This is a genomic window from Paraburkholderia xenovorans LB400 (assembly GCF_000013645.1).
Taxonomy (GTDB): domain Bacteria; phylum Pseudomonadota; class Gammaproteobacteria; order Burkholderiales; family Burkholderiaceae; genus Paraburkholderia; species Paraburkholderia xenovorans.
This window is the reverse complement of the sequence record NC_007952.1, coordinates 2,355,431-2,469,671: the sequence shown is the minus strand read 5'-3', so window position 1 is coordinate 2,469,671 and position 114,241 is coordinate 2,355,431. Positions and strand designations below refer to the sequence as shown.

Genomic DNA, 114,241 nt, shown 5'->3' with positions numbered 1-114,241 from the left:
ATCAGATCGCGCCACGAAAACGCATGGCCGAACAGCGTGACGGCGGGCGCGGTCAATTGCGCGATCCACGCAACCGTACCGAGCAGGCCCAGCCGCAGCACGAGCGCGAGCATGATGCCAAGGCGCTGCGTGCGGGCGCGTTGTGCTTCCGGCAGCTTGTTGCTGAGGATCGAGATGAAGATCAGGTTGTCGATGCCGAGCACGATTTCCATCACGACCAGCGTGAGGAGCGCTGCCCATGCAGCAGGGTCGGTAACGAGTGCGAGCAGGAAGTCCATAGTGTCGGTTGTCGAATGAATGTGGGTAACGTCGGAATAGCGTCATCATCGCAGTCTCGGCCGTTCGAATAAATCAGTGTTACCCTGAGTGGCATATCGGTTTTTTCGAACTATTACGCCATGCTCAACTATCGTCACCTGTACTATTTCTGGATCGTCGTGAAGGAAGGCGGCTTTGCGCGCGCGGCCGAGCGGCTCGATATGGCGGTTCAGACCATCAGCGCGCAGGTGCGGGAGCTCGAAAAATCGATAGGGCGCCAATTGCTGAAACCCGCCGGGCGCGGCGTCACCATGACGGAGGCCGGCGAAACGGCATTCAATCGCGCGGAGCAGATCTTTCAGCTCGGCGAGGCGTTCCTCGACGAAATGCGCGAGGTGGGCGGGGAAGGCGTGGCGCGGCTCGCCGTCGGTCTTTCCGACGGCATTTCAAAGCTCGCGGCACACGCGCTGCTGGCGCCGGTGCTCGGTACGCCGTCGCTCAGGCTGTTGTGTCACGAGGGCGAGCATGCCGAACTGATGTCGGAGCTCGCGCTGCACCGGCTCGATCTCGTGCTCGCTTGCCAGCCGGCGCCGCACAATGCCGATCTGCGCGTCTTGAGCCAGCGCCTGGCCGGCTCGCCGGTGGACTGGTACGGCCCCGCGGAAATCGTCCGCAAGTCTGCCCGTGCGGGCTTTCCGCAATGCCTCGCGGACGTGCCCCTGCTTCTGCCCACCCGGCACGCTGCGTTGCGCGCGCGGCTCGACCGGTGGTTCGAGGCGCAGGGCATCCGCCCGCGTATCGTGGGCGAGTTCGAGGACAGCGCGCTGATGGCGGTGTTCGCCGCGCGCGGCCTCGGCGTGTTTCCGCTCGCGGAACTGGGCGCGGAGGACCTCACGCTGCTGCGGGGCTTGCGCTGGCTCGGCCGCGCGGACGGCGTGATCGAGGAGATCCACGCCATCCGCTCGCGTCGCGGGCAGCATCATGGGCTCGCGTCTCAAGTGGTGGCCGCCGCGCGGTTATAACTGCGCAGCACATGCGACGGGAGGCCCAGACGGGCCGCGACCGGCGTGAGATTGGGTCCCCACGCGTTCAATACCGCCGCAAGCAGCGCGATTTCGCCGTCCGCCAGATAGTCGTCGGCGACCGCAACGGCCACACACAGGCGAATGACCTTGCGGCGCAGTGCGGGGTCGTCGATCTCGTCGATCAAGGTCGTGAGCATGGCCGGGTCGAGATGACCCACCGGCGGCGCGAGCGAAGGCTGTGCGACCGAGTGGTCTTCACACAGCGTCTGCACGATCCGCTCGAATTGTGCCGGCGCGAGACCGAGTTCGCCGGCAATGTTCAGTCTGTCCAGCACACGTTCTTCCGAACTGCTGACGTGACCGTCCGAGGTGAGCGCCAGCGCGACAATGCGTGCTGCGGCTTGAGGGCTGTTACGCGGATAGGTGCGCATGATAGGGTCCTTTCGCGGACAATGTCCGTAGTGAAGATGAGCCCCAGTCTGCGGTATGTTCCGGATCGGATAAATCTGTTAATTGCGAAACGAAGGTTCGGAAAAGACGAAGCTTTCCGGTAGGCCGTCAAGACCGGACATGGTTGACCGTCGCCGATAAAAAAGAGCGTCAATCGCAAAGACGATCGGCGCTCAAAGGGAAGTCTGCTATCCACGGGTTCACACACAGGATCGCCATCAATGCATTGGCATGGACTGCATGGCAGGTTGCTCGCCCGCTAGCGCATTCATTTGGGCGGCATGCATGGCGGCCACTTTTCTTTCGGCTTCCTGAATGTCGGCGGGGTAGTCGCTTTCGTCACCGCGAGAAGGGTCGTATCCCGCCGCTTCCAACTCCTCGAGTTCATGCCGCACGTCGGCACGCGTGATCTGGTGCGTGCCGGACTTCGGCGACGCCTGCGACATCTGCGCATGGACACCGGTCGATGTAATCAGAAAAGCCGTGCTCACGATGAGCGCTTTGGGCACGGCGCGGATCGCGAACAGGTTCAGCGAGGGTAGTTTCATGTCGATGCTCCTGAATGGACGAGCGCAGTGCCCGAACTCGACATAGGTCGGCAGCAGCGCGCTCTGCACCGGTAAACCATCGAAGTGAATGTCTTATTCCCGGCGCCGGTGCGTCCAAGGTGGGATACGTGAGCAGAAACGCGGGAATAAACACTATTTACGGGCGCCGCTACTGGGCGTTGCCGCTCACCGAATGGGTTCGGCTGTGGGCAGGTCTGAGCCTTCCGCTGTTGCTGATCCAGCATGCGGTGTCCACCCGCCTCGCCGCGTCGCTCTACGGCTTCGAACCGAACTACGAGCGCATTGTGATATCGCTGATCACGAGCGGCACACAAGGCTTGCAGCTTGCCCTGCTTGCACCCGGCTGGCTGCATGGTTGTCTTGGACTGTGGTTGCGTATGCGCCATCACGCCATGGTGCGCAGGGCGAAACCCGTGTTGACGGGAATGCTTGTTCTGATGCCACTGTTGTCGGCCGCGGGTTTCATTCGCATGAAGCACGCGGTCATGGCAGCCAGTGTCGGGCCATTGCGGCCCGACCCGAAACTGGTTGCGAATCAACCGGCGCTCGATGCATGGCGACACGACATCTCGATGCTGTACCTGTCGCTGCTGCTAAGCGCATTCGTGGCCGGTCAGCTACGCAACTCGCTGGAGCGCCGGCGACTCCGGAAGGCGGCGATCGGCGTCTGATTCACAAGACGCGCGAAAAGCCGGGCAATCAGAAGCGATGGCGGATGCCCACGCGGAACGCCAACTGGCTGTCCGCACCCGAACCCGACGGACCGAAGAAGCTCGTGCTGGAGCCGATCTGCGCCTGCACGTCACCCGTTGCCGTGTTGTGGCCCGAAGCGATCTGATAGATACCCAGCGCGTACACGTCGGTACGTTTGCTCAGCGCGTAATCCACGCTCAGGTCGCCCTGATTCCAGTGGCCCGTATTCGCGTTGCTCAAATGCATGTACGTATAGCCCGCGCCGACCGTCAGTGCTGCCGTGAACGCGTATTTCGCGCCCGCATCGTAAGCTGTGAACGTGGTCGCCGCGCCGGTCAGCGTTTCGAAACGCGTGTTGGTGTAGAGCGCCCACAGCGTGGCCGCGCCGATCGTATAGCGCCCGCCCACACCGTACGTACGCAGATCGCGCACGTTGCCCGTCGTGACGTTCGCAATCGTGGTGGAGAAAGTCGGCGCCGCCTGGCTCGGGAAGCGGATGTCCGTGTATGCCGCGCCGACGCTGATCGGACCGTTCGCATAGTTCGCGCCGAAGCTATATGCGCGCGACGAACCCGCGACCGGTGCCGCGGCCGTGCCGCTTGCCGGCGCGCCCGCAAAAGCGCCCGCCTGGTTCGAGAAGCCGTACAACGCGCCGAACGTAAAGCCGGAGAAATTCGCGCTGCTGAACTTGACTGCGTTGTTGATGCGGCTCGACGTCAACTGGTCGACGTCGTTGATGTGATAGGCGTAGTTGCCCGCAACGGTCTGGCTGCCGTTCGAATACGTGCCACCCAGATAGTCTGTCGAAAACGAGTACTGGCGGCCGAACGTCAATGCGCCGACGCCGTCCCGCGACAGTCCGACGAACGCCTGGCGGCCGAACATGGCGCCGCCCTGGCCCAGCGTGCCGTTGCCGCTGTTGAAGCCGTTCTCCAGCACGAACAGCGCCTTCAGGCCGCCGCCCAGATCTTCCGTGCCGCGAATGCCCCAACGGCTGCCCGACGCCACGCCGTCGTCATATTTGACGAGGCGGTCGTGGCTCGTGCCGGCGCGAGCATTGTTCACATAGCTGATGCCGGCGTCGATCAGGCCGTACAGCGTGACGCTGCTTTGCGCATGCGCGTTGAGCGTCACGCTTCCAAGGACGGCGGTTGCGAAGAGAGTCTTTTTCATTTTTCCTTCTTTTTATAGGGTGGCGGCGCAGCGCGTGTTGCTGGCGCAGCGCGACCGGGGTTGGCAAACGGCACCAGACATATCGGACACCCGCGACGAGGCCGCGCCAGGTCGAGCGAGGTCGCTCAGGCGGTGATCGATGTCTGAAGAACGCGAATGAACGGGGGCGGGACAACCAGCACGCTGCGCGTGATCGCCGCTGGCTGACGACGGACGCGTCCAGGCAGCGGCAAATCGTTTCGCAGCGTGAGCGTCTTTGAGAAAAGCGGACCGCCTTGACCGTTATGTCTTGCGGAATATATCGGTCCGTTATCTTTCCGTAAACGGTTTAGTGGGTAATTGTCGTCTTTATGACACACAGTAAAGTGGCGTGCGTCATGGACAGCGGGCGCTCCGTTCGCTGTATCCAGGCGGATATGACCGCAGAGCACGGCGGGAAGGCGCGGCGAAACGGGTGCTCTCCGGCGATTGTCCGGCGCGAGCCGTCACATAGGGATGCCGGCGGCACTCGCTCTGACGACAGCCGTCGGCAGCTCGAAGCAGAAGGTCGTGCCCGTCTCCGCCTTATCGAGCAGACGTATCTGGCTATGGTGCAATTGCAGCATGCGCTGGACGATCAGCAACCCGAGTCCGCCGCCCCGATGCGAGCCGCCGGAGCCGAATGGGCGTTCGAACAGCCCCTCGCGCTGCTCCCGTGGAATACCGGGCCCCGTGTCGCTGAGCATGACCGACACCTTGCCGTCCTTGTGCGCGAGATCGATCTCAATCGATCCTTCGGCGGGCGTGTGGCGGATCGCATTGTCGAGCAGGTTCGTCAGCACGCGCTCGATCATGGCCAGGTCGGCGCAAACATTCGGCAGGCGCGGCGCAATGACCGCTCGCAACCGGATGTGCCGCGCCTCGGCAGGCAATTCGAATTTCTGAAAGACATCCTGCACCAGATCGACCAGCGAAAACTGTTCGAGCGCCGGTTGCACATTGCCGTGTTCGAGCCTGGCCAGTTCGAACAAGGCCTGTGCGAGGCGGCCCACCTTGACGCTTTGTGCGAGCGCGATGGCCAGATAGCGTTTGCGCTCCGTATCGCCTAACGTGTCGGACTTCAACGAGAGTGTTTCGAGGTAGCCGTGCAGCGAGGTCAACGGCGTGCGCAGATCGTGCGAAATGTTGGCGATCAGTTCGCGGCGCTGCTGATCCTGCCGCGTCAGCGCGCGCCATTGTTCGCCGATGCGGTTCGCCATCTGCGCAAACGTGGCTTCGAGGACCGCGATTTCGTCGCGCGTTCCGGCAGCCGGCGAGCGCGGCACACTCGGCTGGATATCGGGCTCGCCTTCCGCGTCGAAGCGGCGCATGGCGTCGGTGAGGCGGCGCAGCGGCCGCGTGATCAGGCCGAATGCGGTCAAACCGGCGAGCAGTCCCAGCAGCGCGACCAGCGCCATCGACCACAACGTCGTGCGCAGTACCGAACTGGCCGCCACGTGCGCGGCAAGCGCGTCGTGTTCTTCGCCGAGCAGGACCACGTAGATATACCCGGACGGCGCCTGCCCGCCCAGTTGCAGCGGCGCGGCGCTGAACACCTTCTTGCCGTCGGGGCTTCGCGGGTCGTCGCCGAGAATCGGCAGCGGCTCGCCCGCGATGAACCGGCGGAGCGGCGTCAGATCCACCTGCGCGCGCCTGACGTGTCCTGCGGGCGCGTCGTCGCCTTCGATGCGGCCTTGATTGTCGAGCAGGTACACCTCGACGCTCGGATTCACCATCATCAGTTGCCCGAACAGTTGCCGGACCGCGTCGGGCCGCAAGCCGTTGGCATCCATCAGCGTGGTGCGATCAGCGATATGGTCGGCGAGGTTGCGCGACAGACCCTGTATGACTTCTTTTTCGTGCAGATCGCTCGAACGGATTTGCAGGAATGCCGATGCGCCGCAGCACGCGAGCAACAGCACGGAAAAAACGAGCGAAAGCCGCTGGGTGAGCGTCAGATTCACGATGCGTCCTTCGGTGCGCCGGTGGGCGCGGGTGTCTCTCCAGGCACGGCGAGCTTGTAGCCGCGTCCCCAGACGGTCAGGATGCGCTCGGGCTGGGCCGGATCGGCCTCGATCTTCGCGCGCAGCCGGTTGATATGCGTGTTGACGGTGTGCTCGTAGCCCTCGTGCTGATAGCCCCACACGGCATTGAGCAGGTCCATTCGCGAGAACACCTTGCCGGGATGCTGCGCGAAGTAATACAGCAGGTCGAATTCGCGCGGTGTGAGTTCGATCGGCTTGCCGTTGGCGGCCGCCTCGCGCGTGAGCGGATCGATCGAGAGCCCGGCAATCCGCAGATTGCCGGCTTCGATCCGCGAATCTTTCGCGAGGGCGTCGACGCGGCGCAGCAGAGCCTTGACGCGCGCCACCAGTTCCAGCACGGAGAACGGCTTGGCGAGATAGTCGTCCGCGCCCAGTTCGAGGCCGAGAATACGGTGCACCTCGCTCGAACGCGCGCTGGTGATGATGATCGGCGTATAGCGTGTCATCGCGCGGGCGCGCCGGCAGATTTCCAGTCCGTCGACGCCGGGCAGCATCAGATCGAGAATCAGCGCATCCCAGCCGCCCTGTTCCAGCAGACGCAGCCCTTCATTGCCGTCGGCACTATGCACGACTTCATAGCGCTCGTCGCGCAAATGAAGGCTCAGCACGTTGGCAATGTCGACGTCGTCTTCGACGATCAGGATGCGCTTCGGATTGTCCATGTTGGCTTCAGCGGCGGTTCAGGGTGTGGTTCAAAAGCAGGACCGGGAAAGGCGGCCATTGCGTCATTGTGCAAAATTTCCCGGCAGCGAGTTATCACATTTAATTTAACTTTTCGTGAGGACTTCGGGATGGGTGGCGCTCTAGCATGTGGGCACTTTCCGCAATATCAGGCCCTGGATGAACTGTACGCCGGCTGCCGCCCGAGCCCGCGTGCCCACTGTAACCGACTTACACGAACGTTCGGAATCGCCATGCTACTCATCGTTCTCGCCTATCTCGGCGGTGCTCTTACCATTCTCAGCCCGTGCATCCTGCCGGTGCTGCCGTTTGTTTTCGCACGCGCCGATCAGCCTTTCGTGCGCAGCGGCTTGCCCTTGCTCGCGGGCATGGCGCTGACGTTCGCCATTGTCGCGACGCTTGCCGCCGTGGGCGGCGGCTGGGTGACGCAAGCCAACCAGTATGGCCGCTGGCTGGCTATCGCGCTGCTCGCGATTTTCGGGCTGACGTTGCTGTTCCCACGCTTCGCCGATCATCTGATGCGGCCGCTCGTCCGCGCCGGCAATCGCTTGTCCGATTTCGCGCAGGCCGACGGCCAGCAGATCCGCGCGGGTTCGTCGTTTCTGCTTGGCATTGCCACCGGGCTGCTGTGGGCGCCGTGCGCCGGTCCGATTCTCGGTCTCGTGCTGACCGGCGCGGCACTGCGCGGTGCGAGCGTCGGCACCACGCTGCTGCTGGCGGCTTATGCGGCCGGCGCCGCGACGTCGCTGGCGGTGGCGCTGCTGATCGGCGGCAAGGTGTTCACGGCAATGAAGCGTTCATTGGGTGCGGGCGAATGGATTCGCCGCGGAATCGGCGTGGCGATGCTGGGCGGCGTGGCTGCGATCGCACTCGGTTTCGACACCGGCGTGCTCGCCCGTGTCACGACGGTCGCGACCGGCGGACTTGAGCAGAGACTCGTCGACAAGCTTTCGCCGAACACGGCGGCGAGCACATCGCCGGTTGCCGGAAATCCGTCGGACATATCCGGCAGCGGCGCGATGAAAAGCGCCGGCCCGGCGACGGGGTCCGCCACTAACACCGAACCGGCCGCTGCCGCGATGTCCGGCGGCGCGATGATGCGCGCCGTCGCTAATGTGGCGCCGCTGCCGGTCGAAGGTGTGCTGCCCCCGCTGGATGGCGCGGTCCAATGGCTCAATTCGCCGCCGCTCACGTTGCAGGATTTGCGCGGCAAAGTCGTGCTGATCGATTTCTGGACTTACTCGTGCATCAACTGTCTGCGTTCGCTGCCGTATGTCAAAGCGTGGGCGCAGAAATACAAGGATCAGGGGCTCGTCGTGATTGGCGTGCACGCGCCGGAATTCGCCTTCGAGCGTAATATCGACAACGTGAAGAAGGCCGTGCATGACCTGGGCGTCGACTACCCCGTGGCGATCGACAACAACTACGCGATCTGGCGCGCTCTGAATAACCAGTACTGGCCCGCACACTATTTCGTCGATGCCAGAGGGCAGATCCGCTATCACCATTTCGGCGAAGGCGACTATGCGGAGTCCGAAAAGGTGATCCAGCAATTGCTGACCGAAGCAGGCCACGCGGATGCGTCGAAGGTTGCAATCGGGATTGCGAACGCCGGCGCGCAGGGCGTGCAGGCCGCCGCGGACAACGCCGACATGCAATCGCCGGAGACCTATGTCGGTTATCAGCGGGCGGAGAACTTCGCGTCGCCGGGCGGGGAAGTCGAGGACAGGACGCACACCTATGCGGCTCCGTCGCAGCCCGGCGTCGACGAATGGGGGCTCGCCGGATCATGGAATGTGGGCGCGGAGCACGCCACGCTCGCTGCCGCGTCGGGACGGATTGTGTATCGCTTTCATGCGCGCGATCTGCATCTGGTGCTCGGTCCAGGTAAGGACGGCAAGCCGGTGCGGTTTCGCGTGAGCGTCGACGGTGCCGCGCCGGGCGCTTCGCACGGCACGGACATCGCGCCCGATGGCAGCGGCACCGTAACCGGGCAGCGTCTGTATCAACTGGTGCGGCAAAGCGGCGAGGTCGCGGACCGCACCTTCTCGATCGAATTTCTCGACCCGGGTGTGCAGGCATTTGCCTTCACGTTCGGATAAGCCGGCATGAGCGGCCTCGTTCAACTCTAACCCGATCTCAAGGATTGACCATCATGCGCACGATAAACACTGGCATAGCGTCGCTGCGGAAGCGTTTTTCCGTCACTCGGCTCACAGGTCTCGTCGTGGTTGCTTTGGGCGTCGCGGCCGCGCAGCACCTCGCGCATTCGGCCGAGGCCGCCACAAAGATTCCAGCTCCCATGCAGGACGAAAAAGCCGCCGCGACGCATAGTGAAACGGCAGTGTTCGCGGGAGGCTGCTTCTGGGGCGTGCAGGGCGTGTTCGAACACGTGCGCGGTGTGAAGGAGGTCGCCTCGGGTTACAGCGGCGGCGCCGCTTCCACGGCGCAATACGAAACCGTCAGCGAGGGGGATACGGGACACGCGGAGTCGGTGCGGATTACTTACGATCCGACGCAGATCACGTATGGACGTCTGCTGCAGATATTCTTCTCGGTCGCGCACAATCCTACCGAGCTCAACTATCAGGGTCCTGACCACGGCACGCAATATCGCTCGGCGATTTTTCCCGTGAATGCAATGCAGCGCGGCATCGCCCAGTCGTATATCGCACAACTCGATAACGCACATGTGTTTTCCGCGCCGGTCGTAACGCGTGTGGAGAACTTCAAGGGCTTCTATCCGGCGGAGAACTATCACCAGAACTTCCTCGCGTTGCATCCGGACTACCCGTACATCGCAATCAACGATCTGCCGAAGGTGGCCGATCTCAAGCGGATGTTCCCGGATCTTTATCGCAACGATCCGGTGTTGCTCGCTACGTCTGCGCAATAGGACGGTTGAGGCAGATTCGTATTACCAATATAAAAATTGCATAGCCGGGATTCGGCTCAAAGAAAACGCCCTCAATCGACTGACGAATCAAAGATGTACGTTTTCCGCCTCGCCAAGAGGCGGAGTTTTTCCATTCACGCCTGTTTGGAAAATCTCCGGCCGCATCGTCTGCCACTTATTCGCAGTTATCACTTATCGCCCGTAAACGCGGCACGTTACGCGGATGAAACGTTTATAATTCGTCTGCCAAAAACTTCTGTAACTAATACCGGAGATATGGCTGAGTGCCGTCGCCGCTGTAACAGTTACGGCAAGGGTTGCCGCCCGTCATTGGAACTGCTTTTGTACATAAAGCAGGGTGGCGGAAAAGCGGCGCGCTTCGAATTCGGCGCATCTCGTTGCGCGCGATCGAGCGTGGCTGATCCACGGATCAATGGCGTTTTTGGGTTCCGAACCCGAATCGCAAGGCGAGGATGCACCTCGCTCGCTGTCGAGCCGACGGGTCCACATCAATAACGGACTGTCAACGGTGAACGAAAAGAAGTTGGGTTGATTATTCGTCATCCTTAATTTCTGGACTACACGTGCTGGTGCGAAATCTGTTTGTCAAAAATGAGGTGCGCCTGACTGTCTGCGAGCCTCGGTAGATGTTCCAGCCGCATTGGCGGCATGTATGAATCCCTTGTGATGTGTTCCGGTCGGGCGATCGGCGAGATGTTTTATCCCGGTCAGGAAGCCGACGGAGATTTCACGCAATCGGTGCGTACGGTCTGATTCTGGTGCGCGTTACGCCCGATTGGCTGCATCGAAATTCCATATGCAGATGTTGATAGCGATTTATCGAGAGATCGTCGTTCAACGAAATAGTAAGCATTACGTAATAAATAGATGTTTGCCAGATAGGAAGGGTGGCAATGCTGATCGTGCTGTTGTTGGCGATAGTCAGCACGCAGGCGGACGGCTGGTGCGACCGCCGCCGGATTGCGGCACATCGAGGCTTAAGTTTCATCAGCAATGAACGCGGTCAGCGCGTTCTCAGGCTTCACCTCTCTCAGTACTCGATAACGCCAAAGCGGGACGACTAATCGATCTTGCTGAATCCCCGGGGAAAACCTGCTTTTAGCGAAATTTACGGACAATGACGAGATACTTGAAACTATTGGGTGTTGCATCAGCGACAGTGTTGGCATCGTTTGCCGCGGAAAGCGCGCAGGCTCAGGCAACCATCACGGTCTCGGGACAGCAATACAAGTTGTGCGCACAGGAGAATGGCAACTGCTCTTTCCTCGGAACGGCTTCGGTGGTGTTCGGTGCGGTTCCGCCCAACGCGCCGTCAGTGATGTTGACCGCCCCGCGTACGTTCAGCAACGGCGTCGGCTGCTATGTCGGCGCAGTGTCGCAGTCAGACCCGGCGTACGGCTACGGCAAGTCGTGCTGGATTAAGGCGGTGGCCGCAACACCGACGCCGGCTCCTGCGCCGGCCCCCACTCCCACGCCGGCACCGACCCCGACCCCGACGCCGACGCCAACGCCGACGCCAACGCCAATTCCCACGCCGGCTCCGGCTCCTACACCGGCTCCGACGCCCACTCCGACACCGACTCCCACGCCGACCCCGGCTCCCGCACCCGCACCGGCTCCCGGCACATCGACCATGTCGTGCAGCACGCCGACGCAAACGGCCGGCGGAACCGCGAACGGTGTGATCAGTGCCGATACGCCCACCACCGACGGTCTGCGCGTGTTCCAGAACAACGCCTCTTTCAAGCTGGCGATTACGACGAACGCGCCGAGCGCGGATACCGTCGTCTGGTCAGTGGCGGATTCGACTGGCGCGATCAAGACGCAGGGCAGTTTCGCAGTCAAGGCAGGCGTCCAAACCAGCACGATTCCGTGTACGTCGACGTGGTCCGGCTATGGCGCACTCACCGCCACGCTGCGTTCGAACGGCGGTACGTTGCCGAGAAGCGGCACGCGTCCGGTCGGCATTGCGACGTTCGGTGTACTGCCGAATCTGGCTTCGGCACTGGGCACCGTGACGTATGCGCATCAGGATCAGCACCGCTTCGGCATGCAGGGCTTCAACGGCAATATCGCCGCGCTGCACGCGCTGGGCATCTCGTGGACGATCGATGATCGTGAGGTGTCGGCGATGGAACCCAACGGTCCCAACACGTATACGCCGAGCGTGAATGACCTCGACCCATTCTATAAAGCCAATCCGGACCAGATGCGTATCGTGCGTCTCGACGGACTGCCGGCGTGGGATTCGAAAACCGGTCAGTTCAACGACAGCTACTACGCGCCGTCGAACATGCCTGAATTCCAGAGCTTCATGGCGAAGGTCGGTACCGATACCAGCCTGATTCGCGCCGCGAATTATCCGAACCAGCAGAAGAACTACTATCAGGTGACCTGGGAGCCGAGCCTCGGCTGGGCGGATAGCGACGCGAACTTCGTCGCCATGTACAAGGCTGCCTATCAGGGCATTCACTCGACCGATCCGAATGCAGTCGTGATGGGCACCGGCAATCCGTTTGCCGCGAATTGCGATACCTGCACGACGGGTTATCTGCAGAAGTTCGGCGCGCTCGGTCTGTGGAATTACATCGACGCGGTCGCAACGCACGGCTACTGGAACGCGGGTACGTATCCGTCCCATCCGCCTGAATTGCAGGACTCGGATCCGGATCCGGCGAACCAGGCCAACGCGCTCGACAATCAGATGACGCAGCTGCGCTCGGTCATGCAGGCAGGCAAGCCGAACATGAAGCTCTTCTTCACGGAAGCCGGCGTGAGCTACGATCCGGGCCTTAACTACGGTCCCAATGTGCCTTCGCAGAACCAGTTGTTCGCGCATGCGGCGGTTGGCGTGCGGGCGCACATCATCGTGCTTGGCGGCGGTGCGCAGGTCACGACGCTGTTCTACGGTGCGGACTATCCGGGCGAAGTGGGCTACGGCTCGTTCTTCGATCTGAACGACGCACAAGGCGCGTTCGGTGCGACGAACCTTTCGCCGAAGCCTGAAGCTATGGCGTTCGCGACGATGACGCGGGTTCTCGACGGCACGAATACGCTGGGCCGGATCAAGGGCGCACCGTCGGGAGTCTTCGCGTATGCGTTCCAGCAACTGGGGAACGGCAAGGTCGTGACGGCGGCGTGGACGCACAACAACGCGCAGTGGCCGGCGAGCAACGGCACGTATAGCCAGAGCTATTCGACCAGCTATTCGCTGCGGGTCGACAATGCCGGCACCTCGGGCAACGTGACCAGGATCGATGGTTACGGCAATGTCAGCACGGTTGCCTACACCAACGGCCAGGTCGCACTGACCCTTACCGAGGTGCCGCAGTACATCGTGTCGAACAACGCGACGGTTGCCAAGGCCAACGCTACTGTTCCGCTCGGTTACACGGGCCAGTAAGTAGCCCGGCAAGCAGTCCAGCCAGCGCAGAAAACGATCGACGCGCCGCCAATGTCATTGGCGGCGCGTCGATTTCGCATTGATGGAATGCCGAATCATCACGATGTGTGGCGTTGACGCTTTCGCTGAAGCCGATCACATCCAGCAGTACGCCATCCGGATTCGCGAGCAATCCTTACTGCTCCGCGTTCAAAACCTCGACACCCTTATCCGTAAAGAACGCCAGCCCGGCGCCGAGCATCGCGTACTGGCTCCGGATAACCGGCATATCGTGCGGAGCCGTATCGCGTAGCGCCGCAAGATACCTGGGCGTGAATATGCGGTGCCAGTTGGCGGCAAGCTGATTCGCCGAACCTATCATCTCGTGATGCGTAGCGCCCCAGTTCACCCGCAGCGGAAAGTGAACGAAACGCGCGGCCTGCTTCGCGTCGCCCTTCAGTGCGGCAAAATAAAAGCCCTGAGCCCGAGCCTCGAATGTCTCATCCGTTTCGTCGGTGATCATCGCGTATAGATGCCCGGCATTCGCATTCGCGGGTGACGTCCCTTCGAGTGTGAGCTCGACCGGCAAAGTTTTTCCGCCGCCGTTCCAGGTGCCGGCAAGACCCACGCTGTTCGGAAAATCGAGTGGCTGGTCGCCATTCGATCCGTTGCCCACAAAGTGCAGATTGAAGGTGCCGTTCGCTTCCTGCAACGTCAGATTGCTGCCCGATTGCCGGCCGGTCAGCGCAATGTCCTTGAGGTAGCGGTAATAGAAGTAATGTCCGTTGCCTAAGGCCTTGCCGTGCAAAACGAGCGTCATGCCCACCTTCACTTCGCCGATGGTGCCGGAATACGTGACCCCGGTCGTGTTTTCGGTCTGCGCGAGGGCAGAGTGGTTCACGCTCGTCGAGAACGTCAACAGGGCGGCGAGCATTGCAATCGTGCGTCGCCGGGTCAGGCCGTGAAGGCGCAATCGAGGTGTGTTCATGCAACGTCCCGTTAGCGGAAGTCACGAGGCTAGCATGAACGGCATCGAGCGTGGATTGTCGCCTGTGTCGCGTCTGGAAGTTCGAACCGGTGAAACGGGAAGCCCGATTCGCGCGACCGGCGCAGCCCGGGACATGGCATATTGGCGGACGTGGTCATCAACAGGAGCTCACCATGCGAATCCAGACGTCTTTCCTCTTCGATCTCGACGGAACCCTGGTCGACAGTGTCTACCAGCACGTTCTGGCCTGGAAAGAAGCGCTCGACAGCGAAGGGATTCCCCTGTCGGTATGGCGAATTCACCGCAAGATCGGCATGAGCGGCGGCCTCTTCACCCATCAGCTTCTGCGCGAGACGCACGGTGAAATCAGTGCCGAGCGGGTCGAGCGTCTTCGTCATGCTCACGCCGCGGCCTATCAGCGATTGCGCGCGCAGGTGTGTCCGCTGCCCGGCGCGCGGGCCTTGCTCGATGCGCTGACGCAAGCCGGAACGCCGTGGGCGGTGGCGACCAGCGGCCGCATGGAGACGGCGGCGCTCAATCTGGAGGCGCTGGGCGTCGATCCCGCGAAGGTGGTTGTCGTGACGCGCGACGACGTCAAATATGCCAAGCCGGATCCCGATCTGTTCGTCGCCGCGGCCGGGCGCCTCGGCGTGCCCGTCGAAAACACGGTGGTGGTCGGCGATAGTATCTGGGACATGCTGGCGGCGCGGCGCTGCCGTGCGCTGGGCGTAGGCCTGCTGTCGGGCGGATACGGCACGGAGGAACTCGAACGCGCCGGTGCGCTGCGGGTCTACGACGATCCGGCCGATCTGCTGGAACATCTGGACGAGGTAGCGTCGCGGCCGTAAAAGCGGGCGTTATCTCGCGGATTTTCCCAGCACGCGCAGGCGCTGCCATTGGTACTATATAGTTCAGCGGAATACCGGCTTGTGGGATCAGCATGAGAGAATCCGCCCATAAGCGGGTATGAGGCACGCCGGCGTGTTCCATATGCGAACACACGGCAAACCTGACGCGGCAAAGTGGGTGCGGGCGTCCAGGCAATGGTCGAGGCATCGGCCGCCCCTCATATCAGGGGCCGCTGCGCCGCGACATCGCTTACGGACTCGCCCTCTCACGGCTGCTGGCCATCCGCGGTCATCCTCCAGAAGCGGCGCGACGAACCACGTGAAAATATGAACAACTTTATCCGACCACCTGTTCTGTATCCGTCAACGGTTGTTTTCGTGGATGACAACGACGGCTACCTGGACGCCCTGCGGCGTTTCTTTCCGGATCCCGCCACCAATCTGTTTTTCACGCGGCCTCAAACCGCGCTGGCCTTCATCCGTCAGCATGCTCGCGAGAATTCGCTGGAGTTCGCGCCGGCGTCGGCCTGCGTGAGCGAGACGGGTTTTGAGCGCTATGTGGAAAGCTCGGCAGAGCGAGACGTTCTGGCCCGCAGTTCCCGCTTTGCGGAAGTGGCGGCGGTGGTGGTGGATTTCGACATGCCGGGCATGAACGGCGTCGAATTCCTCTCGTCCATCTCCAATCTGCGCTGCGCAAAGGTGCTGCTGACCGGCGTGGCGGACGAAACCGTCGCGGTGAAAGCCTTCAATGCCGGAATCGTCGATCTATATCTGCGAAAAACGGATATCGATTCCGCCAACCGGCTGTCCAATTTCCTGAGAGATGCCAAAAACAGGCACTGTCTGGAAGCCGGCTGGCTGGCGTTGGGCGAGAGCGGCGTGACGTATTGCGATCCGAGAACGCGCAAGGTCATCGACGAACTGGTGGCCACGCACGGTATCGTCGAGTACTACTGGCGCCCGGAGCAGGACGCCATTCTGATGTTCGACCGCGCTGGCAGCCCGAGCGTTTTCGTCGCATGGGCCGAGAACGACTGGATCTCCCAGGGCGAAATCGTGGCGGACGAGGACGGCCCGGCCGAACTGTTGAAGCAGATGGCCGTGCGCGAGGTGATGCCGGTATTCTGGCCGAATCTGGCCTATCGTTCGGGCGTCAGATTCCGGACGCTGACACCGCAGCCCGTTCCGGACTGGGATGACGTTTTCTACTGCTGGACCCCGATCGATGCGGCCGACCTGGGTCTGGACCTCGTGACATTCGCGCAATGGCGGAACGAGCGGAATCGCTGAGTTTTGCCGGCACGTCGAACTCTATGCATGTGCGCCAATCCGGCTGCCTTTGTGTCGGCAACGTATGTGGTGTTCGGGGTATGCGTACTGATCGAGCAGAGTCTTTCTCTTTCTGCCGACCACGTTCTGTCACTTCGTCACGGAGACGGCGCGGGGCCGCGCACGCCTCGGCGCTAACCGGCGGCGGACGCCGGCACCGCACGGGCCGACAAAAAGCGGCACACCTCTGCGTGCAACCTCTGCACGCCGGGGCTTGATTCCAAAGCGCGCCAGCAGCCATGCACGAGTCCGGCGCCGATCCAGAGCCGCGCTTCTCCGCCAGCCGCGCTGATGCGCTCGGCAAATACGCGCGCGTCGTCTCTCAACGGATCGTGTTCGGCGGCGACCGCCAGCACCGGCGGCAGGCCGTCGAAGCGTGTCGCCTCGAGCGGGATCGTCCATGTGGGGTAGGGCGGGTGGGCGCCCCAATACAGATCGCGGAAAGCATGAACGTCCGCCAGCTTGAGCATGGGTGCGTGCGCTTCGGCTTCGCGTGCGGGCAACTGAGGCTCGGTGCCGAGCATCGGATAAACCAGCGCCAGCCCGCGTAGGCGTTGAACCCCGTCGTCGCGCAAACGCATCGCCACACTCGCCGCAAGCGTGGCGCCGGCGCTGTCGCCTGCCAGTTGCAGCGTGGCGCCGGTACGCAGATCGAACGGCAAGCGCCCGTTCAGCGCGGCGAGCGTGACTTCCAGGCAATCGTCGTGCGCGGCGGGAGCGCGATGTTCGGGAGCCAGCCGGTAGTCGACCGCGATCACGTCAAGACCGGTGTCCGCGGCAATGCGTGCCGTCACGATCTGATGGCTGTCCAGCGAGCCGAGCACGAAGCCGCCGCCGTGAAAGTACAGCACGGTGCCAGGCGCCGCTTCGTGAAGGCTTGCACGGTTGCGGTACAACCGCAGTGCGATCGGATGGCCCGCGCCGGATTGGAATACAGCGTCCTGAGTCGCGACTCCAACGGGTAGCGCGGGCGTGAACGCGGCCGCGTAGCGGTCGTAAATCTCGCGCTGTTCGGGCGGCGTTAGCGAAGCCGAATGCCCCGGATATATCGCGGCAGTTCTTTCGATGAACGCGGCAATTTCTGGCTCGATCATGTCAACTGCCGCCCGGTTTTGTGCTGGCGGGCAGACCGATTACGCGGCCGGCAAACGTGGCTGGCGGCAGTGCGGCATGCGCGTCGGCCAATGCGCGCACGCGCGCCGCGACATCCGGGTCGAACGCGGCGGCCCGCGGCCCGCCGGTATCCACATGCAGCAACATCTGCTCACCCGCGGCCACCGGTTCGCCGCCATCGCCGGCGAACATTTCGAGGTATAGATGCAGCCGCTTCGCGTCGTGCCCGAGCACCCGCATGTCGACGCGCACCTGTGCGCCTTCCTTGATTTCATGCAGATAGTTGATATGGGCTTCGAGTGTGTAGATCGAGCGCCGGCGTTCTTTGCGCACTACGTCCGGCAAGCCGATCCGGTCGATCAGCGCGTCGGTCGCGAAGCTGAAAATCAGCATATAGAACGCGTCGCGCAAATGGCCGTTGTAATCGACCCATTCGGCGCGCACGGTATCGCGATAGCTCGGCAGGGCTGCAGGTTGCGGCATCGATAATTCTCTCCGTCATTCGTATCAAGGCATCGGCCGCGGGCCGGCGTGCCGCGCATGCTCACGCTTCGGCGCAAGCGGCGCAAGCGGCGCAGGCGGCACGCCTCGCGGCTTGCCGCATCAATCGCCCGGCTGTAAGCCGTGCCGTGCTTTCGCCTCCGCGATCGCCGCCAGCACGCTCGTAATGCAATCGTCGCGGTAACGTTCCAGCTGTTTGATCGACCGCGGGCCGACCTGTTCAGCCGTGCCGTCCACTACCCGGTCGATCAGTTCATCGGTCAGCTTCGGCGCTATCAGTTTAGTCCACGGCAACTCCAGCGCCGGTCCGAACTGCTGCATGAAATGGCGCATGCCCGCGTCACCGCCCGCCAGCGTGTAGGTGAGGAACGTGCCCATGAACGACCAGCGGATGCCCGCGCCGAAGCGGATCGCGTCGTCGATCTCGCCGGTGGTCGCCACGCCTTCGTTGACCAGATGCAGCGCCTCGCGCCACAGCGCTTCGAGCAGGCGGTCGGCGATGAAGCCGGGCACTTCCTTGCGCACGCGCAGCGGCCGCATCGAAAGATCACGATACACCTGCAGCGCGGCGTCGATGGTTGCCGGCGCGGTGTTTTCGCCGCCCACCACTTCGACGAGCGGCAGCAGGTACACTGGATTGAACGGATGGCCGACAATGCACCGCTGCGGATTCACCGCCCGTGCGTAGAAGTCGGTCGGCAAAAGACCCGACGTCGACGAAGCGATGATCGCGTCCGGCTTCGCCGCGCGGCTGATCTGCTCATGCAACGCGAGCTTCAGTTCCTCGCGTTCCGGCGCGCTTTCCTGAATGAAATCCGCTTGCCCGACACAGGCTTCGATCGTGTCGACGAAGCGCAAGCGCTCGGGCGACGCGCCCGCGGCGAGGCCCGCGCGCTGCAGCGCCGGCCAGGCGTTCGCGATGTTCTCGCGCAACTGCTTCTCCGCGCCCGGCGCCGGGTCCCACGCGATCACATCGAGCCCGTGTGCGAGCGCGCGCGCCACCCAGCCGCTGCCGATCACGCCCACGCCGATTGCCGCGAATGTTTTGATATCGACGATCACTGCCATTGCTGACGTTTCCTTTGCCTGTGCGTTGTCTGATTGCTGTCTGGTTCCGATGCGCGTTGCGATGCACGCAACGCGCCGGCCGCGCGATCACGCGTACTGTCCCGCCGCGCGCCGCTCCAGTCGACGCTCGCCACGCGCGGGCAGGCCGAGCTTGCGGCGTCCTTCGGCGGGCGTCAGCGCGCGCGCGCCGAGCCGTTCGATGATTTCCACCGCGCGTTGCACCAGCGTGCCGTTCGTTGCGGGCACACCTTTGTCGAGCCAGATGTTGTCTTCGAGGCCGACGCGCACATGGCCGCCGAGCAGCATGGCCTGCGCGACCATCGGCATCTGCATGCGGCCGATGCCGAAGCCGGCCCATTGCGCGCCGGGCGGCAGGTTATCGGCCATTGCTTTCATGGTGGTGGTGTCGGCGGGCGCGCCCCACGGAATGCCGAGGCAAATCTGAAACAGCGGCGGCGCGTCCAGCAGACCTTCCTTGAGCAATTGCTTCGCGAACCACAAATGGCCGGTGTCGAAGATCTCCAGTTCCGGTTTCACGCCGAGTTCCTGGATGCGCCGCGCGCCGGCTCGCAATTGCGCGGGCGTCGATACATAGATGTAGTCGCCGTCGCCGAAATTGAGCGTGCCGCAATCGAGCGTGCAGATTTCCGGCAGCAGTTCCTCGACATGCGTGAGCCGCGTCAGGCCGCCGACCAGATCCGTGCCTGAGCCGAAACGCATCGGGTCTTCGCCGGGACCGATCTCCAGATCGCCGCCCATGCCGGCCGTCAGATTGATGATCACGTCCGTGCCCGACGAGCGAATCCGGTCGACCACCTCGCGATACAGTTGCGGATCGCGGCTGCCGCGGCCGGTTTTCGGATCGCGCACATGGCAATGCGCAACGGTGGCGCCGGCTCTCGCGGCTTCGATGGCGGCCTCGGCGATCTGTTTCGGCGTGACGGGAATGGCCGGGTGCTTGCCGACGGTGTCGCCTGCGCCGGTGACCGCGCAGGTCACGATGACTTCATGATTCATGCGTGCTGATTCCTTTGAATTGAAAATGCGCGACTGGCCGGATCAAAGACCCAGATAAGACTTGACCGCGGGCAGGCCTTCCTTGCCGTCATAAGTCTTTACGCCGGCAAGCCATGCATCGAGTACTTGCGGGTTTTTCTTCAGATACGCTCTGGCGGCGTCGGCGGGTTTTTCCTTGTTCATGACCGATTGCATCACCACGTTTTCGAGCTGCGTCGAAAAGCGCAGATTGCTCACGAGCTTGCCCGCGTTCGGGCAGCGCGTCAGAAAGTCGGGGGACGTCAGCGTATAAACGCGTGCTTCGCCGTCGTTGGGACCGAATACGCCCTCGCTGCCGGTGAGGTATTTCATATCGATCTGGATGTTCATCGGATGAGGTTCCCAGCCGAGAAAGACCACCCATTTCTTCTCGCGGATCGCGCGATCGACCGAGACGAGCATGCCCGCTTCACTCGATTCGATCAGCTTGAAGCCGCGGAGGCCGAACTGATTGCTGGCGATCATTTTCTGAATCGCCGCGTTCGCGCTGCTGCCGGGTTCGATGCCGTAGATCTTGCCGTCGAGCTGGTCACGGTGTTTGGCGATGTCGGCGAAAGTCTTCAATCCTGCGTCGTATTCGTAGCTCGGCACGGCGAACGTGGCCTTGGCGCCGGACAGGTTAGGCGGTTGCAGCACCTGGATCGATTTCGAGTCGACGAACGGCGCGATCGCCTTTTCCTGCACCGGCCACCAGTAGCCGAGCGACACGTCCAGCTGTTTGCTCTTCAGGCCTGCGAACGAAATGGGCACGGAGGCGACGGTCGTCACCGGCTGATAGCCGAGCCCTTCGAACACGGTGGAAGCGAGCGCGGTGGTCGAGGTGATATCGGTCCAGCCGATGTCGGCAAAATGCACCGTGCGGCAGGCGGCCGGATCCTGGGCAAAGGCCAGGGGCGCAGCGATAGCGGCCGCGAGGCACGCAAGATGGGCAAGCACGGCTTTGATGCGTAACTTCATGATGTTCCCTCTTCTGACACGTTCAACAGCGTGTTTCGAACCGGGCCGCGCATGAGCAGATGAAACCGGACGAGAGCGGCCCCCGGACATGCGATACGGCCTGTGTGATGCCTGAACTGCACGATGACGTAACGTTAATGCCCCATATTCCGGCCAAAGCGACCGCCAGCGACCCGTTCTTGCTTCCACGCGACAATGAGGGAAAACCTGCGTTGCCTCGCCCTGCGGTGCAGCAGCGCTCGAGGTGCGAATTTTGGCGTGCCTTGCCGGCTTGCGTGCTGCTTGCTACGCTCGCCGGAACCCGAATCCGCCCGCGTTTCCGTCTCCTGATCGAGTCTTTGCACGATGCCCGAAGATATGTCGTTCCTCCTGCTGCCGGGCTATTCGGCGATCGGCTTCATGTCGGCGGTAGAGCCGTTGCGCGTGGCGAACCGCTTTCAGGGCGATCTGTACCGCTGGCGCATTCTGAGCCTCGACGGCGCGCCGGTAGCCGCCAGCAACGGCATTTCCATCAACGCGGACGCCGCCATCGGCGACGTGGGGGCGGCGCAGACGCTGTTCGTCGTCGCGGGGTTCGAGCCTCTCGCCTGCTATACGCGCGCGCTGGGTGACTGTCTGAAGCGCTTCGACCGCACGGGGGCGACGCTCGGCGGGATCGACACCGGCAGCTTCGTGCTCGCCGAAGCCGGGCTGCTGGGCAGCGCGGACAGTGTGACCGTGCACTGGGAAGCGCTGTCGGCGTTTCGCGAGCGCTATCCGTCGCTGGACGCGAGTCAGGAACTGTTCGAAATCAGCGCGCGGCGCATTACATGTGCGGGCGGCACGGCGTCGATCGACATGATGCTCGACCTGATCGGCCGCGAGCATGGCGCTGCGCTGGCCTCGGCGGTCTCGGAGCAATTCGTGGTGAGCCGGATCCGCCAGCGTTCGGATCATCAGCGCATGGAGATTGCCGCGCGTTATGGCGTGCACAACCGCAAGCTGATTCAGGTGATCGGCGTGATGGAACAGCATATGGAAGAGCCCCTCACGCCGGATCAGCTCGCGCGGGAGATCGGCGTGACGCGGCGGCAACTGGAGCGGCTCTTCTGCGCTTCGCTGAAGGACACGCCGACGCATTTCTACCAGCAGTTGCGTCTCGGGCGCGCGCGCGAGTTGCTGCAACAGACCGACATGTCGATTACGTCCATTTGCGTGGCGTGCGGATTCGAATCGCCCTCGCATTTTTCGCGGACCTATCGCGCGCGCTTCGGCGCGAGCCCGAGAAGCGACCGTCAGACTTGCATGGGGCCGGCGTAAAGGCACTCAAGCGCCATTGTCGCGTTTAACGCAACAGTGAATTGGCCGATTGGGGGTTTACCCTAGATACCCTGACTCCTAGACTGTGTACATCCGCTGCAGACAAACAGGTTTGCAGCGTGGCAAAAAACAATCTCTGGAGGTACTCATCATGAAATCCCTGATCGAAGCTGCTGTCATCGCCGCCCTCATTTCCGCACCGCTCGCCGCTTTTGCCCAATCGAATCAACCGGTTACTCGCGCTCAAGTGCGCGCCGAACTGGTTCAGCTGGAAAAGGCCGGTTATAACCCGGCCACCGCGAGCGACGTTGACTACCCGGCGGACATTCAGGCTGCCGAGGCTCGTGTAGCCGCTCAGAATGGCGCTGCTCAAACCAGCGGTTATGGTTCGGCTACGAATGGCTCGTCGCAGGCAGGCGTGCGTTCGGAAACGACGCGCAGCTCGTATTCGGCTCCTGTCGTCAACTACAGCCACAACTGATTGCGGTGTCAGTGCCTGTCAGTACGCAGTAGCTCGCGTCATCCGCGTGTGCAGCGGCCGACCGGAACGGCGGCCGCCGGCACACGGCGATCACGATGGCTTTCGTACTGACGGGAGTGTGGTTCCGGATCCCCCGGAAAGTATGTGATCGATGACCCGCTGATTCCCCAATGAGTTCTCCAGGGGAAAAGCGGGTTTTCCCGTTTGTCCACGGGCCGTTCTCGCAAAATCCTCGACTATTGCCCGATACTGGTCGACGCCATCGAAACGGGTGGCGGTCACTTCAGCCGTTTTATCGTGGTGGTGATGCACTTGCGCGGGACCGTGCACGCCGGGATTGAACGACGCATCGATGCTTAGCCAGCCCGTCGTGCCGTGAAAAATCATGTGCTGGCGGCGTGCCATTTGCGTGCCGCTACGTGTGCTTCCCGGCCGCTGCCGGCTGCCCGGTTTCCCGGTGACATAACCTGACCAGACCCACAGCGGCGTTGACACTCGCCGTGCGTGCCCGACCACCGCGCAAAACGAGGAACGCCGCTTGCGCGCAGTCTGCGACGGGAATCATCGAAGGCGCCTGCGTCAGGCGCTTCCCGCAAGCTGACACCGCACTTTGCACGGAGGCAACCATGAGCAGCATGCTCGCTTATCGAATTCATCGCTTCGGCGGCTCCGAGGTATTGCAGTCGGAAAAGATCGACGTGCCCGAACCGGGCGCCAGCGAAGTACTCGTGCGTGTACAGACCGCAAGCGTCAACCCGGTCGACATCAAGACGCGCGCAGGCGAGTATCCGCTGATTCGCGAAGACAGGCTGCCGTACACGCTCGGCCGCGATTTTGCCGGTGTGGTCGAGCGTGCGGGCGCCGACGTCGGGGAATGGAAGCGTGGCGATGAGGTGTATGGCTTCGTCGGCCAGGGGCAGGGCGCTTACGCGGAATTTGTCGTCGTCGATGCGCAAGCGCTCGCGCGCCGTCCCGCCACGGTGGACGCGGTGACGGCGGGCGCGGTGCCGCTGGCGGCACTGACCGCATGGCAAGGGTTATTCGATCACGGCGGCCTGGAGGCGGGGCAGCGCGTGCTGATTCATGCCGGCGCGGGCGGCGTCGGCCACTTCGCGGTGCAATTCGCGCAGCGTATGGGCGCAGAGGTTTTCGTCACGGCCTCCGGTGACGGTGTGGAATTTGTGCGCTCGCTCGGCGCCGATCACGTGATCGACTATCACGCGCAGCGATTCGAAGAGGTGGCGCGCGATATGGACCTCGTGTTCGATCTCGTGGGCGGCGACACACAGCGCCGTTCATGGGCCGTGGTCGCGCCGGGCGCCGCGTTGATCTCGACACTCAACGAGCCTTCGCAAACCGAAGCGGCCAGTCATGGCGCCCATGCGGCGCGCTACACCGCGCGGCCCGACGGCACACAGCTGGCCAGGATCGCTTCGCTGATCGACGAGGGCGAGGTGCGCGTGGAAGTGGTGGGAACCTACCCGTTCGATGCGACGGGAGACGCACTCGCCAGGCTCGCGAAAGGTCACGTGCACGGCAAGATCGTGGTCGAGGTGTCGGAGACGCTCGGGCGATCTCAGTCGCAGTCGCAGTCGTAGTCGTAAGAGTGATAAAAACTCGCTGCGCACTCTGCAGGTCAAATAAAACGGCCACGCCGGATATGCCGGCGTGGCCGTTTCTCACTTCAGGCTTTGCGTTCAGATCCCGCCGACGCACAGGTACTTGATGACCACGTAATCATCGATACCGTAATGCGAACCTTCGCGACCCAGGCCCGATTGCTTGACGCCGCCGAATGGCGCGACTTCATTCGAGATGAGGCCCGTATTGATGCCGACCATGCCGTATTCCAGCGCTTCGGCGACCCGCCAGACGCGGCCGATATCGCGGCTATAGAAGTACGACGCGAGACCGAACTCCGTATCGTTGGCGAGGCGGATCACTTCCTCGTCCGATGAGAAGCGGAACAGCGGCGCGAGCGGCCCGAAGGTTTCGTCGCGTGCCACCTTCATGGCCGGCGTGACATCCGCGAGCACGGTCGGCTCGAAGAAGCCGTGGCCGAGCACATGACGCTTGCCGCCGGTGACGATGCGCGCGCCTTTGGCGAGCGCGTCTTCGATATGCGACTCGACCTTGAGCACGGCGGCTTCGTTGATCAGCGGACCTTGCGTCACGCCGTCTTCGGTGCCGCGGCCAACCTTGAGCTGTTCGACGGCGACGCGCAGTTTTTCGGCGAACGCGTCGTAGACCTTGTCGTGCACATAGAAACGGTTCGTGCACACACAGGTCTGGCCGCTATTGCGATACTTCGACGCAATCGCGCCGGCCACTGCGGCATCCAGATCCGCGTCGTCGAATACGATGAACGGCGCGTTGCCGCCGAGTTCGAGCGACACTTTCTTGACTGTCGGCGCGCACTGCGCCATCAGCAAACGGCCGACCGGCGTCGAACCGGTGAACGACAGTTTGCGCACGACCGGATTGCCCGTCATTTCCGCGCCAATGGCTTTCGGCTCGCCGGTGACGACGTTGAACACGCCGCGCGGCACGCCGGCGCGTTCGGCCAGCACGGCGAGGGCGAGCGCGGAGAGCGGTGTGGCTTCAGCCGGTTTGACGATGATCGGGCAGCCCGCCGCCAGCGCCGGACCGACCTTGCGCGTGATCATCGCCGCGGGGAAGTTCCACGGCGTGATCGCGGCACACACGCCGATCGGTTCTTTCGTCACGACGATGCGCTTGTCGTTGGCCGGCGTCGGGATGGTGTCGCCGTTCACGCGCTTGCCTTCTTCCGCGAACCATTCGAGGAACGAAGCGGCGTACTGGATTTCGCCTTTGGCTTCGGCGAGCGGCTTACCTTGTTCCGTGGTGAGGATCTTTGCCAGATCGTCGGCGTTCTCCATCATCAGGTCGTGCCATTTGCGCAGGATCACCGCTCGCTGCTTCGCGGTCGTGGCGCGCCAGGCGGGCCACGCGGCGTTGGCCGTGTCGATCGCGCGGCGGGTTTCCGCCGTGCCCATGCGCGGCACGGTCGCGATGATTTCACCCGTGGCGGGGTTCTTCACTTCGAAGGTCGAGCCGTCGTCCGCGCCTTGCCATTCGCCCGCGATGTACGCGTGCGTTTTCAGAAGCGACGGGTCTTTCAAGGTCAACGTGGTCATGTGTTTTTCCTCAAACCGTGATGGCGACGCTGTCCTTGATCACGTCTTCGAGAATCGCCAGCGCTTCGTCGAAGACCGCCTCCTGAATCGTGAGCGGGAACAGGAAGCGCACCACGTTCGAATAGACGCCGCACACCAGCAGCAGCAAGCCGCGTTCGAGCGCGCGGCTCTGCACGCGTTTGGTGAACTCCGCATCCGGCTCGGTGGTGCCTGCCTTGCAGAACTCGACCGCGACCATGCCGCCGGGGCCGCGCACGTCGGCGATCTGCGGCACGTCGCTTTGCAGTGCGATCAGTTTGGCCTTGATGCGGTCACCCAGCAGCGTGGCGCGTTCGCACAGCTTCTCTTCGTCGATGATATCGAGCACCGCATGCGCGGCGGCCACCGCCAGAGGATTGCCCGCATACGTGCCGCCGAGGCCGCCGGGCGCGGCCGCGTCCATCACATCCGCGCGGCCGATCACGCCCGACAGCGGCATGCCGCCGGCGAGACTCTTGGCGACCGTCATCAGATCGGGCACGACGTCGTAGTGATTCATGGCGAACAGCTTGCCGGTGCGTGCGAAACCCGTCTGGACTTCGTCGGCGATCAGCAGAATGCCGTGCTCATTGCACAGCTTGCGCAAGGCGCGCACGAATTCGGCCGGCGCCGGATAGAAACCGCCTTCGCCCTGCACCGGTTCGAAAATGATCGCGGCCACGCGTTTCGGATCGATGTCGGCCTTGAACAGGAATTCGATGGCCTTCAGCGAATCGGCGGTGGTCACGCCGTGCAGCGGGTTGGGGAACGGCGCGTGGAACACGTCCGACGGGAACGGGCCAAAGCCGATCTTGTACGGCGCGACCTTGCCGGTCAGCGCCATGCCCATCAGCGTGCGGCCGTGGAAAGCGCCGGTGAAGGCGATCACGCCGGGGCGGCCGGTCGCGGCGCGGGCGATCTTGATCGCGTTTTCGACGGCTTCGGCGCCGGTCGTGAAGAACGCAGTTTTCTTCGGATAGTCGCCCGGCGCGCGCTCGTTGAGCTTCTCAGCCAGCTCGACATACGACGCGTACGGCACGATCTGATACGCCGTGTGGGTGAAGTGATCGAGCTGGTCGCGAATCGCGGCGACGATCTTCGGATGACGGTGGCCCGTGTTGCACACTGCAATACCGGCCGCGAAGTCGATGAAACGGCGGCCCTCGATATCCCACAGCTCCGCGTTTTCAGCGCGCTCGGCGTAGAAATCGCACATCACTCCGACGCCGCGCGGCGTGGCAGCGTCTTTGCGGCTCTTCAGTTCGGCATTCTTCATGGTCATCTCCTTCGCTCCTCGGTTTGGCGGACGCCACGCCGACAGCGCAGCACATGCAGCGACTATAATGAGATTTGGCTCTTAACTTCAGAGCCATTTCAATAAAAATATAGGAGCCAATCAATGCGCGCGAGCGTTTTGTCCGACTGGCTGGCCCAGCGCCTCGATCGCGGCAATGGCCAGCCGATCTATCGCCAGTTGCATCGGCTGTTGCAGCAGGCGATCCTGACGCGCGAATTGCCGCCGGGCAGCAAGGTGCCGTCGTCGCGTTTGCTGGCGCAGGAGTTGGGTATCGGGCGCAATACCGTGACGCAGGTGTACGAGCAACTCGTACTCGAAGGCTACGTGAGCTCGGCCACCGGGCGCGGCACGTTCGTTGCCGACAGCGCCCCGGATGAGATCGTCGGCGTGCCCGATGCCGCGGCGCCCGATACCAGCGCCGAGTCGTCGCCGCAGCAGGCAAAGCGTGCGCTTTCCACGCGCGGTGCGCGGCTGATTGCGGGCGCGGGCGTATCCAAGCGTCAGTGGGGCGCGTTCATGCCCGGCGTGCCGGACGTCACGAAGTTTCCGGCGCGCGTATGGAGCCGCTTGCACAACAAGTATTGGCGCCGCTTGCGCCCGGACCTGCTCACGTATGCGCCGGGCGGCGGGCTGGCTTCGCTGCGGCACGCGCTGGCCGACTATCTGCGCACCTCGCGCTCGGTGCGCTGCACGCCCGAGCAGATCATCATCACGACGGGGATTCACCAGTCGGTCGACCTTGCCGTGCGTCTGCTGTCCGATCCGGGCGACGTGATCTGGACCGAGGACCCCTGTTATTGGGGCGTGCGCAGCGTGCTGCACGTGTCCGGCCTGCAATCGCGGCCGATCGCCGTGGACGAGGAAGGCATCAATCCTTCCGCCGACGACCTCGCGCAGCCGCCCAAGCTGATGCTCGTCACGCCTTCACACCAGTATCCGCTCGGCATGGTGATGAGTCTTGCGCGGCGCCGCATGTTGCTCGAATACGCGCGGCAGAACCAGTGCTGGATCATCGAGGACGACTACGACAGCGAATACCGCTACGGCAGCCGGCCGCTCGCCTCGTTGCAGGGCCTGGACACGTCGGGGCAGGTGATTTACGTGGGCAGTTTCGGCAAGACGCTGTTTCCGGGTTTGCGCATCGGCTACCTCGTCGTGCCGGAAGCGCTGGCGGAGAGCTTTGCGACCGCCAGCGCCGAGCTGTATCGCGAGGGGCAGTTGCTGCAGCAGGCGATGCTCGCGGAGTTCATTGCCGAAGGTCATTTCACGTCGCATATCCGCAGGATGCGCACGCTTTACGGACAGCGACGCCAGACGCTGCTCGATGCCGCCGCGCACCGTTACGGCGACGCGTTGCCGGCCGTGGGCGGCGACGCCGGTCTGCATCTCGTGATGCAGTTGCCCGAAGGCAGCGACGACCGGCAGGTGGCGGCGACGGCGCTGGAGCGCAATATCGTCGTGCGGCCTTTGTCGGGGTATTACGCGCAACCGTCGCTGGCGCCGTCGGGTTTGCTGATCGGCTACGCGTGCGTGCCGGACGAGGAGATCGCGCCGGCATTCAACACGCTGGCCGATGCGATCGATGTGACGTTGCCGGAGTTTGCGTGAGGGGGGGCTGATTCAAATCCTGATCAGCACCGCCCCCAACGTCACCAGCGCGCACGCAACGATACGGCGCGTGGTCAGCTTCTCGCGCATGAACAGCCAGCCGATCAGCACCGCGAAAATCGAGCTCATCTCGCGCAGTGCGGAGACCATTGCGATCGGCAGATAGCGGTAAGCCTCGATGATCAGGCAGTACGCAGTCAACGCGAGCACGCCCGACGCAATGCCCTTGAGCACCAGCGCACGGCCGATGAAAAGCCCCCGCGCGCCGCCGCGCCAATGCCAGGCAAGCAGAAACTGCGGGATATTCCAGATCAGATAGACCCACATGATGTAGCTGAGGCCATTGCCCGCTACGCGCGCGCCGATTCCGTCGACCACCGAATACGCCGCGATGAACAGGCCGGTCAGGAGCGCGAAGGGCACGCTCTCGCCGGAAAAGCGCATGCCGCGGCGAAACGCCAGTGAGACGATGCCGATCGACACCAGCGCCACGCCGATAGCGGCCAGCGGCTTGAGCGCTTCATGCGCGAACACCAGTGCGCCGGCGAATACGAGCATCGGCGAGAGGCCGCGCGCAATCGGATAGATCTGCCCGAAGTCGCCGCTTTTATAGGCGCGAATCAGCGCCAGCAGATAGCCGAATTCCAGCACGACCGATGCAAGGATATACGGCCACGCCTGCGGAGCGGGCATGGGCAGCACGACCACGCCGACCGCGCTCACGGCGAGATACGGAATCGCCATCATGCCGAGCAGCCAGACGCGATCTTCCGAAAGATGCAGAAACGCGTTCCATGTAGCGTGAAGCAGCGCGGAGAGCAGCACCAGCAAAACGACAAAGGTTTCCATCGAAGACCGGGGGAAGGGAAGCGAAGGCCCGCAGCCGGGCCGCAAGCCCGTGATTATTCCAGCAGAACACTGGAACGGAGGAGTGGATGACTTGATTTAAGCGGTTTTATTTGGAAAAATGAGGCGATTTGTGGCGTCAAAGAGACGCTGCCAGGACGGACGGGCTGCGACGCATTCAGGTTGAAATGCAAATCGAAACGCGGCGCGACGGCGGCCAGGAAGTCGACGAAGCGCTGCTTCGCCAAACTTCCCATCGGCCCGTCACTTCGGCAAGGTCAGGCAACGACTTCGGGCAACCAATTCGGGCAACTTCATGCAACCTCAGGTCACGCGCTCGCGCAGCCACGCGGATGCGAGGTCGATCACCGTCACGACCACGATCACCATGATCATCACCGCGGCGGTTTGCGCATAGTTGAACGAGCGGATCGCTTCGTACAACACCACGCCGATGCCGCCCGCGCCGACCATGCCGACCACCATCGCCGAGCGCACGTTCGATTCGAAGCGATATAACGCGAACGAGATCCACAACGGCAGCACCTGGGGCAGCACACCGTAGATGATTTCGTCGAGACTGGTGGCGCCGGTGGCGCGCACGCCTTCGGCCGGACGCGGATCGATTGCCTCGACGGCTTCGGCGAAAAGCTTGGCGAGCACGCCGGTGGTGTGCACCCACAGCGCCAGCACGCCCGCGAAAGGCCCGAGTCCGACCGCCACGATGAACAGCATGGCGAAGACCATTTCATTGATCGCACGGCACGCGTCCATCATGCGGCGCATGGGCTGCACGATCCACATTGGCGCGATGTTGTGGGCGGACATCAGTCCGCACGGCACCGCGCAGACGAGCGAGAGAGCGGTGCCCCACACCGCCACCGAGAGCGTCACGTACATCTCGTGCAGATAGCTGCGCCATTCGGTGAAGTCGGGCGGAAAGAAGTCCTTGGCGAACTGGCCCATGTTGCCGGAGTCGCTCAGCAGATCCAGCGGACGCATATCGGCGCCGTGCCATGCGCCGCCCAACACCGCGAGCACGGCGATCCAGCCGAGCAGCGACAGCCAGCTGCGTTTGCCGGCCTCCGGCGCGAGATGACGCGCCGCCTGCGCGGCGAGCGCTTCGCTCGCACGCGCCGGCGACGTGAGCAGATCGACCGTGTTCATTGCTTCGATGTCGCGCTGTTCAGCGCGCTCAGCTTCGCGTCGAGCGCGGCCAGTTGGGTCTTGCGATCGTCATCGGAGAGATGCGCGTCGCTCTCGATCTTCTGCTTCTGCTGGAACAACGCAACCTGGCGGATCGGCAACAACTGCGTATCCGACGATGCCGCAAAGCCGCCGTAACCGGTAATCGCGGCCATCACCGCTTTTTCGTGCGGATCGGTTTTCGCGTAGTTCAGGAAGAAGTTGCGCAGCTTGTCCTTGGTGGCTTGCGGCAGATCCTTGCGCCACACCAGCGGGTCCGACGGAATCAGCGGCGACTTCCACAGCACACGTACTTGCGCGAACTTGTCCGGATGTTCCTTCTTCAGCGTGTCGAGCATCTCTGTGTTGTTGGTCGCGATGTCGATCTTGTTGTTCACCACGGCCAGAAGATTGGCTTCGTGGCTCGACGGGAGCACCGCCTTGAACGAGGTATTGACCGGCGTATTGTGCTTGGCGAACAGGTAATAGCCGGGAATCAGCGTGCCCGAGGTGGAGTTCGGGTCGCCGAAACCGAGCGTGACGTCCTTCGTATTCCTGAAGACGTCGTCGAGCGTCTTGAAGCGGCTGTTCACATTGGTGATCAGAACCGAGTAGTAGCCGGCGTCGCCGTTCGCGTACTGGACCTTCGCAAACACTTCGCCTTGCGAGCGGTCCACTGCCTCGATCGCGGACGCGTTGCCGAAATAGCCGACCTGCACCTTGTTAAAGCGCATGCCTTCGATAATGCCGGCGTAGTCCGTTGCGAAGAAGGCTTTGACGTTCAGGCCGGTTTGCCTGTTCATATCCTGAATCAGCGGCTCCCAGCGTTGTTTCAGCACGGAAGACGAATCGGTCGAAATGATGCCGAGGTTGATGTCTTCGGCTTGCGCGGTGGCGACACAGGCGAAGGCGGCCGCGCCGACGGCCAGCGTGATCAATGAACGCAGGAATGTCATTGTTTGAGACCCGGTTGAGTTAGCAGAACGAATGGGCGCGCTCAGTTCGAATGCGCCGGATTGAGAGCGAACGCGTAGCGGCCCGAGGCGGGTGCGGCGTCCTGAAGCGGTGTGTTGTCCGCTGTGTTTTTTGATTCGGTATCGTCCGGGCCCTGGGCGGCTTCATCGATCAGTTCGCGCGCCTCGTCGCCATAGAGCGTTTTGAGCAGGGCCGGTGTGAGCGCGGCGGAAGGGCCGTCGTAGACCACCTTGCCGCGCCGCAGCGCAATCGTGCGCGGGCAATACTGCATGGCGATCTCGACCTGATGCAGCGACACCAGAACCGTGAGCCGATGCTCGATGTTCAGCGTGCGCAGCATGTCCATCACGCGGCGCGACGATTCCGGGTCGAGTGAGGCGATCGGTTCATCGGCGAGCACGATGCGCGCGCGCTGCACCAGCGCACGCGCGAGCGCGGCACGCTGCTGCTGGCCGCCGGAAAGATTGGCGGCGCGTTCGCGCGCATGTTCGCCAATGCCGACCTCGTTGAGCGCGGCTATCGACAAGGCCCGCTCGGCGCGTGGAAAACGGCCGCTGAGACGGCGCCACCAGGGCAGCCGCGCAAGTGCACCGATCAGCACATTGGTTTCGACCGAGAGGCGGTTCACCAGGTTGAATTGCTGGAACACGAAGCCGATATCGCGGCGAATGCTGCGCACTTCCCGCACGATGCGGCCGTTCTGCTGGATCGGCCGGCCCAGAATCTCGATCTGCGACGGCTGCGCATCCGAAGCCGTGAAGCCCGCGATATGGCGCAGCAGCGTCGACTTGCCCGAACCCGAGGCGCCAATCAACGCAACCATCTCGCCCGGCTCGATACGCAGATCGATTTCGTCCAGCGCCTTGCGGCCGTTGCTGAACGTCTTGCTCAACCGTTCGATACGGATTGCTTCCCGAATTGCGTCCATAAGTACCCCTTGATGCATCCGGCCACTGCCGGCATGTGTGGGGCTCATTCTAGGAAGCGTCTGTGACGGTTGAGTGAAGGCATCGCAACGTCTAGACGACTATATCTTATCGTGTCTTTTTTGCGTCGCCGGAAAGGCAATTCGAAGTTACTCGCCGGCGTGAAAAATGTCATGCGTGTGACACGATCGGGTTCGGTTCACGCCGCTTCAGCATGATCGCTCCTCGCCAGGCTATATTGCGTCAATCGGTGTGCCGTCCCCATTAACCTTGCAATTCCTTTCGACGTTCGTCATGCAGCCTCTGAGCTTCCTTCCCGACAGTTTTGCGGAGTACGAAGATCTCAGGGCGATCCTCGATCAGGGCAGCGCGAGCTTCGCGATCCGCACCGTCTGCGAGACGACGGTGCGCGGCCGGCAATTCGCCGTTCATACCGCGAGCATCGGGTCCACCGACCCGCAGGCGCCGGCAATCGGCTTTTTCGGCGGCATTCACGGGCTCGAGCGGATCGGTTCGCAACTCGTGCTCGACTACATGCGCGCGCTGCTCGCGCGGCTCGAATGGGACGAACTGCTGGTGCGGCAATTGCAGTCCATTCGTCTGATCTTTATGCCGATCGTCAACCCGGGCGGCATGTGGGCGGCCACGCGCGCGAACCCGAACGGCGTCGATCTGATGCGCAACGCGCCGCAGAACGCAGACGAACGCGTGCCGCTGCTGGCGGGCGGTCAGCGTGTGGGCGCCTGGCTGCCGTGGTATCGCGGCCGGGCGGGCGCGCCGATGGAACCCGAGGCCGCCGCGCTGCTGCGGGTGGTCGAAACCGAACTGGCCAGCCGGCCGTTGAGCATCGCGCTCGATTGTCACTCGGGCTATGGCTGGAGTGACAGCATCTGGTTTCCTTACGCGCGCACGCGCAAGCTGATGCCGCATTTGCCGGAAATGTACGTGCTGAAAACCATGTTCGAACGCGCGCATCCTCATCATGGCTATGCGTTCGAACCGCAGAGCCACCAATATCTGCTGCATGGCGATCTGTGGGATTTCGCATATGATCGCGCGCCCGCTTCCAATGTCTTTCTGCCGATGACCCTCGAACTCGGTTCGTGGCTGTGGATCAAGAAGAACCCGCGTCAGTTGTTTTCGCGGCAGGGCATGTTCAATCCGGTCAAGGCGCACCGTACCGCGCGGGTGCTGCGGCGTCACGCGAACCTGCTCGACTTTCTGGCGCGCGCGGCGTTTTCGTCGCAACGCTGGTTGCCGCAAGGCAATCGCCGCGAGCAGTTGCTGCAAAGCGCGATCGACCTTTGGTATAAACCGGAAAGCCTATGAGCACGTGGATTCTGCTGCGCGGACTCACGCGCGAAATCCGCCACTGGGGCCGCTTGCCCGGCTTGCTGCAAGGAGCGGTGAACGAAGCACCGCATCACGTGGGCGCGCCTGCCGGTCTGCTGCTGCTCGATCTACCGGGCAACGGCGAATTCGCGCACCTGCGCGCGCCGTCGACGGTCGCCGACATGGTCGGTTTCGTGCGCAATGCCGCCTTGCAAAGCGGCATGCCGGGTCCGTATTGCGTGCTGTCCATGTCGCTCGGCGGCATGGTGGCGACGGACTGGGCGCAACGGCATCCCTACGAGATCGAACGGCTGGTGCTGATCAATACGAGCATGCGGCCATTCAGCCAGACCCAGGAACGCCTGCGTCCTTCGGCATGGCCAGGCCTGCTGGGCGTGGCCGCGCGCTGGCGCGACGCGCCGCGCGCGGAACACGGCATTCATCGGCTGACATGCAATAACGTCGAGACGCTGGGCGACGATCTCGACACGTGGAGCCGGATCCGGCGCAGCGCGCCCGTGAGCCGCGGCAATGCATTGCGGCAACTCTGGGCAGCGGCACGTTTTACCGCAGGCGCGGCGCGACCGGAATGCCCGTTGCTGATTCTTTCTTCGCGCGCCGACAAACTGGTCGACCCGGTGTGTTCGGCGAAGCTCGCGGCGGCGTGGGGCGCCTTGCACTACGAGCATCCGTGGGCCGGTCACGACCTGCCGCACGACGACCCGGTGTGGACCAGCGAGCAGGTCCGCGCCTGGCTCGGCGAGGAGCATGCGGTTCCCAAAGCCGTGCTTTGAGCAGCGGGATTATCCGTGGTCGGGGCGCGGCGAGCGGCAGCGGGTATAACCTGAGTGCGGTCAGCCGTCGCATGATAGTCGGCAGGTGCATAATTCCCCTTCAGACGATGCATGCGAATCAAGCCATACTCGCCATTGCCGCCAGCCGGGGAGTTGATCATGCAAGCAAAGAACGAAGAAGCTGTCACGCACTTGCTGAACGATGTCGTCGAATTTGCACGGGGGCGCCTGCCCGAGCCCACCTTCAAGGTTGTCGAACCGTTTCTGCGGCACTACTACGATTTCGTCGACGCCGACGATCTGCAAAGCCGCTCGATCGCCGATCTCTACGGCGCGGCGCTCGCGCACTGGCAAACGGCGCAGCGTTTCGTAGCCGGCGCCGAACGGCTGCGCGTCTATAACCCGATTCTCGAACAGCACGGCTGGCACTCGGATCACACCGTGATCGAAATCGTCAATGACGACATGCCGTTTCTGGTCGATTCGGTCTCAATGGCGGTCAACCGGCATGGTCTCGCGCTGCATTCCGTCGTGCACCCGGTGTTTCGCATCTGGCGCGCGCCCGACAGCACGATCGCGCGGGTGAGTCAGGGCGCCGAAGAAGCCACCGACACGCGTTCGCACCTGACCTCGTTCATCCACTTCGAAGTCGACCGTTGCGGCGATGCCGCAAAACTCGACGCGCTGCGCGACGACATCGCGAGAGTATTGCGCGACGTGCGGGCGGCGGTTGAAGACTGGCCGAAGATCGTCGAACTCGCGCGTGGCACGATCAAAGGCATGAAAGCCGGCGAGGCGGGACCGGAAGGTCTGGAAGCACGCGCGTTTCTCGAATGGATGGTGGCCGATCATTTCACCTTTCTCGGTCAGCGCGATTACGAACTGGTGCAGCACGATGCCGGTTACGGTCTGCGCGCGGTGCCGGGCTCGGGCCTGGGCATCCTGCGTGATGCGCTGCGGCCGGTAGGCGCGGCCGAGGTCACGCCCTTGCCGCCGGCCGCGGTCGAGATCGTTTCCGCTTCGTCGCCGATCTTTCTCACCAAGGCCAATTCGCGGGCCACCGTGCACCGGCCGGGCTATCTGGACTACGTGGGCATCAAGCTGACCGATGCGGACGGCAAGGTCACCGGCGAGCGCCGGTTCATTGGTCTCTATACGTCCACGGCGTATTTCGTGTCGGCCTCGGAGATTCCGATCGTGCGGCGCAAATGCGCGAACATCGTGCGGCGTGCCGGATTTCTGGCCAAAGGTCATCTGGCGAAATCGCTCGTGACCGTGCTCGAAACCTATCCGCGCGACGAGCTTTTTCAGGCCGAAGAAGATCAGCTCTACGACATCGCGCTAGGCGTGCTGCGTTTGCAGGAGCATCAGCGCACCCGTCTGTTCGTGCGGCGAGACCGCTTCGACCGTTTCGTGTCGTGCCTCGTGTTCGTGCCGCGCGACAAGTACAACACCGATCTGCGCCAGCGTATCGCGAATCTGCTGGCCGACGCGTTCAACGGCGAGAGCGTCGAATTCACGCCGCTGCTTTCGGAGTCGACGCTCGCGCGCATTCACTTTGTCGTGCATGCGAAACCGGGCGGCATGCCCAACGTCGATACGCGCGAGCTGGAAGCGCGGCTCGTGCAGGTTGCGCGCCGCTGGCAGGACGATCTCGCCGATGCGTTGCTCGACGCCTTTGGCGAAGAGCAGGGCAACCGTCTGCTGCAACACTACGCGGATTCGTTTCCCGCCGGCTATCGCGACGATTATCCGGCCCGTACGGCGGTGCGCGATATCGAACTGATCGAACGCGTGCAAGGCAGCGAGCGGCTCGCCATGAACCTGTACCGTCCGATCGAATCGGGCCCGCGTGCGTTTCGCTTCAAGGTGTATCGCGCGGGTTTGCCGATCGCCTTGTCGCGCAGCTTGCCGATGCTCGAACATCTCGGCGTGCGTGTCGATGAAGAGCGGCCCTATCTGATCGAAGCGCTGGGTGCGACGCCGGCATGGATTCACGATTTCGGCCTCGAACTGGCGGACGACGCGGAGTTCGATATCGAACGTGTCAAGGATCTCTTCGAAGAAGCGTTCGAGCAGGTCTGGACCGGAGCGATCGAAAGCGACGACTTCAATCGCCTCGTGTTGCGCGCGCAACTGGATGCGCGCGAGGTGACGATACTGCGTGCCTACGCCAAGTATTTGCGGCAGGTGGGCTCGACCTTCAGCGACGCGTATATCGAGCGCGCGGTGACTGGCAATCCGGCGATTGCGCGCATGCTGGTCGAGCTGTTCGTGGCCCGCTTCGACCCGGTGCTGGGCGAGACGCGCGAGGCGCGCGTGGACGGCTGGCTGCGCACGATCGACAGCGCGCTCGACCAGGTGCCGAATCTCGACGAAGACCGGATACTGCGGCAATTTCTCGGCGTGATCAAAGCCACGCAACGCACCAACTATTATCGTTTCGACGCCGAAGGTCATCCCAAGCCGTATCTGTCCTTCAAGTTCAATCCCGCGCTGGTGCCCGGCCTGCCCGAACCGAAACCGATGTTCGAAATCTGGGTCTACTCGCCGCGCGTGGAAGGTGTGCATTTGCGCGGCGGACGCGTGGCGCGCGGCGGTTTGCGCTGGTCGGACCGGCGCGAGGATTTCCGCACGGAAGTGCTCGGCCTGATGAAAGCGCAGATGGTCAAGAACGTAGTGATCGTGCCGGTCGGTTCCAAGGGCGGCTTCGTCGTGAAGAATCCGCCGCCGCAAACCGAACGCGACGCGTGGATGCGTGAGGGCATTGCGTGCTATCAGACCTTCCTGCGCGGCCTGCTCGATCTGACCGACAACCTCGCGGGCACGGCCGTGGTGCCGCCGCCCGACGTAGTGCGCCACGATCCCGACGACCCCTACCTGGTGGTGGCCGCCGACAAAGGCACGGCCACGTTCTCCGACTACGCGAACGCGATTTCGCAGGAATATGGCTTCTGGCTGGACGACGCGTTTGCGTCGGGCGGCTCGGTCGGTTACGACCACAAGAAAATGGCCATCACCGCGCGCGGCGCATGGGAGTCGGTCAAACGGCACTTCCGCGAAATGGGCGTGGATACGCAGACCACGGATTTCACGGTGGTGGGCGTGGGCGATATGTCGGGCGACGTGTTCGGCAACGGCATGCTGCTGTCGCCGCATATCAGGCTGGTGGCCGCGTTCGATCATCGGCATATCTTTCTCGATCCGAATCCCGATCCGGCGGTCAGTCTTGCCGAACGCGGGCGACTGTTCGTGCTCGACCGATCGAGTTGGGCCGACTACGACCCTTCGCTGATCTCGGCGGGCGGCGGCGTATTTCCGCGCAGCGCCAAGACGATTCCGCTTTCGCAGGCGGTGCAGTCGGTGCTCGGCATCAGCGCACCGGCGCTCGCGCCCGCTGAATTGATGCGCGCAATTTTGCAGGCGCCGGTCGATCTGCTCTACAACGGCGGCATCGGCACGTATGTGAAGGCGAGCCGCGAAACGCATCTGCAGGTCGGCGATCGTGCCAACGACGCGATCCGTGTCAATGGCGCGGATTTACGCTGCAAGGTCGTGGCCGAAGGCGGCAATCTCGGTCTGACGCAACTCGGGCGCATCGAGTTCGCGCAGCGCGGCGGCCGTATCAATACCGATGCGATCGACAATTCCGCGGGCGTCGACTGCTCGGATCACGAGGTCAACATCAAGATTCTGCTGGGGCTGGTCGTTGCCGAGGGCGAGATGACGGAGAAGCAGCGCAACGCGCTGCTCGCCGAAATGACCGACGAGGTCGGTTTGCTCGTATTGCAGGACAATTACTACCAGACGCAGGCGCTGTCGATCGCCGGCCGCTACGGCGTCGAATTGCTCGATGCGGAAGCGCGCCTGATGCGCTACCTCGAACGGACCGGGCGCCTGAATCGCGTGATCGAGTTTCTGCCGACCGATGAAGAGGTCGCTGAACGGCAGGCCGCGAAGCAGGGGCTCACCACGCCGGAGCGCGCGGTGCTGCTCGCGTACAGCAAGATGTGGCTGTATGACGCACTGCTCGAATCGTCGATGCCGGAAGACCCGCTGGTCGCCGACATGCTGGTCGAATATTTCCCGAAGCCGTTGCGGCAGCGCTTTAGCGCGCCGATGCAACGCCACCCGCTGCGCCGCGAAATTCTCGCGACACATCTGACCAACGCGCTGGTGAACCGGGTGGGCTGCGAGTTCGTACACCGGTTGATGGAGGAAACCGACGCGCAGCCCGGCGATATCGTGCGGGCCTGCATCATGGCGCGCGACGTGTTCGATCTCGACCACGTCTGGCGCAGTATCGACGCGCTCGACAATCGCGTCGCCGACGACGTCCAGGCGCGCATGTTCGTCGAAGTCGCGCGACTCGTCGAGCGTTCTGCGCTGTGGTTCCTGCGGCAATTGCAATCGGGCGCGGTCAGCGACGGCGAGGTGGCCGGCCTGCTCGCACGCTGCCGCGACGCAGCGCAACGGCTGGCGTCGCAATGGCCCGCGCTGCTGCCGGGCGCCGACCTCGAAGCGCTCTCCGAGCGGCAACGCGTATTCGCGGACGCCGGCGTGGATAGCGAACTGGCGGTACGGGTCGCGAGCGGCGAGATCTCGGCCGCGCTGCTCGATATCGCCGAAGTGGCGTCGACCTGCGGGCGCAGTCTCGAACTGGTGGCGGGTGTCTACTTTGCGCTCGGCACGCTGCTCAATTCCAGCTGGATCAGCGAGCGTGCCACCGCTTTGCCGGTGCCCACGCATTGGGACATGCTGGCGCGCGCCACGGCACTGGCCGAGCTCGCGCGTCTGAAGCGCGCGTTGACCACCAGTGCATTGGCCGGCGCCAACGAAGCATCCACACCGGATGCGCTCGTGGAGGCATGGCGTCAGAAGCGCACCGCGCAACTGGAACGCTATGGCCGGCTGCTGACCGATCTGCGGGCCACGGGCGGCGCGAGCCTGTCCATGCTGCTGGTGATCGTGCGGGAGATGGCGGCGCTCGAAAGGGCTTGACGCGGCACACCGCGAGCGAAGGCCGAGGCGTCGAGCGGGTTTGTGGAGTCAGGCAGGAGCACGCACCGTGCAAACGACACCGGGGGTTGGACGCATGGCGCCCGGCATGGCCATAATACGGGCTGTTGCCTACCGAAAGCTCTTTGCAAACTCACGGACGCCTGCCACGACGATGAAAGAAGAATCGCCGAAAGCCATTTTCTATGCGCTCGCCGCCAACCTCGGCATTGCCCTCTGTAAGTTCGCTGCTGCCACATTTACCGGTTCCGGCTCGATGTTCGCCGAGGCCATTCACTCGACCGCCGACTGCGGCAATCAACTGCTCCTGCTATTCGGCCTGCGCGAAGCGCGCAAGCCCGCGAGCTCACTGCATCCAATGGGCAGCGGGCGCGAGATCAACTTCTATTCGCTGCTCGTCGCGCTTTTGCTGTTCTTTGTGGGCGGCGCGTTCTCGGTGTATGAGGGCGTGCACCGTCTGTTCATGCGCGAGCCGCTCCAGTACGAGTATGTCGCGTTGGCGGTGCTCGGCGTGTCGGTGGTGCTCGAGGCGCTTTCCTTGTGGGGCGCCGTCAAGGAAATCCGCAAGACGCATCCCGACAAAAGCATGTGGCGCTGGTTCCGGGAGACGCGAGAATCCGAACTGCTGGTCGTGGCGGGCGAGGATATCGCGGCGCTGGCGGGCCTGGCGATAGCCTTCGTTGCCGTGCTGCTCACGATGGTGACCGGCAATACGGTCTACGACGCGCTGGGTTCCATCGGCGTCGGCCTGCTGCTGATGGTGATTGCCTGGCTGGTGGCGCGTGAAGTGAAGTCGATGATCGTCGGCGAATCGGCGGGCCCGGAAGTGCGGCGCGCCATCGAGGCGCATCTGCGTGCGCGCGCCGAGATTCGCAGCATCATCAACATGATCACGCTGCAATGGGGCCGGCACGTTGTGGTGGCCGTGCAGGCGGAGATGATCGACTACCCGAGCGGCCGCGCCATGATCGATGCGATCAACGTAATCGAGGAGGACTTGCAGGCCGCGTTTCCGCAAGTCCGCTGGGTATTTTTCGAACCGGACGTGCCGCGCGTTTAACCGGCACGCGTACCGCTCAATTGAACCCGGTCACCGCGTGCGGCACATACAATTCTTCGAGCCTGCCGATTTCGTCCGCGCTCAGATTCAATGATAGCGCGGCCACTGCGTCGTCGAGATGATGCAGTTTGGTCGCGCCGACGATCGGCGCGGTGATCGGCTTTTTCTGCAACACCCACGCCAGCGCCACTTGCGCGCGCGGCACGCCGCGTTCCTTCGCGATCTCGCTGACCCGTTCGACAATGCGCCGATCCGCGTCTTCCGTCTGCGCGTACAGCGTGCGGCCGAATTCGTCGGTCTCGGAGCGCGCGCTTCCGGTGTTCCAGTCGCGCGTCAGGCGGCCGCGCGCAAGCGGGCTCCACGGAATGACGCCGATACCTTCGCTCTCGCACAGCGGCAGCATTTCGCGCTCTTCCTCGCGGTAGAGCAGATTCACGTAGTTCTGCATCGTTGCGAAGCGCGTCCAGCCGTTGCGCTCAGCCACATGCAACGCCTTGGCGAACTGCCACGCATACATGGACGATGCGCCGATATAGCGCGCCTTGCCGGCTTTCACGACGTCGTGCAGCGCTTCCATGGTTTCTTCGATCGGCGTGCCGTAGTCCCAGCGATGGATCTGATACAGGTCCACGTAATCCGTGCCGAGGCGCCTGAGACTGTTGTCGATCTCCGCCATGATCACCTTGCGCGAGAGGCCCGCGCCATTCGGGCCCGGATGCATGCGGCCGTGCACCTTGGTGGCGAGCACGATCTCGTCGCGCATCGCAAAGTCCTTCAGCGCGCGGCCGACGATTTCCTCACTCGTGCCGTCGGAATAAACATTCGCGGTATCGAAGAAGTTGATGCCGTGATCGAGCGCCTGCTTGATGAAAGGGCGGGCGGCTTCGTCGCCGAGCGTCCACGGATGAGGGCCGCGGGACGGCACGCCATAGCTCATGCAGCCGAGACAAAGACGCGATACATCGAGGCCGGTACGGCCGAGTTTCACATAGTCCATCGTGGTGCTCCTGTTGTTAAGTGCACAAACGCGGTGCGTCTCCGAAGGGACTTCCTTCGGGGCATGCTGCGAACGTTCGATTATAGGAAAACGGCGAACATCGCGTATTGAACCGATTTGCACAGGTTTCCGGCAGCGGTCGCAAACGTGGACCGATCGTGCATCGTGTAGTGGAAAATAATTTCTTCGCACCTATACTTCTTTCGGTTTGAAAGCGGCACTCTCTCCCACCTGCATCACAAGCAAAAAGGAAGATCATGATGCTGACTCGCTCACTCGGCGCGATTGCCGTCATTACACTCGCGGCATGCGCGGCCTTTTCGTCCGGACCGGCTAGCGCGGACGACAACGACGGCTTTTCGCACGACGACGGCGGCTCGCGCGGGCGGCCCGTCAAGGTGATGATCATTTCGATGTTCGGGCCGGAAGGGCAGGTGTGGCTCGACAACCTCGGGCCGTGGCGCGAGATCGCGGTGGACGGCCTGTCGCCCGATTACCCCACGGTCCATTGCAACAGGCAGGAGGTGTGCGTGATGACCACCGGCATGGGGCACAGCAACGCCGCTGCGTCGATCATGGCGCTGACGTTTTCATCGCGATTCGATTTGCGGCATACCTATTTCATGGTTGCCGGTATTGCGGGAATCGATCCGCAGCAGGGCACGGTGGGATCCGCTGCATGGGCGAAATATCTGGTCGACTTCGGCATTCAGTGGGAGATAGACGGGCGCGAAATTCCGCCTGGCTGGACAACGGGCTACCTTGGCATCAACACCACGAGTCCCACGGCCAAGCCGCCGCTCGACTACCGTACCGAAGTGTTCCAGTTGAACACCCGGCTCGCGGATACTGCGTTCGCCCTGTCTCGCAGCGTGACACTGTCCGATAACGTGCAGGCGCAGGCTGCACGGGCCAAGTACTCTTACGCACCGGCCAACCGGCCGCCCACTGTCATTCAGTGCGACACGCTGGCGGGCGACACCTGGTGGTCGGGCACGCTGCTCGGGCAGCGTGCGCGCGACTGGACCCGAATCCTGACCGATGGAAAGGGCGTTTATTGCACGACACAGCAGGAGGATAACGCCACGTACGAAGCCCTCAAGCGTGCGGCTTCAGTACATAAAGTGGATCTGAATCGCGTTGCGGTGCTGCGGGCAGGCTCCGACTTCGACCGGCCCTACGACGGGCAGACGAGCGCGGACAACCTGCTGAACTATGCGGCGCAAGGCGGCTTTACCATCGCGATCCAGAACCTGTTCCTCTCGGGCAATCCGCTCGTGCAGGATATCGCCACACATTGGGGCGAGTGGCGTGACGGCGTGCCGAAGCGCTAGGCCGCTTCGAACGGGTGCGTGCCCGCGAATCAGATCCGCGGGCACTGGCTGCTGCTTTCGACATTTAGTGTTGCGGCGCGCGGTACGGCGTCCACACTGGCGTGTCGGTATCCCAATGGTCGAGTTCAGAGGGTGTCATGATGTGCTCCTTTTTGAAGAGTGCATGAATGCGCCGCAATGACTATTTCTTTTGGAAACCGAATCATTGCAACGGGTTTGCTTTACTGTCCTTCGGCCACGCGCGTGACGTCGCCGCTCCGGCCTTCCTGCAGCGCGAGGCGTGCAGCTTGCGTCTGACCGATCAGGCCTTTGTTCGGATACGTCGTGCGGTTCAGCGCGGGCAGCGAACCATCGCGATAGGCCGCGACCAGTTCCGCCTTCACTTCTTCACGCGTTTTCACGCTGGTGCCCGGCGTGGGCAGCGTTTCATATGTGCCGGCGCGGCCAATGCCGCCGCTGCTTTGCGCAAACACCGGAGCGCTCGCGAGCAGCGAAAGAGCCAGACCTGCCAAGAGATTGCGTTTCATGATTCACTCCTGTCGATTCATTTGCAGCACGAGCGGCGCTGCGACAGGGTGAAATGTAGACTTCGAGACAGGGCGGATAAATCGCACTTTCGCGAAATGAATTGTCGGGTTTCCGGAACAATCGCGAGAACGCTGCGTTAAACCGCTGTGAATGCGGTGCTGGAAAAGAAAACCGCGGCATTGGAGCCGCGGTTGGAATTCACTGTTGCAGATTCCGTACTTCAAGTCGCGCGATCACGCGACCCATTCCGATATCACCGGTGTGTCGAGCGTCGGAGCAGACTCGCGTTCTTCGAAAGTGCGCTTCGTGCAGGTTGCGTCGAGACTGCCGCGTCCGCTCAGCAATGGGCAGCGGTCGAACAGCTCCGCGATCCAGTCTACGAAAACACGGACTTTAGGCGACAGATGGCGGCTGTGCGGATAGACTGCGGAAATCGGCATCGGCAAAGGTTTCAGCTCCGGCAGTACTTCCACCAGTTGGCCCGAACGCAGATGCGGCAGCACCATGAAGAGCGCAGGCTGAATCAGGCCGAAGCCTTCCAGCCCGCAGGTCACGTAGGCGTCGGCGTCATTCACCGAGACGATGCCCTTCATTTTTACTTCGATTTCTTTGCCATCAACCATGAAGGCCCAGTCGAGCGTGCGTCCCGTGCGGCTCGAAAAGTAATTGACTGCTTTGTGATTCTCCAGGTCTTCGAGCGAAGAGGGCATGCCCGCGCGCTCGATGTAATCGGGGGCCGCGCAGGTCACACCCTCGAACAACCCAATACGGCGCGCCACCAGCGAGGAATCCTGTAGCGCGCCGACCCGCACCACGCAATCCACGCCTTCCTGCAGCAGATCCACCGGCCGGTCCGTCAGGCCGAGTTGCAGGTCGATGTCCGGATAGCGCGTGTGGAATTCACTCAGCGAAGGAATCACCAGCAGGCGGCCAATCGACCCCGGCATGTCGATGCGCAGCTTGCCATGCGGTTTTTTATTGCCGCTTTGAAAACTGGCCTCGGTCTCCTCGACATCCGCGAGGATGCGCACGCAGCGTTCGTAGTACGCCGCGCCGTCCGGTGTGAGCGACAGGCGCCGCGTGGTCCGATGCATCAGACGCGTGCCGAGGAACGCTTCGAGGTTCTGAATAATCGTGGTAACCGATGCGCGCGGCAGGTCGAGCGTCTCCGCTGCACGGGTAAAGCTGTTGGTGTCGACGACACGCGTGAACACTTGCATGGCCTGAAGCCGGTCCATTGCAGACCTCCAATAGGGGCGGGCGCACCGAGCAGGAAAGGACTCCACCGCGATCCGCGGACAATCGCATTCGATTGTTCAGGGGCGCCGAATTGTGTTGCCGGATTATAGGCATTTATTTACGAGTCTGCTGAACCCACAATTCGCACCATTGAAGTTCTATGCGCATTGCGCGGCTCGACATGGAAGCATTTAAACCGCCGTACTCCTTTGTGCCCGCCGGCAGCGAGCCGGCAGAGGCCGACAGCACGGCACTGGAAGTCACCGACGTGCAGATCGAGGGGCACGCGCAGGACATCACGTTGCGCCTGTACCGGCAGGCAAAGAAAACCGCACTGCCGGTACTGCTTTATTTCCACGGTGGCGGATTTACGAAAGGATCGATCGACCAGGCCGATTACGCCTCGCGTTATTTCGCAGAACACTTACCGGCTCTGGTCGTGTCGGTCGGCTACTCGCTCGCGCCGCAGTTTCCGTTTCCGGCGGCGCCCGAAGATGCGCACCGCGCGGCACTGTGGGTGCAGACGCGGGCACGTGCATTCGGCGGCAACAGCAAGAAAGTGGGCGTGGCCGGTCACGATGCGGGCGGCCAGCTGGCCAATTGCCTTGCTTTCATTGCGCGTGATCGCGGCGACGTGCGGATCGCGGCCCAGGCGCTGTTCGGGCCGATGCTCGATCCGAGCCTCACGCGGCTGGGCGACGAAAAGCGCCTCGGCTCGGACATCACGGCGAAAGAGTGCGCAGCGTGTTACCGCGCGTACCTGCCGCAAGCGTCGCAGCGCATGCATCCGTATGCCGCGCCGCTCGAATCGTCGCGGCTCGCGGGCCTGCCGGCCACGCTGATCGTGACGGCGCAAAACGACGTGCTGCACGTGGAGGCGGAGAAATACGCCAGCAGTCTGATTGACGCCGGTGTGCTGACCCAGGTGGTCCGCTATCCGAGCGTTTCGCATGCGGCATTGGCCGATCACGTGCCCGCCCTGCAGGAGGCGGTGCGATTTTTTCAGTGGCGCTTCGATGCGCGCGCCTATCGATAGAACTCGATAAAACAGAAACAAGCAGAACTTTGATCAACGATACCGGGAGCTTCACATGACTATCCTTCCTCTTTCCCGTCGCCGTGTGGCGATCGCCGCACTTGTCGTCGTCGTCGTGGCCGGACTGGGCACGTTCGGCGCGATTCGCGTGGACGCGAGCTCGCCCGCCGCGCCGACCATCGTGCCGGAAGTCGATGTCGCCACTGTGGTGCAGAAAACGATCACGGACTGGCAGAGCTATTCGGGCCGTCTCGAAGCCGTCGAAAAGGTGGACGTGCGTTCGCAGGTGCCGGGCACCATCGTGTCCGTCAATTTCAAGGACGGCGCGCTCGTGAAGAAGGGCGACACGCTGTTCGTGATCGACCCGCGCCCGTACGCCGCCGAAGTGGATCGCGCCGAAGCGCAACTCGCCGCCGCGCAGGCGCGCACGGGTTACACGCAGAGCGATTGGGAGCGTGCGCAACGCCTGATTGCCGACAATGCGATCGCCAGGCGTGACTACGACGAGAAGCAGAACGCCGCGCGCGAAGCGAGCGCGAACCTGAAGGCCGCGCAAGCCGCCCTCGAAACCGCCCGCATCAATCTCGGCTACACGAAGATCGTCGCGCCGGTTTCGGGCCGCGTGTCGCGCGCGGAAATCACGGTGGGCAACGTCATTTCGGCGGGCGCGACTGCTGCGCCGCTGACCACGCTGGTGTCGGTTTCGCCGATCTACGCATCGTTCGACGCGGACGAACAGACGTATCTGCAATACCTGAGCCGCGCGAAAGACGGCAGCAAGGTGCCGGTGGAACTCGGTCTCGCGGACGAAAGCGGCTACTCGCGCAGCGGCGTGATCGAGTCGGTGGACAACCGCCTCGACACCTCGTCGGGCACGATCCGCGTGCGCGCGCGCTTCGATAACCAGGATGGTGCACTGATTCCCGGTTTGTATGCGCGCGTGAAGGTAGGCGGCAGCGAACCGCATCCGGCGCTGTTGATCGACGACGCCGCCGTCGGTACCGATCAGGACAAGAAATTCGTGCTGGTGGTGGATCAGGGCAATCACGTCGTGTATCGCACGATCGACGTGGGCGGCATGCAGGGCAATCTGCGCGTGGTGAAGGGCGGCCTGAAACCGGATGACCGCATCGTCGTAAACGGTATCCAGCGCGTGCGTCCGGGTGACACGGTGCGCGCCCATATGGTGCCGATGACGGCCGATCAGGATCCGAACAGCGCGCCGCTCGCGCAAACGCCGGCGCAACCGCAAACGCAGACGCAAGCCCAAACGCAGACGCCGACGCGCACCAAAGCGGACAAGAATTCGTGAGCCTTGCACGCCGCGGCATGACTGCGCGGCGCACGCTCCAACGTTAAGAGCTTCCAATGAACATATCCAAATTCTTCATCGATCGGCCGATCTTTGCCGGCGTGCTATCGGTATTGATCCTGCTGGCGGGCGTGATTTCGCTCTTCAAGCTGCCGATCTCGGAGTATCCGGAAGTCGTGCCGCCTTCGGTGGTGGTGCACGCGCAGTATCCGGGTGCAAATCCGAAGGTGATCGCCGAAGCGGTCGCTTCGCCGCTCGAAGAGCAGATCAACGGCGTCGAGAACATGCTGTACATGCAGTCGCAAGCGAATAGCGACGGCAATCTCACGCTCACGGTGACCTTCAAGCTCGGCACCAATCCGGACCTCGCGACGCAACTGGTGCAGAACCGCGTCAACCAGGCGCTGCCGCGTCTGCCGGAAGACGTGCAGCGTCTGGGCATCACGACGATCAAGAGCTCGCCCACGCTGACTATGGTGGTCCACCTGATCTCGCCGAACAATCGCTACGACATGACGTATCTGCGCAACTACGCGCTGCTGAACGTCAAGGACCGGCTTGCGCGGATTCAGGGTGTGGGCGAAGTGCAGTTGTGGGGTTCGGGCGATTACGCCATGCGCGTCTGGCTCGATCCGCAGAAAGTGGCCCAGCGCGGTTTGACGGCGACCGAAGTGGTCAACGCGATCCGCGAGCAGAACATTCAGGTGGCGGCCGGTGTGATCGGCGCATCGCCTTCGGTGCCGGGCACGCAGTTGCAGTTGTCGGTGAATGCGCGCGGCCGTTTGAGGACCGAGGGCGAATTCGGCGACATCATCGTCAAGACCGCGCCGGATGGCGGCGTGACCTATCTGCGCGATATTGCACGAATCGAACTCGCGGCGTCGGAATACGGCCTGCGTTCGCTGCTCGACAACAAGCCGGCTGTGGCGCTCGCCATCAACCAGGCGCCGGGCGCGAACTCGCTCGCCATTTCCGATCAGGTGCGCTCCGCGATGAAGGAACTCGCGGAAGACATGCCGGCAGGCGTCGAATACAAGATCGTCTACGACCCGACGCAGTTCGTGCGCTCGAGTATCGAGGCAGTCGTGCATACGCTGCTCGAAGCGATCGCGCTGGTGGTGATCGTCGTGATCGTGTTCCTGCAAACGTGGCGCGCGTCGATCATTCCGCTGATCGCCGTGCCGGTGTCGATCGTGGGGACGTTCTCGCTGCTGCTCGCGTTCGGTTTCTCGATCAACGCGTTGTCGTTGTTCGGCATGGTGCTCGCCATCGGGATCGTGGTGGACGATGCGATCGTGGTGGTGGAGAACGTTGAGCGGAACATCGAAAACGGGCTGAGTGCGCGCGACGCCACCTATAAGGCCATGCAGGAAGTGAGCGGGCCGATTATCGCCATTGCGCTGACACTGGTTGCCGTGTTCGTGCCGCTCGCGTTCATGACCGGTTTGACGGGCCAGTTCTACAAGCAGTTTGCGATGACCATCGCGATTTCGACGGTGATCTCGGCGTTCAATTCGCTGACGCTGTCGCCGGCGCTGTCCGCGATGCTGTTGCGCAGTCATGGTGCGAAGGAAGACTTCGTGACGCGCGTGATGAATCGCCTGCTGGGTGGTTTCTTCAGGCGTTTCAACAAGGTGTTTCATCGTGGCTCGGCGGAATATGGCCGCGGCGTGACCGGCGTGTTGCGTCGTAAGGGCGCCATGCTCGCGGTGTACGCCATCCTGCTGGGCGCGACCGTGCTGATCTCGCGCGTGGTGCCGGGCGGTTTCGTGCCGGCGCAGGACAAGGAGTACCTGATTGCGTTCGCGCAGTTGCCGAACGGCGCGTCGCTGGATCGCACGGAGAAAGTGATTCGCGACATGAGCTCGATCGCGCTGAAGCAGCCGGGCGTGGAGAGCGCGGTGGCGTTCCCGGGGTTGTCGGTGAACGGCTTCACGAATAGCTCCAGCGCGGGCATCGTGTTCGTCACGCTCAAGCCTTTCAAGGATCGTGGCGACAAGAAACTCTCGGCCGGTGCGATTGCCGGTGCGCTGAATCAGCAATACGGTGCGATCAAGGATTCGTTCGTCGCGGTGTTCCCGCCGCCACCCGTGCTCGGTCTCGGCACGCTCGGCGGCTTCAAGATGCAACTGGAGGATCACGGCGCGCTCGGTTACGCGGAGTTGAACAAGGCAGCGGAAGCGTTCGTGAAGAAGGCGGCACAGACGCCTGAACTCGGCCCGACCTTCTCCAGCTATCAGATCAACGTGCCGCAACTGAACGTGGATCTCGATCGCGTGAAGGCCAAGCAGCTCGGTGTGCCGGTCACGGACGTGTTCAATACGATGCAGATCTATCTGGGCTCGCTGTATGTGAACGACTTCAACCGTTTTGGCCGCGTGTATCAGGTGCGGGTGCAGGCGGACGCGCCGTTCCGTCAGCGCGCCGACGACATCCTGCAACTGAAGACGCGCAATGCCGCGGGCGACATGGTGCCGCTGTCGTCGCTGGTGACGGTAACGCCGACGTTCGGCCCGGAAATGGTGGTGCGTTACAACGGCTATACGGCTGCCGACATCAACGGTGGACCGGCGCCGGGCTTCTCGTCGGGTCAGGCGCAGGCCGCGGCCGAACGCGTGGCGGCGGAAGTCCTGCCGCACGGTGTGAAGCTCGAATGGACCGACCTGACGTATCAGCAGATTCTGGCCGGCAATGCAGGCTTGTGGGTGTTCCCGATCAGCGTGCTGCTCGTGTTCCTCGTGCTCGCCGCACTGTATGAAAGCCTGACGCTGCCGCTTGCGGTGATCCTGATCGTGCCGATGAGCGTGCTGTCCGCGCTGACCGGCGTGTGGCTCACCGGTGGCGACAACAACATCTTCACGCAGATCGGTTTGATGGTGCTGGTGGGGTTGTCGGCGAAGAACGCGATCCTGATCGTCGAATTCGCGCGCGAACTGGAGCACGACGGACATACGCCGCTCTCGGCGGCGATCGAAGCTAGCCGCTTGCGTCTGCGGCCGATCCTGATGACGTCGATCGCTTTCATCATGGGCGTGGTGCCGCTGGTGCTGTCGAGCGGAGCCGGTTCGGAGATGCGTCATGCGATGGGTATCGCGGTGTTCTTCGGCATGCTCGGCGTCACGCTGTTCGGTCTGATGCTGACCCCTGTGTTCTATGTGGTGCTGCGTACGCTGGCGGGTGGAACCATTCACGTCGCGCAGAAGGATTCGCCGCACTACGGCGCGCCGGTGACGGACGCCTGAGGAGAAAACAATAATGAAACGCTTTGAATCTTTGAGTGGGTGGGGCCGGGCGGCTGCCAGCGGTTTGCTGGTTGCATTGCTCGCTGCCTGCTCCGTCGAGCCGACTTATAAACGGCCTGAAGTGGATACGCCGGTTGCGTTCAAGGAAGCGCCCGCTGCGTCAGCGCCGTCTGCGGCGTCCGCGCCGTCGGCTGGATCGGCGCAGGACAACGGCACCTGGAAGCAGGCGCAGCCCGCCGACGACGCGCATCGCGGCGAATGGTGGACGATTTTCGGCGACCCGCAGCTCAACGCGCTCGAAGAGCAGGCGGCCGCCGCCAATCAGGACCTGAAGGCCGCCGCGGCGCGCGTGCAGCAGGCGCGGGCGGTGACGCAGGCGGCCAGGTCGGACTGGTTCCCGAAGCTCGACGCGGGCTTTGGCCCAACGCGCGAGCGTGCTTCGGCGGCGTCGCAATTCCTGCCGGACAACGCGGGCGGCACGAACGGCACGATCTGGCGCGCGCAGGTTGGCGCATCGTACGAGGCGGATCTGTTCGGGCGGGTCGGTTCGAACGTGAACGCGTCGCGGGCGGACGAGCAGCAAAGCGAAGCGCTGTTCCGTTCCGTGCAACTGTCGTTGCAGGCGGACGTCGCGCAGAACTACTTCCAGTTGCGCGAGCTCGATACGGACCAGGACCTGTACCGCCGCACCGTGGCGTTGCGCGAGGATACGCTGAAGCTCGTCGAACGGCGTTTCAAGGAAGGCGATATCGGCGAACTGGATGTCTCGCGGGCCCGCAACGAACTCGCGAGTGCGCGTGCGGACGCCGTGGGCGTGGCGCGTCAGCGTGCCGCGTCGGAGCATAGCCTCGCGATTCTGCTCGGCAAGCCGCCGGCGGATTTCTCGTTCGCGGAAGCGCCGCTGGTGCCGGTGACGGTGCGGGTGCCGCCGGGTCTGCCCTCGGCGTTGCTTGAGCGCCGCCCGGATATTTCGGCTGCGGAACGGGCGATGCAGGCCGCGAACGCGCGTGTCGGCCTGGCGAAATCGGCGTTCTTCCCGAAGCTCGACATCACCGGTGCAGCTGGTTTTGAGTCGGCGACGCTCGGCGATCTGTTCATGTGGTCGAGCCGGGCGTTCATTCTCGGGCCGTTTGCCGGCACGGCGTTGACGCTGCCTTTGTTCGACGGCGGCCGCCGCAAGGCGAATCTCGCGCAAGCCCGTTCGAAGTACGACGAGGACGTTGCGCAGTATCGTCAACAGGTGCTGGTGGCGTTCCGTGAAGTCGAAGACAACCTCGCCGATTTGCGCCTGCTCGACGATCAGATGCGCGAGCAGAACGATGCGGTGCAGGCATCGCAACGGGCGGCGCATCTGTCGCGTACGCAGTACACGGAAGGCGCGGTCAGCTATCTGGACGTGATCGATGGCGAGCGGCAGGTGCTGATTTCGCAGTTGCAGGCGAGCCATCTGTCGGGCACGCAGGCGGTGGCGACGGTTAATCTGATTCGCGCGCTGGGCGGTGGCTGGGGCGGCGTGAATGCGCCGGATACGGCGGTGGGCGCGGTTGCGCCGGCATCGGCTCCTGTGGCGGCGGTTGCTGCGTCGGCGCCCGCTTCCGCTTCCGTGCAGCAGGTGGCGAAGCAGTAAGTTTGTCCTGTGAGGGACGGGCGGTGGACGCCGGGGCCGCGCGAAAGCGCGGCCCCGGCTTTTTGTTACCCAAATCATTTTTCCCGCTTTCCTTTCGAAAATCCCTTCGTAGACCGCTGCATTGCTGCCCTCTATGATGAGCCGCACCTCATCTGGAGAGAGGCGATGACCTGTCCGACCTTCCGCTGTCCGCGCTGACCGATCTGCACGTCCTGTCGTTGAAACGCGTGGCTTGAGCCGCACGTTGCGGGTTTCCGTTGCCCATCTATCCGGTCTGCGAACTCACGCGCCAAACGAAGTCCGCTCCGGAAATGCGCGAGAGAGCGCATGACCGATAGATCGGGCCGCATCGAATCAACACCACGCCCCAATTCCACGAGTTCACCATGCGCATTTTTCTATCCACTGTGCGGCGCTTTTTCCACACGCCGGCTATCTCGCTCATCGGCGCTTTCGGTCTCACGCTCGCATTGCAGGTCTCGCCTGCCTCAGCGGCCGACTCGTCCACGCTGAAAATCGGCACTGCGACCAGCCCGCAAATCGAGGCGCTCAAAATCGCCGCGCGCGAAGCCAAAGAGCAGGGACTCGACGTGAAGATCATCGAGTTCACCGACTGGAACACGCCGAATGCAGCGCTCGCCAACAAGGACATCGACGTCAACTACTTCCAGCACATTCCGTTTCTCGAGAATGCGAAGAAGCAGGGCGGTTATAACTTCGTCGCGATCGCGCCCGGCACGATCATGAAGATCGGCCTGTATTCGAAGAAGATCAAACGCTTCGACGAATTGAAAGACGGCGCCACGGTCGCGATTGCCAACGATCCGGTCAACGGCGGCCGCGGTCTGTTATTGCTGCAACGCGCCGGTCTCATCAAGCTGAAGCCGGGCGTCGACTATCGCGCGACGACGCTCGACATTATCGACAACCCGAAGCACCTGAAGATCGTGCAGCTCGAAGCATCGCAACTGGCTCGCTCGCTCGACGACGTCGACCTCGCGCAGGGCTATCCGAGTTTCATCAAGCTCGCGGGTACCACCGATCCGAATAGCGCGCTGCTGTTCGACGGCCTCGAGAACAAGAACTACGCGATCCAGTGGGTCGTGCGTCCGGAAAGCGTGAACGACCCGCGTATCCGCAAGTACATTTCGATCTATCAGCATTCGCCGGCGGTGCGCGCCGCGCTCGACAAAGCCTTCGGCAATCTTTATGCCGTTGCCTGGTAACCCGCGCGGACATGCCTGAATCGTTCGAAGATTACGCTTGCGCGTGGAAGCCCGGCGTGCATGCCGGCGCACAGCATCGGCGCCGGTTGCAAGCGGCTGCGCCGACCACCGCGGAAGCCTGAAAGGAGCTGGATCATGGCCAATCTTTTCGACGCGCCGCAGTTCATCGAAGACGCGCCGTCTCTCGCCGTGAATGCGGAATCGCACACAACGGCGACGCAACCCGCCGTGATATTCGACGACGTCGGCAAGGTGTTCGCGAATACGCGCGGCGTGGCAACCGCGGCGCTCGCCAACGTCACGTTGAACGTGGCGCGCGGCGAAGTGTTCGGCATTATCGGCCGCAGCGGTGCAGGCAAGTCGACGCTGCTGCGGCTCGTCAATGGGCTGGAAAAGCCGAGTTCAGGCGCCGTGCGCGTGAATGGCGTGAGCGTCGGCGAACTCGACGAACGCGGACTCGTGACCCTGCGCCGCCGTATCGGCATGGTGTTCCAGCACTTCAATCTGCTGTCCGCAAAGACCGTGCGCGAGAACATTGCGTTGCCGCTGAAAATCGCCGGCGTGCCGAAAGCGGCGATCGAGAAAAAAGTCGACGCGTTGCTGGAACTGGTGGGCCTGTCCGCCAAGCGCGATGCTTATCCGGCGAGCCTGTCCGGCGGTCAGAAACAGCGAGTCGGGATTGCGCGGGCTTTGGTCACCGATCCGGACATTCTGCTTTGCGACGAAGCCACCTCCGCGCTGGATCCGGAAACGACGCAAGCGATTCTCGCCTTGCTGCGCGATATCAATCAGCGTCTGAATCTGACCGTCGTATTGATCACGCACGAGATGCAGGTGATTCGCGAGGTCTGCGATACGGTCGCGGTGATCGAGCGCGGTGAAGTCGTGGAAACCGGTCCGGTGTGGCGCGTATTCGGCGATCCGCAACACGACGCGACGCGCGCGCTGTTGCGCACCCTGGTGCATGACTTGCCGACGGACCTCGCCGAGCGCGTCAAACCATTGCACGACATCGCGCAAGCGGATGCACAGATTCTGCTGGACGTGCGTTTCACCGGCGCCGACGCGCGCGAGCCGGATCTCGGCGGGCTTGCTTCGGCGCTGAGTGTCGAAGGCGGACGCGTGAGCTTCGTGCATGGCGGCATCGACCGGATTCAGGGGCATGCGCAGGGACGTCTCGTGGTGTCGGCGCAAGTCCGTGCGAACGCGGACAGCACCGTGCAAGCGCAGATCGCGACATTGCTCGAACGCGCGCGCCGCTACGCCAATCATGTCGAGGTATTGGGCTATGTCTGATCTGTGGCTTTCCGAACTCGCTGACGCGATTCGCGACACCATCGTCATGGTCGGCGTGTCCGCATTCATCGCGGCGCTGGTCGGCGTTCCGCTAGCACTGGTGCTGGTCACCACGACACGTGGCGGCATCTTCGAGAAGCGGGTGGTGAACAGTACGCTTGGTGCGCTCGTCAATGCGTTCCGCTCCACGCCATTCATCATTCTGCTGGTGGCATTGCTGCCGCTCACACGTTTGCTGATCGGCACGACGATCGGCGTGTGGGCCGCGATCGTGCCGCTCAGCATCGCGGCGATTCCGTTTTTCGCGCGCGTAGCCGAAGTGAGTTTGCGCGAAGTGGACCGTGGTCTGATCGAAGCCGCGCAGGCAATGGGCGCGCAACGCCGGCATATCATCTGGCATGTGCTGCTGCCCGAGGCGCTGCCGGGCATTCTCGGCGGCTTCACCATCACGGTGGTGGCGATGATCGGCTCGTCGGCGATGGCGGGCGCAGTCGGCGCCGGCGGCCTCGGCGATCTGGCCATCCGCTATGGCTACCAGCGCTTCGATACGACCGTGATGGTGACGGTGATCGTGCTGCTGATCGTGATCGTCACGGCGGTGCAGTTCGTCGGCGACCGGTTCGTTCGGCGGCTCGCGCAGCGCGCGTGAGCGCCCATGATCGTGTCTGTCGTTCCGGCCACGCGGCGGTTATTCGCATGAGGAATAGCCGCGCACGTTTGCGGCACCTGTATCACCGCCTATCATGCTAGCTATGGCATTGGGCGTCGTCGCAAGCATTGTGTCTGCCGCGGCCCGCCAGAAAATTTTTCACATGGAAATTGCATGAACGATCCTCGTCATGCCGATGCGTTGCACACGCCTCAGGCATCCGCTGCGCCGGTGGTGCGCGATCTCGCGAGTCTGCTCGACGCGCTGCATGCCAGTGCCGCGCAGCGCGATCTCGAAGGCGGCCACGCCGCCCAGGAAAAACAATGGATCGCCGACGCGGGGCTTCTCACGCTCGCGGTGCCGCGCGAATTCGGCGGCCTCGGCGCGCGTTGGCCCGACATCTACGAGACGGTTCGCAAGATCGCGCAAGTGGACAGCGCGCTCGCGCATCTGTTGGGCTTCACGTGCCTGCAGGTGGTCAGCGTCAATGTATGGGGCAATCCTGAACAACGCGCCCGCTTTCTGAGCGGCACCGTCGAAAACCGGTGGTGGTGGGGTAACGCCGTCAATCCGCTCGACACACGGCTCATTGCCACCGCAAGCGGCGACGGCGGCTACCTGCTCGACGGCCAGAAGGGATTCTGCTCAGGCACGCGCGGCTCGCAGATGATGACGGTCTCCGCGCAGGATCCGGTCACCGGCAAACCGGTGTTCGGTGTCCTGCCGACCACGCGCGAAGGCATTACCGTTCACGAAGACTGGAATCCGATCGGCCAGCGGCAGACCGACAGCGGCAGCGTGTCGTTCGTGCGCGTCAAGCTCGAACCGCATGAAGTCATGGAGCGGCCCGACACACCGCACGCGAGTTTGCGCACGCTGATTTCGCAACTGGTGCTGACCAACCTGTTCGTGGGCATTGCACAGGGCGCGCTCGACGAAGCGCGAGCCTACGTCACGCAGCACGGTAAGGCGTGGATCTATTCCGGCGTGGACAAAGCCACCGACGATCCCTACCTGATCCAGCGCTTCGGCGAAATGCGCCTGCAAGCGGTCAGCGCGGAAGCGCTGGCCACGCGCGCGGCCTGGCTGCTCGACGACGCGTGGCAACGGGGCGCGGCGCTTTCCCCCGAAACCCGTGCGCAGGTTGCGCTCGCCACTTCGGAGGCGAAGATCGTCGCGCACCGCGCCGCGCTCGACGTCAGCGAACAGCTGTTCGACGCCTGTGGTGCCCGCGCCACGCACGCGCCGCTCGCGCTCGACCGTTTCTGGCGCAACGCTCGCGTGCACACGCTGCACGATCCGCTGGACTATCGCGTGCGCGACGTCGGCCGCTACGCGCTCACCGGCACGTTGCCGGAGGTTTCTTTGTACACTTGAGGCGGCTCGCGGCGGCCTGTACGATGCGCCGTGTTTATCCCCTTCAAGAGACTCCCGGATTGCAGTTCAAACTACCGACTACGGCAACGGCACCGTTTTGCCCATCCGAGGTGCAAGGCTCGGTGGCCGTCACGCAAGGCGCGCCTTTCTGGAAGAGGATTCTGCAATTCGCGGGGCCCGGCCTGCTGGTCTCGATCGGCTATATGGACCCGGGCAACTGGGCGACCGACATCGAAGCGGGCTCGCGCTATGGGTACAGCCTGCTGTTCGTCGTCATGCTGTCGAGTCTCGCGGCGATGGCGCTGCAATGTCTGAGCATGCGCCTCGGCATTGCTACCGGGCGCGACCTCGCCGAATTGTCGAGAACACGCTATTCACCGGCCGTGGCGCGCTTTCAGTGGCTGTTGGCGGAACTCTCGATCGTGGCCTGCGATCTGGCCGAAGTGCTCGGCGGCGCACTCGCTTTCCATCTGCTCTTCAAATGCTCGCTGACCACCGGCGTGCTGCTGACCGCGTTCGATACGCTGATCGTGCTCGGCCTGAAGGGCAAGAATTTCCGCGACCTCGAAGCGATCATGCTCGGGCTGATCGCGACCATCGGCGTCGGGTACATCATCGAACTGGCGCTGGTGCAGCCGCACTGGCCATCGGTCGCGCAGGGGCTGATTCCGTCGTGGCAGGCTTTGAGTTCGCGCGAGCCCATGTATCTGGCAATCGGCATTCTCGGCGCGACGGTCATGCCGCATAACCTCTATCTGCATTCGTCGATCGTGCAGACGCGCGCGGTGAAGCGCGATCCCGCCAGCATCAGGTCGGCGATCGGCATGTCGCGCATCGACACGATCGTGTCGCTCGTGCTCGCGCTGCTGATCAACATGGCGATCCTGATTCTGGCCGCCGCCGCGTTCCATGCCACCGGCCACAATCAGGTCACCGAAATCGAGGACGCCTACAAGCTGCTCGCGCCCATCGTCGGCACCGGTTTCGCAGCGGTGCTGTTCGCCGTGACCTTGCTCGCCTCGGGACAAAGCTCGACCTTTACCGGCACGGTGGCGGGGCAGGTCATCATGGAAGGTTTCCTGAAACTGAAGATTCCGTGCTGGCAACGGCGCTTCATCACGCGGGCTCTGGCGTTGATTCCCGCGCTCATCGGCGTGCAGATGATGGGCAACGGCGCTGTCGGCAAGCTGCTGGTCGCAAGCCAGGTCGTGCTGAGCCTGCAGTTGCCGTTCGCGCTTTATCCGCTGATCCGCATGACCAACGACCGTTCGCTGATGGGCGAATTCGCCAATACGCTGCTGACGCGGTGCGTCGCGTGGACGCTGTTCGTGGTGATCAGCGCGGCGAACCTCTGGCTGGTGGTGCAAACGGCCGGATTGGCCGGATGATCCGGCCACGTGCCGGCTGCCGGCGCTGAAGGGGAAAGATGGGCGAAGAGGGCGAAGGGATGAAAAAAAAGTCCGCGTGGAGCGGACTTTCTATGTGAGGCTTCGGTTCGAGTCGGGCCGGACCAGCCCTCGTCGAGTCAGCGTTAATCCATTCAGGCGGCCTGCGCGATCTGCGCTGCTTCGAGTGCTTCCTGGCGGGCGGCCGCGGCTTTCTTCGTCTTGCCGGCACGCGAGGGTGGCTGGCATGCGCCGCACACCACGTTGTGCTGCAGATCGTGTTTGTGCGCCACGAACTTGCCGGTGCAACGGCAGCATCGGGTCAATTGCAGAATGTCGGCGTCGAAAAAGCGCACCAGCGTCCACGCACGCGTCAGATCCAGCACCGGTTCGGTTTCGCTGTGCTGGCAATGTTCCAGATACAGCCGGTACCCTTTGGTCAGCGCGTCCAGATGGGAGCAGCGCGCTTCGTTCTTCAGGAACAGATACGTGTTGTAGAACAGCGACGCGTGAATGTTCGCCAGCCACGTCATGTACCAGTCCGCCGAAAAAGGCAGCATGCCCTTGGGCGGCGACACACCCTTGACCTCGCGATACAGGCGGATCATGCGGTCGCGCGAGAGCGTCAGTTCGCTTTCGAGCACCTGCATGCGCGCGCCGAGTTCGATCAGCGCGATGGCGCGAAATACTTCCTGGGCGTCTTCCGTCAGGCTACGCTTGAGCATCGCGGTCACCTCGATTAAGCGAACTGCTCGGCAGGCTGGCCTGCAAGCAGGATCGCCGCGTGAGTCGGTGCAACTGCTGTGTGTTTCGTCGTTTGCGTCAACGCCGACAACATGGAGTGGTCGTTAAAGCGGAAAAAACACAAAAGCTGATCGGAAGCGGCCAGCTTGACGATCTGCGCGAGCGACAGCCCGGCAAGCAAATCGGCCAGTTCCGACGACAATCCCAACCGGAACATCCCGACCGGTTTGTCCTCACGCAACATACGTTGCGCGAGCATGATGTAAGACAAGTTGATCTCGCGGATTGAATCCAGCGTCTCGCTGCTACGGTCCATTTTTTGTGTTTCCGAAGCCCCGAATTACGATGTCGGCTTTTTCTGCCGTTATGTCTTTTGTGCCTCGCCGGAAATGATGTCCTCCGGCTACTGTCACCACCTGATACAGGCGGCGACCTTTTGATACATCGCGTTACATTTCGTAACAGCTTGGGACGAATTGTATGAAGGGTAAAACAAGAAATCAATCCCTTCTCAAAAAAATGTCTCAAAAAGATACATCAATTTTCGGTAACTCTTTCACAGGGTTGTAATACGTCATGCATAGCGGATTTCTGACCTGCCCGAATTTCTGTCTGGTCCATGAAAACCCTTGTAGTACAGGCTTTTCGCTTATTTGTCTGAGCAAATGACGGGGATCGGTTACCGCCCGGTAATTCCGGCTTCGGTCAGAAAGGGAATGGAAAGCAAGGTCAATATAAAGTAATAAGTACCACTGCCTTACCGCGTTTTGGGGACAAAACGAAGATGTAACGGGTTGGTGCGGCCCCAGTTACAATCAAGGCCGGATTTGTAACTTCTGGCCTAACTTCTGCCGGATGGTTGAGCGGCCATGTTCGACTTCGGCGCCAGACGCGGGCAACGGACGCACCGTTGAACGGCGGCGAGGTCCGCCGCGCCCTTGCTATCTCTATCTATTTGATAAATAGCGCCATCAGATCGGCGTCGTGAAACACGCCGTTGACATTCAGCGCGCCGATTTCGCAGCCATATTTGCGAAAACCGAGCGACTCATAAAGTTTTCTGGCGGCTTCGTTGCGGCTGCCGACCAGCAGCTGGATTTGCCGTAGACCGTCCACACGCGAAGCCCGCGCCAGTAATTCATTGAGCAACGCTCGCCCGACGCCGCGGCCCGCGGCTTCCGGCGCGACATACATGCCGACCATAGCGGCCTTATGCCGTTGTTTGTCATTCGGGATTCGCAGCAGTCCGACCACGCCGATCAACGGTGTTCCGGCCGATGCGTAAGCGCCGAGCAGAAAATCGCCTTCGGCCGCACGCGAGCCCTCCAGTATCGCGTCGTGTTGTGACGCGCCTTTGGCAAGCGCTTCCTCATAACTCTGACCGAACGAATCCGGATGCGCCCTCAGTCCGCGCAGGCGAAGCTGGAAGTAGTCGTCGCGGTCGTCGGGACCGAGTTGGCGTACGAGTAGGGCGTTGTCGTTCAAATGTTTTCTCCGTGCGGTCCGGCGATTGAAAGGAGAAGGACTCGACGTGGCACGGTGCCGCGTCTGCGGTCAGGCTACGGTTGGCGCACTGCGTCTGCGCGTTGATTCCCAGCGGATTCGCGCAATGCCGCCGTGGTTTGCTGGTCGGCCGGGAAGAATGCTTCGATGGCGAGCTCCGAAAGTGTTACGTCCACTGGCGTACCGAACACCGTGGTCGTGCTCAGAAACGACAGCACGCCGATCGGCGTGCGCAGCCGCAGCGGCACCGCAATCTGGGCGGCAGTGGCGGTGTCGTGTTCGGCCGCATCCGCGCCCGGCGGCGCCGGATAAGCGGCCAGTTCTTCGTGCAGCGCGCTTAGCGTGTCGTCGCCGCTCACGTCGATTTGCCGCTGCAATCGAGCCAGTATGTGCTCGCGCCACGCATGCCAATTGACGATCGACGCCGCAATGCCCTCCGGATGCAGGCTCAGGCGCAGCGCGTTGACCGGCGGCTTCAGCAGTTCCGGACTCGCGCCGTCGAGCAGGGGCGCGAGCGCGCCGTTCGCGGCGATGATGGTCCAGTGCCGGTCGATGGCGAGCGCCGGATAAGGCTCATGCCCCTTCAGCACCAATTCGACGGCCTCGCGCGCGGCGGCCAACTGTGGATCCGATAGCTGACGCTCACGGAATAACGGCGCATAACCTGCCGCAACTAGCAAAGCATTGCGAGCCCGCAGCGGCACGTCGAGCCGTTCGGCAAGATGCATGACCATTTCCCGGCTCGGCACCGCGCGGCCTGATTCGACGAAGCTCAAATGCCGGGTCGAAATATCGGCTTCGGCGGCGAGCAGCAACTGGCTCATTCTTCGACGCTGGCGCCATTCGCGCAGCAGATCGCCGACCGTGCGGCTCGCCGCCGGCATGTGCGGCGGGACGGATTGGGCAAGCGAGAGTGTGTTCATGCCAACGATGATAGCCAAACCGCGCTGGCGATCCATTACCTGGAAGGTAATGGAAAACCCCGGCATATCCCTGACGATAAAGCCGATCCCGGCGTATCGACAATGTGTCAAAGCCGCCGGACTGGTGAGCGCAACGACAAACGCAACGACAAACGCAACGCCGGCCGCAACTCAGGCCGCCGCCACGCCTTCCGGCACCGCGTTGAGTTTGACGCCGAGCGCGCGCAGCAGCTTGAACACCGTATCCATGCGTGGTTTGGAACCGGGCGCGAGCGTTTTGTAGAGGCTTTCGCGGCCAAGTCCGGCATCTGCCGCGATCTTGGCGATGCCGCGCGCTTTGGCGATGTCGGCGATTGCGGCGAGCAGGAGGTCGGCGTCGCCTTCTTCCAGCGCGGCGTTGAGATACTCGGCGATCATTTCCTCGCTATCGAGGTAGTGTGACGCGTCGAACCGTGCGGTTTTGATCTTGCTCATGACAGTTCCTCTCTGATTGCTGCCCACATTGTTTTGGCATGCTTGATATCGGCTGGCTGGGTGGACTTGTCGCCACCGCAGAGCAGCAGATAGACCACGCGTTCTTCACGCGCGAAGTAGACCCGATAACCCGGGCCGTAGTCGATGCGCATCTCTGACACACCGTCTTCCAGCAACTTCATGTCGCCGAAATGCCCGCGTTCCGCACGCCGGATTCGCACGAGTATTTTCGCCCTCGCTCTTTGATCGGAGAGCCGCGCGAGCCAGGCGTCGAACTCCTCGGTGCGGTTGACCGTGTACACAGGTGGTGAACCGATCTGCTGAGAAGTGTATCCGACAGGATACGGTCTTGCAAGTGTAAAAATCATATTGAAAAAGCGGCCCGTGTCCGTGTCTGTTGAGTGCGTCACACGCCGCGCACCAGTGCCGCGCGGCCCCCATTTGCCACATGAGGTTAGCCGCTGCCGCCGCGGCCGGATGGCCTATCCGCCGAACGCCGAACGCCGAACGCCGAACGCCGAACGCCGAACGGCACACGGCACACGGCACACGGCACACGGCACACGGCACACGGCGAAATTTCCTCGCACCGCTGCGCGCGCACCTGCTTACCTCCCACGTAATCGACGCATCGCGCCCAAGCCTCCAATCTTCACTCCGGGCCCGCCGCATACAAACGTGTCTGCGAGGCGTAGTGCTCAGTCATGCCAATGAAGGAGTCTTGAGATGAACGCGCATACCGATCTGATCGACCGTTATTTCGACGTATGGAACGAGACCGATGGCGCGCGCCGTCGCGAGTTGATCGCCGCGACATGGAGCGCCGACGCCGACTATCGCGACCCGCTGTTGTCAGGTGCCGGCCACGAAGGCATCGACGCGATGATCCGCGCGGTGCACGAGCGCTTCCCGCATCACACGTTTCGCCGCACGGGCCAGGTTGACGGCTTCGCCGACCGGCTGCGCTTTTCCTGGGAGCTGATCACGCCCGCCGGCGAGGCAATCGTGAAGGGGTCCGACTTCGGTGTGGTCGATCCACGCGGACGCTTGCAGGCCGTTACCGGCTTCCTCGATCAGGTGCCGGACGCCGCCTGAGCCTCGTTTCATTCCGGAGACGATCATGCACGAGCCCGCTGCCGCCACGTCTGCGCAAACGGCCATGATGGTTGCGCGCCTCGCGGGCGCTGTCGACTCGCTGGCCTGCTCGGTCGCCGGTTTCGCACTGCTCGCCGGTGCGCGCGCGTTCACGTTCATGGCGTTGCTGGGCTGGCGCGAGCCGGTGCTGGGCGGCGCGGGCCTCGTGCTGCTGGCGGTGGTCGGCTGGCTGCGTTGGCAATGCGGCATCGCCAGTGCGCTGCCGGCCACGCGCAAGGTCCGGACGACGGTCCATCCGGACAGCAGCGCTGCGTGCCGCGACCACGGGCGCACCCCGCCGGATGCGTGCGACGTTGCTTGCTACAATCGTCCGCTGGAATGCGATTCGAAGCGCCGTCACGCCTTCGTCGAATCGGGCGCCTGCCGTTCCGGCCCGACTCGAACGCGGGCGTGAGCCGGGCGCTTCACGCATCTGGAAACCAGCATCCGGACCCGGGCGGCCAGCCGCCAATCGGACCTGACCGGACTACAAGGAGACACCGTGCTGAAGAATCTGGACCCGCTGCTCAATGCCGACATACTGTATGCGCTACGCTCGATGGGCCACGGCGACGAACTCATCATTTGCGACGCCAACTTTCCGGGCGACTCGGTCGCGCGCGAGAGCGTGCTGGGCAAACTGCTTCGCCTCGACGGCGTGAGCGCGCCGCGCGCGATTCGCGCGGTTCTCTCGGTGATGCCGCTGGATACGTTCATCGAACACCCGGCGTCGCGCATGGAGGTGGTCGGCGAACCACACACGCTTCCGGCCGTGCAGCGGGAAGCACAAACCGAAGTCAACGCCGCGGAGGGGCGCGATGTGCCGTTCGCGCCGATCGAGCGGTTTGCGTTTTATGAGCGGGCGCGCAAAGCGTATTGCGTGATCGCCACCGGCGAAGCGCGCGGTTACGGTTGCTTCGTGTTCACGAAGGGCGTTCTGCTCGCTCCGGACGCGCCGCAGTCGTAGTCCTGGCCAGTGCCAGTGCCACGCCATGAACACGACGTGCCAACAGCCGCACGCGAGTATCACACGCATCACACGCGTGCCAACTTTGCTTCTGCCCGCCGTTGGCGGACCGGCCAGGTCGGCCACGAGACAACGGCTCACATCACGGTGACGAAACCATGAGCTTTTCTATAGAGAGTCTGGATCATCTCGTTCTGAACGTTGCCGACGTGGAAGTCAGCGCGGCGTGGTACGCACGCATGCTCGGCATGCAGCGCACCGGGTTCGAGTCGCGCACCGGTACGCGGGTGGCAATGACCTACGGCAATCAGAAGATCAATCTGCGTCCCGCCGCGGCCGACACCGTCGCGTGGTTCACCGGCCGCGAGCCGGTGCCCGGCAGCGCCGATCTGTGCTTCGTCACGACTGCAAGCCCCGCCGAGGTCAAGGCGCATTGGCTGGCCGAGGGCGTCGAAATCGAGGCCGGCCCGGTGGAGCGCGACGGCGCGCGCGGCAAGATGACCTCGGTGTATTGCCGCGATCCGGACGGTAATCTGATCGAAGTCGCGACGTATCCTCGCGCATAACCACGGCGGTGACGCCGCCGCCGGCATGCACCGCGGACGCTAACCGGCGAGCCGCTTCGGCACTTTTTTCCGTCCCGGCATGCGACGCGCCTCGCGCCTCCCATTTTCCCGGGCTTGGAAAAGGCGGGCAATGCACATATTCTCAGTTGCAATGCGGGGAACTGCAGCCCTCCGGCGGGGTCTGCTGCTTATTCATTTACAGGAGCCCCTTATGTCGCGTCCCGTCGATTCCGGCGTTATCCTCATCGCGCGCATTGCCCTTGCGGTGCTGTTCCTGTGGGGCGGAGTGATGAAACTGCTGGGCTATGCGGGTTTTGTCGGCTACCTGCATTCGAAGGGCGTGCCGTTCGTGCAGATCGCCGCGCCGATCGCGGTCGCTGTCGAGGCGCTCGGCGGTTTGTTGCTGATCGTCGGCTTCAAGGTACGTCCGCTTGCGCTCATCATGGCCGCATACACGGTAGCGACGGCGGTTCTGGGACACGATTTCTGGAATGTGACCGACGCCGCCCTGCAACGCGATATGGTCATCCATTTCTGGAAGAACGTCGGCATTGCCGGTGGTTTCCTGCTGCTGTTCGTGACCGGCGCGGGCGGGATCAGTATCGACGGTGCGCGCCCGGGAGGAGGTTCTCTCGGCGGACGCTCGTCGCGCGGCGGACTGGGGCTTTGATGCGGCAGTTCAGGTAGTCTGCGGGGATCGCTTTCGATTCCGGCTTGTAACCAGGGAGCAAATAATGATTCAAACTTTTGAGCAAACCATTGGCGGCAAGGTCACGCAGTTGTGCGCGAGTCTCGGTGAAGGGCCTACGCCGCATCGGGTGATCATCAGTCTGGCCGACTCGGCGAAAACGCTGGTGATTCTGGATGCGTCCGGAATCATCAGCACGATCAAGGCGGAAATCGAGGAGCCGGAAAAACTGATTGCCGACGCCATCGCCAAGTCGCAGGACGAAGGCCTGATCGAGCGGGCAATCCAGACCGGCGCGATCCAGGAGGCGTCGCTATAAGCCGGGCGGCGCGGCGTCGGCGGGCTTCGCCTCGGGGCTTGCTTGCGCTGCGTCGAGCATGGAGTCGGGTCTATAACCGAGGCTGCGGGAATCCGGTCATGGCGCCGGGACTCACAGACAGTCGCGCCACCGTCGTGAAACTGCTTCACAGAGTGCCGCCTGCACCGTTCGCGTGGCCTCTTCAACCTTCCATCCCACATCCGATAGCGAATCGGCCGGGAGAATCATCCGACATGGATGCCCGCAGACCGACCCTAACCAGTCCAGTGATCTGACCGTCTGTGTGCAAAGCGCGAGCCGGCACCCCACGGGAAGCCGACCCAATACCCGTTCGATTTCTGTACGGGCGCGAATTCCAGGACCTGTATGCGATGCCGCTGAGGCCACCCACTCGCGGCGGAGAGATTCGGTATCGTTCAAAGACAGTAGAGCGAATTGGGCGGTATCGGCGAAGCGATCGGATAGCGCGGGTGCGACGAAAATCCCCGCTGTAGAGTCTACGATCATGCACACTTCGGTGAGTGACGACGGCGGCCGGATCCACACGCATTGCTCTGTTGCCGCCGACTTGCTTTCATCTGGGTACCTGTTCATTAGCAGTACTTTTTAGAACGTGATGTTGGATGGACGTCGGTATTCGATTCACATCGTCGTCTGAGTTCAGGCGGAACGCCGGCTTATGTAAAAGGACTGGCCTTCAGACCGGTTGCTGCTGGCAGCGCTGCGGCATTCGTCCGATTCGACGTCCGTCTGGCATGATCGTATCTGACGATTCTAGGACGTTTTTCATTTGCAAATATTGCAAATATCAGCCTATAAGCGTAGCTTGCCGCAGATATGAAGCTTCGGAACGTAATTAAATTTCGAAAGGATGACCGTGAGAACAACAAAAAAACGTGGTCCGGTTGGCGACAGTGACAGGACGGCACCGCAACTCGATCGGATTGACCGGGCAATCCTCAAGCAGTTGCAAAGTGACGCTTCCATTTCCAACGTCAATCTCGCGGCAAAGGTCAGGTTAAGCGCACCGGCCTGCCTGAGGCGCGTCGAGCGGCTCAAGGAGATGGGGTTGATACGGGCCGTGGTCGCACTTCTCGACCCCAAGGCATTAGACTGGGCGATGCTCGTGGTGATCGGCTTTGTGCTGGACCGTTCAACGCCTGAAACCTTCGCCGAATTTGAGAAGGCGGCTCAAAGGGTCTCCGGGTGCATGGAGTGTCACGTCGTAACGGGCGAATTCGACTATTTCATGCTGGTACGCACGCGAGACAGTGACAGCTTCAATCGGCTGCATGCGGAGCAGCTACTGTACCTTCCAGGGGTTCGTCAGATCCGGACGTTCATGGTGCTGAAGGAAATTCTCTCCACCACCAAACTGCCGCTCTGAAAGACACCCTGGGTGATTTGCGACATGCGATCCCCCGGTTTCCCGTCCGGAACAACCATGCCGCCAATTTGATCGCAGGCTGCGTACGCGAAGTACGCGTCATCCGCGCGGCTGTATTTGCCTGGGGCGTCGAACCCCGATGCAAACTGAAACGGCGCACCGTGCGGCGCGCCGTCATTGTCAAACAGCAGCAGAATCAAAAGGAGAAGCGGAAGCGCCGATCAGCGCTTTTGCGGTGCGTCCTTGATGAACAGCGTGGTCAACGCCCCGAGAATGCAGATTGCGCCGACGTACATCGGTGCGGCCATCGGGTTGGACTTCATCATCAGCGACACGGCGATCGGCGTGAGGCCGCCGAAAACCGCATACGCCACGTTGTACGAGAACGAGATGCCCGAGAAGCGCACCACCGGCGGGAACGCCTTGACCATCACGAACGGAATCGCGCCGATCACGCCGACGAACAGACCGGTCACCGCGTACAGCGGCACCAGCGCGGAGGTATCGAGCGCGAGCTGCTGGAACATCACGTAGTAGGTCACGGCCAGCACCAGGCCGCCGATGAAAATCGTGCGCCCCGCGCCAATGCGGCCGGCAATCGAGCCCGCCAGCACGCAGCCGATGGTCAGGCACAGCGTCGCCACGCAGTTCGCCAGCAACGCGGTGGCCGGCGCGATATGAAACTGCTTTTGCAGCAGCGTCGGCGTCATCAGGATCACCACGACGATCGCGGCCGAGAGCATCCACGTGAGCAGCATCGAAACGATCACGGCGCGGCCGTGGTCGCGCAGCACGGCCTTGAGCGGCACCTCGGCGGCGATCGCCTTGCGCTGCTTGAGTTCGGCGAACACCGGCGTCTCGTGCAGCCAGCGGCGCAGGTAGACCGAGAACATGCCGAACACGCCACCCACCAGGAACGGAATACGCCACGCGTACGCGGAGATTTCCGCCGGTGCGAAGTTGCGGTTCACCGCCGAGGCGATCAGCGAGCCGAGCAGGATACCCGCCGTGAGGCCGGCCGTCAGCGTGCCGCACGCATAGCCGATGTGCCGCTGCGGCACGTGTTCCGAGACGAACACCCATGCCCCCGGAACTTCGCCGCCGACCGCCGCGCCTTGCATCACACGGAAGAGCAGCAGCAGGACCGGCGCGAGCACGCCGATGCTGGTGTAGGTGGGCAGCAGGCCCATCATCAGCGTCGGCACGGACATGAGCAGCACGCTCAGCGTGAACATGCGCTTGCGGCCGAACAGATCGCCGAAATGCGCCATGATGATGCCGCCGAGCGGCCGCGCCAGATAGCCTGCGGCGAAAATGCCGAAGGTTTGCACCTGGCGCAGCCAGTCCGGCATTGCCGAGGGGAAAAACAGCTGGCCGATCGCCGGCGCGAAGAACACGAAGATGATGAAATCGTAGAACTCGAGAGCCCCGCCGAGCGCGGCGAGGCCAAGTGTCTTGTAATCGCTGCGCCCGAGAGGGCGTGGGGTGACAGCCTGCGCTCCACCCAGATTTGTCGCTTGCATTGCTGATGTCTTTTATTGGATTGGGAGCCACACGTAGCGTGTGGAAACACGGCGGTCGTCGGGCGAGAAGTGTGGCAAGCGCTGGGTAGAGCACGGGACACCGGCGCGCCGGCCCGGGTAGGGCAGGCACGACGACGACTGGGGCCAGGCGGGATTTTACAGGATGAAAGCCGATCGTTCAGGGGATGCTTAATTAGACTGAAAAAGTTCCCCGCAAACGCGCTTCTTTCGTGCAAAGGCGTCGGTGTTTTGAGAATTGTCGCAAGCGCGCGCGGGAATGTTCGGCGGCTCTATCAGGGCTGGCGGCTTCATATGTAAATTAGGATTGCTCCTATGGGATGGGGAGGGCGTGCCTCTGAGAATCGCGTCCGAGCTATCAGTTAAGAGTCATCCCATGCGCATTGCCATTCTTCAACGTGACCCGGTCATGCGTCAGTCGATCGAAAAGGTCCTGACGACCGCCGGCCACATCTGCACGGCCTTCGACGACGGCCTGAGCATGTCGAGAATGCTCGCGCGCTCCACCGTGGATCTGCTGGTGCTGGACTGGCAGAGCGTGCGCCTCTCCGGTTCCGAGGTGCTGCGCGCGGCGCGCGCAGTGGGTGGCGACCGTCTGCCGGTGATGTTCGCTTCGGCGGACACGGCGGAGGAGAACATCGTGCGCGCCTTCGTCGCCGGCGCGGACGACTACGTCGCGTTGCCGCTGCGCGCAGCCGAGTTTCGCGAGCGGGTTGCCGCGCTGCTGCGGCGAGCGTATCCGGACAGGTTCAGCACCACGAGTTTCGACGTGGGCCCGTACCATTTCGATACGCGCCGCCAGCTCGTCATGCTGCGCGGCCAGCCGGTCCAGCTATCCGGCACCCAGTACCGGCTGGCGTCGCTGTTTTTCTCCAACATCGGCCGCGTGCTGTCGCGCGATCACATCTTCGCGATGGTATGGGGCCGCGAGTTTCGCGAGTTCACTCGCACGATCGACAGTCACGTTTCGCGGCTGCGCCTGCTGCTCGAGATCGAGCCGCAAAACGAATTCCGGCTGCAACCGGTCTACAAGAGCGGCTACAGGCTGCTGCATCTGCGCCAGGGCGAATCCGCCGACCCCGATGCCGATTCCGATACCGACGCCGATGTCGAGAAGCAGGCGGCCTGAAGCCAGTCCGGCCGGATCAGATCTGCGGCAGTGCCGGCCGTGTTTCGAGCGCCTTGCGAATCAGCGCTTCGACAGCCTTGCGTTCGTCGCCGGCCAGCGGCAGACGTGGCGGGCGCACCGGCTCCGTGCCCAGGCCGACAATGGCTTCGGCGAGCTTGATGTTCTGCACCAGCTTTGCCGAGACGTCGAGCGCGAGCAGCGGCGCGAACCAGCGGTAGATCGCCCGCGCTTCCTCGAAGCGTCCCGCCTTCAGCAGCTTGTAGATCACCACCGTCTCACGCGGGAACGCGCACACGAGACCGGCCACCCAGCCATGCGCGCCCATCAATATTGCTTCCATCGCGAGATTGTCGACGCCGCAGAGAATCGCGAAGCGGTCGCCGACCGCGTTGATCAGGTCGGTCACGCGCCGCACGTCGCCACATGATTCCTTGATCGCGACGACCTTCTTCTCGTCGGCGATTTCCGCGAACATGTCGGGCGTCATGTCGACGCCATAGGCGAGCGGATTGTTGTAGATCATCAGCGGCAGCGCGCTTGCGTCGGCGACACTGCGGAAATGGTGCAGCGTCTCGCGACGGTCCGACAGATAGCGCAACCCCGGCAGCACCATGTAGCCGGCCGCGCCGTGACGGCTGCCGGCTTCGGCCTGGCGGCACGCGTCGAGCGTGCTGTTTTCGGCGATCGTCAATAGAACCGGCACACGGCCGCGCGAGGCCTCCACGGCGACGTCGAGCACCTGCAGCTTTTCATCCAGCGAGAGCGTCGACGCTTCGCCCAGCGATCCGCACACGATGATGCCGTCCACACCCGCCGCGATCTGCGCCTCGATATTCTTGCCGGTCCATGCGCGGTCTATGCTGAAATCCGCGTTGAATTTGGTGGTGACTGCGGGCAATACGCCTTCCCAGATATGCGCCACGACTGCTCTCCTGAATGTGATGTGTTCAAGCGCAGTGTAAGCAGGGAAAATCCTGCCGTCTTGCGTGAATCGCGCGCGGCGAATGACGATTTCAGCACAGCGGCTTTGCTTGAAGCGTCGCCGGAGCAAGGCGATCGGCCTGTTCCGATATGTGGGACAAGGGGCATCCAAGCGCGTTGCAAGCCCGACACGATGCGTTCCGGATAGCCTGCTTCAGACGCCGGACAGACGTCTCCGAGCCATGATCTGCCAGGAGCAGAAAGCTACCACGGCAATCGCGTCGCTATGCCGAAATCGTCACAATCCGCGCGCAAGCACACCAAGACTCGGCCGTGCGCGGTTTCTTACCATGAGCACCATGAAAACCTTGGACATCATCGACTCGCACACCGGCGGTGAACCGACCCGCCTCGTGGTGTCGGGCGGCCCGGATCTCGGCGGCGGCACACTGGCGCAACGGCTCGACGTATTGCGCACAGGGTTCGACGAATGGCGCGCGGGCGTCGTCACCGAACCGCGCGGCTCGGACGTCATGGTGGGCGCGCTGCTCTGCGAGCCGGACGACCCGACCTGCGCCGCCGGCGTGATCTTTTTCAACAACGTCGGCTATCTCGGCATGTGCGGGCACGGCACGATCGGTCTCGTCGTCTCGCTGGCGCACCTGGGGCGGATCGGGCCGGGGCGTCACCGCATCGAGACGCCGGTCGGCGTCGTCGAAGCGACGCTCAACGAGGACGGCAGCGTCGCCGTGCGCAACGTGCCGGCCTATCGCTATCGCGAGTCCGTGCGGGTGGACGTGCCGGGCCACGGCGTGTTGACCGGCGATATCGGCTGGGGCGGCAACTGGTTCTTTCTCGTGGCCGACCACGGGCGCGCGCTGGAGGCATCGCGTATCGGCGAATTGACGGCGTTCAGCGGAGCGATCCGCGACGGGCTGATCGCGCAGCGCATCACCGGCGCGGAGGGCGCGCTGATCGATCACATCGAACTCTTCGGACCCGCTTCGCGTGACGGTATCGACAGCCGCAGCTTCGTGCTGTGTCCCGGCAACGCGTACGACCGCTCGCCGTGCGGCACCGGCACGAGCGCCAAGGTGGCCTGTCTCGCGGCCGACGGCAAACTGGCCGAAGGCGCGGTGTGGCGGCAGGAGAGCATTATCGGCAGCGTGTTCGAGGCGAGCTATCGCCATGCCGGCGATGGCGTCCATGTGATTCCCACCATTACCGGCCACGCGTACATCACGGCGCAGGCGCGCCTGTGCTTCGACGAGCGCGATCCCTTTGCCTGGGGCATCCGCACGGCATGACGGCGGACGTAGTGGTTGTCGGTGCGGGCATTGTCGGCGCGGCGTGCGCGGCGGAACTGGCGGCGCGCGGCATGCGGGTCGAAGTGCTGGACGCGCAGGGCATTGGCGGCGGCACGACGGCGGCGGGCATGGGCCACATCGTCGTGATGAACGACTCGCCGGCGGAGTTCGCGCTGAGCCGCTATTCGCGAGACTTGTGGCTCGACCTCGCGCCGCGGTTGCGAGCGCGCGACGCGTTCGCGCGCTGCGGCACGCTCTGGGTCGCCGCCGACGAAGAAGAGTGGCAAGCCGCCCGCGCCATGCACGCCGCTTTCGCGGCGCAAGGCATTGGCGCGCAACTGCTCGACTCGACCGCGTTGCGGACTTGCGAACCGGCGCTGGCGGCGCCAATGGCGGGCGGTTTGCGCATCGAGCACGACAGCATCGTGTATGCGCCGACTGTCGCCGAGTGGCTGCTGAGACAATCTCCGGCCGCCGCGAATATTCGCGTGCGCCTCGGCACGGCGGTGAGGTCGATCGGCGCGAACGGCGTGACGCTTGCCGGCGGCGAGCGTGTCGGCGCGGCGCATGTCGTCGTGGCCAACGGTCTGGGCGCGCGGCAACTGGTGCCGTCGCTGCCGTTGCAGCCGAAAAAAGGCCACCTGCTGATTACGGACCGTTATCCTGGACTGATCCGGCATCAATTGCTCGAACTCGGCTACATCAAGAGCGCGCATCACGCGGCCGGCACCTCGGTGGCGTTCAATGCGCAGCCGCGGCCCACGGGGCAATTGCTGATCGGCTCGTCGCGCCAGTTCGACAGCACCGATCCCGCCGTGGATCTGCCCGTGCTCGCGCAAATGCTGCAGCGTGCCGCGCGCTATCTGCCGGTGCTGCCGACGCTCAACGGCATTCGCGCGTGGACCGGATTTCGCGCGGCCACGCCGGACGGACTGCCGCTGATCGGCGCGGCGGGCGATTTCGCGCCCGGCGTGTGGCTCGCCGTCGGTCACGAGGGTTTGGGCGTGACGACTTCGCTCGCTACCGCGAAACTCCTTGCCGCGCAGATCGCGGCGGGCGTTGCGCCGATTCCTGTCGAACCTTATCTGCCCGTCCGTTTTGCCAGGAAGGTGGCCCATGAATCGTAGCGACAGCGCGGCAATCCTCTGCCTGACGATCGACGGCCAGCGCATCGCCGTCGAGGCCGGCACCACCGTGGTTGCGGCGCTCGCTCTGGCGGGCGTTCGCAGCACGCGGACGTCGGTGAGCGGGCAGCCTCGCGCCGCACTGTGCGGCATGGGCGTGTGCCAGGAATGCCGCGTGACGATCGACGGCCGCGCGCATGCGCTGGCGTGCCAGACGCTGTGCCGGGAAGGTCAGATCGTTCGTACCGACGATTCGGCGGACATGCGATGAGACTGCGATCAGGCATGGTCGCCAGGAAAGTCCACCTGGCCGGCCTGGACGAAATGGCGGCCACACCATGAAACAGCAAGCCGACACCGTCGCCACGGGAACCCCTTCGGCGTCCGGCCACGTTATGAAACACCACTTCGACATCGTCGTCGTTGGCGCTGGGCCAGCGGGCCTGAACGCCGCGCATGCCGCCGCGCGCGCGGGCGCCTCGGTTGCGCTGCTCGACGACAACCCACGCGCGGGCGGCCAGATCTGGCGTCAAGGTCCCGGCTACGCGCCGCAAGCGCCGTTGCTCCATCTCCTCACCGCGATAAGTGGACAGGCCAACGTCTCGCGCTGGCCGTCCGCTCGCGTGGTCGCGCCGCTGGGCTCGCGCGGGCTGCTGCTCGAATCGGCGCAACGCGGTGGCGTGTGCCTCACGTACGGGCGCCTGATTCTCGCAACCGGCGCGCGTGAAAGGCTCCTGCCGTTCGCGGGCTGGACCTTGCCCGGTGTGACCGGCGCGGGCGCGCTGCAGGCACTCATCAAGGGCGGTATGCCGGTGCGCGGCGAGCGGATCGTGATTGCCGGCAGCGGTCCTTTGCTGATCGCGGCGCTCGCCACCGCGCGCGCGGCCCGGGCGCGCGTGATGGCCGTGGTGGAGCAGGCCCCGGCATTCGACGTCGCACGTTTTGGCGCCTCGCTGCTGGCCGAGCCGGGCAAGTTGCGGCAAGCCGTCGGTATGACGCGCGGGTTCGTAGGCCTGCGGTACTGGACCGACAGCATCGTTGAAGCGGTGCACGGAGACGGCCGCGTCGAGCGCGTCACCATCGCGCGCGGTTCCGGCAGGAAGCGGGTCACGCTCGACTGCGACCGCGTCGCCTGCGGCTATGGACTCGTGCCGAACATCACGTTGGCGCAAGCGCTCGGCTGCGCGATCAGCGAGGCGGGCGAGATCGTCGTCGACGACCGGCAGCGTACGTCGGTCGAGGGCGTGTTCGCGGCGGGCGAGTGCACGGGCGTCGGCGGCGCGGAACTGGCCGGCGTGGAAGGCGAGCTCGCCGGGCTCGCTGCGAGCGGCGCCGCTGAACACGCCGCGCTCGATACACAACGCGCCCGATGGCGCCGGTTCGGCCGACGCGTCGACACTGCTTTCTCCCTGCGGGACGCCGCGCGCACGCCGCCTGCCGACGCCACGCTGTTGTGCCGCTGCGAGGACGTGCGTATCGGCGAAGTCCGCGAGTTCTCGACGTGGCGCGACGCCAGGCTGCATACCCGTTGCGGCATGGGCGCCTGCCAGGGACGAATCTGCGGCGCGGCGGCGAGCCTGTATTTCGGCTGGCAGACCGCGGCGGCGCGGCCGCCTTTCAGCCCGGCGCAAGTCGGCACGCTGATGGCGGCCAATGCGGAGCCGCCGCCGGGCGAATGACCGGTTCGCTGACATGCCGGCGGATATTGTTCCGCCGCGGCGCGGCCCTATAATCGACCGCACACGCTGGCCGCCGGGCCGCGACGACGAACGCATCCCCGCATGCCCCCAACCACGCACGGACCAACGGGACCCGCATGATGAACACGCTGGCTCATCCGCCCGGAACGGACGACGCAACGCTGTCCGGCATGCTGTCGCACTTCAGGCTGCTCGAGCCGGTGTTCGACGCGATGCCGGATGTCGTGTTCTTCGTCAAGGACGCCGAGGCGCGCTATGCGCTGGTCAACCGCACGCTCGCGTCCCGCTGCGGCTTCAAGGAAAAGACCGCGCTGCTGGGCAGGACCGCCGAAGACGTGTTTCCGCGCCGCTTCGGGCGCATCTACACGGCGCAGGACAAGGCGATCATCAACGTCGGCAACCAGTTGATCGATCAACTGGAACTGCATCTGTATCCCGGCAGGCAGCCGGGCTGGTGTCTGACCTGCAAGCAGCCGCTGCGGAATGCGGCCGGCAAGGTGGTCGGCCTCGCGGGCATTTCCCGTGATCTGAAAGCGGACGAAAGCAGTCATCCGGCCTATAGTCGCCTCGCCACGGTGGTGCAGTCCATCCAGGAAAATTACGTGCAGCCTTTGAATCTGAAGCAGCTCGCGGCAATGGCGGACATGTCGGTCGCGCAACTGGAGCGCTACTTTCACAAGGTGTTTCATCTGACGCCGCGCCAGGTGTTGCTGAAGGCCCGGCTCGACGCGGCCACGGCGCTGCTCGTTTCGCACGACAAGGTCACCGACGTCGCCGCGCTGTGCGGCTACACCGACCACAGCGCATTTACGCGGCAATTCAAGGCGACCGTGGGCGTGACGCCGACCGAATACCGCATGCTGCTGCACGGCACTTCGCGGAGCTGAACCGCCGCACATGGCTCGTCGCAAGCATCACTACTATGTGTACGTCGTCGCGCTGGACGACAAGGTGTGGAACGAGGCGCGCTTTCGCCGCGCGAATCCGGACTACCGGTTCGACAAGCCTTGCGTGTACGTGGGAATGACGGGACTGGACCCGGACCTGCGCTTCGACCGGCATAAGGCCGGCATTCAGGCGAATCGCTATGTGCGCGATTACGGTTTGCGGCTCGTGCCCGAGCTATATGAAGTGTTCAATCCCATGCCTTACCGTGGCGCACAGGATATGGAAGTGGAACTGGCGATTGGACTGCGTGAAGCGGGATACGGCGTGTGGCAGGCATGACTTGCGCGATGCTGCCGTGGCTTTCGTCAGCGGGTCTGCTCACTGCTTGATGGGGGAAGGTTCCTGGAGCTGTATGTGCGCGCCTTTGAACCCGGATATCGAAATGCGCGTTACTTCACGCCAAGGCCGCGCAGCACTGCGTCGCCTTCGGGCGTCAGACGGATATGGGAAGAGCCGGCGTCGCCGGAAACCGTTTCGACCAGGCCGGCTTCGTAGAGCTGCGGAATTTCGGGCTTTGCGGATGCGTCGATCGGTGCGTGCAGCAACAGCAGCAGCGTCGCCAGTTCGTGATGGCTCAGCAGGCGGCGCAGGATGGTAGGCCGCCTTGCCGGCGTCACCGTGTCGTTCGTGTTCGGATCGGGCTGGTTCATGGTGCGCACCTTGTGCGGGATGGGGGTGTGGGGTGGATGATGCGGACGAAGTCTTAAACGATTCTTAAGACACCATTGTCCTGTAACACCATGACACGAAGATTGCAGCAGCCCACGTTACCAATTGTCACACTTACGCCGCCTTACGCCGCAAAGCTTTACGGAGCGCAGGTTTTGCCCGCCGTTTCAATCCACAGATTATTCACGTGACGCTTGCCTGCATAGAAGCGGTAAGTCGTCGCGCCATTGTCGCTGCGCACCTTGATGATGTTCGAATCGCCGAAGTCGAGCATCTGGCCTTGCGGAATCGCAGTGGACTTGAACGCGGCGTTGTGACTGGTCGCCACTTGCGTCAGACACGCCACCACGTCGTTGACGGAGCGCTGCGTGGTGGTATCCGTGACGGGCTCGCCGGCATCCGGATTCTTCTGGAAATACGCACACGCGCTGAGAAGCAGGGGAACTGACAGGACTACGGCAAACTTCTTCATATCTCTCCTGGCATGACATTCGGCCGACAGTTCGTGCGACGCCCGCACCTGGCACAGCCGTGCGGCATGGGCCGCGAAATCAGGCGCCATTATATCGGGGCGGCGCGGCTGTCCGGCCAATGCCGCACACGCCATGCCCGGCCGGCCCGGTTCGGCGCGCCCGGTGGCGCCAGCCTGACCGGCAAAAAGCCTATTTGCGGCGCTGCGCCTGCGCGGCAAGCCGCACGGCGGCGTTGGCCGCGCCGTAGCCGTCGTAACCGCCGCGCCGCTCGACGACTTCCATGAAGAAACGCTGATCGAGCTGTTCCGTGTAAGCGTGGAAAAATTCGCCGCCGCGCTCGTCGCGGTCGTACAGGATGTTATTGGCGCGCAGCGCCTCAAGCATGTCGTCGGGCAATGCGTAACGGGCGGCGAGATCCTCGTAGTAGTTGCGGGGGATGCGCAGCACCGGCAAGCCCGCGGCGACGAATTGGGAAATCGCGCTGAAAATGTCGCCGGCGCTGAAGGCGACGTGGTTCAGGCCGCAGCCGTGATAGGTGTGCAGCGCCTCGGCCACCGCCGTGTGACGGTCCACGGAGGCATTCAGCACGATGCGCACCGACCCGTCGCGGCTGCGCAGCGCGCGGCTGCGCACGAGGCCGTACGGATCGGGCACCAGCACGCCCGGCTCGGCGTCGAACCCCAAGGCGGTTCGCAGAAACAGCACCCACGTATCCAGCGAATTCGCCGGCACCGACAGACAGACGTGGTCGATGCGGCTGAGCGGCCCCACCTCGCTCGGACCGTTGATGTCGGTGAGAACGAAATCGGCTTCGAACAGGGTGGGCTGATCCGGCGTTTCGTCGACGAAATAGTTCAGGCTGCCGTCCGGCGCCTGCACCGCGGGCAGCACGCGCTCGTTCGGGCCGATCTGCCCGGAAAACGGCACGTAGCCGAAGCCGGCGGCGCGTTCGAACGCCTGATGGGCGTCGTCCACGCGAAACGCCGACGCGCACAGCGACAAGCCGTGCTGCTGGAAGAACGCATTGGCGAACGAATCCGGCTCGGCGTTCAGCACGATCGAAGCGGCGCCGTGCTGATAAAGCGTCACCTCTTTCGAACGATGCCGGCCGGCCTCGCGAAAGCGCAGCTTGCCGAGCCAGTCGACGAGTTGCGCGCGCGTGCTGTGGTCGACCGCGAATTCGAGAAACTGATTACCGACGTGCGCGGGCGCCGCGGGCGAGCGGTAAAGCGCGCCCACCGGCTGCTGCGCGGTTTCGAGCAGCGCGCGGGTCTGCTCTTCGAGGAATAGCAGCGAACGATGGCCGTCCGCGGCCGTGGTGGTGGTGGGCGCGGCGCGAAAGCCGTCGTTGAAAATCTCCAGTGAAAGCGGCCCGTTGTAGCCGGTTTTCACGACCTGCGCGGTGAAACCGGCCAGATCGAAATCGCCCTGGCCGGGGAAGCAGCGATAGTGGCGGCTCCATTCGAGCACGTCCATAGCGAGTTTCGGCGCGTCGGCGATCTGCACGAAGGCGATGCGCTCGCCCGGAATGCCGGCGATTCCGTCCACCGAATCGTTCAGCGAAAGCGTGTGAAAGCTGTCGAGCACGAGTCCGAGATTGGGATGATCGACGGCATTCACGAGTCTCCACGCGTGCCGGTAAGTCTTGACGTGCTTGCCCCACGCGAGCGCTTCGTAGCCCGCGATCACACCGGCCGCTTCGGCGGCGCGGGCGAGCGCGCCGAGCTGGTCGATCATCAGCGAATCGTCGCCGATGGTGTCGGGTGACACGTTGCTGCACACCAGAATGCGGTCCGTGCCCAGTTCATGCATCACGTCGAACTTGCGCTTTGCGCGCTCGAGGTTGCGTTCGAGTCGCTCAGGGCTCACGCCGTCGAAATCGCGGAACGGCTGGAACAGCATGATTTTGAGCCCGAGATCTTCGGCGATTCGCCGCACGTTGGCGGGCGAGCCGTCGAAATACAGCAAGTCGTTCTCGAAGATCTCGACGCCTTCGAAGCCCGCCGCCTGGATCGCGGTCAGCTTCTCGACGAGGGTTCCGCTGATCGACACGGTGGCAATCGAACGTTGCATGGACGGCTCCTGCAAAACAATCAGAACGGCTGTTGGATAAGGCGCGCGACAGCCCGCGCGCAATGCTCGCATGCGCTGGCGGCAGGTATGACGAAATTCGGAAAGTGGGCCAGTTCGTTACTCGTGCCAGCAAGACACAGGCCGAAATCACCCACCATAACCTGAGTTTTGGACAGTCTATACAAACTAACTAGATGGTACAAATTCGTATAAACCCCGAATGACGACGGTATCCAATGGGCGCACACTTCGTTCACGCTGCCAGAGCGCCGCAGGTGGTGCGCCTGGCTTCATGCCTTACTTTGCAGGAGTGGATGTCATGAGTTTTGCGTCGGTACTGGTCCTCAATGGACCGAATCTCAATCTGCTCGGCACGCGCGAGCCGGCCATCTACGGCTCGGAAACGCTCGACGACATCGCGAAGCTCTGCGGCGATGCGGCAGAGCGTCTGAATCTGTCGATCGACTTCTGCCAGTCGAACGCCGAGCATCAACTGATCGACTGGCTGCACGCGGCGCGGACCAAGGTCGACGGCATCGTGATCAATCCTGCAGCTTATACGCATACCTCGGTGGCGATTGCCGACGCGCTTTCCGCGATCGAAAAGCCGGTCATCGAAGTGCATATTTCAAACGTGCATCGCCGCGAGGCGTTCCGGCATCACTCGTATGTGTCGGCGGCGGCGGACGGGGTCATCGTCGGTTGCGGCACGCAGGGCTATGTGCTGGCTTTGGAGCGGATGGCGGCCATTCTTGAGCATAGGGCAGCGAAATGAACGCACAAGCGAACGCACAACCGAACGCACAGGCAACCCCCCACTCCTACCTGGTCGGTCTGATTGGCTCGGGCATCGGCGGATCGCTCACGCCCGCGATGCACGAGGAAGAGGGCAGCCAACTCGGCCTGCACTACGTGTACCGCCGCATCGATCTGGAAGCGTTGAAGCTCGACATCGCCGCACTGCCGGATCTGCTCATCGCCGCCGAGCGCATGGGCTTCAACGGTCTGAACATCACGTACCCGTGCAAGCAGGCGGTGATTCCTTTGCTCGACGAACTGTCCGGCGACGCTCGTGCACTCGGCGCGGTCAACACCGTTCTGTTCAAGGACGGCAAACGCATTGGCCACAACACGGACTGGTCCGGTTTCGCCCGTGCGTTCCAGCGCGGTTTGCCTGACGTGTCGCTGGAACGTGTCGTGCAACTGGGCGCGGGCGGCGCCGGCGCGGCGGTCGCGCACGCCGCGCTGACCTTGGGCGCGAAATCGCTCACGCTATTCGATGTGGATGCTTCGCGCGCCGCCTCACTCGCCCGCGAATTGCAGAAGCGCTTTCCCGCCGCCGCGATCAGCGCCGGCAGTTCGCTCGCCGGGTCGCTCACAGCTGCCAATGGCCTGATTCACGCCACACCCACCGGCATGGCGAAATTGCCCGGCCTGCCGCTGCCGGTCGAATTGCTGCACCGTGACCTGTGGGTAGCGGACATCGTCTATTTCCCGATTCGCACGGCGCTGCTGCAGGCGGCTGAGTCACTCGGCTGCCGCACGCTGAGCGGCGGCGGCATGGCGGTGTATCAGGCGGTCGACGCCATGCGCATCTTCACCGGTCTCGAACCCGACGCCGAGCGGGTGTATCGCCATTTTCAGTCGTTGTTGCAGCGCTAGCCGGTAGCGCCCCAACCGGTGACAGGCAGAGGAGACGAACACGACATGCACCGACCCATTCAATCTACCCACGCCGGCGTCGCAACGCCGAAAGACCTGGCGGCAAGCACCGTGCGCCGCTCGAACGCCCGCTACAAGATTCTGACGCTGCTCGCGCTCGGAACGATGATCAACTATCTCGACCGCACGGTGCTCGGCATCGCCGCGCCGCAGTTGACCAAAGAACTCGGCATCAACGCGGCGCTGATGGGGCTGCTCTTTTCCGTGTTTTCGTGGAGCTATGTGGCCTCGCAAATTCCGGGCGGTCTGTTTCTCGACCGCTTCGGCAGCAAGCTCACTTATTTCCTGTCGATGACCTTCTGGTCGCTGTGCACGCTCGCACAAGGACTCGTACACGGTATCGGCGCGCTGTTCGCGTTCCGGCTCGGCCTCGGCGTTTCGGAAGCGCCGTGTTTTCCGACCAATAGCCGCGTGGTCGCGACATGGTTCCCGCAGAGCGAACGTGCTATGGCAACCGGCACGTACACGGTCGGCGAATATATCGGCCTCGCTTTTTTCAGCCCGTTCCTGTTCATGCTGATGGGCGCATTCGGCTGGCGTTCGCTGTTCTATGTGGTCGGCGGCATCGGCCTCGTATTCGGCGGGATCTGGTGGATCTTCTATCGGGAGCCGCGCGATCATCCCGCGGCGAATCAGGCGGAGCTCGACTATATCGAAGCGGGTGGCGGTCTCACGAACGCGAAGAAGAACGCCGACGCACAGGGCACCGCGGCCGGCGCTTCGACGAGCGGCTTCGAATGGCGCACCATTGGACGCCTGCTCAAGCATCGTCAACTGGCGGGCATCTGCCTCGGCCAGTTTGCCGGCAACTCGACGCTCGTGTTCTTCCTCACCTGGTTCCCGACTTATCTCGCCACCGAACGTCATATGGCGTGGCTGAAGATCGGTTTCTTCGCGATCATGCCGTTCATTGCCGCATCGATCGGCGTGATGCTCGGCGGCATTTTCTCGGACTGGCTGCTGCGCCGCGGCAAGTCGCCGAACGTGGCGCGCAAGCTGCCGATCATTGCCGGCCTGCTGCTCGCGTCGACCATCGTGCTCGCCAACTACGTGGAGAGCAACGTGGTGGTGATCGCGATTCTGTCCGTGGCGTTTTTCGCCCAGGGCATGGCCGCGCTCGGCTGGACGCTGGTGTCGGACATCGCGCCGGAAGGGCTGCTCGGCGTGACCGGCGGCATCTTCAACTTCGCGGCCAACCTGGCCGGCATCGTGACGCCGCTGGTGGTGGGTTTTATCGTCGCGGCGAGCGGCTCGTTTGTCGGCGCGCTGGTGTTTATCGGCGCGATCGCTCTGGTCGGCGCGCTGTCGTACATCTTTGTCGTCGGCGATATCAAGCGGATCGTGCTGGTGGATTGAACGTCCGGGACGAGACGAAAAAAACGGGACGTGGCAACGTCCCGTTTTACATTGAGGCTTGCCTCAATCGTCCTTGCGCACGAAACGCAGCACGGCATCGACGATCATCGCGCGATGCCGCGCGCGCAAACGCGGATGCGACGGGTCGCGCCCGAACGCCGCACCGAAGGTATGGCGATTGCCGATGCGGTGAAAGCACAGCGAACTGATCAGCAGATGCAGATCGATGGGGTCGATGTCGCTGCGGAACTGTCCGGCCGCGATGCCGCGCTTGAGCAGGTCTTCGATCGTATGAATCACGGTGACGTTGCGGCCTTTGAAGCTCTTGACCTGCTCGACGTACTTCGCGCCGTGAATGTTTTCAATGGTGACGAGCCGCACGAAATCGCGCTGACGGTCGTGATAGTCGAACGTAAACTCGACTAGCGCGCGCATGCCCTCGATCGGGTCGAGTTCGCTGACGTGCAGATCCTGTTCGAGTGCGCGAATGTCTCCATACACCTTTTCCAGCACCGCCTGGTACAACCCTTCCTTGCTGCCGAAGTAGTAGTACAGCATGCGCTTGGTGGTGTTCGTGCGTTCCGCGATCGCGTCGACGCGTGCGCCCGTCAGTCCCATCGCGGAGAACTCCTGGGTCGCGACCTCGAGGATGTTGCGCTTCGTCTGTTCGGGATCGTACTTGCGCCGGGTGTCGGTACGCGGACTGTCGGACGGGATGCCGTTGGTATCAGGCTCGGCAGCCTTGCTTCCCTTTTTCATTGTGTATTCGAGCGGCGGTGACGGCGCATTCTAGCATGGCGAAAATGGCCTCCGGCGCGGGTTTCGGGCACGAGCGGCCGCCTATGTCAGCCGACGTCAAACAGCCGGCCGGCGGCGCGCGGCGAGCGCGTCGCGTGTCTGCATGGCGGTGTAGGTAAGTTGCGCGGCCGCCAGACCGAGCGCGCCATAAGCGGGCGTCAGTCCGAACGAAGCAAACGCCTCGGGCACCGGCCGCTCACCGGCAATCGCCGCCGCCAGCAGTTCGCCGGACACGGTGGTTGGCGCCATGCCGTGCCCGCCGAAGCCGACCGCGTACCAGACGCCGTCCGTGCTGCGGCCGATTTGCGGCATCTTGTGCCGCGCGTAGCTCATCAGGCCGCCCCATGCGTACTCGATACGCACATCGCGCAACTGCGGGTAGACCTTCAGCAGATCGCGCCGCAGGAGGCGCGCGATCACCTCGGGCGCGCGGTCGCGCACCGAGATGCGGCCGCCCCACAGAATGCGCGTGTCGGACAGCGGCCGGTAATAGTCGAAGGCGAAACGGGTGTCGTAGACGGCGGCTCGGGTATCGATCGCGTCTTGCAGACGGGAGCCGAGCGGTTCGGTTGCCATCACGTAGGTGGCGATAGGCAGCACCGCACGCTCGACCCGCGGGTAGACGCGACGCGCATAGCCGCCGCCCGCCATCACGACGTGGCGTGCGTCGAGCGCGCCGTGCTGCGTGTGCACCACGAACCCGCCGCCCTCGCGCTGCAAACGCACGACCGGCGAGTGCTCATGAATCTGCACGCCGGCATGGGCCGCGGCGCCGGCCACGCCGAGTACATATCTGAGCGGATGAAAGTGGAACGCGTTGCGCTCGAACAGGCCGCCGTGATAACGGCGCGTCTTCAGTTGCGAAGCGAGCTGCTCCGCCGGCACCGGTTCCCATTCCACACCGAACGAATCGCGCATCAAACGCCGCTGCGATTCCAGCCTTGCCGGTTCGTCGAACCAGTTGGCGAGGATCACGCCGGCGTCGGTCGCATCGCAGTCGATGTGATAGCGCGCAATGCGCTTCCTCATCAGATCGACGGCGTCCGTGGTCAGCGTATAAAGCTCGCGGGCGCGAACGGCACCGAGAGTTTTCAGCAGATCGGCGCAATCGAGGCTGTAGCCGCCGAACACGAACCCGCCGTTGCGCCCGGACGCGCCGAAACCCACCTGCCGGGCTTCGAGCACGGTGACGTCGGCCACGCCCCGCTCGGCGAGTCCCAACGCGGTGGACAATCCCGCGAGGCCGCCGCCGATAATGCAGACATTGGCGCTACGCCGGCCGGTCAGCGGCGCATAGGCGGACGAACGGATGACGGTGGCTTCGTAAAAGCTTTGCATGGAACTAGGGTAGCGGCAATCGCGCGCTCGCGTCCAGCCGTCGCGCGATGCCCGTGTCGAAGAATGGCCGGGCAATGCCGGCACCCGCATGGAGCGAATGCCGGCATTGCCGGACCGGGAGTCGGCATGACGGGACGACGGTGAGCGGCCTCAGGATACCGGCAGCAGTTTGCCGGTGTACACCACCGGGCCGCTCGGTGCGTTGTGATCCGGCGAGCCGCCCGGCGCTTCGATCGAGACGGCCAGCGCCGCATAATTCTCCGGCTTCTGCTGGCCTGCCGTGACCTTGCCGCTCGCGCTGTCCGGCAGCATGCCGAGCGAGACCGGATGGCCGCTCGCCGGAATGCCCCACAGTTCCATCGCGCGGCCCGCGGGCAGCTCGACCTTGCCAAGAGGTTGCACCGTCATGGTCGAATGTGCTTCGTCCCATGCGACCAGCATGACCGGATGCGCATCCTTATTGTTCAGCACGGCGACATGCGATACGGCTGTTTCGGGTTGCTGAGCAACGGTCGGCGCGCTGACCGGCGCCGTGCTGGACGGCAACAGCGAGCGCACGGCGACCACCACGGCCACCGCGGCGAGACCCGTGACCCCGAGCGCCCAGCCGCGCCAGAACGCCAGGTTGCCGAACAGGCCGCGCGACGGCTGCACGGGTGTCTGCGCCGTTCCGCGCAGGCGGGCCGCGTCGCGCGCGGCCGTGAAGCCGAGACGCCGCTCAATGGCTTCCCACACGGCGGCGGGGGGCATGCGCGGCGCCGCGAGTTCGGCCATCGGCGAGACGCGCCGCTGCCATTCGTCGACGGCCTTGCGGATCGTCGTGTCCTCTTCCGCGTAGCGCTGGAAGCGGCGCCGGGCGCCGCCGCGCAGCGTGCCGAGCACATATTCGGCGGCCAGCAGATCGACTAGCTGAGGATAGCGATGGAGATTCATCACTCGCCTCCCAGGCAGGTTTTCAACCTGGCGAGGCCGCGCCTGATCCATGACTTGATGGTGCCGAGCGGCACCGCCAGCACTGCGGCAATCTCGCTATGGCTTTGATCGCGCAGGTAAGCGAGGGCAACCGCCTGACGCTGCGCCGGCTCCAGTTGCTGCATGCAGCCGGCCAGCAGACGCGCCTGCAGGCTGACCGCGCTCAGCGCTTCGGGATCCGGGTCGCCGGTTGCTACGAGATCGTCCAACGCATCGCTCCATTCTGTTTCCTGCGGGTTGATCCGCCGCAGGTGATCGAGAGCACGGTTGCGGACGATCGCCGACATCCACGTCATTGGGGCGGACAACGCGCGGCGATAGTCGCCGGCGAAGCGCCAGATATTGACGAAGCTGTCCTGCAACACTTCTTCGGCCCACTCATGCCTGCTCAATATACGGAGCGCGAGGCCAAACAGTTTCGGTGCGGCGAGATCATAGAGTTCGCGCAGTGCCGCCGCGTCCTGTCCGGCGACACGTTCGAGCAGTTCGGCAAGCGTTTCCGGCGTGAGTTCTCGAGGATTGGCGGTCATGAAAAAAGTCAGGGTGGGCGAGGGGGCCGGGTTCGTGGCGCGCATGGGCGGCGTGCTGGCGGCGCCGCGGAAGAGTTGACCGGATTGCCGCGGCGCCGGCGCGAAGACGGTTGCCGGCGCGGCAGGCACGAATGCAAAAAAAGCGCCTGCAGCGGCGCTTTTTCGACACGCGAAATACTTTGAATATCTCACGGCAATGGGCACTGCGCCATGCTTCGCGAAAGGGTGTTGTAGCCGCGACACTCTTCGGGTAAATCCGAACCGTTTGCCGATTCACGTTCCGCGCTACACTCCTTCGAAGGTGCGCCAGGTCAGAAGAGCATGGCGCCCGCTCGGGGAGAGCAGCATGAATCGGCCACTGGTTCGGTTACCGCTTCGCGCAACAGGCACGGCGCCTGTCCGCAGGTGGTTCAAATGGGCGCTGGCGGCAGCATTTCTGTTCGCGCTGGCATTGGCGGCGCGCTTTTGCCAGGTCGAGATCGAAACATCGCGATTGCAGGCGCGCTATCTCTCCGAATTGACTCGCGACGTGGGTTTCTCCGTCGCCGAGGGTCCCAGTCACTCCATCCGTTTTCCCGAAGCCGACAAAGGCCCTTACGACAGCCGTCTGGGCTACGCACTGCTGCCGTCGATCCAGCAACGCCTGCTGCAACGCGGGTTCGAAATCAGCGCGCAGGCGCGCGATTCCGAGCGGATGCTGTCGCTGGCGGATAACGGCCTCTTTCTGCCCTACGAAGAAAAAGATCGGGCGGGCCTGCAACTCGTCGACGGCACCGGCGCGCCGCTCTTCGCCGCGCAGTTTCCGGGCCGCGTATACGGCAACTTCGAGGCGATTCCGCCGCTCGTCGTGAATTCGCTGCTTTTTATCGAAGACCGCTATCTGCTCGATCCGAATCAGCCGAACCGCAACCCGGCCATCGACTGGGGACGTTTCAGCCGCGCCCTGGCCGATCAGGGTGTGCGCGTGTTCAACCGCCATCAGTCGCAACCCGGCGGCAGCACGCTTGCCACGCAGATCGAAAAATTCCGCCACTCGGCGGGCGGACGCACGGCGACGCCGCCGGAGAAGTTGCGGCAGATCGCGTCGGCTTCGGTGCGCGCCTATCTGAACGGCCCGCAAACCATGCCGGCGCGCCGGCAGATCGTCGTCCACTACCTCAACTCGGTGCCGCTCGCCGCGCAGCCGGGCATCGGCGAAATCAACGGTATCGGCGACGGGCTCGCCGCCTGGTACGGCCGCGATTTCAACGACGTCAATCGCATCCTGAAAGCGCCGTCCACCGAACAGAATCTGCCGGAGCAAGGCGTGGCGTTCAGGCAGGTGCTCTCGCTGATGATCGCGCAGCGCGCGCCGTCGTATTTCCTGCATCACGGCTATGCCGAACTCGAACGGCTGACCGACAGTTATCTGCGCTTGCTGGCGAACGGCGGCATTGTGTCGATTCCGTTGCGCGATGCCGCGCTGTCCGCCGCGGTCGATCTGCACCGCGCACCCGCGAGAACGGCGGCCACGGATTCCTTCGTGTCGCGCAAGGCGGTGACGTCCATGCGTTCGCATCTGCTCGCCGCGCTCGGGGTTGCGAGTTTCTACGAACTCGATCGTCTCGATCTGCAGGCGAAGGGCACGCTCAACAACGCCGTTCAGCAAGCCGTGAGCGAGCGGCTCGCCGCTGCCGCCACGCGCGACGGCGCGAAAGCCGCGGGTCTCGTCGGTTTCGAAATGCTGCGCGCCTCGGACGATCCGTCGAAAATCGCTTATAGCTTCACGCTGTTCGAGCGGCGCGACGGCGCCAACCTCGTGCGGGTGCAAACCGATAGCGTCAACCAGCCGTTCGACATCAATTCCGGCGCGCGCCTGAATCTCGGTTCAACGGCGAAACTGCGGACCGTGGTGACGTATTTGCAGATCGTTTCCGATCTGCACAAGCGTTATGCACCGCTGAGCACAGCGGAGCTGAAAGCCGTCAAGCCCGATCCGAACGACCAGCTCACGCGTTGGGCGCTCGACTATCTGGCGCACACTCCGGACCGTTCGCTGCAAGCCATGCTTGACGCGGCGGTGGAGCGCAAATACTCGGCCAATCCCGGTGAAACGTTCTACACGGGCGGCGGCGCGCAGACCTTCAACAACTTCGAATCGGATGACAACAGCCGCATTCTGACCGTGCATCGCGCGTTCCAGCATTCGGTGAATCTCGTGTTCGTGCGTCTGATGCGCGACATCGTCCATTACGAAATGGTGCAGACTACCGGGCCGTCGTCGCAATGGCTGGGCGATCCGGCGACCCGCAAGATGTATCTGACGCGCTTCGCCGATCAGGAAAGCCGCGTGTACATGAATCGTTTCTACACGAAGTATCACGGCAAGACGCGCGATCAGGCCCTGGCGCTACTGCTGCTCGGCGTGCGCAAGTCGCCGCCTAAAGTGGCAACGGTGTTGCGTAGCGTCGCGCCCAGCGAGTCGAACGCATGGTTCAACATGCAGATGCGCGCGGCGCTGAAAAACACGCCCGCCGCCTCCGTGCTCGACGACGAAGACCTGGTGAACCTCTACGCGAAATACGCAATCGACCGCTTCAATCTGAACGACCGTGGCTACATCTCCAGCGTCCATCCGCTCGAACTGTGGACGCTCAACTATCTGCGCGAGCATCCCGATGCCACGCTCGACCAGATCCAGAGTGCGAGCCGTGACGTGCGTCTGTCGACGTACTCCTGGCTCTTCAAGACTCGCTATCACGCAACGCAGGACCGCCGCATCAAACGGATGGTCGAACTGCGCGCCTACGATGCAATCGGCAAATCGTGGCAGGCGCTCGGTTATCCGTTCGCGACGCTCACGCCTTCCTATGCCGCGGCAATTGGCGCCTCGGGCGACCGGCCCGCCGCGCTCGCGCAATTGATCGGCGTGATTGCCAACAACGGCAACAAGGTGCCGACCGAAAGTCTCACGCAACTCGACTTCGCGAAAGACACGCCTTACGAAACCCATTTCCGCCGCGCCGCGGTGGCGCCGCAACAGCAGTTGTCGCCGGAGATTGCCGGCGTGGTGAAAGTGCTGTTGCGTGACGTGGTGACGGGCGGCACGGCGAGGCGTCTTGCACAAGGCATGACGTTCCCCGACGGCCAGACGCTCGAGGTGTACGGCAAGACCGGCACCGGCGATCAGCGCTTCAACGTGTTCGCCAAAGGCGCCCGGCTGATCGAGTCGCGCAAGGTCAACCGCAGCGCGACTTTCGTGTTCGCGATGGGCGACCGCTTCTACGGCACCTTGACCGCGTGGGTGCATGAACCGTATGCCGCGCATTACGAATTCACGAGCGCGCTGTCGGTGCAATTGCTGAAGTCGATGGCGCCGGTGTTGCAGCCGTTGCTGGACAAGCCGCCTGCAAAGACGGCTTCGGTCGCGAAGGTTGCCGTGCAATGAGCAGGGATGAAGCGCGGCACGCGTGTTGACGACTCACGCCGGCGGTGTTGGATAAACCGTCTCCGCTGCCGGCTTCAGGAATAGCTCATGCACCGGCGCGAAATGCGCGTAGAGCGGCAGGATCGCGCCGCCCATCGCGCGCGCGTCGGCGCCAATGGCGCCTTCCAGCAATTGCGGACGCACCATGCCTTCCCATTCGATGCGGTCGAGCACGCGCTCGGTGCGTCGAATGATTTCCCGCACCAGTTGCCGGTCGAGTTCGCCGTCGATCACGATCGCCTCGAGGTCGAGTAAGGCGGCCGCATTGGTGAGCGCATTGGCGATCGCGGGACATGCGCTGTCGAGCCATTGTTCGGTGTGGCGCCACATTTCCGGCGACAGCGCGCGATGATCGTGGGCGGCCGCGGCCGGTGCGCCCGCATCGTTCAACAGCTTTTCGAGCACGAAGCCCGACGCGGCGTGCAGCAACTGGCGCGCGGGTTTGCGCGGGCCGCCTTCGCGTAACGGAATCGAACCGACCGCGCCCGCGTTGTCGTGCGGGCCGCCATGCAAACGGCCGTCGATCACGAGACCGCCGCCGATAAACGTGCCGACGAACAGATACAGGAAATTGTGGATGCCGCGGCCCTGGCCCATCACGAGTTCGGCGGCGCAGGCGGCCGTGGTGTCCTTGGCGAATTCGACGGGCAGGCCCGTCATGGTGGCGATGCGCGAACGCAGATCGATCTCGTTCCATGCGTCCAGCGCATCGGGCGGCGCGCCGAGAAAATCGCGCCAGCCGCCGAGCCACAAGGGCGCGGCGACGCCCACGCCGACCACCTGGCTGGCCTTCGCGCCAAGCGTCTGGTTCACGCGTACCAGTTTGCTTTCGAGTGCGGGAAACAGCGTGCGTGGATCGGGATAAGCGTATTCGAACACATCGCGGTGCACTACGTGGCCGGCAAAATCCATTGCCAGCACGTCGAGACTGCGGCGTCCCACCTTGATGCCGATGGTGTACGCGCCTTGCGCGCGCAACGCGATCGGCACGGACGGCTGACCGATCCTGCCGCGCACCCGCGCCTGCTTTTCGAGCAGGCCGTCGTCGATGAGACGCTCGACGATCATCGACACCGTCTGCATGGAAAGACGCGTGAGGCGGCCCACATCGGCTTTCGGCAGCGGCCCGTGCAGGCGGATTGCCTGCAGCACGATGCGTTCGTTGAACTGCCGCATGCCGACCTGATTCGAGCCGACCGTGCGTTTGAGGGGCGAGCGGGTGCCGGTGGTATCCATGATCGGCGTCCGCTCAGCAGGATGCGTGCATCATGCAATCGCCTTGACGTCGGCTTCCTTCGCGCCCGTCATGATCGCCACGGCTTCCGACATATGCACGTCCTTAGTGTTGACGAGCGCGGCACGCCGGCCGAGCCGCTGGATATGGATGCGGTCCGCGACCTCGAACACGTGCGGCATGTTGTGGCTGATGAGGATCACCGGTAGGCCGCGATCACGCACGCGCCGGATCAGTTCCAGCACCATGTTGCCTTCCTTCACGCCGAGCGCGGCGGTGGGTTCGTCGAGAATCACCACGTGCCGCGCGAAAGCCGCGCTGCGCGCCACAGCCACGCCCTGGCGCTGGCCGCCCGAGAGCGTTTCGACGGCCTGGCGCATCGAACGGATGCCGATCTGCAGATCCTTCATATGCGCGGTTGCTTCCTCCAGCATGCGGCGCTTGTCGATCATCCTGAAGATCGAACCGCGCCAGCCCGGTTTCACCAGCTCGCGGGCGAGGAACAGATTTTCGGCGATGCTCATGGCCGGCGCGACCGCGAGTTCCTGATACACCGTTTCGATGCCTTGCGCGCGGGCATCGAGCGGGCTGCGGAACCTGACCGGTTTGCCGTCGAGCAGAATCTCGCCTTCATCCGGCACCGTGGCGCCGGAAAGGGCCTTGATCAGCGAAGATTTCCCCGCGCCGTTATCGCCGATCACGGCGAGAATCTCGCCGGGCAGCACTTCGAAATCGCAACCGTCGAGCGCGGTCACGTTGCCATAACGTTTGACGAGTCCGCGCGCCTGTAGAACGGGCATGGCGGTCGAAGCGGAAGTGGGTGTCGACATGACGGAGTCCTCGTGAGTGCTCAACCGCGACGATGGGAGAGTTTGTCCGCGGCCACCGCGAGAATCACCAGCATGCCGGTGATCAACACCTGGTAGACCGAAGAAACGCCGATCAACGTCAGTCCATTGCGAAATACGCCGACAATCAGCGCGCCGAGCAGCGTGCCGACTATCGAACCGCGCCCGCCGAACAGACTCGTGCCGCCCAGCACGACCGCGGTAATGCTGTCGAGATTCTCGGTCTGGCCGGCCTGCGGATCGCCCACGCCGGTGCGCGACACGGACAACAGCGCGGCGATGCCGTAGATCGCGCCGGCCAGCGAATACACCGTGAGCAGGATCTTTTGCGACGACAGGCCCATCAGCCGCGCGGCCTCCGCGTTGTTGCCGAGCGCGTACAGATGCCGGCCGGGCACGGTGTCGCGCAAGACGAACCACGTGGCCAGATACATCAGCAGGGTAAGCACCGTGCCGTATGTGACATCCGCGGGGCCGAGCCTGAACGTGTTGCCGAAGAACATGATCGCGTCCGGCAGGTTCGACACGCTCTCGGCGTTCGAATAGATCTGCGTGAGGGCGAATGCGATATTCAGCGTGCCCAACGTGACGATGAACGCGGGCAGTTTGATGCGCGTGATCAGCACGCCATTGAGCGCGCCGAACAGCGTGCTCGCGGCGATGCCGCACAGAATCGCGAGGATCGGCGGCACGCCGAGCGTGACCGCGAATTTGGTCATGATGATCGAGCCGAACGCCATCACCATGCCGCACGAGAGGTCGATGCCGCCGGTCAGCACGATCAGCGTCTGGCCGATCGCGATCACCGCGACCACCATAGTTTGCTGCAGGATCAGCGAGAGGTTCTGGAACGACAGGAAGCGGCTGCTCTGCGAGATGAAGAAGCCGCAAGCCAGCACCAGCGCGATGAGTGGCCCGATCTCGGCAAGCGACGGCAAGCGGTCGGCGAACGGGCGCGAGTGGCCGGCAGGCGCGGAAGGAGTCGACATGATGGATGTCCTCGATGCATGCGCGTGGCGCTGCGGCCACGCGGCAATTCCAATGGCGGCCCGGCGAAGCGGGCCGCTCCATTCAGTCCGTGTTACTTGTTGCCCCAGCAGTTGTCGAGGCCGAACTTCGTGTCCTTGCTGTCGATGCCGGACATCGGCTTGTCGCTGATCAGCGTCACGCCGGTGTCCTGATAGCCGGAGACCTTCTTGCCCGTCTTCGCGTACTCGACACCGGCCGTCACGCCGAGCGAGGCCATCTTCAGCGGATATTGCTGCGAGGTCGCAGCGATAGCGCCCGCCTTCACGTTGCGCACGCCTTCACAGCCGCCGTCGATCGAGACGATCATCACGCTCTTGTCCTTGCCCGCCGCCTTGAGCGCGCGGTAAGCGCCCGCCGCGGCCGGCTCGTTGATCGTGTAGACCACGTTGATGTCGGGCGATTTCTGCAGGCAGTTTTCCATCGCCGTCTGGCCCTTGGCCTGGTCGCCGCGCGTGTCCTGGCTGCACACCACCGACGGATCGCCTTCCTTCACGCCGAAGCCCTGCAGAAAGCCGTTATGACGCAGCACGCCAACCGAAACGCCAGGCGCGAGATCGAGCGTGGCGATCTTCGCGGGCTTGCCGTTCAGCGCGGCTTTGGCGTATTTGCCGATCAGCACGCCGGCCTTGAAGTTGTCGGTGGCGAAGAGGGCGTCGGTGGCGTCCTGCGGATCGGTCGGCGTGTCGAGCGCGACCACCATCACGCCGGCCGCGCGGGCTTTCCTGATGCTCGGCACGATCGCCTTGGTGTCGCTCGGCGTGATCAGAATCGCTTTCGCGCCGGCCGTCATCATGTTTTCGATGGCGGTGACCTGGCTCGCGTTGTCGCCGTCGAACTTGCCCGCGGCGGTGATCAGCTTCGCGCCGTCTTTCGAGGCCGCTGCTTCGGCGCCCTGCTTCATCTTCACGAAGAACGGGTTGGTGTCGGTCTTGGTGATGAGGCCGACAACAGGCTGATCGGCCGCCTGGCTCGCGCTCGCACACCACGCCGCCGCCGCGACGCACATCGACACGATTTTCCTGGCGACAGGAAGCCTGCGGGAATTAGGATTCATGGGACGCTCCTCCGGTTTTTGGCAACGACGTTATGGACTACTGGCGGGTGTCCGCGCGAACGCTGCGCGCTGACAACCTGGTTTGCGGCTTGATGCGGGCGAGGGTGGTTGGAAACGATCCGGACCGGTTCGACTACCGTCACCTAAATCACTTTGGTTGATTTAGTACAGCAGGCGCGCCGGCGCTCGTCAAGGAAACGATCGGCGTGGAAGGTGACGTGAGAAAACTTGCCGGAAGGCTGTGAACCATATGCTGCGGGGGTTGAGCGGCGTGATGCGATGCACGATCGAGCCTTCGGGCTTGGGGAAAGTCCTGGCTCGAATGAAAGTGAATTGAAGGCTGAATGGGTTTTTCCCGACGGCAAATGGTCGGCGTCGAAAGGGTATTCAGCGAACTCTGAAGTGCACGGCACGCGTGGCTCGCGTGGCGGCGATCGTGCGATCGTGCGATCGTGCGATCGTCGCCGGCGTGAAGTCTGCGGCGTAGGGGCTTATCCGCGCGGTGCGAGCGCTTGCCGTCTGGTTTCGAGTTGCGTGACGACGCGTTGCAAGGTCCGCTCAGCCGGCCCTGGTGTCGCGACGAATTGGCAGCCGATCACGAAGCGTCGATCGCCCTTCGCCGTGCTCACCTGACGCGGCGCGACGATTTTCAGATCGAGCCGCAGCGTGCCGAAGCCGCCGAGTTGCAACGCGACGTCGCGCAGAATCGTGCCGTTTTGAAGCGAGCCGAAGCGTTCGTCGGCCGTTTTCAGCGCGGTGCCACCCAACGACAGATCCTGCAATTCCAGCCGGAATGAGCCGCCGTCCGCATATGCGCCGCTTGCGACGTACGGGTCGAGCACGGGCGTTTGCACGCGGAAGAATTCGCGGCGTTGAACGTAGTAGAGCAATGGAGGGAAGGGTGCCTCGAACGCCGGCAACCCGTCGAATACGAGGCGAGTGGCGTCCTGTGTCGTGAACTCGGTGCGAATGCCGCCCGGCAGGCTGCGGAACGTCAACTGCCGCGCGGCGGGTAACGCGCTGTTGTCGTCGGCCATGCTGCCGGTATCGAACACGAAGCGCGCATGGCGCGAGTCGACTTCGAGTATTTGCGTGACGATTTGCCGGCCGCCGAACTCGACCGTGACGAAGTCCTGTCCGGCCACCAGGTTGCGCAGACAGACAGCGATTTGCAAGGGGTGGTGCTGCGCGAAGTTCGAGTCGAGGTCGTGAGCTCGTCCGGCGATTTCAGCGTCCAGCAGGAGATCGACAATCATTGGAATATCCATGCGTGTTATGGCCTTGGCCCGGCCGGTTGGGGAGCACGCGCGGCCTTCCGGTCACGGCGGTGCTCGGCCTTTGCCTGTCTGATTGCAGGGACCGTGCCAACTGCAGGGATAAGCTGGATGAACGCGCTCCTGATGTTGCAGAGGCGTTTGCTGCGGGCGTTTGAGGGGGAAGCGTGGGGAATGCGGCGTGCGCGCAGGGCGATTCGCTACGTAACGTTCACGATGTTGTTACGGCCACATCAATCAATGCGAACGCGGCGCGCTAGTTCACATTGAAATGCACGCGGACATCCTGGCGGCTTTCGACCGGACGGCCGCCCTGCAACGCCGGGAAAAAGCGCCACTTGCGAAGCGCTTCGAGAAGGAGCTGGTTGAGCCGAGGATCAGGCGTCGGCTTGATGAGTTCGACGTCGACAGAGCCGTCGACATGAATCACGAAGCGCGCGGTCGCGACGGTTTGATAGGCCTGCTCGCGCAAGTCGTCGGGCAATGCGGGTAACGGTTGCGCGATGGAGCGTGCGGCGCTGTCGCCTGGCGAGGTGGCGGGGGGTGAGGTGCTCTGTTTTTCGTCCGCGGAGTTGCTTGTGGACGCGGGGGATTCGGCAGATGGGCCGGGCTCCTTTGATACTGGCGTGGTTGTGTCGGCTGCGTGTCTGGCTGGTGTCGGAGTTTCGGGCAGTGCGGGGCGTCCCGGCGTGACGGGGCGGGACGGTTTGAGCGCGGGCGGTGGTGTCGGCGTTGGTGTTCGCGTTTGCGTTTGCGTTGGCGTTGGCGTTGGCGTTGACTTGGGCGCAGTGTGCGTCGGCGGCTCGGGATCGAGTTCCACTACACGCATCTCCAATGCCTTCTCCGGTGCCGGTTCGGATCTCGTTGTGACGAGCCAATGTCCGAGCGCGAACAGGAACGCCAGCCAGACTATGAGCGCAATAAAGACCGCCAATGCAAGGCGCAGTTTGGGCGAATCATCGACGGTAGTGCTCAGACGCATCGCGCTATTCACGGCGCACGGCGATCAGAAATCGCGCCGCGCCGGCGCGCCGTGCCGCGAGCATCGCTTGCACGACCGCGCCGTGGCCCGCCGCGGCGTCGGCGGCAATGACGACATCCGCGTCGGGTTGCAACAGGCGCTTCACCGTCGGCTCGATCTGATCGGGACGTACCGGCAGATGGTTCACGAAGATTTCGTTGCGGCTATCCACGGAGATGGTCAGCGGTTCATGCGCGGACATCTGCTGCGCACGGCCGGTGGGTAGCGTCAGCTTGACGGCGTCGAGCCGCTGCATGGCGAGCGAAGCCAGCATGAAGGTCGCCAGCAGAAAGAACATCACGTCGATCATCGGAATGATTTCGATGCGGCCGCGCCTCGCCGCGCGCGAGCGCTTGAACTTCACGGCTGCGCTCCCGCCGCGGTAGCAAGGCGGATTTGACCGAGCCGCGCATTCGCGAAAGATTCGAGTTCGTCCATCAGACGTTCGAGCCGGCGTGAAAAATAGTTGAACGCGAAGAGTGCGAAGAGTGCGACGACGAGTCCGATCGCAGTCGCCACCAGCGACTGCGCCACCCCGCCGGTGACGCCGGCGGGATCGACGAGCCCCGTCCCGCCGAACAGCTGAAACGAATGCATCATGCCGACGATGGTGCCGAGCAGACCCAGCAGCGGCGCCGCCGTGACGATTGTCTCCAGCACCCAGAAACCCCTGCTCATGTCACGCTCGATCTGCGACGCCACCGATTCCGCTTTGACTTCGCGCAACCACAGCGGCACGGACGGATCGGGCTGCCACGGAGAGTTCATCCGCCTGAAGGCGTTCCGGGCGGAAGTGTCATTTAATATGTTATCCAGATCAATATCGGCGCCGAACATATCGATTTCATGCACGGCGTGAATCGCCACAGGCAAGCGGCCAAAACGCAGAAATACATAGGCGCGATCGAGGACGATCGCGACCGCCAGAACAGCGAGTATCGTGAGCGGATAGATAACCCATCCGCCCACGCGTACCGCTGCGAGAATATTCATCCAGTCTTGCATGACCGTCCTCAATGCTGCGTGACAGATTAGAAATGCTTGGTGATGCCGGCGTAAACGGCGAAGTGCGGGCCGTATTGCGGCGCACCCACGCCAATGCCCGATCCGTCGCGCAACTCATAGACGCGATTGAATGCATTGACGACCAGCAGGCGCGCATCGAACTTGCCGACAAGCGGCTGGTTGAAATGCTGGATCACGCCGAGATTGATCTGCGCATAGACGGGAAGGCGATCGGTGTTGGCAAAACCGCTTCTCAAGCCGCTACCCACCAGTCCGTCGAATGTGAACGTCGTTCTGCCGAGGTCGTACGTTCCGCCGAATGAGGCGGTGACGCGCTGGTCGTGATCGAGATACACCCAATGACTGTTGATATAGGCGAGTTCGTCGGGGTCGAAATTGAACTGGGCCGAGTCGATCTGTTTGCCTTGTGCGCGGCTGTAAGCGAGATTCAGGTAGGCAGATACGTTGTCCTGCTTATAGTTTGCGGTGAACTCGAGTCCGTACACGCGTCCGTACTGGTAATTGAACGGCGTGAAAATGAGGGCGGAGCCGAACTGTCCTTCGTCGAGCAGGTTGGTCGATTTCTTGTAGTACGCGTCCACGCCGATGGTCACGTTCGAACCCAGACGTTGCGTGACGCCGAGATCGAAGTAGTGACTGCGCTCGGGCTGCACCGGATCGTTCTGGCTCGACGGACTCTGGTTGGTCGTGCCATTGAAGCGGCTGATGGTCGAACCCGACAACAGTTCGAACGCGGGCGGCGTGAAGTAGCGCGCGTAGCCGGCGTGAACCGTGGTGGTGGGCGTCAGCGCATAGACCAGGCCGATGCGAGGACTCAACTGGCTCGCGCTGACATACTCGTCCATCTTGTCGTATCGCAGCCCGTAATTGAGCGTGAGCTTGCTGGTGATTTTCCACTCGTCCTGCACGTAGGCGCTGTACAGGTAGCCGGTTTTGCTGCTCGAGTCGTGGATATTGAAGGGCTGGTCCGATAACTGATTGCCGTCGGCGTCCGTTGCGAATACGTTGACGCTGTCGTCGAATACAGCGTGCTCCTGCTGGAAGAAGAGGCCGGCGCGAATTGTATGCTTGTCGTTCAGGCGCCATGTGGTGTCCACCTGGGCGCCATTGGCCGAGTTACTGTGAAAGTCCTGCGATGCCACGCCGTTGAAAAGCAGGTCGCCCACCGGGTCGGGATTGAACTGCGTTCGCGTGTAGCGGGTAAAGAGCGCGACCTGGTAGTCCAGTGCGCCCCCGTTGGTGCCCTGAAGCGCCACCACCGCAAAATTGTTCAACTCCGATTGCGTTTCGTTCAGCTGACTCGAATCGAACGTGCTATTGCCATTGAGCGTGAAATTGGTCTGCAGACCGGGCGTGTTGGGGATTTCGAACTGGTTGCTCGTGGTGCCGAACATCAGGCTCACCCGCGTGAGCGGATTGATGATGTACGACATATAGCCGAACGCATCGCCCTGGCGAGTATGGTCATGCACGGCGTTCGCGCTTGCAGTCGGGTTCTCGATACCGAGGTTGTTCACGCCGAGTGAGCCGCTGAAGTAGTAGCTGAACGGGCCTTGCGTGCCGAACACGTCTGCGCTGGTCTTGAGGGTCTGGTGACTGCCGCCGAATACGTCGATGCTGCCGCCGTTACCCGCCTCGCCCGTCTTCGTGCGAATGTCCACGACACCTGCCGTGCGGTAGCCGTACTGTGCCGGCAGCGCACCGGTCAGCAGATTGACCTGGTCGATGATCCGCGTATCGAGCGCCTGCCCGAAACCGCTGATCGGCTCGGGAATGATGATGCCGTTGATGCGGTACTGCAGATTGGCATGGTCTCCGCGCACGTGTAATTGCCCGTACGAATCGCTTGCCACGCCGGGCGCCTGCAGCAGCACCTGATTGAGCGGCGTGTCCTGGCCCGCGGGCAACGCATCGATATCGGCCTGACTGAAGCGGTACACGCTGCTGCCGGTCTCCGGCGACAACCCGTTGCGCGCTCTGTCCAGTCGCTTCGCATTCACCTGGACGTCGAGTGTGCCGCTCTTCGCGAGACTGACACTGACCGCGCTTTGCGTGCCGGTGCCCGTCGTCGTGATGTTGTTGCCGCTCGCGAATCCCGTTGCGGTGACGACGACAGCATAGGTGCCCGGCGTCACATGCGCGATTACGAAGCGGCCTTCGGCGTTCGTTTTCGCCTCGCCGACGGCGGCGCCGCTCGCGTCCTGCACGATCACGGTGGCGTTATTGACGGGTTGGCCGGCGGTATCCGTGACCGCACCGGTTACGGACCCTTCGTCGGTTGCGGCATGGACGTGGGCAGCCAGGGCGAATAGCAGCAGGGCTGCGGAGGAGACGCGTGTGCGGTTTTTCATCGTTATGTATTCGAGTTGTTGGCGACTGGATGGATGCGTTTTTCTGTTCTGGCCGACGGTTTTCGCGGGTGCCTGATGCGTGCGGCGCCGGGATAGCGGTGTGGCTCTCCTTCTGGATACGGTAGTCTTTCAGGTTGTTGCCGGAATGTTATATCATTACATTCATGGAAAACAATGACAAATTAATGGCGCGTTGGTTTTGAGGTGTGAGACGAGATGGCTAACGCGCAATGCGCAGGCGTGCGGCTGCCCTGTATCGGGAAGCCGCCGTCGTGCTGCGCGTCTTGTGGCTGTGGATGTCACGCGCGGCATGATGCGGCGCGGAGATGGCTTTGATCGTGTGTCGGTGTTCTTGTCTTGCCGACCGGTCAAACATTGCCGATGGCTTGGGCTTGCGAAGCGAATCTCTTTGAATTTACAAAGTTAGGGACTTTCCGGAGAACTATTCGACTACCCGATAAAAAGTAGGAATCCTGTCGATATGGATGGCGAGACAGGATTCCCGATACGTGTCATTCAGCTACCAAAGAAGACATTGCAGAAACTGACTGGACCGACACAGGTGGAATCTGATGTCGCATGCCTGCGCATACCGGACGAAGAACTACCGGTCTGCGCCACGCCACCGTACGACGATTGCGTCGTCTGCGGAGCGTCTTGTGCGGCGACTTTCGCTTCGGCGGCCTGGATCGCGGCCGGGTAGTCAGCGTCGTCCGCCAGCGAGGGGTTGTAGCCCGCCTGTTCGAGACGCACCAGGTCGGCACGCACTTCGGCGCGGGTGACGGGTGCATTCGATTGCGCGAAGCTCAGAACAGGAGCGGCCAATGCGCCAGCGGCGAGAGCGAAACAAACAAGAGCTTTTTTCATGATAAAAATTCCTTCGGGAAAGTGATGAATTGACAGGCAACGATTGCCCGAAAACTGTGCGTATTTAGCTGCCGAAGTACGGCGTGCAGAAACCTGCGGGACCGACGCACTGCTGCGTGCTCGTGTGAACGTGTTCTTTCGCCGAAGCTTGGGTAACAACGCCTGCCGAAGCGAGGACGATCAGCGAGAGGATGATTGAGAGTTTGCGTTTCATTTTGGATACCTGAATATAAATGAGTTGAAGATACCTTGCGGTTCGAGTGAAGCTACGTCTTCGTCTAACTACAATATGACCTGTTTGCGACAGGAGCACCGCATGCGTATCTGTTTCGTGAGTTGCGATGCGGCTTTTGTTGCTGTCTACGTAGGGGCAAACACACCGGGTTTCCGCTTATTCCAAATTTTTTTTCACAATCGTATTCGGGACGAAATTCTTACATTTTCCTGAACGTATTGCTGCGCAAATGTCGGAAGCATTCCGTTGCAGTCCCCCGGGGCAGGCGCGGTGGTTCGCTTCTTCGCGGACAAAGGCATAGAAGCGCACAGAATGGCCGCTATTGGCCGCGCCGACAATTTCCCCCTGATAATCGGCGACGACGCGGCCGCGCGAGCCGCGAACCGGCGCGTGACCATTCTCGTCGAGTACTGAATCACCCGTCCATTCGCGCTAGAGTACCGGTAGCGGCGTCGTTGCATGCCGTTTCGGGGACCTTGTGTCCCGCTGCGAATACACGCATTCCGACCAACGGGACAATTGTCGAGATCCTCTATGGCCGTCAACACTCTGCCTGACCCAGCCGGCGCTGCATGCACTTCATTAGGCAGTTTCCTGCGCGACCGTCGCTCGCGTTTGCAACCGGGGCCGGACGCGCCGGGCCGGCGCCGAACGCCGGGTCTGCGGCGCGAAGAAGTGGCGGCGCGGGCGAACGTCAGCGTCGCGTGGTACACGTGGCTGGAACAGGGGCGTGGCGGGCCGCCGTCGAACGAAGTGCTGGAGCGGCTCGTGCGGGCACTGGAACTCGACGCCGTGGGCCGCGAAATGCTGTTTCTTCTGGCCCAGCAGAGGCCGCCGCCACTCGGCCCGTTTGCGCTCCCCCAAGTCACGCCGGCCTTGCAGCGCGTATTGGACGGCATGCCCAGCAGTCCCGCGATTGTGAAGACGCCGACGTGGGACGTGGTGGCCTGGAACGCGGCCGCCGTCGCCGTGCTGGGCGACTACGCGGCTGTGCCGGCGCGCGAGCGCAATGTGCTCAGGCGTCTGTTCGGTGCTCCGGCAATACGCGAAAGCCAGCCGGATTGGGACGCGAGCGCGCGTGCCGCGGTCGCGGTCTTTCGCATCGATATCGCGCGCATTGGCGGGTCGCCGGAAGCCGATGCGCTCGCCGCCGAACTGCAGGCCAGCAGTGCGGACTTTCGGCGGCTTTGGGCGGAAAACGACGTGCGCGGTCATTGGGTCGGAGTGAAACGCCTGCGCCACTCGCAAGCCGGACCGATCACGCTCGAATATTCGGCCTTCGCCGTGGACGGCGGCGAAGGCTTGAGCATGGTTGTCTTCTCGCCGGCTTCGGCAGCCGACCTGCGCGCCGTGGAAGCGCTGATCGCGCGCAAGACTCAGGCTGCGTGAGTCAAAGCGTGCTTCGCGGTGCGTTCGCGCGCGTCGCTGTGATGGACGACGACGAACCGGGCGCGAAACCGCGTCAGGATCTGCGCATTGCCGGGCGCCGCCAGCCGAATCTCACCGATTGAGCGCCAGATATTGATGGAGCGACTGGATCGCGGCGGCGCCTTCGCCAACGGCCGCCGCGACGCGCTTCACCGAACCGCTGCGAACGTCGCCCACGGCGAAGATGCCGGGCCGGCTCGTCTCCAGATAGTAGGGAGCGCGCTCGGATGGCCACTGGTGAACCGCATCGGGGCCCGTGAGCACAAAGCCGTTCCTGTCGAGTGCGATGCAATCGCCGAGCCAGCCGGTATTCGGTTGAGCGCCGAGAAACAGGAACACGTGGCGGATCGGCTTCTCTTCAATGTACCCCTGCGTGTCCCATTTGATCGATTCGAGTTGCGTTTCGCCGTTCAGCTGGACAATCTGCGTGCGCGAATGAACGGTGATGTTCGCCGTCGCTTCGATCCGCCTGATCAGATAGTTCGACATGCTCGCGTTGAGTCCGTCCCCGCGAATCGCGATATGCACGTGACGCGCGAGCCCCGAGAGAAACACGGCGGCCTGGCCGGCTGAATTTCCGCCGCCCACGATCACCACTTCTTCGTTGTTGCAGAACGCGGCTTCCATGAACGTCGCGCTGTAGTAGATTCCGCGGCCTTCGAATTGTTCGAGGCGCGGCAGCAGCGGTTTGCGGTAGCGCGCGCCGGTCGCGATGACGACCGAGCTGGCATACACGTGCTCGTCGTAATTGAGGCGCAGGTGAAAGGGCGGCGCGCTCTCGCATTCAATACCGAGTACTTCAATCGGTACGCCGACTTCGGCGCCGAATTTGCGGCATTGCGAGAGGCCGCGGCCGGCGAGCGCCTGCCCGGAAATGCCGGTCGGGAATCCGAAGTAATTTTCGATCTTCGAACTGGTGCCGGCCTGGCCGCCCGGTGCCTTGGTGTCGAGAACCGCCACCCGCAATCCTTCGGAGGCTGCGTAGACCGCGGCCGCGAGACCGGCCGGCCCCGCACCGACCACGACCACATCGAACCGCTCGCCGTTCAACCTGTCGGGACTCAGCGCGCGCCGTTGCAACCGCGCCGCGGCCCGCGAGCGTGCCCACTTCGCCGGTGAAGCTGCCGGGGCCATGCTCGCCCAGAACGTGGCGCTTGTCTGCGGCGCCGCGGGTTGCCTCGATGGTTCCCGAGACGATGGCGAACATGGGAATGTGCCGGTCGCCTTCGGCGAACAGCATGTCGCCCGCTTTCAGCCGGCGCCGTTCGCCGTAGCGCTCCAGTACCGCGAACTGGGCTTCATCGAGCCTTGGGAAAATCTGATGGTGACGGCTGCCGCCTGCCACCAGGTCTTCAAGTCTGCTTGACGATTTATTGCTCATTGGCCTTTCCGAATAAGAGAGTGCGCATGGCGGCCGTGGTGAGCTTGCCGCCAGATATCGCGCCGGCACGAACAGCCCGAAAAATCGGTAGCGGCGGCGGACCGCAACATCGGCAGAGATTGTGCGCCTGAGTCCGGTTCCCGGTAAAGAGCGGAAAAGAGGGGTATCGGCAGGCGGCGCGCATCGGTAAAAACGGTCAGCGAAATGACGGCGCCGGCAATCTTCGCGTCATTGCGCCATGTCCGCACGACGCAAAAAAGACTGCTGCGAGGTTTCCTTTTTTTTATCTTTTTTTATTTGTAGCCGCGCTGTATGGATTGTTCTGTCGACTCGCGAAGATATGTTCATATCAATCCGGTGCTGTCACATCTGCCGGGTTAAATTGGCGAGGAATAGTTGTCCGGAGAGCATCACTCATGATCAAGCAACGAATCAGTGCCGTCTTCTTATGCGCAATGATCGCCATGTTCGCGCAGACCTGTCAGGCGCAATACACCACCGACTGGTTGGCGAACACGTTCGGCACGCTCGCGGCACATGTGGGTAACACCGCGCGCTCAATGTGGGTCGCGCCCGAAGGCGTCATTTACACGGCTTCGCTGTGGGACGAAAACGAGGGCGGCGTTGCGATCTACCAGAACGGCCAGAGCATCGGTTCGATCGGAACGCATGCCGACTTTCAGGGCAGTGCCATTACCGGCAACGCCACGTCGATCTTCGCGGCATTGCAGTACAACAAGTCGTTCGGCAGCGGTTCGGTGGGACGCTACAACCGCGCCACGCAGACGCGCGACCTGATCATTCCCGTCAGCGTGTGGACGGGCATCCCGCATGCGGATGTCATCACCGGCCTCGCGACCGTGGGCTCGCTGCTGTATGCGAGCGACTTCTTCGGCAATCGCGTGCGGGTCTTCACGACCGACGGTGTCTGGCAACGGGACATCAACGTATCGAGTCCGGGCGCACTCGCGCTGGATAACGCCGGCAATCTCTGGGTCGCGCGGCAGAGCGCGGGAGCGATTGTCGAATTCAGTCCGGCAGGGGCGCTGCTGAACACCATTCAGATGCCGGCTGCATCGCGGCCTTCCGCGCTGTATTTCGATGCAGCGTCCGGGCAACTGATGGTCGGCGACCAGGGGCCGGACATGAACATCAAGCGCTACGCCATCGCGGGCACGCCGACGTTGGCCGGCACGTTCGGCATTCAGGGCGGCTATCTCGACACCACCAGCGGAATCAAGGGGCAGGTGGGCGACAAGCGCTTCACGCGCGTGGTCGGCATCGGCAAGGACGCCGCGGGCAACCTGTATGTGCTGAACAACCCGTGGGGCGGCGGCTGGGACCTCGGCCGCAACGGCGCCACCGACCTTCACGCATACGACACGGCCGGCAATCTCGAATGGAAGCTGCAATCCCTCAATTTCGAGGCGGTGGCAGCACCGGACCCATCGACGGACGGTGCCTACTTCTATAGCGGCACGCATATTTACACCGGCACGGCGGGTGGCACGTTCGTGGCGAACACGGTGGATCCGTTCACGTATCCGTCCGACCCGCGCCTGAACATGAACGACACGCAGCGCGACGAACATTTCGGCCAACTGGTGACGGTCGGCGGGAACCGGATTCTGGTGGCGTCCGGACAGAACCCCGGCATCTTCTACTTTTTCCATTTCAATCCGGCGAGCGGCTACATCGCGATACCGGATGCGTCGATTCCAGGCGCGGCATTCAATACGAACGTCCAGGTCACGGGCGGTTTCTGCATCGACAGCAAAGGCGACGTGTGGGCCGGTCTTGACCGGACGAATCACATTTACCACTATCCGCTGACCGGCTTCGACGGCAATGGAAAACCGGCATGGGGTCCCGCGGTCACGATTTCCATTCCGCAGAGCATCCGGCCGCTCACGCGCATCATCTACCTCGCCGAAAGCGACACCATGATTCTTGCGCAAGGCATTGCCGGAAGCTGGGACTGGACGGCAATGCAATCGAGAATCGAGGTGTATCACGGCTGGAGTGCGGGCAACACCACCCGGCCCGACCCGGTGATCAATCTCACCAGCGCCAATCCCAAGTCGATCACGGCGGCTGGCAATTATCTGTTCGTCGGCTACGTGCATACGGTGCCCAATATCGACGCCTTCAATCTCACCACCGGCCAACTCGTCACCACACTGATCAATTCGAGTCCGGCAACCGTGGATGTCGGCAACGACGTCGATTCCATGTACGGCCTGCGCGCTTATCTCCGTGCCGCGGGCGAGTACGTGATCACGAAAGACAACTACAACGGTTCCAGCATGGTGGTGTATCGCTGGACGCCCTGACCGCCGTGCTTGTGGTGATTGGATGACACCCTATCGGATAAGATACGGCCCGCGCTGTCATTTTCCGAATAGAAGGAGTGTTTCCAATGATCCAACCGGGTAACGTATTCAAGGACAACCTCGCGCAGATGCCGGGCATCGAGGGCATCGCGCGTATTGATCTGGTCGACGGCAAGGGCGCCGTGATCGCCGGCATCGAGAACAAGCCGGGCAAGCAAGGGTCGCTCGCGGTGTACAACTATCTGCAACAGACATTCGGTACGCTCGATGCCAAAGCGGCCGCGCACGGGCTCGTCGTGTTCGCCGAGCACACGGCCGACGCGCGCAACCGGCCGGGCGCGCACCCGAACGTCGATATCCTTCTTGCCATCGCGGCGGGTGGCGAAGCGCTGCGTATCGACGTCGTCGCCGCGGGTTGAGGGCTATAATTCCGCGACTCCACCCGGAAAGCAATCTCCTCGATGTCGAGCTTGTACGGCGATGAACTGGTGGAGACGCATCGCGAGAGCCTCGATTCGAAGCTCGATCTGCGTTATGGGCGCGAGCGTCCCCGGCCACGGTTTTCCAGGCACCGCGCTGAATGCCATTCTTTCCACTTTCCCGAAGGCGAAGCTCGCGCTGCTGTTCGAGCGGCACGCCGCCGACATTGCAACGAGCGGGCTGGGGGCCGAGCTTCGAAGACTTCCGTTTGTACGGCTGCCAGTTTGCGTTGCAGGTGGGGCGCATCGTACGCGAGGAGCAGCTTCTTTCAGCCGACGAAGGGTATCGGACCTACAAGGGCCGCGTACGTTACCGCGTGATTCCGGGCGTGTTCTAGGTCCGCGCGCGTTCCCGGCCGAAGATCGCGCGATCCGCGAGCCACACCGCGAGCAGCGTGGCGCCCATCAACGGAAACACCACGCCGAGCAGAACGAGGCCGGTTTTCCAGCCGCGCATGGGCGGCGCGGCCCGTTCTCGCGACGGCGCGCCGAGCGAGCGTTGCGGCCGACGCTTCCACCACATCACACAACCGGTGACGGCCATTGCCGCCAGCCCCAGAGAAATAACGGTGCAAAGAAGCTGGTTGGCGAGGCCGAAATAGCGGCCCATATGCAGCGATGTGCCGTACGACACCGCCTTCGACACCGCGCCGTAATCGCTATAGCGAATGTCTTTCAGGATCGCGCCGCTGTATTGGTCGACGTACAGCGTGCGTTCGTCTTTCGGATCGGCCGGAAAGTACGACACGGTATAGACGCCGTTCACGGAGGCCGGCAGCACGATGTTATAGCCGTCCGTCACACCGAGCGATGCGGCCAGCGCGACCACGCGTCCGAGCGGCAACGGATGCGCCGGGCCTGCACCAGTGGAAGCGGAGTCGGGTACCGGCGTGTTGCCGACCGCCCAGGGCGTGAGCGGCAGAGGCAGGTCGTCCATCACCATGCCGGGCATCGAGTCCATGCCGGCTGAGGCAGCGGGGTGGCCGCCGTGCGCGGCGTGCTCGTCATGCGCCGCGTTTTGCGCACGCGGGTCGGCTTTGGCGGCTTGCATGCCGCCTGCACCAGGCAGTGTCGAACGCAACGCCAGGCCACCCCAGGAACCCGGCGGCGCGCCGAGATTCGCCGCGGTCGCGAGTGCCTTGAACTGCTTGCCCCACGAACCCGTCCAGGGCAGCCCCGTCAACACGAATGCAAGTGCGCCGAGCGCGAGCCAGATGCCCATCACAGTGTGGATGTTCTTCCACAGCGGGCGGCCCTTCAGTGTGAAACGCGGCAATAGCGCGCTACGTGCGGTGGTTTTTTCACGCGGCCACCACAGGGCGACGCCGGTGCCGATCATCACGAGCGTCCAGCATGCGGCGAGTTCCATCAGCAGCTCGCCGGGTTTGCCGAGCAACAGCTTGCGATGAAGCATCCGGTCCACCTGCATGAAGCGCCGCTCGACGCTCAGCGTGCCCAGCACTGCGCCGGTGTAGGGGTTCACATAGACGCTCTGTTTGCCGCCGTCCGCGAGACGGAAGACGAATTCGGCGCTGCGCCGCGGGTCGCTATCGACGACGGCGGTCACCGCGGATGCGCCCCACGGCATGGCCGAACGCGCTTTGGCGAGCAGTGCTTCTGCGGGCAGCCTGGGCGTGGCTTGGGGAGTGACGATCAGACGCTGCGGATAAAGCAGTGGTTCGATCTGCGGCTGGAAGCAATACACAGTGCCGGTGATCGCCAGCACGACCAGAAACGGCATGACGAAGAGGCCCGCATAAAAATGCCAGCGCCAGAGCGTGCGATAGCCGGGGTGGGCCGCACTGGCTGCCGGCGTCGCGCGTGATGTGTCAGCGGTGGTGGTGGACATGAAATCCTCCTGAAGCAATAAATGAGTCGATCGGTTCTAGTTCTAGCGGTGCCGGTGTGCGTGCGGCAAGCCGGGCGCGCTTACATGCGCAGCTTCGCTTCCACGTAGAACGTGCGACCGGGATACGGGTGATAGACGAAGTAGCGGGCATCGAACAGGTTGTCGACACCAATGCCGACTTCGCTCATCCTGTTCGGCCTGAAGGTGAATTTCGCATCGGCCACCGTGTACGAACTGGTGCCGCCGAATACATCCGGATTCGTGTCTGTATTGGTGAGCGTGTTGTACTGACGTCCCGAGTAACGCGCGGCCAGTGTGAATGCCGCGCGTTCGCCGAAGTGATACGTCGCGGCGATATCCGCGCGCCACAGCGGAATCCGGTAGAAGTACTTGCCGACCGTGGCGGGGTTCTGCGCATTTTCGAGGATCTTCGACTGCGTGTAGGCCACGCTCGCCAGCAGGTCCAGGCCGTGCACCACCACGTCCTCACCCGAATAGCTCGTCTCCACCCCGCGCGAGCGAACCTTGCCGATGTTCTGGAAGTTCGTCACGTTGGGAATCACGGTCGTATCGGTCTGGCTGAAGATCGTGTTCTTCACGTCGTCCTGGAACAGCGAGAAACGGAACACGCCATTCCAGTGCGCCCATTCGGCAGTCAGTTCTTTTGAAAGATCGTCTTCGGGTTTCAGGTTCGGATTGTTGTTGACGATCGAGGAGCCGTTGATCTGCCCCTGGAACAGCTCGCTGACCGTCGGGAAGCGATACGCGCGGCCAATGGACGCACGCAAGGTCAGGTCGTCCGTAACGTCGAACGACAAGGAGGCTTTCGGCGAGAAATGCTGCTGGCTTACGTCGCTGTACGGCAGGGTGGTGCTGCCGAGCGACTGCGAGCCGCCGTACGCTCGCCAGTCCTCGTAGCGCACGCCGTAGACGAGCTTCCAGCGCGGCAGAAAACGCCATGCGTCCTGCGCGTAGAGCGCCTGGGTCTGGGTCTTGCCGGCAAACGCATTGGCGAACGAAGTGGCCGCGCCGTCGCGCCAGTTCAGCGTGTTGTAGCTCTCGTTGTCGAGGAAGTAGTTGTCGTAGTGATAGCCGAAGCTCAGCGCGTGGTTCGTGAGACCTGCCTGGTTCGTCGCGGGCGTATAGGTGCTGCGCAGATCGAGCGTTTTCCAGCCGGTGCCGTCGCCGAAAATCACGGTGCCGGGGCCATTGCCCGGCGCGCCCGAATTCGCGGTGCGCGCCACGCTGTCGCTGACGTCGTAGTACGAAGCAATGGCCTCGCCATTCCAGCCAGTGGCATTGCGCGTTTTCAACGACACGCCATAGAGCCAGTTCTCGCTATGGCCGAGACTCGGGGCGAGCGCGGCGGCGGGAATCGTGTATTCATAGCCGTCGATCGCGACCTTGCCGCTGTATACCGGGTTGCCGTTCGCATCGCGCAGAAAACTCGATGTCTGGCTGTTATACGTCTGATGCCAATAGCCGAGCGTGAAGCCGCCTTGCAGTGTCGGCGTGAAGTCGTACTGCGTTTTCAGCTTGAACTGGTCCTGCACCGTATGTTCGATGCCTTCGCCGTTCACGCCGAGCACCGCCGTCGGTGTATTGGTCTGGTTGTTGTAGAAATACGCGCCGGTTACCGGTATGTCGCCGGCTTTCGCGGGCGTGTGCGATTGGGCCAGCGTGGCGAATTGCAGCGGCTGGCTGGTGTTTTCCAGGTGATTGACGCCGAGCAGATACGAGAACTTGCCGATGCGGTCGCCAATCGTCGCGCTTGCTTCACTGCCGTTGAAATTCTGGTTCACGCCGAACAGGCTGAAGTGCTGGGTAAAGCCTTTGACGTCGGCGGTCGCTTCGAACTGCTTCGGCATGCGTGTGCTGATCAGCACGGTGGCGCCGAGCGAATTGCCCGGATAGAGCGCGGAAAACGGTCCGTAGATCACATCCACCTGCTGGATCTCGTCGGGAAACACCATCGACCAGCGCGGCGGAAACGAATAGCTGTTGCCGAGCAGATTGCTGAGCAGCAGACCGTCCGTGTAGACGAGGCCGCGTGCGCTTTGCGTGTTGCTCGTGCCGCGCACGGCGATGATCGAGTTGAGGTCGCCGATAAAGCGTTTGCGCACCGCGAGGTTCGGCATGTACTTCAGCACGTCTTCCGTATTGACGACGTTCCAGTTGCCGAACTGCTCGGGGGTAACGGTTTCCACCGAGGCCGGCAGGTTGGGATCGACGGCGCGCGGCGCGGCGACCGAATTCGCGCTCGCACTGACACTGACGACGGGCAGCGTGGCTTCGGCGCTCGCGCTCTGCGCATGAGCGGGCGAAGCGACGAAAGCCGGCACGAACGCCGGAACGATGGCGGGCAGGCAGGCCGGGAACAGCGACGGAGGCAGCGCTTGAAACGAGAGGCCGCGCATGCCGCGGCGGGCGCGAAGGGACAGCCTTCGCAGGACGAAGTTGAACATGAACGTTTCCTTGATGCATGGAACAGGCGATCGCGCGCCCCTCGACGGGGGTGGCGAATGCGCGATCAGGATGGGCAGCGATCAGGAAACGGCGGGCGGAGCTCTGGGGCGGCCGGACGGAAATGCGCCGAGCGGCGTGAAGCGGGTGGAGAGCGTAGGCGGGGCAGTGCCCGCCAGCGCGACGGCGGCCGGCGGCTCGACCGAGGCGACCGTCGGCATGGCGACGTGGTGTTGTAGCAGATGACAGTAGCCGCACGCGCCGAATGCGTCGTCGTGGCTCAAATGAACCGGCGCCGGGGCGGCCTGAGTCGTGGTGCTCGCCATGCCCAGATCACGAGGCTGGAGCGCGGAACAGAGCGCGGCGATCGGCTCGTGCGCACGGTTGGACATCAGCATCTGACTCACGACCGGCGCGAACACGACGAGCCACATGGCGAACAGGCCAAGCCAGGCGGTCAGGTGGTTGCGGGAGCGTGGAGTCATGTTGGCAGGCATAAAGACGCGGGCGATTCTAACATCGCCGCGCCGTCTTTTCTCGGGTGATCCTGGTTATAGCGTGGGATTAGAAGCCCGAAAGCCGCTCATTTCGGCGCGTTACAGGCGCGCCGATTCCCGTAAGCTGCGTGGTACATGTTCGCTTTCCCGGCCGGATCACCGCCGACTCCCAGTTACCACGACTCATGACCGACAAGCAGCTCGCGTTCCCTATCGACGACATCAACCGGCACGCCGTCGCGTTGTTCTCAGCCGGACGATTCGCCGAGGCTTTGTCGATGGTAACGCCCCTGCTGGAAGATGATGCACTGCCGGCCGGCGCGCGGGCCGACGCGTTGAATATCGCCGGCGCGTGTTGTTTCGCGTTGCAGCGGCACACGGATGCGGAACACCACTGGCGCCGCTGTCTGCGCATCAAACCCGGCTACGCGGAGGTGTACGGCAGCCTCGGCATGCTGCTCAGGTCACTAGGGCGCCTGTCCGCAGCCAAGGCAATGTACCGGCAACTGGTCGCATTGCAGCCGGCCCACGCCGACGCCCGCAATCATCTCGGCGCCGTGCTTTACGGCCTCGGCTACAAGGAGGAGGCGGAGGCGTCCTATCGCGAGGCGCTGGTGCTTCGTCCCGGCTACGCCGAAGCTCACTACAACCGCGGCATCGTGTTGCACGAACTGGGCCGCCTGCACGAAGCGGAAGCGGCGTTTCGCCACGCCGTGCCGGGACTGCCTGGCCATGCCGAAGTCCATAACAATCTGGGCAACGTGCTGACGGAACAGGGCCGTTTCGCCGAAGCGGACGCTGCCTACCGCGAGGCGCTGGCAATCCGGCCGCATTATCCCGAGGCGCTCAATAACCTCGGCGGTGTCCTGAAGGCCACCTTCCGTCTCGCCGAAGCCGAGCTGGCTTTTCGCCTTGCGCTTGCCATTCGTGCGGATTACGCGGAAGCCCACCTGAATCTCGGCACGGTGCTCGCTGATCTCGAACGCTTGCCCGAAGCAGAAGCCGCCTATCGCGAAGCAATCTCGCACCGTCCCGACTACGCTGAAGCCCACTACAACCTCGGTGTGACGATGGGCAGGCGGGAGCAACTGTTCGAAGCCGAAATGGCTTACCGCGAGGCGATCCGCCTGCGGCCCGATCTCGTTCATGCGTATAACAACCTGGGTTGCGTGCTGCGCCGGCTCGATCGTCTGACGGCGGCTGTCGAGGCTTTCAGGCATGCGCTCCGCATGTGCCCGGATCTGGCCGAGGCGCACTACAACCTTGGCGCGGCGTTGGCGCAGCTCATGCAACTGTCCGAGGCGGAAAACGCGTATCGCCGGGCGCTCGCTTTACGTGCCGATTACGGCGACGCGAGATTCGGGCTGGCCGTGCTGCTGCTCGGCATGGGCCGCTTCGAAGAGGGGTGGCGCCTGTACGAGTGCCGCTACGAGCAGCGCGCCTTCGTCCATTACAGGACCGCTTCGATGCTGGGCTGTCCGCAATGGCAGGGCGGCCCGCTCGACGGCAAGTCCCTGCTGGTGTGGCAGGAAGACGGCCTTGGCGACATGATCCAGTTCAGCCGCTATTTTGCCTTGTTGAAGGCACAGGGCGCCTCGCACATCACGTTTGCATGCGCGCCCTCGCTGCACAGGCTGATGGGTCGGGTCGACGGTGTGGATGCCGTGCTCGATCACGACACCGCTCGCGCACACCCGGCGGCTTACGACTGCTGGACGAGCCTGCTGAGCGCGCCGCTGCATCTGCGTACGAGCGTGGATACGATTCCGCGCCCCGTGCGTCTCACAGCGGAGCCGTCGCTGATTGATCGCTGGCGGTCGCTGCTGGATGCACTGCCGCCCGGCCGCAAGATCGGTCTGGTGTGGAAGGGCAACGCAAACCATCACAACGACGCGAACCGGTCGATTCCCTCGCTCGCCATACTGGCGCCGCTCTGGAGCGTGCCCGGCGTGAGTTTCGTGAGTCTGCAGAAAGGACAGGGCGAGGAAGAAGCGAGACATCCTCCCGCCGGGCAGCCGCTGCTCGACGTTGGATCGCGCGTGACGGATTTCGCGGACAGTGCCGCGATCATCGCGCAACTCGATCTGGTGATTGCCGTGGATACGTCCACCGCGCATCTGGCCGCGTCGCTCGGCACACCGTGCTGGGTGATGCTGCCGGAAAAAGATATCGACTGGCGCTGGATGCATGAACGCAGCGATTCGCCGTGGTATCCGCACACGCTGCGCCTGTTCCGCCGCGCGCCGGGTGAAGATTGGTCGATGCCGGTCGAGCGGGTGAGACAGGCGTGCTTGGAGCGGTTCGCCGACGCGGACCGCGCGCCCACCTGACCCACGCGCCGCGCTACCCGAGATCGCCACCGCCTGCCGGCAACACGGTGCCGGTGATGTACGACGCCTCGTCCGAGGCGAGAAACAGAATCGCGCCGACCTGTTCATCGATGGTGCCGTAACGGCGCATCAAACTCGAAGCGATGGTCTGATCGACGATGCCTCGATACCAGCGCGCTTCCTGTTCGCTCTGCGGTGCGGTATTGCGCGGCACCTTGCGCGGCGGCGCTTCGGTGCCGCCGGTGGCGACGGCGTTCACGCGAATGCCGTCGTCCGCATGTTCGAAGGCGAGGCTGGCCGTCAACGCGTTCACACCGCCTTTGGACGCCGCATAAGGCACGCGATAGATACTGCGCGTGGCAATCGACGATACATTGACGATCGCGCCGCGCCGCTGCGCGATCATGGCGGGCAACACCGCACGGCAGCTCCACAAGGTGGGGAACAGCGAGCGGCGCACTTCGGCTTCGATCTGCGCTTCCTCATACTCTTCGTACGGTTTGGCCCAGATCGTGCCGCCCACGTTGTTGATCAGCACGTCGATCTTGCCGAAGGCATCGAGCGCCGCCCGCATCAGCTTGCACGCGCCGGCATAGGTTTCCAGATCGGCGATCACGGCGAGCGAGGGGCTGCCGAGCGCGGCGATCTCCGCCTCCACTTCGTGCACGAGTTCGGCGCGATCGGCGAGCACGACGATCGCGCCTTCGGCTGCCGCGCGCAGCGCAACGCCACGGCCGATACCTTGCGCCGCGCCGGTGACGATCACGACTTTTTCAGTGAAGCGTTTGTTGGACGAAGTCATGGTCATCACGCAAGGTTACTCGCCGAGAACTTTTCATAGAAGAAATGCGCCGGTGTGATGCCCGTCTCGCGCAACCATGTCTGCACGGCGTCGACCATTGCAACGGGGCCGCACAGATAGACATCGACATCGCCGCCGTTGAGCCAGGCAGGGTCCACATGCTGCGTGACGTAGCCTTTGCGCGCGTGGTCGCTGGCGGCGTCGGCCACACAGGTGCGGTATTCGAATTGCCCGATCGCGCGTTGCGCTTCGTCGAGTTGCGCGGTGCCTACGAGGTCTCTGTCGTGCGTGACGCCATAGACCATGCGCACCGGTTGCGGGCTGCCGCTTGCACTCAGCACCTGCAACATCGAGAGAAACGGTGCAATGCCGGTTCCGCCCGCGAGGAATAGCACGGGCCGCACCGGCTCGCGCAGATAGAAGCTGCCATAGGGACCGGAAAACGTGATGCGTTGGCCGGGTTGTGCCTGCTCGCACAGATAGCGGCTCATGCGGCCGTCCGGCACGTTGCGGACCACGAAAGCGGCTTGCGCAGCGCCTGGCGCCGAACTGAAAGAGTATGAGCGGAAAGTGTCGCTGTCCGGAATGTCGACGTTCACGTATTGGCCCGGCAGAAAGCCCAATTGCTGCGGCTCGTCCACGTCGATCGAA

The 114,241-nt window shown here is 63.2% G+C and carries 103 protein-coding genes and 3 pseudogenes (2 of these 106 cut by a window edge); 51 read left to right on the top strand and 55 right to left on the bottom strand.

The window, feature by feature from the left end; translation table 11 throughout:
- Positions 1–278: the beginning of a TerC family protein gene (locus BXE_RS32895; protein ID WP_011492447.1), read on the bottom strand. The gene continues 475 nt to the left of window position 1, outside the view; 278 of the gene's 753 nt are visible here — the first part of the coding sequence; its start codon is at positions 276–278; its stop codon lies beyond the left edge, outside the window.
- 120 nt (positions 279–398) lie between these two features.
- Between BXE_RS32895 and BXE_RS32890 the strand changes: the two genes are divergently transcribed.
- Positions 399–1,280, top strand: a complete 882-nt coding sequence (locus tag BXE_RS32890) for a LysR family transcriptional regulator (protein WP_011492446.1) — start codon at positions 399–401, stop codon at positions 1,278–1,280.
- Here BXE_RS32890 and BXE_RS32885 read toward each other — a convergent pair.
- On the bottom strand, positions 1,253–1,714 hold the full coding sequence (locus tag BXE_RS32885) for a TerB family tellurite resistance protein (protein WP_011492445.1): 462 nt from the start codon (positions 1,712–1,714) through the stop codon (positions 1,253–1,255). The two genes, BXE_RS32890 and BXE_RS32885, sit on opposite strands and share 28 nt — an antisense overlap.
- 237 nt (positions 1,715–1,951) lie before the next feature.
- Positions 1,952–2,281: a DUF4148 domain-containing protein gene (locus BXE_RS32880; protein WP_011492444.1), complete on the bottom strand. Its 330-nt coding sequence runs from the start codon at positions 2,279–2,281 to the stop codon at positions 1,952–1,954.
- Between the two features lie 146 nt (positions 2,282–2,427).
- On the opposite strand from BXE_RS32880, the pseudogene BXE_RS32875 reads away from it, so the two are divergent.
- Positions 2,428–2,973 (top strand): annotated as a pseudogene (locus tag BXE_RS32875) (hypothetical protein); the annotation flags it as partial.
- 28 nt (positions 2,974–3,001) lie between these two features.
- On the opposite strand, the gene BXE_RS32870 reads toward BXE_RS32875, so the two are convergent.
- The 3 genes from BXE_RS32870 to BXE_RS32860 form a co-directional block, all read right to left on the bottom strand.
- Entirely contained in the window at positions 3,002–4,168 is a 1,167-nt protein-coding gene (locus BXE_RS32870; RefSeq protein WP_011492442.1) for a porin, read from the bottom strand.
- A gap of 485 nt (positions 4,169–4,653) precedes the next feature.
- Positions 4,654–6,150 (bottom strand): HAMP domain-containing sensor histidine kinase, encoded by a 1,497-nt coding sequence (locus BXE_RS32865; protein ID WP_011492440.1) that lies wholly within the window; start codon positions 6,148–6,150, stop codon positions 4,654–4,656.
- A complete protein-coding gene (locus BXE_RS32860; protein WP_011492439.1) occupies positions 6,147–6,893 on the bottom strand; it encodes a response regulator transcription factor in 747 nt (248 codons plus the stop codon). Before BXE_RS32860 ends, BXE_RS32865 begins: the two co-directional genes overlap by 4 nt.
- A 252-nt stretch (positions 6,894–7,145) precedes the next feature.
- On the opposite strand from BXE_RS32860, the gene BXE_RS32855 reads away from it, so the two are divergent.
- Positions 7,146–9,014 (top strand): cytochrome c biogenesis protein DipZ, encoded by a 1,869-nt coding sequence (locus BXE_RS32855; RefSeq protein WP_011492438.1) that lies wholly within the window; start codon positions 7,146–7,148, stop codon positions 9,012–9,014.
- Positions 9,015–9,067: 53 nt separating this feature from the next.
- Positions 9,068–9,808 carry a peptide-methionine (S)-S-oxide reductase MsrA gene (gene msrA, locus BXE_RS32850; RefSeq protein ID WP_011492437.1) on the top strand — a complete coding sequence of 247 codons (741 nt, stop codon included), beginning with the start codon at positions 9,068–9,070 and terminating at the stop codon, positions 9,806–9,808.
- Positions 9,809–10,135: 327 nt separating this feature from the next.
- Here msrA and BXE_RS46090 read toward each other — a convergent pair whose 3' ends face one another.
- Positions 10,136–10,372 carry a hypothetical protein gene (locus BXE_RS46090; RefSeq protein WP_148223034.1) on the bottom strand — a complete coding sequence of 79 codons (237 nt, stop codon included), beginning with the start codon at positions 10,370–10,372 and terminating at the stop codon, positions 10,136–10,138.
- Positions 10,373–10,722: 350 nt separating this feature from the next.
- Here BXE_RS46090 and BXE_RS46720 point away from each other — a divergent pair, with 350 nt between their 5' ends.
- Complete coding sequence (locus tag BXE_RS46720; protein ID WP_158340989.1) at positions 10,723–10,893, top strand: hypothetical protein; 171 nt, start codon at positions 10,723–10,725, stop codon at positions 10,891–10,893.
- 53 nt (positions 10,894–10,946) lie between these two features.
- A complete protein-coding gene (locus tag BXE_RS32840; protein ID WP_011492434.1) occupies positions 10,947–13,232 on the top strand; it encodes a hypothetical protein in 2,286 nt (761 codons plus the stop codon).
- A gap of 175 nt (positions 13,233–13,407) precedes the next feature.
- On the opposite strand, the gene BXE_RS32835 is transcribed toward BXE_RS32840, so the two are convergent.
- Entirely contained in the window at positions 13,408–14,199 is a 792-nt protein-coding gene (locus BXE_RS32835; RefSeq protein WP_011492433.1) for a hypothetical protein, read from the bottom strand.
- A gap of 173 nt (positions 14,200–14,372) precedes the next feature.
- Here BXE_RS32835 and BXE_RS32830 point away from each other — a divergent pair, with 173 nt between their 5' ends.
- Both BXE_RS32830 and BXE_RS32825 read left to right on the top strand, forming a co-directional pair.
- Positions 14,373–15,047, top strand: coding sequence for an HAD family hydrolase (locus BXE_RS32830; RefSeq protein WP_011492432.1), 675 nt, complete (start codon positions 14,373–14,375; stop codon positions 15,045–15,047).
- 327 nt (positions 15,048–15,374) lie between these two features.
- Complete coding sequence (locus tag BXE_RS32825) at positions 15,375–16,337, top strand: response regulator (RefSeq protein ID WP_011492431.1); 963 nt, start codon at positions 15,375–15,377, stop codon at positions 16,335–16,337.
- Between the two features lie 173 nt (positions 16,338–16,510).
- On the opposite strand, the gene BXE_RS32820 is transcribed toward BXE_RS32825, so the two are convergent.
- The 5 genes from BXE_RS32820 to BXE_RS32800 all read right to left on the bottom strand — a co-directional run bounded on the left by BXE_RS32820 (position 16,511) and on the right by BXE_RS32800 (position 21,071).
- Positions 16,511–17,470 carry an alpha/beta hydrolase gene (locus tag BXE_RS32820; protein ID WP_011492430.1) on the bottom strand — a complete coding sequence of 320 codons (960 nt, stop codon included), beginning with the start codon at positions 17,468–17,470 and terminating at the stop codon, positions 16,511–16,513.
- Between the two features lies 1 nt (position 17,471).
- Positions 17,472–17,972, bottom strand: coding sequence for a thioesterase family protein (locus BXE_RS32815; protein ID WP_011492429.1), 501 nt, complete (start codon positions 17,970–17,972; stop codon positions 17,472–17,474).
- A 120-nt stretch (positions 17,973–18,092) separates the two neighbouring features.
- Positions 18,093–19,058, bottom strand: a complete 966-nt coding sequence (locus tag BXE_RS32810; RefSeq protein WP_011492428.1) for an L-carnitine dehydrogenase — start codon at positions 19,056–19,058, stop codon at positions 18,093–18,095.
- A gap of 87 nt (positions 19,059–19,145) precedes the next feature.
- Positions 19,146–20,075, bottom strand: coding sequence for a 3-keto-5-aminohexanoate cleavage protein (locus BXE_RS32805; protein WP_011492427.1), 930 nt, complete (start codon positions 20,073–20,075; stop codon positions 19,146–19,148).
- A 42-nt stretch (positions 20,076–20,117) separates the two neighbouring features.
- Positions 20,118–21,071, bottom strand: coding sequence for a choline ABC transporter substrate-binding protein (locus BXE_RS32800; RefSeq protein ID WP_011492426.1), 954 nt, complete (start codon positions 21,069–21,071; stop codon positions 20,118–20,120).
- Positions 21,072–21,416: 345 nt separating this feature from the next.
- Between BXE_RS32800 and BXE_RS32795 the strand changes: the two genes are divergently transcribed.
- The gene (locus tag BXE_RS32795) at positions 21,417–22,370 is read left to right on the top strand and encodes a GlxA family transcriptional regulator (RefSeq protein WP_011492425.1); all 954 of its coding nucleotides are present in this window, start codon (positions 21,417–21,419) and stop codon (positions 22,368–22,370) included.
- A gap of 151 nt (positions 22,371–22,521) precedes the next feature.
- Positions 22,522–22,851 (top strand): DUF4148 domain-containing protein, encoded by a 330-nt coding sequence (locus BXE_RS32790; protein ID WP_011492424.1) that lies wholly within the window; start codon positions 22,522–22,524, stop codon positions 22,849–22,851.
- 90 nt (positions 22,852–22,941) lie between these two features.
- Here the strand turns inward: BXE_RS32790 and BXE_RS46085 are convergent, their stop codons facing one another.
- On the bottom strand, positions 22,942–23,256 hold the full coding sequence (locus tag BXE_RS46085) for a hypothetical protein (protein WP_148223033.1): 315 nt from the start codon (positions 23,254–23,256) through the stop codon (positions 22,942–22,944).
- A 221-nt stretch (positions 23,257–23,477) separates the two neighbouring features.
- Here BXE_RS46085 and BXE_RS32785 point away from each other — a divergent pair, with 221 nt between their 5' ends.
- Positions 23,478–24,449 carry an NADP-dependent oxidoreductase gene (locus BXE_RS32785; protein WP_011492422.1) on the top strand — a complete coding sequence of 324 codons (972 nt, stop codon included), beginning with the start codon at positions 23,478–23,480 and terminating at the stop codon, positions 24,447–24,449.
- 99 nt (positions 24,450–24,548) lie between these two features.
- Here the strand turns inward: BXE_RS32785 and gabD are convergent, their stop codons facing one another.
- Both gabD and BXE_RS32775 read right to left on the bottom strand, forming a co-directional pair.
- Positions 24,549–26,009: an NADP-dependent succinate-semialdehyde dehydrogenase gene (gene gabD / locus BXE_RS32780; RefSeq protein ID WP_011492421.1), complete on the bottom strand. Its 1,461-nt coding sequence runs from the start codon at positions 26,007–26,009 to the stop codon at positions 24,549–24,551.
- A gap of 10 nt (positions 26,010–26,019) precedes the next feature.
- Positions 26,020–27,303, bottom strand: a complete 1,284-nt coding sequence (locus BXE_RS32775) for a 4-aminobutyrate--2-oxoglutarate transaminase (protein ID WP_040124519.1) — start codon at positions 27,301–27,303, stop codon at positions 26,020–26,022.
- A 123-nt stretch (positions 27,304–27,426) separates the two neighbouring features.
- Here BXE_RS32775 and BXE_RS32770 point away from each other — a divergent pair, with 123 nt between their 5' ends.
- Positions 27,427–28,932, top strand: coding sequence for a PLP-dependent aminotransferase family protein (locus BXE_RS32770; protein WP_011492419.1), 1,506 nt, complete (start codon positions 27,427–27,429; stop codon positions 28,930–28,932).
- A 12-nt stretch (positions 28,933–28,944) separates the two neighbouring features.
- On the opposite strand, the gene BXE_RS32765 is transcribed toward BXE_RS32770, so the two are convergent.
- The 4 genes from BXE_RS32765 to phnC form a co-directional block, all read right to left on the bottom strand.
- A complete protein-coding gene (locus tag BXE_RS32765; RefSeq protein WP_011492418.1) occupies positions 28,945–29,781 on the bottom strand; it encodes a DMT family transporter in 837 nt (278 codons plus the stop codon).
- 321 nt (positions 29,782–30,102) lie between these two features.
- Positions 30,103–30,945 (bottom strand): phosphonate ABC transporter, permease protein PhnE, encoded by an 843-nt coding sequence (phnE, locus tag BXE_RS32760; protein ID WP_011492417.1) that lies wholly within the window; start codon positions 30,943–30,945, stop codon positions 30,103–30,105.
- Entirely contained in the window at positions 30,942–31,919 is a 978-nt protein-coding gene (phnD, locus tag BXE_RS32755) for a phosphonate ABC transporter substrate-binding protein (RefSeq protein WP_011492416.1), read from the bottom strand. Before phnD ends, phnE begins: the two co-directional genes overlap by 4 nt.
- A 41-nt stretch (positions 31,920–31,960) precedes the next feature.
- Positions 31,961–32,866, bottom strand: a complete 906-nt coding sequence (gene phnC / locus BXE_RS32750; protein ID WP_011492415.1) for a phosphonate ABC transporter ATP-binding protein — start codon at positions 32,864–32,866, stop codon at positions 31,961–31,963.
- A gap of 292 nt (positions 32,867–33,158) precedes the next feature.
- On the opposite strand from phnC, the gene BXE_RS32745 reads away from it, so the two are divergent.
- From BXE_RS32745 to BXE_RS32730, 4 genes are all read left to right on the top strand, one after another.
- Positions 33,159–34,193 (top strand): M14 family zinc carboxypeptidase, encoded by a 1,035-nt coding sequence (locus BXE_RS32745; RefSeq protein ID WP_011492414.1) that lies wholly within the window; start codon positions 33,159–33,161, stop codon positions 34,191–34,193.
- Positions 34,190–34,990 carry an alpha/beta fold hydrolase gene (locus BXE_RS32740; protein WP_011492413.1) on the top strand — a complete coding sequence of 267 codons (801 nt, stop codon included), beginning with the start codon at positions 34,190–34,192 and terminating at the stop codon, positions 34,988–34,990. Before BXE_RS32745 ends, BXE_RS32740 begins: the two co-directional genes overlap by 4 nt.
- A gap of 159 nt (positions 34,991–35,149) precedes the next feature.
- Positions 35,150–39,991, top strand: coding sequence for an NAD-glutamate dehydrogenase (locus BXE_RS32735; protein WP_011492412.1), 4,842 nt, complete (start codon positions 35,150–35,152; stop codon positions 39,989–39,991).
- Positions 39,992–40,163: 172 nt separating this feature from the next.
- A complete protein-coding gene (locus BXE_RS32730; protein WP_040124523.1) occupies positions 40,164–41,069 on the top strand; it encodes a cation diffusion facilitator family transporter in 906 nt (301 codons plus the stop codon).
- A 16-nt stretch (positions 41,070–41,085) separates the two neighbouring features.
- On the opposite strand, the gene BXE_RS32725 is transcribed toward BXE_RS32730, so the two are convergent.
- Positions 41,086–42,066, bottom strand: a complete 981-nt coding sequence (locus BXE_RS32725; protein ID WP_011492410.1) for an aldo/keto reductase — start codon at positions 42,064–42,066, stop codon at positions 41,086–41,088.
- Positions 42,067–42,326: 260 nt separating this feature from the next.
- Between BXE_RS32725 and BXE_RS32720 the strand changes: the two genes are divergently transcribed.
- On the top strand, positions 42,327–43,400 hold the full coding sequence (locus BXE_RS32720; protein ID WP_040125235.1) for a purine-nucleoside phosphorylase: 1,074 nt from the start codon (positions 42,327–42,329) through the stop codon (positions 43,398–43,400).
- 221 nt (positions 43,401–43,621) lie between these two features.
- Here BXE_RS32720 and BXE_RS32715 read toward each other — a convergent pair whose 3' ends face one another.
- Together BXE_RS32715 and BXE_RS32710 are read right to left on the bottom strand one after the other, a co-directional pair.
- Complete coding sequence (locus tag BXE_RS32715) at positions 43,622–43,927, bottom strand: DUF4148 domain-containing protein (RefSeq protein WP_011492408.1); 306 nt, start codon at positions 43,925–43,927, stop codon at positions 43,622–43,624.
- A gap of 234 nt (positions 43,928–44,161) precedes the next feature.
- On the bottom strand, positions 44,162–45,166 hold the full coding sequence (locus tag BXE_RS32710; protein ID WP_011492407.1) for a LysR family transcriptional regulator: 1,005 nt from the start codon (positions 45,164–45,166) through the stop codon (positions 44,162–44,164).
- Between the two features lie 182 nt (positions 45,167–45,348).
- Between BXE_RS32710 and BXE_RS32705 the strand changes: the two genes are divergently transcribed.
- The 9 genes from BXE_RS32705 to BXE_RS32665 all read left to right on the top strand — a co-directional run bounded on the left by BXE_RS32705 (position 45,349) and on the right by BXE_RS32665 (position 58,320).
- On the top strand, positions 45,349–46,203 hold the full coding sequence (locus BXE_RS32705) for an alpha/beta hydrolase (RefSeq protein ID WP_040125237.1): 855 nt from the start codon (positions 45,349–45,351) through the stop codon (positions 46,201–46,203).
- 55 nt (positions 46,204–46,258) lie between these two features.
- On the top strand, positions 46,259–47,515 hold the full coding sequence (locus BXE_RS32700) for an efflux RND transporter periplasmic adaptor subunit (protein WP_011492405.1): 1,257 nt from the start codon (positions 46,259–46,261) through the stop codon (positions 47,513–47,515).
- Between the two features lie 56 nt (positions 47,516–47,571).
- Positions 47,572–50,757: an efflux RND transporter permease subunit gene (locus BXE_RS32695; protein WP_011492404.1), complete on the top strand. Its 3,186-nt coding sequence runs from the start codon at positions 47,572–47,574 to the stop codon at positions 50,755–50,757.
- A gap of 13 nt (positions 50,758–50,770) precedes the next feature.
- Positions 50,771–52,384, top strand: coding sequence for an efflux transporter outer membrane subunit (locus BXE_RS32690; protein ID WP_011492403.1), 1,614 nt, complete (start codon positions 50,771–50,773; stop codon positions 52,382–52,384).
- Between the two features lie 386 nt (positions 52,385–52,770).
- Complete coding sequence (locus tag BXE_RS32685) at positions 52,771–53,610, top strand: MetQ/NlpA family ABC transporter substrate-binding protein (protein WP_007177888.1); 840 nt, start codon at positions 52,771–52,773, stop codon at positions 53,608–53,610.
- A gap of 135 nt (positions 53,611–53,745) precedes the next feature.
- Positions 53,746–54,906 (top strand): methionine ABC transporter ATP-binding protein, encoded by a 1,161-nt coding sequence (locus BXE_RS32680; protein ID WP_011492402.1) that lies wholly within the window; start codon positions 53,746–53,748, stop codon positions 54,904–54,906.
- Positions 54,899–55,555, top strand: a complete 657-nt coding sequence (locus BXE_RS32675) for a methionine ABC transporter permease (RefSeq protein WP_011492401.1) — start codon at positions 54,899–54,901, stop codon at positions 55,553–55,555. The genes BXE_RS32680 and BXE_RS32675 overlap by 8 nt, the downstream gene beginning before the upstream one ends.
- A 174-nt stretch (positions 55,556–55,729) precedes the next feature.
- Positions 55,730–56,932: an acyl-CoA dehydrogenase family protein gene (locus BXE_RS32670; protein ID WP_011492400.1), complete on the top strand. Its 1,203-nt coding sequence runs from the start codon at positions 55,730–55,732 to the stop codon at positions 56,930–56,932.
- Positions 56,933–56,991: 59 nt separating this feature from the next.
- Complete coding sequence (locus BXE_RS32665; protein WP_040124527.1) at positions 56,992–58,320, top strand: Nramp family divalent metal transporter; 1,329 nt, start codon at positions 56,992–56,994, stop codon at positions 58,318–58,320.
- A gap of 152 nt (positions 58,321–58,472) precedes the next feature.
- Here the strand turns inward: BXE_RS32665 and flhC are convergent, their stop codons facing one another.
- From flhC to BXE_RS32635, 6 genes are all read right to left on the bottom strand, one after another.
- Positions 58,473–59,042, bottom strand: coding sequence for a flagellar transcriptional regulator FlhC (gene flhC, locus BXE_RS32660; RefSeq protein WP_011492398.1), 570 nt, complete (start codon positions 59,040–59,042; stop codon positions 58,473–58,475).
- A gap of 14 nt (positions 59,043–59,056) precedes the next feature.
- Positions 59,057–59,377 (bottom strand): flagellar transcriptional regulator FlhD, encoded by a 321-nt coding sequence (flhD, locus tag BXE_RS32655; protein ID WP_007177882.1) that lies wholly within the window; start codon positions 59,375–59,377, stop codon positions 59,057–59,059.
- Positions 59,378–60,012: 635 nt separating this feature from the next.
- A complete protein-coding gene (locus tag BXE_RS32650; RefSeq protein ID WP_011492397.1) occupies positions 60,013–60,546 on the bottom strand; it encodes a GNAT family N-acetyltransferase in 534 nt (177 codons plus the stop codon).
- Positions 60,547–60,620: 74 nt separating this feature from the next.
- Entirely contained in the window at positions 60,621–61,523 is a 903-nt protein-coding gene (locus tag BXE_RS32645; RefSeq protein ID WP_081435596.1) for a helix-turn-helix domain-containing protein, read from the bottom strand.
- Positions 61,524–61,658: 135 nt separating this feature from the next.
- Entirely contained in the window at positions 61,659–61,961 is a 303-nt protein-coding gene (locus BXE_RS32640; RefSeq protein WP_011492395.1) for an addiction module antidote protein, read from the bottom strand.
- Complete coding sequence (locus tag BXE_RS32635) at positions 61,958–62,329, bottom strand: type II toxin-antitoxin system RelE/ParE family toxin (protein WP_011492394.1); 372 nt, start codon at positions 62,327–62,329, stop codon at positions 61,958–61,960. Before BXE_RS32635 ends, BXE_RS32640 begins: the two co-directional genes overlap by 4 nt.
- Positions 62,330–62,687: 358 nt before the next feature.
- On the opposite strand from BXE_RS32635, the gene BXE_RS32630 reads away from it, so the two are divergent.
- The 7 genes from BXE_RS32630 (at position 62,688) to BXE_RS32595 (ending at position 67,022) form a co-directional block, all read left to right on the top strand.
- Entirely contained in the window at positions 62,688–63,056 is a 369-nt protein-coding gene (locus tag BXE_RS32630; RefSeq protein WP_011492393.1) for a nuclear transport factor 2 family protein, read from the top strand.
- Between the two features lie 25 nt (positions 63,057–63,081).
- Positions 63,082–63,510, top strand: coding sequence for a hypothetical protein (locus BXE_RS47420; RefSeq protein WP_011492392.1), 429 nt, complete (start codon positions 63,082–63,084; stop codon positions 63,508–63,510).
- An 87-nt stretch (positions 63,511–63,597) separates the two neighbouring features.
- Positions 63,598–64,062, top strand: coding sequence for an RbsD/FucU family protein (locus BXE_RS32620; RefSeq protein ID WP_011492391.1), 465 nt, complete (start codon positions 63,598–63,600; stop codon positions 64,060–64,062).
- A 158-nt stretch (positions 64,063–64,220) separates the two neighbouring features.
- Positions 64,221–64,628, top strand: coding sequence for a VOC family protein (locus tag BXE_RS32615; RefSeq protein ID WP_011492390.1), 408 nt, complete (start codon positions 64,221–64,223; stop codon positions 64,626–64,628).
- A 211-nt stretch (positions 64,629–64,839) separates the two neighbouring features.
- Positions 64,840–65,298, top strand: a complete 459-nt coding sequence (locus BXE_RS32610) for a DoxX family protein (RefSeq protein WP_011492389.1) — start codon at positions 64,840–64,842, stop codon at positions 65,296–65,298.
- A 64-nt stretch (positions 65,299–65,362) separates the two neighbouring features.
- Positions 65,363–65,635, top strand: a complete 273-nt coding sequence (locus tag BXE_RS32605) for a hypothetical protein (protein ID WP_011492388.1) — start codon at positions 65,363–65,365, stop codon at positions 65,633–65,635.
- Between the two features lie 877 nt (positions 65,636–66,512).
- The gene (locus tag BXE_RS32595; protein ID WP_011492386.1) at positions 66,513–67,022 is read left to right on the top strand and encodes an Lrp/AsnC family transcriptional regulator; all 510 of its coding nucleotides are present in this window, start codon (positions 66,513–66,515) and stop codon (positions 67,020–67,022) included.
- Between the two features lie 221 nt (positions 67,023–67,243).
- Here the strand turns inward: BXE_RS32595 and BXE_RS32590 are convergent, their stop codons facing one another.
- Positions 67,244–68,545 carry an MFS transporter gene (locus BXE_RS32590; protein ID WP_011492385.1) on the bottom strand — a complete coding sequence of 434 codons (1,302 nt, stop codon included), beginning with the start codon at positions 68,543–68,545 and terminating at the stop codon, positions 67,244–67,246.
- Between the two features lie 394 nt (positions 68,546–68,939).
- Here BXE_RS32590 and BXE_RS32585 point away from each other — a divergent pair, with 394 nt between their 5' ends.
- Complete coding sequence (locus BXE_RS32585) at positions 68,940–69,692, top strand: response regulator transcription factor (RefSeq protein ID WP_040124535.1); 753 nt, start codon at positions 68,940–68,942, stop codon at positions 69,690–69,692.
- Between the two features lie 16 nt (positions 69,693–69,708).
- Here the strand turns inward: BXE_RS32585 and BXE_RS32580 are convergent, their stop codons facing one another.
- The gene (locus BXE_RS32580; RefSeq protein ID WP_011492383.1) at positions 69,709–70,614 is read right to left on the bottom strand and encodes a dihydrodipicolinate synthase family protein; all 906 of its coding nucleotides are present in this window, start codon (positions 70,612–70,614) and stop codon (positions 69,709–69,711) included.
- Positions 70,615–70,963: 349 nt separating this feature from the next.
- Here BXE_RS32580 and BXE_RS32575 point away from each other — a divergent pair, with 349 nt between their 5' ends.
- From BXE_RS32575 to BXE_RS32550, 6 genes are all read left to right on the top strand, one after another.
- Positions 70,964–71,920 carry a 4-hydroxyproline epimerase gene (locus BXE_RS32575; protein WP_011492382.1) on the top strand — a complete coding sequence of 319 codons (957 nt, stop codon included), beginning with the start codon at positions 70,964–70,966 and terminating at the stop codon, positions 71,918–71,920.
- Positions 71,917–73,047, top strand: coding sequence for an NAD(P)/FAD-dependent oxidoreductase (locus BXE_RS32570; protein ID WP_011492381.1), 1,131 nt, complete (start codon positions 71,917–71,919; stop codon positions 73,045–73,047). Before BXE_RS32575 ends, BXE_RS32570 begins: the two co-directional genes overlap by 4 nt.
- Positions 73,037–73,315 carry a (2Fe-2S)-binding protein gene (locus BXE_RS32565; protein ID WP_040124537.1) on the top strand — a complete coding sequence of 93 codons (279 nt, stop codon included), beginning with the start codon at positions 73,037–73,039 and terminating at the stop codon, positions 73,313–73,315. The genes BXE_RS32570 and BXE_RS32565 overlap by 11 nt, the downstream gene beginning before the upstream one ends.
- Positions 73,316–73,382: 67 nt before the next feature.
- Positions 73,383–74,723, top strand: a complete 1,341-nt coding sequence (locus BXE_RS32560; RefSeq protein WP_148223032.1) for an FAD-dependent oxidoreductase — start codon at positions 73,383–73,385, stop codon at positions 74,721–74,723.
- Between the two features lie 137 nt (positions 74,724–74,860).
- On the top strand, positions 74,861–75,631 hold the full coding sequence (locus BXE_RS32555) for an AraC family transcriptional regulator (protein ID WP_011492378.1): 771 nt from the start codon (positions 74,861–74,863) through the stop codon (positions 75,629–75,631).
- A gap of 10 nt (positions 75,632–75,641) precedes the next feature.
- Complete coding sequence (locus tag BXE_RS32550) at positions 75,642–75,971, top strand: hypothetical protein (RefSeq protein WP_007177862.1); 330 nt, start codon at positions 75,642–75,644, stop codon at positions 75,969–75,971.
- 110 nt (positions 75,972–76,081) lie between these two features.
- On the opposite strand, the gene BXE_RS32545 is transcribed toward BXE_RS32550, so the two are convergent.
- The 3 genes from BXE_RS32545 to BXE_RS32535 all read right to left on the bottom strand — a co-directional run bounded on the left by BXE_RS32545 (position 76,082) and on the right by BXE_RS32535 (position 78,907).
- Positions 76,082–76,342: a hypothetical protein gene (locus BXE_RS32545; RefSeq protein ID WP_011492377.1), complete on the bottom strand. Its 261-nt coding sequence runs from the start codon at positions 76,340–76,342 to the stop codon at positions 76,082–76,084.
- Positions 76,343–76,500: 158 nt separating this feature from the next.
- Positions 76,501–76,833: a hypothetical protein gene (locus BXE_RS32540; protein WP_011492376.1), complete on the bottom strand. Its 333-nt coding sequence runs from the start codon at positions 76,831–76,833 to the stop codon at positions 76,501–76,503.
- 190 nt (positions 76,834–77,023) lie between these two features.
- Positions 77,024–78,907: a bifunctional sugar phosphate isomerase/epimerase/4-hydroxyphenylpyruvate dioxygenase family protein gene (locus tag BXE_RS32535; RefSeq protein WP_011492375.1), complete on the bottom strand. Its 1,884-nt coding sequence runs from the start codon at positions 78,905–78,907 to the stop codon at positions 77,024–77,026.
- A 319-nt stretch (positions 78,908–79,226) separates the two neighbouring features.
- Between BXE_RS32535 and aroQ the strand changes: the two genes are divergently transcribed.
- The 3 genes from aroQ to BXE_RS32520 are packed head-to-tail and all read left to right on the top strand — an operon-like array spanning position 79,227 to position 81,985.
- Positions 79,227–79,682, top strand: a complete 456-nt coding sequence (aroQ, locus tag BXE_RS32530) for a type II 3-dehydroquinate dehydratase (protein WP_040124540.1) — start codon at positions 79,227–79,229, stop codon at positions 79,680–79,682.
- The gene (locus BXE_RS32525) at positions 79,679–80,569 is read left to right on the top strand and encodes a shikimate dehydrogenase (RefSeq protein ID WP_011492373.1); all 891 of its coding nucleotides are present in this window, start codon (positions 79,679–79,681) and stop codon (positions 80,567–80,569) included. The genes aroQ and BXE_RS32525 overlap by 4 nt, the downstream gene beginning before the upstream one ends.
- A gap of 45 nt (positions 80,570–80,614) precedes the next feature.
- Complete coding sequence (locus tag BXE_RS32520; protein ID WP_011492372.1) at positions 80,615–81,985, top strand: MFS transporter; 1,371 nt, start codon at positions 80,615–80,617, stop codon at positions 81,983–81,985.
- A 63-nt stretch (positions 81,986–82,048) separates the two neighbouring features.
- Here the strand turns inward: BXE_RS32520 and BXE_RS32515 are convergent, their stop codons facing one another.
- The 4 genes from BXE_RS32515 to BXE_RS32500 all read right to left on the bottom strand — a co-directional run bounded on the left by BXE_RS32515 (position 82,049) and on the right by BXE_RS32500 (position 85,623).
- Entirely contained in the window at positions 82,049–82,744 is a 696-nt protein-coding gene (locus tag BXE_RS32515; RefSeq protein ID WP_011492371.1) for a TetR/AcrR family transcriptional regulator, read from the bottom strand.
- A gap of 96 nt (positions 82,745–82,840) precedes the next feature.
- Positions 82,841–84,121, bottom strand: coding sequence for an NAD(P)/FAD-dependent oxidoreductase (locus BXE_RS32510; RefSeq protein WP_011492370.1), 1,281 nt, complete (start codon positions 84,119–84,121; stop codon positions 82,841–82,843).
- 150 nt (positions 84,122–84,271) lie between these two features.
- A complete protein-coding gene (locus BXE_RS32505; protein WP_011492369.1) occupies positions 84,272–85,054 on the bottom strand; it encodes an anti-sigma factor in 783 nt (260 codons plus the stop codon).
- Complete coding sequence (locus BXE_RS32500) at positions 85,054–85,623, bottom strand: sigma-70 family RNA polymerase sigma factor (protein ID WP_040125246.1); 570 nt, start codon at positions 85,621–85,623, stop codon at positions 85,054–85,056. The genes BXE_RS32505 and BXE_RS32500 overlap by 1 nt, the downstream gene beginning before the upstream one ends.
- Positions 85,624–85,969: 346 nt before the next feature.
- On the opposite strand from BXE_RS32500, the gene BXE_RS32495 reads away from it, so the two are divergent.
- Positions 85,970–89,050: a transglycosylase domain-containing protein gene (locus BXE_RS32495; RefSeq protein WP_011492367.1), complete on the top strand. Its 3,081-nt coding sequence runs from the start codon at positions 85,970–85,972 to the stop codon at positions 89,048–89,050.
- Between the two features lie 33 nt (positions 89,051–89,083).
- Here the strand turns inward: BXE_RS32495 and BXE_RS32490 are convergent, their stop codons facing one another.
- From BXE_RS32490 to BXE_RS46715, 11 genes are all read right to left on the bottom strand, one after another.
- The gene (locus BXE_RS32490; RefSeq protein ID WP_011492366.1) at positions 89,084–90,325 is read right to left on the bottom strand and encodes an ROK family transcriptional regulator; all 1,242 of its coding nucleotides are present in this window, start codon (positions 90,323–90,325) and stop codon (positions 89,084–89,086) included.
- A 30-nt stretch (positions 90,326–90,355) separates the two neighbouring features.
- Positions 90,356–91,153 (bottom strand): ATP-binding cassette domain-containing protein, encoded by a 798-nt coding sequence (locus BXE_RS32485; protein WP_011492365.1) that lies wholly within the window; start codon positions 91,151–91,153, stop codon positions 90,356–90,358.
- A 20-nt stretch (positions 91,154–91,173) separates the two neighbouring features.
- On the bottom strand, positions 91,174–92,160 hold the full coding sequence (locus BXE_RS32480) for an ABC transporter permease (protein WP_011492364.1): 987 nt from the start codon (positions 92,158–92,160) through the stop codon (positions 91,174–91,176).
- 92 nt (positions 92,161–92,252) lie between these two features.
- Entirely contained in the window at positions 92,253–93,254 is a 1,002-nt protein-coding gene (locus tag BXE_RS32475) for a sugar ABC transporter substrate-binding protein (RefSeq protein WP_011492363.1), read from the bottom strand.
- A 491-nt stretch (positions 93,255–93,745) separates the two neighbouring features.
- Entirely contained in the window at positions 93,746–94,510 is a 765-nt protein-coding gene (locus BXE_RS32470) for a flagellar brake protein (protein ID WP_049782300.1), read from the bottom strand.
- Positions 94,511–94,784: 274 nt separating this feature from the next.
- Entirely contained in the window at positions 94,785–95,522 is a 738-nt protein-coding gene (locus tag BXE_RS32465) for an energy transducer TonB (RefSeq protein ID WP_233518945.1), read from the bottom strand.
- A complete protein-coding gene (locus BXE_RS32460; RefSeq protein WP_011492359.1) occupies positions 95,515–95,913 on the bottom strand; it encodes an ExbD/TolR family protein in 399 nt (132 codons plus the stop codon). Before BXE_RS32460 ends, BXE_RS32465 begins: the two co-directional genes overlap by 8 nt.
- On the bottom strand, positions 95,910–96,554 hold the full coding sequence (locus tag BXE_RS32455) for a MotA/TolQ/ExbB proton channel family protein (RefSeq protein ID WP_011492358.1): 645 nt from the start codon (positions 96,552–96,554) through the stop codon (positions 95,910–95,912). Before BXE_RS32455 ends, BXE_RS32460 begins: the two co-directional genes overlap by 4 nt.
- Before the next feature lie 26 nt (positions 96,555–96,580).
- Positions 96,581–98,926, bottom strand: a complete 2,346-nt coding sequence (locus BXE_RS32450) for a TonB-dependent receptor (protein ID WP_011492357.1) — start codon at positions 98,924–98,926, stop codon at positions 96,581–96,583.
- A 516-nt stretch (positions 98,927–99,442) separates the two neighbouring features.
- The gene (locus BXE_RS32445) at positions 99,443–99,793 is read right to left on the bottom strand and encodes a DUF4148 domain-containing protein (protein ID WP_011492356.1); all 351 of its coding nucleotides are present in this window, start codon (positions 99,791–99,793) and stop codon (positions 99,443–99,445) included.
- 64 nt (positions 99,794–99,857) lie between these two features.
- Entirely contained in the window at positions 99,858–100,007 is a 150-nt protein-coding gene (locus tag BXE_RS46715; protein ID WP_158340990.1) for a hypothetical protein, read from the bottom strand.
- Between the two features lie 267 nt (positions 100,008–100,274).
- Here BXE_RS46715 and BXE_RS44725 point away from each other — a divergent pair.
- From BXE_RS44725 to BXE_RS47945, 3 genes and pseudogenes are all read left to right on the top strand, one after another.
- Positions 100,275–100,442, top strand: a pseudogene (locus BXE_RS44725) (motility protein B); the annotation flags it as partial.
- Between the two features lie 120 nt (positions 100,443–100,562).
- A complete protein-coding gene (locus BXE_RS32440) occupies positions 100,563–101,417 on the top strand; it encodes a helix-turn-helix transcriptional regulator (protein ID WP_011492355.1) in 855 nt (284 codons plus the stop codon).
- Entirely contained in the window at positions 101,414–101,539 is a 126-nt protein-coding gene (locus BXE_RS47945; protein ID WP_267886387.1) for a hypothetical protein, read from the top strand. The genes BXE_RS32440 and BXE_RS47945 overlap by 4 nt, the downstream gene beginning before the upstream one ends.
- Here BXE_RS47945 and BXE_RS32435 read toward each other — a convergent pair.
- A pseudogene (locus BXE_RS32435) lies at positions 101,529–102,837 on the bottom strand (FAD-dependent oxidoreductase). The gene BXE_RS47945 and the pseudogene BXE_RS32435 overlap by 11 nt on opposite strands.
- A 416-nt stretch (positions 102,838–103,253) precedes the next feature.
- On the opposite strand from BXE_RS32435, the gene BXE_RS32430 reads away from it, so the two are divergent.
- From BXE_RS32430 to BXE_RS48285, 3 genes are all read left to right on the top strand, one after another.
- Positions 103,254–105,170, top strand: coding sequence for an SMP-30/gluconolactonase/LRE family protein (locus BXE_RS32430; RefSeq protein WP_011492352.1), 1,917 nt, complete (start codon positions 103,254–103,256; stop codon positions 105,168–105,170).
- Between the two features lie 86 nt (positions 105,171–105,256).
- On the top strand, positions 105,257–105,589 hold the full coding sequence (locus tag BXE_RS32425) for a DUF2322 family protein (protein ID WP_011492351.1): 333 nt from the start codon (positions 105,257–105,259) through the stop codon (positions 105,587–105,589).
- 161 nt (positions 105,590–105,750) lie between these two features.
- A complete protein-coding gene (locus BXE_RS48285) occupies positions 105,751–105,987 on the top strand; it encodes a hypothetical protein (RefSeq protein ID WP_407668627.1) in 237 nt (78 codons plus the stop codon).
- On the opposite strand, the gene BXE_RS32420 is transcribed toward BXE_RS48285, so the two are convergent.
- From BXE_RS32420 to BXE_RS32410, 3 genes are all read right to left on the bottom strand, one after another.
- A complete protein-coding gene (locus BXE_RS32420) occupies positions 105,984–107,498 on the bottom strand; it encodes a PepSY-associated TM helix domain-containing protein (protein WP_011492349.1) in 1,515 nt (504 codons plus the stop codon). The two genes, BXE_RS48285 and BXE_RS32420, sit on opposite strands and share 4 nt — an antisense overlap.
- A gap of 80 nt (positions 107,499–107,578) precedes the next feature.
- Positions 107,579–109,963, bottom strand: coding sequence for a TonB-dependent receptor (locus tag BXE_RS32415; RefSeq protein WP_011492348.1), 2,385 nt, complete (start codon positions 109,961–109,963; stop codon positions 107,579–107,581).
- 81 nt (positions 109,964–110,044) lie between these two features.
- Positions 110,045–110,446, bottom strand: coding sequence for a DUF2946 domain-containing protein (locus tag BXE_RS32410; protein ID WP_040125252.1), 402 nt, complete (start codon positions 110,444–110,446; stop codon positions 110,045–110,047).
- Between the two features lie 197 nt (positions 110,447–110,643).
- Between BXE_RS32410 and BXE_RS32405 the strand changes: the two genes are divergently transcribed.
- Entirely contained in the window at positions 110,644–112,788 is a 2,145-nt protein-coding gene (locus tag BXE_RS32405) for a tetratricopeptide repeat protein (RefSeq protein WP_011492346.1), read from the top strand.
- 13 nt (positions 112,789–112,801) lie between these two features.
- Here BXE_RS32405 and BXE_RS32400 read toward each other — a convergent pair whose 3' ends face one another.
- Together BXE_RS32400 and benC are read right to left on the bottom strand one after the other, a co-directional pair.
- A complete protein-coding gene (locus BXE_RS32400; RefSeq protein ID WP_011492345.1) occupies positions 112,802–113,590 on the bottom strand; it encodes a 1,6-dihydroxycyclohexa-2,4-diene-1-carboxylate dehydrogenase in 789 nt (262 codons plus the stop codon).
- A gap of 5 nt (positions 113,591–113,595) precedes the next feature.
- Positions 113,596–114,241, bottom strand: the 3' portion of a protein-coding gene (benC, locus tag BXE_RS32395; RefSeq protein WP_011492344.1) for a benzoate 1,2-dioxygenase electron transfer component BenC. Its footprint extends 374 nt past the window's final position; the window shows 646 of its 1,020 coding nt (coding positions 375–1,020); its start codon lies off the right edge, out of view; its stop codon occupies positions 113,596–113,598.

Coding starts and splice junctions, on each gene's coding strand:
- BXE_RS32520 (WP_011492372.1), top strand. CDS start 80,615: ATGCACCGACCCATTCAATCTACCCACGCCGGCGTCGCAACGCCGAAA.
- BXE_RS46720 (WP_158340989.1), top strand. CDS start 10,723: ATGCTGATCGTGCTGTTGTTGGCGATAGTCAGCACGCAGGCGGACGGC.
- BXE_RS32510 (WP_011492370.1), bottom strand. CDS start 84,121: ATGCAAAGCTTTTACGAAGCCACCGTCATCCGTTCGTCCGCCTATGCG.
- BXE_RS32705 (WP_040125237.1), top strand. CDS start 45,349: ATGGAAGCATTTAAACCGCCGTACTCCTTTGTGCCCGCCGGCAGCGAG.
- BXE_RS32800 (WP_011492426.1), bottom strand. CDS start 21,071: ATGAAGTTACGCATCAAAGCCGTGCTTGCCCATCTTGCGTGCCTCGCG.
- BXE_RS47420 (WP_011492392.1), top strand. CDS start 63,082: ATGCACGAGCCCGCTGCCGCCACGTCTGCGCAAACGGCCATGATGGTT.
- BXE_RS32570 (WP_011492381.1), top strand. CDS start 71,917: ATGACGGCGGACGTAGTGGTTGTCGGTGCGGGCATTGTCGGCGCGGCG.
- BXE_RS32610 (WP_011492389.1), top strand. CDS start 64,840: ATGTCGCGTCCCGTCGATTCCGGCGTTATCCTCATCGCGCGCATTGCC.
- BXE_RS32700 (WP_011492405.1), top strand. CDS start 46,259: ATGACTATCCTTCCTCTTTCCCGTCGCCGTGTGGCGATCGCCGCACTT.
- BXE_RS32860 (WP_011492439.1), bottom strand. CDS start 6,893: ATGGACAATCCGAAGCGCATCCTGATCGTCGAAGACGACGTCGACATT.
- BXE_RS32555 (WP_011492378.1), top strand. CDS start 74,861: ATGATGAACACGCTGGCTCATCCGCCCGGAACGGACGACGCAACGCTG.
- BXE_RS32670 (WP_011492400.1), top strand. CDS start 55,730: ATGAACGATCCTCGTCATGCCGATGCGTTGCACACGCCTCAGGCATCC.
- BXE_RS32820 (WP_011492430.1), bottom strand. CDS start 17,470: ATGATCGAGCCAGAAATTGCCGCGTTCATCGAAAGAACTGCCGCGATA.
- BXE_RS32505 (WP_011492369.1), bottom strand. CDS start 85,054: ATGAATCTCCATCGCTATCCTCAGCTAGTCGATCTGCTGGCCGCCGAA.
- BXE_RS32455 (WP_011492358.1), bottom strand. CDS start 96,554: ATGCAAGACTGGATGAATATTCTCGCAGCGGTACGCGTGGGCGGATGG.
- BXE_RS32565 (WP_040124537.1), top strand. CDS start 73,037: ATGAATCGTAGCGACAGCGCGGCAATCCTCTGCCTGACGATCGACGGC.
- aroQ (WP_040124540.1), top strand. CDS start 79,227: ATGAGTTTTGCGTCGGTACTGGTCCTCAATGGACCGAATCTCAATCTG.
- BXE_RS32835 (WP_011492433.1), bottom strand. CDS start 14,199: ATGAACACACCTCGATTGCGCCTTCACGGCCTGACCCGGCGACGCACG.
- BXE_RS32550 (WP_007177862.1), top strand. CDS start 75,642: ATGGCTCGTCGCAAGCATCACTACTATGTGTACGTCGTCGCGCTGGAC.
- BXE_RS32805 (WP_011492427.1), bottom strand. CDS start 20,075: ATGAATCATGAAGTCATCGTGACCTGCGCGGTCACCGGCGCAGGCGAC.
- BXE_RS32475 (WP_011492363.1), bottom strand. CDS start 93,254: ATGAATCCTAATTCCCGCAGGCTTCCTGTCGCCAGGAAAATCGTGTCG.
- phnC (WP_011492415.1), bottom strand. CDS start 32,866: ATGGACGCAATTCGGGAAGCAATCCGTATCGAACGGTTGAGCAAGACG.
- BXE_RS32880 (WP_011492444.1), bottom strand. CDS start 2,281: ATGAAACTACCCTCGCTGAACCTGTTCGCGATCCGCGCCGTGCCCAAA.
- BXE_RS32540 (WP_011492376.1), bottom strand. CDS start 76,833: ATGAAGAAGTTTGCCGTAGTCCTGTCAGTTCCCCTGCTTCTCAGCGCG.
- BXE_RS32615 (WP_011492390.1), top strand. CDS start 64,221: ATGAGCTTTTCTATAGAGAGTCTGGATCATCTCGTTCTGAACGTTGCC.
- BXE_RS32415 (WP_011492348.1), bottom strand. CDS start 109,963: ATGTTCAACTTCGTCCTGCGAAGGCTGTCCCTTCGCGCCCGCCGCGGC.
- BXE_RS32440 (WP_011492355.1), top strand. CDS start 100,563: ATGGCCGTCAACACTCTGCCTGACCCAGCCGGCGCTGCATGCACTTCA.
- BXE_RS32430 (WP_011492352.1), top strand. CDS start 103,254: ATGATCAAGCAACGAATCAGTGCCGTCTTCTTATGCGCAATGATCGCC.
- BXE_RS32720 (WP_040125235.1), top strand. CDS start 42,327: ATGCTGACTCGCTCACTCGGCGCGATTGCCGTCATTACACTCGCGGCA.
- BXE_RS32420 (WP_011492349.1), bottom strand. CDS start 107,498: ATGTCCACCACCACCGCTGACACATCACGCGCGACGCCGGCAGCCAGT.
- BXE_RS32485 (WP_011492365.1), bottom strand. CDS start 91,153: ATGTCGACACCCACTTCCGCTTCGACCGCCATGCCCGTTCTACAGGCG.
- BXE_RS32840 (WP_011492434.1), top strand. CDS start 10,947: ATGACGAGATACTTGAAACTATTGGGTGTTGCATCAGCGACAGTGTTG.
- BXE_RS32605 (WP_011492388.1), top strand. CDS start 65,363: ATGATTCAAACTTTTGAGCAAACCATTGGCGGCAAGGTCACGCAGTTG.
- BXE_RS32480 (WP_011492364.1), bottom strand. CDS start 92,160: ATGTCGACTCCTTCCGCGCCTGCCGGCCACTCGCGCCCGTTCGCCGAC.
- msrA (WP_011492437.1), top strand. CDS start 9,068: ATGCGCACGATAAACACTGGCATAGCGTCGCTGCGGAAGCGTTTTTCC.
- BXE_RS32500 (WP_040125246.1), bottom strand. CDS start 85,623: ATGACCGCCAATCCTCGAGAACTCACGCCGGAAACGCTTGCCGAACTG.
- BXE_RS32640 (WP_011492395.1), bottom strand. CDS start 61,961: ATGAGCAAGATCAAAACCGCACGGTTCGACGCGTCACACTACCTCGAT.
- BXE_RS32715 (WP_011492408.1), bottom strand. CDS start 43,927: ATGAAACGCAATCTCTTGGCAGGTCTGGCTCTTTCGCTGCTCGCGAGC.
- BXE_RS32730 (WP_040124523.1), top strand. CDS start 40,164: ATGAAAGAAGAATCGCCGAAAGCCATTTTCTATGCGCTCGCCGCCAAC.
- BXE_RS32545 (WP_011492377.1), bottom strand. CDS start 76,342: ATGAACCAGCCCGATCCGAACACGAACGACACGGTGACGCCGGCAAGG.
- BXE_RS32830 (WP_011492432.1), top strand. CDS start 14,373: ATGCGAATCCAGACGTCTTTCCTCTTCGATCTCGACGGAACCCTGGTC.
- BXE_RS32810 (WP_011492428.1), bottom strand. CDS start 19,058: ATGGCAGTGATCGTCGATATCAAAACATTCGCGGCAATCGGCGTGGGC.
- BXE_RS32815 (WP_011492429.1), bottom strand. CDS start 17,972: ATGCCGCAACCTGCAGCCCTGCCGAGCTATCGCGATACCGTGCGCGCC.
- BXE_RS32855 (WP_011492438.1), top strand. CDS start 7,146: ATGCTACTCATCGTTCTCGCCTATCTCGGCGGTGCTCTTACCATTCTC.
- phnD (WP_011492416.1), bottom strand. CDS start 31,919: ATGACATTCCTGCGTTCATTGATCACGCTGGCCGTCGGCGCGGCCGCC.
- BXE_RS32745 (WP_011492414.1), top strand. CDS start 33,159: ATGCAGCCTCTGAGCTTCCTTCCCGACAGTTTTGCGGAGTACGAAGAT.
- BXE_RS32585 (WP_040124535.1), top strand. CDS start 68,940: ATGCGCATTGCCATTCTTCAACGTGACCCGGTCATGCGTCAGTCGATC.
- BXE_RS32425 (WP_011492351.1), top strand. CDS start 105,257: ATGATCCAACCGGGTAACGTATTCAAGGACAACCTCGCGCAGATGCCG.
- BXE_RS32410 (WP_040125252.1), bottom strand. CDS start 110,446: ATGACTCCACGCTCCCGCAACCACCTGACCGCCTGGCTTGGCCTGTTC.
- gabD (WP_011492421.1), bottom strand. CDS start 26,009: ATGACCACGTTGACCTTGAAAGACCCGTCGCTTCTGAAAACGCACGCG.
- BXE_RS32685 (WP_007177888.1), top strand. CDS start 52,771: ATGCGCATTTTTCTATCCACTGTGCGGCGCTTTTTCCACACGCCGGCT.
- BXE_RS32515 (WP_011492371.1), bottom strand. CDS start 82,744: ATGAAAAAGGGAAGCAAGGCTGCCGAGCCTGATACCAACGGCATCCCG.
- BXE_RS32890 (WP_011492446.1), top strand. CDS start 399: ATGCTCAACTATCGTCACCTGTACTATTTCTGGATCGTCGTGAAGGAA.
- BXE_RS32400 (WP_011492345.1), bottom strand. CDS start 113,590: ATGACTTCGTCCAACAAACGCTTCACTGAAAAAGTCGTGATCGTCACC.
- BXE_RS32725 (WP_011492410.1), bottom strand. CDS start 42,066: ATGGACTATGTGAAACTCGGCCGTACCGGCCTCGATGTATCGCGTCTT.
- BXE_RS32490 (WP_011492366.1), bottom strand. CDS start 90,325: ATGGATACCACCGGCACCCGCTCGCCCCTCAAACGCACGGTCGGCTCG.
- BXE_RS32775 (WP_040124519.1), bottom strand. CDS start 27,303: ATGAAGAATGCCGAACTGAAGAGCCGCAAAGACGCTGCCACGCCGCGC.
- BXE_RS32525 (WP_011492373.1), top strand. CDS start 79,679: ATGAACGCACAAGCGAACGCACAACCGAACGCACAGGCAACCCCCCAC.
- BXE_RS32405 (WP_011492346.1), top strand. CDS start 110,644: ATGACCGACAAGCAGCTCGCGTTCCCTATCGACGACATCAACCGGCAC.
- BXE_RS32535 (WP_011492375.1), bottom strand. CDS start 78,907: ATGCAACGTTCGATTGCCACCGTGTCGATCAGCGGAACCCTCGTCGAG.
- BXE_RS32740 (WP_011492413.1), top strand. CDS start 34,190: ATGAGCACGTGGATTCTGCTGCGCGGACTCACGCGCGAAATCCGCCAC.
- BXE_RS32770 (WP_011492419.1), top strand. CDS start 27,427: ATGCGCGCGAGCGTTTTGTCCGACTGGCTGGCCCAGCGCCTCGATCGC.
- BXE_RS32870 (WP_011492442.1), bottom strand. CDS start 4,168: ATGAAAAAGACTCTCTTCGCAACCGCCGTCCTTGGAAGCGTGACGCTC.
- flhC (WP_011492398.1), bottom strand. CDS start 59,042: ATGCTCAAGCGTAGCCTGACGGAAGACGCCCAGGAAGTATTTCGCGCC.
- BXE_RS46090 (WP_148223034.1), bottom strand. CDS start 10,372: ATGACGAATAATCAACCCAACTTCTTTTCGTTCACCGTTGACAGTCCG.
- BXE_RS32885 (WP_011492445.1), bottom strand. CDS start 1,714: ATGCGCACCTATCCGCGTAACAGCCCTCAAGCCGCAGCACGCATTGTC.
- BXE_RS32795 (WP_011492425.1), top strand. CDS start 21,417: ATGCCCGAAGATATGTCGTTCCTCCTGCTGCCGGGCTATTCGGCGATC.
- BXE_RS32735 (WP_011492412.1), top strand. CDS start 35,150: ATGCAAGCAAAGAACGAAGAAGCTGTCACGCACTTGCTGAACGATGTC.
- flhD (WP_007177882.1), bottom strand. CDS start 59,377: ATGGACCGTAGCAGCGAGACGCTGGATTCAATCCGCGAGATCAACTTG.
- BXE_RS32450 (WP_011492357.1), bottom strand. CDS start 98,926: ATGAAAAACCGCACACGCGTCTCCTCCGCAGCCCTGCTGCTATTCGCC.
- BXE_RS32825 (WP_011492431.1), top strand. CDS start 15,375: ATGAACAACTTTATCCGACCACCTGTTCTGTATCCGTCAACGGTTGTT.
- BXE_RS46085 (WP_148223033.1), bottom strand. CDS start 23,256: ATGGCACGCCGCCAGCACATGATTTTTCACGGCACGACGGGCTGGCTA.
- BXE_RS32645 (WP_081435596.1), bottom strand. CDS start 61,523: ATGGATCGCCAGCGCGGTTTGGCTATCATCGTTGGCATGAACACACTC.
- BXE_RS32445 (WP_011492356.1), bottom strand. CDS start 99,793: ATGAAAAAAGCTCTTGTTTGTTTCGCTCTCGCCGCTGGCGCATTGGCC.
- BXE_RS32590 (WP_011492385.1), bottom strand. CDS start 68,545: ATGCAAGCGACAAATCTGGGTGGAGCGCAGGCTGTCACCCCACGCCCT.
- phnE (WP_011492417.1), bottom strand. CDS start 30,945: ATGAACACGGTCGATCTGCTCACGTCGCCGGCGCGTGCGAGCGAAGCG.
- BXE_RS32765 (WP_011492418.1), bottom strand. CDS start 29,781: ATGGAAACCTTTGTCGTTTTGCTGGTGCTGCTCTCCGCGCTGCTTCAC.
- BXE_RS32785 (WP_011492422.1), top strand. CDS start 23,478: ATGAGCAGCATGCTCGCTTATCGAATTCATCGCTTCGGCGGCTCCGAG.
- BXE_RS32635 (WP_011492394.1), bottom strand. CDS start 62,329: ATGATTTTTACACTTGCAAGACCGTATCCTGTCGGATACACTTCTCAG.
- BXE_RS32560 (WP_148223032.1), top strand. CDS start 73,383: ATGAAACAGCAAGCCGACACCGTCGCCACGGGAACCCCTTCGGCGTCC.
- BXE_RS32710 (WP_011492407.1), bottom strand. CDS start 45,166: ATGGACCGGCTTCAGGCCATGCAAGTGTTCACGCGTGTCGTCGACACC.
- BXE_RS46715 (WP_158340990.1), bottom strand. CDS start 100,007: ATGAAACGCAAACTCTCAATCATCCTCTCGCTGATCGTCCTCGCTTCG.
- BXE_RS32690 (WP_011492403.1), top strand. CDS start 50,771: ATGAAACGCTTTGAATCTTTGAGTGGGTGGGGCCGGGCGGCTGCCAGC.
- BXE_RS32630 (WP_011492393.1), top strand. CDS start 62,688: ATGAACGCGCATACCGATCTGATCGACCGTTATTTCGACGTATGGAAC.
- BXE_RS32675 (WP_011492401.1), top strand. CDS start 54,899: ATGTCTGATCTGTGGCTTTCCGAACTCGCTGACGCGATTCGCGACACC.
- BXE_RS32495 (WP_011492367.1), top strand. CDS start 85,970: ATGAATCGGCCACTGGTTCGGTTACCGCTTCGCGCAACAGGCACGGCG.
- BXE_RS32790 (WP_011492424.1), top strand. CDS start 22,522: ATGAAATCCCTGATCGAAGCTGCTGTCATCGCCGCCCTCATTTCCGCA.
- BXE_RS32680 (WP_011492402.1), top strand. CDS start 53,746: ATGGCCAATCTTTTCGACGCGCCGCAGTTCATCGAAGACGCGCCGTCT.
- BXE_RS32575 (WP_011492382.1), top strand. CDS start 70,964: ATGAGCACCATGAAAACCTTGGACATCATCGACTCGCACACCGGCGGT.
- BXE_RS32695 (WP_011492404.1), top strand. CDS start 47,572: ATGAACATATCCAAATTCTTCATCGATCGGCCGATCTTTGCCGGCGTG.
- BXE_RS48285 (WP_407668627.1), top strand. CDS start 105,751: ATGCCATTCTTTCCACTTTCCCGAAGGCGAAGCTCGCGCTGCTGTTCG.
- BXE_RS32470 (WP_049782300.1), bottom strand. CDS start 94,510: ATGATTGTCGATCTCCTGCTGGACGCTGAAATCGCCGGACGAGCTCAC.